The 115343-nt window shown below is 69.9% G+C and carries 88 protein-coding genes and 2 pseudogenes (2 of these 90 only partly in view); 41 read left to right on the top strand and 49 right to left on the bottom strand.

Annotated features, from left to right (window positions below; all coding sequences use genetic code 11):
* Window positions 1-593, top strand: partial view of a TerD family protein gene (locus E5671_RS09210; RefSeq protein ID WP_160503354.1) — the end only. Its footprint begins 712 nt before the window's first position; the window shows 593 of its 1305 coding nt (coding positions 713-1305); the start codon falls outside the window, past its left edge; the stop codon is at window positions 591-593.
* Between the two features lie 15 nt (window positions 594-608).
* Here the strand turns inward: E5671_RS09210 and E5671_RS09205 are convergent, their stop codons facing one another.
* Window positions 609-1784: a glycosyltransferase gene (locus tag E5671_RS09205; protein ID WP_160503353.1), complete on the bottom strand. Its 1176-nt coding sequence runs from the start codon at window positions 1782-1784 to the stop codon at window positions 609-611.
* A gap of 58 nt (window positions 1785-1842) precedes the next feature.
* Here E5671_RS09205 and E5671_RS09200 point away from each other — a divergent pair, with 58 nt between their 5' ends.
* Both E5671_RS09200 and E5671_RS09195 read left to right on the top strand, forming a co-directional pair.
* Window positions 1843-2628 carry an aspartate/glutamate racemase family protein gene (locus E5671_RS09200; protein ID WP_160503352.1) on the top strand — a complete coding sequence of 262 codons (786 nt, stop codon included), beginning with the start codon at window positions 1843-1845 and terminating at the stop codon, window positions 2626-2628.
* Between the two features lie 141 nt (window positions 2629-2769).
* Window positions 2770-3324, top strand: coding sequence for a hypothetical protein (locus E5671_RS09195; RefSeq protein ID WP_160503351.1), 555 nt, complete (start codon window positions 2770-2772; stop codon window positions 3322-3324).
* Here the strand turns inward: E5671_RS09195 and E5671_RS09190 are convergent.
* Window positions 3281-4363 (bottom strand): O-antigen ligase family protein, encoded by a 1083-nt coding sequence (locus E5671_RS09190; RefSeq protein WP_160503350.1) that lies wholly within the window; start codon window positions 4361-4363, stop codon window positions 3281-3283. The genes E5671_RS09195 and E5671_RS09190 overlap by 44 nt on opposite strands.
* Before the next feature lie 241 nt (window positions 4364-4604).
* On the opposite strand from E5671_RS09190, the gene lnt reads away from it, so the two are divergent.
* The gene (gene lnt, locus E5671_RS09185; protein WP_160503349.1) at window positions 4605-6221 is read left to right on the top strand and encodes an apolipoprotein N-acyltransferase; all 1617 of its coding nucleotides are present in this window, start codon (window positions 4605-4607) and stop codon (window positions 6219-6221) included.
* 10 nt (window positions 6222-6231) lie between these two features.
* Window positions 6232-6705 (top strand): NUDIX hydrolase, encoded by a 474-nt coding sequence (locus E5671_RS09180; protein WP_160503348.1) that lies wholly within the window; start codon window positions 6232-6234, stop codon window positions 6703-6705.
* A gap of 18 nt (window positions 6706-6723) precedes the next feature.
* On the opposite strand, the gene E5671_RS09175 is transcribed toward E5671_RS09180, so the two are convergent.
* From E5671_RS09175 to E5671_RS09165, 3 genes are read right to left on the bottom strand one after another with little or no spacing between them, the layout of a single operon-like run.
* Window positions 6724-8286 (bottom strand): GMC family oxidoreductase, encoded by a 1563-nt coding sequence (locus E5671_RS09175; protein ID WP_160503347.1) that lies wholly within the window; start codon window positions 8284-8286, stop codon window positions 6724-6726.
* A gap of 22 nt (window positions 8287-8308) precedes the next feature.
* Complete coding sequence (locus tag E5671_RS09170; RefSeq protein WP_160503346.1) at window positions 8309-9901, bottom strand: APC family permease; 1593 nt, start codon at window positions 9899-9901, stop codon at window positions 8309-8311.
* Entirely contained in the window at window positions 9898-11367 is a 1470-nt protein-coding gene (locus E5671_RS09165; RefSeq protein ID WP_160503345.1) for an aldehyde dehydrogenase family protein, read from the bottom strand. The genes E5671_RS09170 and E5671_RS09165 overlap by 4 nt, the downstream gene beginning before the upstream one ends.
* A 172-nt stretch (window positions 11368-11539) precedes the next feature.
* Here E5671_RS09165 and E5671_RS09160 point away from each other — a divergent pair, with 172 nt between their 5' ends.
* A complete protein-coding gene (locus tag E5671_RS09160) occupies window positions 11540-12757 on the top strand; it encodes a methyltransferase (RefSeq protein WP_202121057.1) in 1218 nt (405 codons plus the stop codon).
* Between the two features lie 18 nt (window positions 12758-12775).
* Here the strand turns inward: E5671_RS09160 and E5671_RS09155 are convergent, their stop codons facing one another.
* Window positions 12776-13606 carry an oxidoreductase gene (locus E5671_RS09155; protein WP_160503344.1) on the bottom strand — a complete coding sequence of 277 codons (831 nt, stop codon included), beginning with the start codon at window positions 13604-13606 and terminating at the stop codon, window positions 12776-12778.
* A gap of 102 nt (window positions 13607-13708) precedes the next feature.
* Between E5671_RS09155 and E5671_RS09150 the strand changes: the two genes are divergently transcribed.
* The 4 genes from E5671_RS09150 to E5671_RS09135 all read left to right on the top strand — a co-directional run bounded on the left by E5671_RS09150 (window position 13709) and on the right by E5671_RS09135 (window position 20218).
* Window positions 13709-14644: a LysR family transcriptional regulator gene (locus E5671_RS09150; protein WP_160503343.1), complete on the top strand. Its 936-nt coding sequence runs from the start codon at window positions 13709-13711 to the stop codon at window positions 14642-14644.
* 124 nt (window positions 14645-14768) lie between these two features.
* Window positions 14769-16091, top strand: a complete 1323-nt coding sequence (locus E5671_RS09145) for an MFS transporter (RefSeq protein ID WP_160503342.1) — start codon at window positions 14769-14771, stop codon at window positions 16089-16091.
* 43 nt (window positions 16092-16134) lie between these two features.
* Window positions 16135-17193 (top strand): glycoside hydrolase family 43 protein, encoded by a 1059-nt coding sequence (locus tag E5671_RS09140; protein WP_160503341.1) that lies wholly within the window; start codon window positions 16135-16137, stop codon window positions 17191-17193.
* 31 nt (window positions 17194-17224) lie between these two features.
* A complete protein-coding gene (locus E5671_RS09135; RefSeq protein ID WP_160503340.1) occupies window positions 17225-20218 on the top strand; it encodes a patatin-like phospholipase family protein in 2994 nt (997 codons plus the stop codon).
* On the opposite strand, the gene E5671_RS09130 is transcribed toward E5671_RS09135, so the two are convergent.
* The 6 genes from E5671_RS09130 to E5671_RS09105 form a co-directional block, all read right to left on the bottom strand.
* Complete coding sequence (locus tag E5671_RS09130) at window positions 20194-21270, bottom strand: class I SAM-dependent methyltransferase (protein ID WP_160503339.1); 1077 nt, start codon at window positions 21268-21270, stop codon at window positions 20194-20196. The two genes, E5671_RS09135 and E5671_RS09130, sit on opposite strands and share 25 nt — an antisense overlap.
* A 137-nt stretch (window positions 21271-21407) precedes the next feature.
* Window positions 21408-22694 (bottom strand): FAD-binding protein, encoded by a 1287-nt coding sequence (locus E5671_RS09125; RefSeq protein ID WP_160503338.1) that lies wholly within the window; start codon window positions 22692-22694, stop codon window positions 21408-21410.
* Between the two features lie 93 nt (window positions 22695-22787).
* Complete coding sequence (locus E5671_RS09120) at window positions 22788-23819, bottom strand: substrate-binding domain-containing protein (protein ID WP_160503337.1); 1032 nt, start codon at window positions 23817-23819, stop codon at window positions 22788-22790.
* On the bottom strand, window positions 23816-24727 hold the full coding sequence (locus tag E5671_RS09115; RefSeq protein WP_160503336.1) for a carbohydrate ABC transporter permease: 912 nt from the start codon (window positions 24725-24727) through the stop codon (window positions 23816-23818). The genes E5671_RS09120 and E5671_RS09115 overlap by 4 nt, the downstream gene beginning before the upstream one ends.
* Entirely contained in the window at window positions 24724-25683 is a 960-nt protein-coding gene (locus E5671_RS09110; RefSeq protein ID WP_160503335.1) for an ABC transporter permease subunit, read from the bottom strand. Before E5671_RS09110 ends, E5671_RS09115 begins: the two co-directional genes overlap by 4 nt.
* Window positions 25680-26999, bottom strand: coding sequence for an ABC transporter substrate-binding protein (locus E5671_RS09105; protein ID WP_160503334.1), 1320 nt, complete (start codon window positions 26997-26999; stop codon window positions 25680-25682). The genes E5671_RS09110 and E5671_RS09105 overlap by 4 nt, the downstream gene beginning before the upstream one ends.
* 201 nt (window positions 27000-27200) lie before the next feature.
* On the opposite strand from E5671_RS09105, the gene E5671_RS09100 reads away from it, so the two are divergent.
* Window positions 27201-29222, top strand: a complete 2022-nt coding sequence (locus E5671_RS09100) for a beta-galactosidase (protein ID WP_160503333.1) — start codon at window positions 27201-27203, stop codon at window positions 29220-29222.
* A gap of 64 nt (window positions 29223-29286) precedes the next feature.
* Window positions 29287-30846 carry a glycosyl hydrolase 53 family protein gene (locus E5671_RS09095; protein WP_160503332.1) on the top strand — a complete coding sequence of 520 codons (1560 nt, stop codon included), beginning with the start codon at window positions 29287-29289 and terminating at the stop codon, window positions 30844-30846.
* Window positions 30847-30856: 10 nt separating this feature from the next.
* Here the strand turns inward: E5671_RS09095 and E5671_RS09090 are convergent, their stop codons facing one another.
* The 3 genes from E5671_RS09090 to E5671_RS09080 form a co-directional block, all read right to left on the bottom strand.
* Window positions 30857-32053, bottom strand: a complete 1197-nt coding sequence (locus E5671_RS09090) for an aminotransferase class I/II-fold pyridoxal phosphate-dependent enzyme (RefSeq protein ID WP_160503331.1) — start codon at window positions 32051-32053, stop codon at window positions 30857-30859.
* 187 nt (window positions 32054-32240) lie between these two features.
* Window positions 32241-32738 (bottom strand): peptidylprolyl isomerase, encoded by a 498-nt coding sequence (locus E5671_RS09085; RefSeq protein ID WP_160503330.1) that lies wholly within the window; start codon window positions 32736-32738, stop codon window positions 32241-32243.
* Between the two features lie 95 nt (window positions 32739-32833).
* Window positions 32834-35332, bottom strand: coding sequence for an alpha-L-arabinofuranosidase C-terminal domain-containing protein (locus tag E5671_RS09080; RefSeq protein WP_160503329.1), 2499 nt, complete (start codon window positions 35330-35332; stop codon window positions 32834-32836).
* 274 nt (window positions 35333-35606) lie between these two features.
* On the opposite strand from E5671_RS09080, the gene E5671_RS09075 reads away from it, so the two are divergent.
* The 3 genes from E5671_RS09075 to E5671_RS09065 are packed head-to-tail and all read left to right on the top strand — an operon-like array spanning window position 35607 to window position 38772.
* Window positions 35607-36959, top strand: coding sequence for an extracellular solute-binding protein (locus tag E5671_RS09075; RefSeq protein ID WP_160503328.1), 1353 nt, complete (start codon window positions 35607-35609; stop codon window positions 36957-36959).
* A complete protein-coding gene (locus E5671_RS09070) occupies window positions 36956-37903 on the top strand; it encodes a carbohydrate ABC transporter permease (RefSeq protein ID WP_160503327.1) in 948 nt (315 codons plus the stop codon). The genes E5671_RS09075 and E5671_RS09070 overlap by 4 nt, the downstream gene beginning before the upstream one ends.
* Window positions 37900-38772, top strand: coding sequence for a carbohydrate ABC transporter permease (locus E5671_RS09065; protein WP_160503326.1), 873 nt, complete (start codon window positions 37900-37902; stop codon window positions 38770-38772). Before E5671_RS09070 ends, E5671_RS09065 begins: the two co-directional genes overlap by 4 nt.
* A 38-nt stretch (window positions 38773-38810) precedes the next feature.
* On the opposite strand, the gene E5671_RS09060 is transcribed toward E5671_RS09065, so the two are convergent.
* Window positions 38811-39836: a LacI family DNA-binding transcriptional regulator gene (locus E5671_RS09060; protein ID WP_160503325.1), complete on the bottom strand. Its 1026-nt coding sequence runs from the start codon at window positions 39834-39836 to the stop codon at window positions 38811-38813.
* 243 nt (window positions 39837-40079) lie between these two features.
* Between E5671_RS09060 and E5671_RS09055 the strand changes: the two genes are divergently transcribed.
* From E5671_RS09055 to arfA, 6 genes are all read left to right on the top strand, one after another.
* Window positions 40080-41069: an ABC transporter substrate-binding protein gene (locus E5671_RS09055; RefSeq protein WP_237330139.1), complete on the top strand. Its 990-nt coding sequence runs from the start codon at window positions 40080-40082 to the stop codon at window positions 41067-41069.
* Window positions 41066-41896: an ABC transporter permease gene (locus tag E5671_RS09050; protein ID WP_160503324.1), complete on the top strand. Its 831-nt coding sequence runs from the start codon at window positions 41066-41068 to the stop codon at window positions 41894-41896. Before E5671_RS09055 ends, E5671_RS09050 begins: the two co-directional genes overlap by 4 nt.
* The gene (locus E5671_RS09045; protein ID WP_160503323.1) at window positions 41893-42687 is read left to right on the top strand and encodes an ATP-binding cassette domain-containing protein; all 795 of its coding nucleotides are present in this window, start codon (window positions 41893-41895) and stop codon (window positions 42685-42687) included. The genes E5671_RS09050 and E5671_RS09045 overlap by 4 nt, the downstream gene beginning before the upstream one ends.
* Complete coding sequence (locus E5671_RS09040) at window positions 42684-43439, top strand: ABC transporter permease (RefSeq protein ID WP_336605714.1); 756 nt, start codon at window positions 42684-42686, stop codon at window positions 43437-43439. Before E5671_RS09045 ends, E5671_RS09040 begins: the two co-directional genes overlap by 4 nt.
* Window positions 43436-44470, top strand: coding sequence for an amidohydrolase family protein (locus tag E5671_RS09035; protein WP_160503322.1), 1035 nt, complete (start codon window positions 43436-43438; stop codon window positions 44468-44470). Before E5671_RS09040 ends, E5671_RS09035 begins: the two co-directional genes overlap by 4 nt.
* Before the next feature lie 88 nt (window positions 44471-44558).
* Entirely contained in the window at window positions 44559-46073 is a 1515-nt protein-coding gene (gene arfA / locus E5671_RS09030) for an arabinosylfuranosidase ArfA (RefSeq protein WP_160503321.1), read from the top strand.
* Between the two features lie 17 nt (window positions 46074-46090).
* Here arfA and E5671_RS09025 read toward each other — a convergent pair whose 3' ends face one another.
* The 6 genes from E5671_RS09025 to E5671_RS09000 form a co-directional block, all read right to left on the bottom strand.
* The gene (locus tag E5671_RS09025) at window positions 46091-47119 is read right to left on the bottom strand and encodes a pectate lyase family protein (protein ID WP_160503320.1); all 1029 of its coding nucleotides are present in this window, start codon (window positions 47117-47119) and stop codon (window positions 46091-46093) included.
* A 93-nt stretch (window positions 47120-47212) separates the two neighbouring features.
* On the bottom strand, window positions 47213-48109 hold the full coding sequence (locus E5671_RS09020; protein WP_160503319.1) for a rhamnogalacturonan acetylesterase: 897 nt from the start codon (window positions 48107-48109) through the stop codon (window positions 47213-47215).
* A 47-nt stretch (window positions 48110-48156) separates the two neighbouring features.
* Entirely contained in the window at window positions 48157-49614 is a 1458-nt protein-coding gene (locus E5671_RS09015; protein WP_160503318.1) for a family 43 glycosylhydrolase, read from the bottom strand.
* Window positions 49596-50579, bottom strand: a complete 984-nt coding sequence (locus E5671_RS09010; RefSeq protein ID WP_336605713.1) for an arabinan endo-1,5-alpha-L-arabinosidase — start codon at window positions 50577-50579, stop codon at window positions 49596-49598. The genes E5671_RS09015 and E5671_RS09010 overlap by 19 nt, the downstream gene beginning before the upstream one ends.
* A gap of 252 nt (window positions 50580-50831) precedes the next feature.
* Window positions 50832-52205, bottom strand: coding sequence for a glycoside hydrolase family 6 protein (locus E5671_RS09005; protein ID WP_160503316.1), 1374 nt, complete (start codon window positions 52203-52205; stop codon window positions 50832-50834).
* 67 nt (window positions 52206-52272) lie between these two features.
* Window positions 52273-53427, bottom strand: a complete 1155-nt coding sequence (locus tag E5671_RS09000; protein ID WP_237330138.1) for a glycoside hydrolase family 5 protein — start codon at window positions 53425-53427, stop codon at window positions 52273-52275.
* 401 nt (window positions 53428-53828) lie between these two features.
* On the opposite strand from E5671_RS09000, the pseudogene E5671_RS08995 reads away from it, so the two are divergent.
* From E5671_RS08995 to E5671_RS08980, 4 genes and pseudogenes are all read left to right on the top strand, one after another.
* Window positions 53829-55712: pseudogene (locus E5671_RS08995) on the top strand (glycoside hydrolase family 48 protein); the annotation flags it as partial.
* Window positions 55713-55720: 8 nt separating this feature from the next.
* Window positions 55721-58012, top strand: a complete 2292-nt coding sequence (locus tag E5671_RS08990; RefSeq protein WP_160510074.1) for a WD40/YVTN/BNR-like repeat-containing protein — start codon at window positions 55721-55723, stop codon at window positions 58010-58012.
* A 122-nt stretch (window positions 58013-58134) separates the two neighbouring features.
* Window positions 58135-59148 carry a LacI family DNA-binding transcriptional regulator gene (locus E5671_RS08985; RefSeq protein WP_160503314.1) on the top strand — a complete coding sequence of 338 codons (1014 nt, stop codon included), beginning with the start codon at window positions 58135-58137 and terminating at the stop codon, window positions 59146-59148.
* A 120-nt stretch (window positions 59149-59268) separates the two neighbouring features.
* Window positions 59269-60501: an alginate lyase family protein gene (locus E5671_RS08980; protein WP_160503313.1), complete on the top strand. Its 1233-nt coding sequence runs from the start codon at window positions 59269-59271 to the stop codon at window positions 60499-60501.
* 17 nt (window positions 60502-60518) lie between these two features.
* Here the strand turns inward: E5671_RS08980 and E5671_RS08975 are convergent, their stop codons facing one another.
* The gene (locus E5671_RS08975) at window positions 60519-62408 is read right to left on the bottom strand and encodes a rhamnogalacturonan lyase (RefSeq protein ID WP_160503312.1); all 1890 of its coding nucleotides are present in this window, start codon (window positions 62406-62408) and stop codon (window positions 60519-60521) included.
* A 210-nt stretch (window positions 62409-62618) separates the two neighbouring features.
* On the opposite strand from E5671_RS08975, the gene E5671_RS08970 reads away from it, so the two are divergent.
* The 4 genes from E5671_RS08970 to E5671_RS08955 all read left to right on the top strand — a co-directional run bounded on the left by E5671_RS08970 (window position 62619) and on the right by E5671_RS08955 (window position 66949).
* The gene (locus E5671_RS08970; protein ID WP_160503311.1) at window positions 62619-64421 is read left to right on the top strand and encodes a sigma-70 family RNA polymerase sigma factor; all 1803 of its coding nucleotides are present in this window, start codon (window positions 62619-62621) and stop codon (window positions 64419-64421) included.
* 150 nt (window positions 64422-64571) lie between these two features.
* Window positions 64572-65105, top strand: a complete 534-nt coding sequence (locus tag E5671_RS08965) for a SigE family RNA polymerase sigma factor (protein WP_160503310.1) — start codon at window positions 64572-64574, stop codon at window positions 65103-65105.
* On the top strand, window positions 65105-65980 hold the full coding sequence (locus tag E5671_RS08960; protein WP_160503309.1) for a hypothetical protein: 876 nt from the start codon (window positions 65105-65107) through the stop codon (window positions 65978-65980). Before E5671_RS08965 ends, E5671_RS08960 begins: the two co-directional genes overlap by 1 nt.
* 126 nt (window positions 65981-66106) lie before the next feature.
* Window positions 66107-66949: a pectate lyase gene (locus E5671_RS08955; RefSeq protein WP_160503308.1), complete on the top strand. Its 843-nt coding sequence runs from the start codon at window positions 66107-66109 to the stop codon at window positions 66947-66949.
* A gap of 20 nt (window positions 66950-66969) precedes the next feature.
* Here E5671_RS08955 and E5671_RS08950 read toward each other — a convergent pair whose 3' ends face one another.
* On the bottom strand, window positions 66970-67665 hold the full coding sequence (locus tag E5671_RS08950; RefSeq protein WP_160503307.1) for a flavin reductase family protein: 696 nt from the start codon (window positions 67663-67665) through the stop codon (window positions 66970-66972).
* A 67-nt stretch (window positions 67666-67732) separates the two neighbouring features.
* On the opposite strand from E5671_RS08950, the gene E5671_RS08945 reads away from it, so the two are divergent.
* Entirely contained in the window at window positions 67733-68578 is an 846-nt protein-coding gene (locus tag E5671_RS08945) for an ArsR/SmtB family transcription factor (protein WP_160503306.1), read from the top strand.
* Here the strand turns inward: E5671_RS08945 and E5671_RS08940 are convergent.
* The gene (locus E5671_RS08940; protein WP_160503305.1) at window positions 68482-69189 is read right to left on the bottom strand and encodes a TetR/AcrR family transcriptional regulator; all 708 of its coding nucleotides are present in this window, start codon (window positions 69187-69189) and stop codon (window positions 68482-68484) included. The two genes, E5671_RS08945 and E5671_RS08940, sit on opposite strands and share 97 nt — an antisense overlap.
* A 124-nt stretch (window positions 69190-69313) precedes the next feature.
* Here E5671_RS08940 and E5671_RS08935 point away from each other — a divergent pair, with 124 nt between their 5' ends.
* From E5671_RS08935 to E5671_RS08925, 3 genes are all read left to right on the top strand, one after another.
* On the top strand, window positions 69314-71083 hold the full coding sequence (locus tag E5671_RS08935; protein WP_443032586.1) for an ABC transporter ATP-binding protein: 1770 nt from the start codon (window positions 69314-69316) through the stop codon (window positions 71081-71083).
* Window positions 71080-72795, top strand: coding sequence for an ABC transporter ATP-binding protein (locus E5671_RS08930; RefSeq protein ID WP_160503304.1), 1716 nt, complete (start codon window positions 71080-71082; stop codon window positions 72793-72795). Before E5671_RS08935 ends, E5671_RS08930 begins: the two co-directional genes overlap by 4 nt.
* Window positions 72796-72871: 76 nt before the next feature.
* Window positions 72872-74032 (top strand): MFS transporter, encoded by a 1161-nt coding sequence (locus E5671_RS08925; RefSeq protein ID WP_160503303.1) that lies wholly within the window; start codon window positions 72872-72874, stop codon window positions 74030-74032.
* Here the strand turns inward: E5671_RS08925 and E5671_RS08920 are convergent.
* The 12 genes from E5671_RS08920 to E5671_RS08865 all read right to left on the bottom strand — a co-directional run bounded on the left by E5671_RS08920 (window position 73977) and on the right by E5671_RS08865 (window position 87606).
* Window positions 73977-75092 (bottom strand): pectinesterase family protein, encoded by a 1116-nt coding sequence (locus E5671_RS08920; RefSeq protein ID WP_160503302.1) that lies wholly within the window; start codon window positions 75090-75092, stop codon window positions 73977-73979. The two genes, E5671_RS08925 and E5671_RS08920, sit on opposite strands and share 56 nt — an antisense overlap.
* Window positions 75093-75109: 17 nt before the next feature.
* Window positions 75110-76387, bottom strand: a complete 1278-nt coding sequence (locus tag E5671_RS08915; RefSeq protein WP_160503301.1) for a pectate lyase family protein — start codon at window positions 76385-76387, stop codon at window positions 75110-75112.
* 35 nt (window positions 76388-76422) lie between these two features.
* On the bottom strand, window positions 76423-77241 hold the full coding sequence (locus E5671_RS08910; RefSeq protein WP_160503300.1) for a GDSL-type esterase/lipase family protein: 819 nt from the start codon (window positions 77239-77241) through the stop codon (window positions 76423-76425).
* Window positions 77238-78584 (bottom strand): ABC transporter substrate-binding protein, encoded by a 1347-nt coding sequence (locus E5671_RS08905; protein ID WP_160503299.1) that lies wholly within the window; start codon window positions 78582-78584, stop codon window positions 77238-77240. Before E5671_RS08905 ends, E5671_RS08910 begins: the two co-directional genes overlap by 4 nt.
* A gap of 3 nt (window positions 78585-78587) precedes the next feature.
* Window positions 78588-80138, bottom strand: a complete 1551-nt coding sequence (locus E5671_RS08900) for a family 43 glycosylhydrolase (protein ID WP_160503298.1) — start codon at window positions 80136-80138, stop codon at window positions 78588-78590.
* On the bottom strand, window positions 80135-80989 hold the full coding sequence (locus E5671_RS46145; protein WP_160503297.1) for a PmoA family protein: 855 nt from the start codon (window positions 80987-80989) through the stop codon (window positions 80135-80137). The genes E5671_RS08900 and E5671_RS46145 overlap by 4 nt, the downstream gene beginning before the upstream one ends.
* A 91-nt stretch (window positions 80990-81080) precedes the next feature.
* Entirely contained in the window at window positions 81081-82346 is a 1266-nt protein-coding gene (locus E5671_RS08890; RefSeq protein ID WP_160503296.1) for a Gfo/Idh/MocA family protein, read from the bottom strand.
* Window positions 82343-83218, bottom strand: coding sequence for a carbohydrate ABC transporter permease (locus tag E5671_RS08885; protein WP_160510072.1), 876 nt, complete (start codon window positions 83216-83218; stop codon window positions 82343-82345). The genes E5671_RS08890 and E5671_RS08885 overlap by 4 nt, the downstream gene beginning before the upstream one ends.
* Window positions 83219-83250: 32 nt before the next feature.
* Window positions 83251-84207 (bottom strand): carbohydrate ABC transporter permease, encoded by a 957-nt coding sequence (locus E5671_RS08880; RefSeq protein ID WP_160503295.1) that lies wholly within the window; start codon window positions 84205-84207, stop codon window positions 83251-83253.
* A 116-nt stretch (window positions 84208-84323) separates the two neighbouring features.
* Window positions 84324-86039, bottom strand: a complete 1716-nt coding sequence (gene araD / locus E5671_RS08875; protein WP_160503294.1) for an L-arabinonate dehydratase — start codon at window positions 86037-86039, stop codon at window positions 84324-84326.
* Window positions 86036-86965: a dihydrodipicolinate synthase family protein gene (locus E5671_RS08870; RefSeq protein WP_160503293.1), complete on the bottom strand. Its 930-nt coding sequence runs from the start codon at window positions 86963-86965 to the stop codon at window positions 86036-86038. Before E5671_RS08870 ends, araD begins: the two co-directional genes overlap by 4 nt.
* On the bottom strand, window positions 86962-87606 hold the full coding sequence (locus E5671_RS08865) for a GntR family transcriptional regulator (protein WP_160503292.1): 645 nt from the start codon (window positions 87604-87606) through the stop codon (window positions 86962-86964). Before E5671_RS08865 ends, E5671_RS08870 begins: the two co-directional genes overlap by 4 nt.
* Before the next feature lie 301 nt (window positions 87607-87907).
* Here E5671_RS08865 and E5671_RS08860 point away from each other — a divergent pair, with 301 nt between their 5' ends.
* The 5 genes from E5671_RS08860 to E5671_RS08840 all read left to right on the top strand — a co-directional run bounded on the left by E5671_RS08860 (window position 87908) and on the right by E5671_RS08840 (window position 94674).
* Window positions 87908-89209, top strand: a complete 1302-nt coding sequence (locus tag E5671_RS08860) for an extracellular solute-binding protein (RefSeq protein WP_160503291.1) — start codon at window positions 87908-87910, stop codon at window positions 89207-89209.
* Window positions 89209-90210 (top strand): carbohydrate ABC transporter permease, encoded by a 1002-nt coding sequence (locus E5671_RS08855; RefSeq protein WP_443032781.1) that lies wholly within the window; start codon window positions 89209-89211, stop codon window positions 90208-90210. The genes E5671_RS08860 and E5671_RS08855 overlap by 1 nt, the downstream gene beginning before the upstream one ends.
* Window positions 90207-91073: a carbohydrate ABC transporter permease gene (locus tag E5671_RS08850; RefSeq protein WP_160503290.1), complete on the top strand. Its 867-nt coding sequence runs from the start codon at window positions 90207-90209 to the stop codon at window positions 91071-91073. The genes E5671_RS08855 and E5671_RS08850 overlap by 4 nt, the downstream gene beginning before the upstream one ends.
* A 6-nt stretch (window positions 91074-91079) precedes the next feature.
* A complete protein-coding gene (locus E5671_RS08845) occupies window positions 91080-91631 on the top strand; it encodes a hypothetical protein (protein WP_160503289.1) in 552 nt (183 codons plus the stop codon).
* 313 nt (window positions 91632-91944) lie between these two features.
* Window positions 91945-94674 carry an exo-rhamnogalacturonan lyase family protein gene (locus tag E5671_RS08840; protein WP_160503288.1) on the top strand — a complete coding sequence of 910 codons (2730 nt, stop codon included), beginning with the start codon at window positions 91945-91947 and terminating at the stop codon, window positions 94672-94674.
* Here E5671_RS08840 and E5671_RS08835 read toward each other — a convergent pair.
* The 5 genes from E5671_RS08835 to E5671_RS08815 are packed head-to-tail and all read right to left on the bottom strand — an operon-like array spanning window position 94671 to window position 101054.
* A complete protein-coding gene (locus tag E5671_RS08835) occupies window positions 94671-95384 on the bottom strand; it encodes a glycoside hydrolase family 12 protein (RefSeq protein WP_160503287.1) in 714 nt (237 codons plus the stop codon). The two genes, E5671_RS08840 and E5671_RS08835, sit on opposite strands and share 4 nt — an antisense overlap.
* Complete coding sequence (locus tag E5671_RS08830) at window positions 95381-97417, bottom strand: beta-galactosidase (RefSeq protein ID WP_160503286.1); 2037 nt, start codon at window positions 97415-97417, stop codon at window positions 95381-95383. The genes E5671_RS08835 and E5671_RS08830 overlap by 4 nt, the downstream gene beginning before the upstream one ends.
* Window positions 97418-97424: 7 nt before the next feature.
* The gene (locus tag E5671_RS08825) at window positions 97425-98351 is read right to left on the bottom strand and encodes a carbohydrate ABC transporter permease (RefSeq protein WP_160503285.1); all 927 of its coding nucleotides are present in this window, start codon (window positions 98349-98351) and stop codon (window positions 97425-97427) included.
* Window positions 98348-99367, bottom strand: coding sequence for an ABC transporter permease (locus tag E5671_RS08820; RefSeq protein WP_336605711.1), 1020 nt, complete (start codon window positions 99365-99367; stop codon window positions 98348-98350). The genes E5671_RS08825 and E5671_RS08820 overlap by 4 nt, the downstream gene beginning before the upstream one ends.
* 1 nt (window position 99368) lies before the next feature.
* Window positions 99369-101054, bottom strand: a complete 1686-nt coding sequence (locus tag E5671_RS08815; protein ID WP_160503284.1) for an extracellular solute-binding protein — start codon at window positions 101052-101054, stop codon at window positions 99369-99371.
* Between the two features lie 265 nt (window positions 101055-101319).
* Here E5671_RS08815 and E5671_RS08810 point away from each other — a divergent pair, with 265 nt between their 5' ends.
* Genes E5671_RS08810 through E5671_RS08800 form a run of 3 tightly spaced genes read left to right on the top strand, consistent with a single transcriptional unit; the run spans window position 101320 to window position 107332 of the window.
* The gene (locus E5671_RS08810) at window positions 101320-104202 is read left to right on the top strand and encodes a glycoside hydrolase family 3 C-terminal domain-containing protein (RefSeq protein ID WP_160503283.1); all 2883 of its coding nucleotides are present in this window, start codon (window positions 101320-101322) and stop codon (window positions 104200-104202) included.
* Window positions 104199-106505, top strand: coding sequence for an alpha-xylosidase (gene yicI, locus E5671_RS08805; protein ID WP_160503282.1), 2307 nt, complete (start codon window positions 104199-104201; stop codon window positions 106503-106505). The genes E5671_RS08810 and yicI overlap by 4 nt, the downstream gene beginning before the upstream one ends.
* A complete protein-coding gene (locus tag E5671_RS08800) occupies window positions 106502-107332 on the top strand; it encodes a pectate lyase (RefSeq protein ID WP_160503281.1) in 831 nt (276 codons plus the stop codon). The genes yicI and E5671_RS08800 overlap by 4 nt, the downstream gene beginning before the upstream one ends.
* 5 nt (window positions 107333-107337) lie before the next feature.
* On the opposite strand, the pseudogene E5671_RS08795 reads toward E5671_RS08800, so the two are convergent.
* The 7 genes and pseudogenes from E5671_RS08795 to E5671_RS08765 all read right to left on the bottom strand — a co-directional run.
* Window positions 107338-108333 (bottom strand): annotated as a pseudogene (locus tag E5671_RS08795) (glycoside hydrolase family 43 protein); the annotation flags it as partial.
* A 39-nt stretch (window positions 108334-108372) separates the two neighbouring features.
* Window positions 108373-109527: an aldose epimerase family protein gene (locus E5671_RS08790; RefSeq protein WP_160503280.1), complete on the bottom strand. Its 1155-nt coding sequence runs from the start codon at window positions 109525-109527 to the stop codon at window positions 108373-108375.
* Between the two features lie 34 nt (window positions 109528-109561).
* The gene (gene mmsB / locus E5671_RS08785; protein WP_237330137.1) at window positions 109562-110791 is read right to left on the bottom strand and encodes a multiple monosaccharide ABC transporter permease; all 1230 of its coding nucleotides are present in this window, start codon (window positions 110789-110791) and stop codon (window positions 109562-109564) included.
* Window positions 110792-110801: 10 nt separating this feature from the next.
* Window positions 110802-112340 (bottom strand): multiple monosaccharide ABC transporter ATP-binding protein, encoded by a 1539-nt coding sequence (gene mmsA, locus E5671_RS08780; RefSeq protein WP_160510068.1) that lies wholly within the window; start codon window positions 112338-112340, stop codon window positions 110802-110804.
* A 17-nt stretch (window positions 112341-112357) separates the two neighbouring features.
* Window positions 112358-113491 (bottom strand): multiple monosaccharide ABC transporter substrate-binding protein, encoded by a 1134-nt coding sequence (chvE, locus tag E5671_RS08775; protein WP_160503279.1) that lies wholly within the window; start codon window positions 113489-113491, stop codon window positions 112358-112360.
* 3 nt (window positions 113492-113494) lie between these two features.
* Window positions 113495-114463, bottom strand: a complete 969-nt coding sequence (locus tag E5671_RS08770; protein WP_160503278.1) for a hypothetical protein — start codon at window positions 114461-114463, stop codon at window positions 113495-113497.
* Between the two features lie 129 nt (window positions 114464-114592).
* On the bottom strand, window positions 114593-115343 hold the 3' portion of the coding sequence (locus tag E5671_RS08765) for an alcohol dehydrogenase catalytic domain-containing protein (RefSeq protein ID WP_160503277.1). It continues 269 nt past the right edge of the window; the window shows 751 of its 1020 coding nt (coding positions 270-1020); the start codon falls outside the window, past its right edge; its stop codon occupies window positions 114593-114595.

Below are 115343 nucleotides of genomic sequence, written 5' to 3'. Positions count from 1 at the left end.
CGCTGAAAAAGCAGGGCGGCACGTCCGGCGCGATGCGCGTGAACCTCAACTGGGAGGTGCGCAAGCAGTTCAAGGGCTGGGCCAGCAAGCTCGGCCGGGCCGTGGCGATGCACGCGGACCTCGACCTGGACCTGTGCGCCCTGTACGAACTGGCCGACGGCCGCAAGGGCGTCGTCCAGGCGCTCGGCAACGCCTTCGGATCCCTCGACCAGCCCCCGTACCTGCTGCTCGACGGCGACGACCGCACCGGGGCCGTGTCCAGCGGCGAGAACCTCACGGTGAATCTCGACCACATCAAGGACTTCAAGCGCATCGTCATCTTCGTGACGATCTACGAAGGAGCGCGCAGCTTCGCCGACCTGAACGCCACGGTCACCCTGCAGCCGCAGCACGGCGCCTCCATCGACTTCTCGCTGGACGAGTGCACGGTGCCCTCCACGGTGTGCGCGCTCGCGCTGATCACGAACAACAACGGCGACCTCTTCATCCAGCGCGAGGCCCGCTACCTGGTCCCCGAACGCGGCGTGAGCCCGCAGCGCACCATCGACTACGCGTACGGCTGGGGCATGAACTGGACGCCCGGCAGGAAGTAGCCGCCTTCGCGGTGGTCAGTTCCGTTCGGGAGCGGGGTCGGGGCGGGTGTACGTCCGCCCCTTCCACGCCGCTCCACGCCCCCTGTAGTGCTGCACCGCCGAATCCACCGTCATCAGGAGATAGAGGAAAGCGGTGAACGGCAGCAGGGGAGCGAGCCAGAGAGTCTGCCGGTAGTAGCGCAGCATCGGGATGTACGTCGCCGTCATCACGAGCCACGCGACCCCGCCGAGCGCGGCGGGTGCGGCGCTGCCGGTGGCCAGGCCGCCGAACAGCGCGACCGGCGGCACCAGATAGATCAGGGCGAGCCCCAGGACCGTACCGAACAGGATCAGGGGGTTGTGGCGCAGTTGGGCGTAGGCGCTGCGCGAGACCATCCGCCAGAGGTCGCCGAGCCCGGGGTAGGGGCGCACGCTGTCGACGCGCTCCGCGAGCCCCAGCCAGATGCGGCCGCCCGAGCGCTTGACCGCCCTGGCGAGCGTCACGTCGTCGATCACCGCGTGCCGGATGGAGTCCGGGATTCCCGCGCGCTCGGCGGCGGCCGTGCTCAGCAGGACGCATCCGCCGGCCGCCGCGGCCGTGCGCGAGCCTCTCTTGGCGATCCAGCGGAACGGATACAGCTGCGCGAAGAAGTACACGAACGCCGGGACGACGAGCCGCTCCCACATGCTCGCGACGCGCAGCCGCGCCATCTGCGAGACAAGTTCAAAACCGGCCGTCTCCGCCGCAGCGACCAACTCCCGCAGACTGTCCGGCTCATGGGCGATGTCCGCGTCGGTGAGCAGCAGATACCGGGGCGCACGCGCGCGTGCCAGGCCGATGCCGTGCCGTACGGCCCACAGTTTGCCGGTCCAGCCGGGCGGTGGTTCTCCTGGCGAGCCGACGGTCAGCGGGAGACCCCCGTGCCGGTCGGCGAGGGACCGGGCCAGCGTTCCGGTGCCGTCCGAACTCCCGTCGTCTACAAGGAAGATCTCGGCCTGCCCCGGATAGTCCTGGGCAAGCAGCGAGGGCAGGCTCTCGGGCAGCACGGCGGCCTCGTCACGGGCCGGGACGACGACGCAGACCGAGGGCCAGGTGTCCGGGTCGCGGCGCGGCGGCAGACGCAGGTCCGTGCGCCAGAAGAAGCCCTGCCCCAACAGCAGCCACAGCCAGGCGGCAAGCGATGCGGCAGCGGTCCACACAACGGCGCTCATCCGCCGCAGTCTGCCCCACGCCGCCGGCCGCCGGAGGCCCATCGACTATGGTGACCGGGTGAAGATCGCGCTCATCGACTCCGGTATCGGCCTGCTCCCCGCCGCGGTGGCGGTACGTCGCCTGCGGCCGGACGCCGATCTCGTCCTCTCCTCGGACCCCGACGGACTGCCTTGGGGACCACGCTCCGCAGAGGACGTCATCGAGCGCTCCCTGGCCATCGCCGAGGCGGCCGCCGCCCACCACCCCCAAGCGCTGATCGTCGCCTGCAACACCTCGTCCGTGAGCGCACTGCCCGCCCTGCGCGCCCGCTTCGAACCCGACCTGCCCGTCATCGGGACCGTACCGGCGATCAAGCCGGCCGCGGCGGGCGGCGGCCCCATCGCCATCTGGGCCACCCCCGCCACCACCGGAAGCCCCTACCAGCGCGGCCTCATCGAGGAGTTCGCCGGCGGCGTCGACGTCACCGAGGTGCCTTGCCCCGGCCTCGCGGACGCCGTGCAGTACGCCGACGAGGCGGCCATCGACAAGGCGGTCGCCGCGGCAGCGGCCCTCACTCCGCGTGATGTAAGGGCCGTCGTCCTGGGCTGCACCCATTACGAGCTGGTCGGCGAGCGCATCCGCGCGGCCCTCCAGCAGCCCGGCCTTCCGCCCCTCGTCCTGCACGGCTCCGCCGGAGCGGTCGCCGCCCAGGCCCTGCGCAGGGCCGGCGAGCTGCCCGGCCCCGGCTCCGGCGCGGAAGGCGGCCTGACGGTGATCCTGAGCGGCCGCCCCGCCGAGCTGCCCGTCGCCGCCCACACGTACGCCGAAGGCAGGCTGCTCGCGGCGGTCACTCCCGCCCGCTGAGTCCCGTACGGACGTGTGAGGGGCCTGCGCCTCCGGGCCCCCTGCCCCGTCCGCGTACAGAGCGGTCCCGCCCGTACAACCGGAGCGGTGACGCTCCGCGATGCCGTGCCTTCCCTCCGGAACGTCGGTACTCTCGGTCGCATGAGGGACCACACCCACGGCGAGCGGGGCAGCACAGCCGACGCCCCGCCGGAAGTCTGGACCGGAAGCGCGACCAACCGCGTGCAGTGGCTGCTGGCGCTGGCCGGCGCCCTCTGCCTGGCACTGGGGATCGAGCTGGCCGTCGACAACATGTGGACGTCCGGGATCGCGGCCCTCGCCATGTCCGTCGTGGGGTGCATCGCCGCCGGGCTGCTGATCCTGTTCGGCACCCTCGCCTTCGTCCATGTCGACGTGAGGGTTGACAAGGACTGCCTGGAAGTGCGCTGCGGGCACATGGGCCTGCCGCGCCGCCGCATCCTCCTCTCCCACGTCGTGGGCGCCGAATTCGCGAAGGTCGTCTGTCCCAGACAGTGGGGCGGCTGGGGCTACCGCTCGCGGCCCGACATCGGCACCGCCGTCGTGGTCAGGCGGGGTGAGGGCCTGGTCCTCAGCCTGGGGGACGGCCGCAAGTTCACGGTCACCGTCGACGACGCCGAAGCGGCCGTACGGTTCATCCGCCGCCGGCTGTCCACGGTACGGAGCCCGGCGGCCTGACCTGCTCCGGTGCGTCGCCCAGCGGTCGCGCCGTGGCGATGCCCGCGAGGTATCCCGCACCCGTCGTCACCGCCGTGAGGCTCAGCGCGTTGCCGACCGAGGCCACGGCGGCCAGCGCCGTCAGGGCCGCGCCCGCCGACAGGACGACCTGGGTGGAGCGCGGCGAGCGGTACAGGGCGTACAGGAGCCAGCAGAACACCGCCGCGAGAAGGACCACGCCCACCAGACCCTGCTCGGCCGCCTGCTGCAACGGCGCCGAATGGGGCTTGCCGTCCGTGAGGAGCTGCTCGGCCACCGTGGGGCTGGCGTCGGCGAACCGGCCGGGGCCCACCCCGAGCGCCGGTTCCTGGCCCGTGAGCGAGAGCGCGTCCTGCCACAGCTGGACCCGGTTGCCGTCGAGCTGGCCCTCCAGGGACGCACTCAGCCCCTCCGGCAGTACGTCGTCGGCGATCGCCCACGTCAGTCCGGTCACCACCGCCGTCGCCAGGGCGAGGCCCGCGAGGCCGAGCACCCTGCGCCGCATCAGCGCGGTGGCCAGCGAACACAGCAGGATCCCGGCGCACGCGACGAGACCGGCCACCGAGCCGAGCACCGCCGCGGCCACCACGATCCCCACGGCGAGCAGCCGCATCGCGAGCCGCGCCGAAGGACTCCGAGCCGCCCACGCCGCGGAACAGGCGGCCCCCGAAGCCAGGATCAGGAGCGCGGCCGTGGCGCCGGTGTGGCCGAGCGGCGCCGCGCTGACGGGCCCCGGCGAGAGCTGCGGGGCCGCCGCCGCGAGGCCGACCCCGGCCAGCGCACCGGCGCAGGGCGCGGCGACCGGCAGCAGCGCGCCACAGATCCGCCCGCCCGCGTACCCCGCGGCCACGGCGAGCACCGCGAGGAGCACGCCCTCGGGCCGGCCGCCGTGCACCCCGGAGGTGATCAAGGTCCAGGCCGCGCACACGCCGAGCAGCGCGCAGCCCGTCGCGTCGGACGCGCTGCGCCGTTCGTACGCCCCTGATGGCCCGGCCGTCGTGGCCGTCCCCGTTGTCCCCACCCGTCGCCCCCCGCCGTATGACGGGCCCCGAACGCTGTGGCTCGATCCGGCCGCAGGTCAGGGACTCGGGCACACCGTAGTCGCTGGGACCGTGAGATGTGGACATCTTGCGCAGGAACGATCCGTCGATCGTGTGGACGAAACCGCCGGCGGCCGGTGCCCGCGGGAGAGGGGACGAAGCCGTGGCGGCCAGGCACGACCGTCCTGTCTCTGTCCACGTGACGCGCCGTACACTCCCCGAGTGACCGCCACCACCACCTCCGTAGACGAGTCGGAGCAGCTCGGAGCGCAGCCCGCGCCCGCATCGCGCAAGGTCCGCTTCCTGCGAGCGCTCGTCCCGGCCGCCGCGGCGGCACTCTCCGGAGTGCTGCTCTACGTCAGCTTTCCGCCACGCACCCTGTGGTGGCTGGCCCTGCCGGCCTTCGCGGTGTTCGCGTGGTGTCTGCACGGCCGCAGCTGGAAGGCGGGCCTCGGACTCGGCTATCTCTTCGGCCTCGGCTTCCTGCTGCCGCTCCTGGTGTGGACCGGCGTGGAGGTCGGGCCAGGGCCCTGGCTGGCGCTCGCAGCCATCGAAGCGATGTTCGTCGCCCTCGTCGGAGCGGGCGTCGCCGCCGTCTCCCGGCTGCCCGGATATCCGCTCTGGGCGGCCGCCCTCTGGATCACCGGTGAGGCGGCACGCGCGCGCGTGCCCTTCAGCGGATTCCCCTGGGGGAAGATCGCCTTCGGGCAGGCGGACGGCGTCTTCCTGCCGCTCGCCGCGCTCGGCGGCACCCCCGTGCTCGGGTTCGCGGTGGTCCTGTGCGGGTTCGGCCTGTACGAGATCGTCCGGCAGGTGTACGCCGCGCGCCGCACCCGCGTCGTGCGACGCGGTGCGGCGGCAGCGGCCCTGCTCAGCGTGCTCGTCCCGGTTGCCGGTGCCTTCGCCGCGCGCCCGCTCGTCAGCGACGACGCCGAGGACGGCACCGCGACCGTCGCCGCCATCCAGGGCAACGTCCCGCAGGCGGGCCTGGACTTCAACGCCCAGCGCCGCGCCGTGCTCGACCACCATGTGCGCGAGACCAAGCGGCTCGCGGACCGGGTCAAGGCGGGCAAGGCGAAGCAGCCCGACTTCGTCCTGTGGCCGGAGAACTCCTCCGACATCGACCCGTTCACCAACCCCGACGCCCACGCGGCCATCGAGCGCGCCGTCAAGGCGATCGGTGCCCCCATCTCGGTGGGCGGAGTCGTCCAGACCAAGGACGGCAAGCTCTTCAACGAGCAGATCCTCTGGGACCCGGAGAAGGGCCCCACGGACACCTACGACAAGCGGCAGATCCAGCCCTTCGGCGAGTACATCCCGCTGCGCGACGTCGTCGGCTTCTTCAGCAGCGACGTCGGCATGGTGCGCCAGGACTTCAGCCGCGGTTCAAAGCCCGGCGTCTTCACCATGGCGGGCACGAAGGTGGGCCTCGCCACCTGCTACGAAGCCGCCTTCGACTGGGCCGTGCGCGACACCGTCACCCACGGCGCGCAGCTGATCTCCGTACCCAGCAACAACGCGACGTTCGACCGCAGCGAGATGACCTACCAGCAGCTGGCCATGTCGCGGATCCGCGCCGTCGAGCACAGCCGCACCGTCACCGTCCCGGTGACCAGCGGCGTCAGCGCGATCATCATGCCGGACGGCCATGTCTCGCAGAAGACGAAGTGGTTCACCGCCGACTCACTCGTCCAGGAGGTGCCGCTGCGCTCGTCGCAGACCCCGGCCACCCGGCTCGGCGTCCTGCCCGAGGGCATCCTCGTGCTGATCGCCGCGGGCGGTCTCGGCTGGGCGGTGACGGGCGCCGTACGGGCCAGGCGCGCCCGCCGGTCCCGTTAGGGTCGACGGCATGGCAACTCCTGACTTCATCCGCACGATCCGGGCCGACGCGGGCCACCAGCTGTTGTGGCTCCCCGGGGTCACCGCCATCGTCTTCGACGACGAGGGCAGAGTGCTCCTCGGGCGGCGCTCCGACAACGGCAAGTGGTCGGTCATCGGCGGCATCCCGGATCCGGGGGAGCAGCCCGCCGAGTGCGCCGTACGCGAGGTCTTCGAGGAGACCGCGGTGCACTGCGTGCCCGAGCGCATCGTGCTCGTCGAGGCCCTGGAGCCGGTGACCTACCCGAACGGCGACACCTGCCAGTTCATGGACATCACCCTGCGCTGCCGCGCCGTCGGCGGAGAGGCCCGCGTCAACGACGACGAGTCGCTCGAAGTGGGCTGGTTCGCGCTGGACCAGCTGCCCGACCTGCACGAGTTCGGGGTCTTCCGGATCAAGCAGGCCATGGCGGAGGAACAGCCCGCCTGGTTCAACCGCTCCTGAGCTCCGCCTCCGGCGGTATCAGCCCGCCTTGAGCATGTCGGCGCACTTCTCGCCGATCATCATGGTGGTGATGCACGGGTTGACCGCCGGCAGGAACGGCATGACCGACGCGTCGGCGACACGAAGCCCGGTGACGCCCTTGACCCGCAGTTCCGGGTCGAGCGGCGAGTCCGCGTCGTCCGTCGCGCCCATCCGCACGGTGCCCGCCGGGTGGTAGACGGTGTTGTGGGTCTGGCGGATGTAGGCGAAGAGCTCGTCGTCGGTCGTGGCGTCCGGTCCCGGAGCGAGTTCGGCGCCCGCCCAGTCGGCCATCGGGGCCTGCGCCGCGATCTCCCGGGCGAGCCGGAGCCCGTACGTCATCACGCGGATGTCGTGCTCGTGCGTGAAGTAGCGCGGGTCGACCATCGGCTTGTCCCGGAAGTCGCGGGTGCGCAGCCGGACCGTGCCCATGGAGCGGGCCCGCGTGACGTTCGGAGTGAGGCAGAAGGCGTTGTCGGTGGTCGGATAGCCGCGCCGGTAGGTGTTCATGTCGAAGGGCACCGAGCCGTAGTGGAACATCAGGTCCGGGCGGTCGAGGCCCGGTTCGGTGTCCGCGAAGATGCCGATCTCCCACCACTGCGTGGAAGAGGTGACCATCGGCTGCTTCGCCTCCCACATGATCACGCCCTCGGGGTGGTCCTGGAGGTGCGCGCCGACCCCGGGGCTGTCCACCCGCACCTCGACACCGCACTCGCGCAGATGCCCGGCAGGACCGATACCCGACAGCATCAGAAGCTTCGGCGAGTCGATGGCCCCGCAGGACACGATCACCTCGTGGCGCGCCGTGATGCTCCCGCTGTGAATGGTGTCCGGTTCCAGGTACTCGACGCCCGTACAGCGCCGGTTCTCATCGAACAGCAACTGCCTTGCCTGCAGGCCGGTGCGCACCTCAAGGTTGGGCCGCTTGCCGAGGATCGGGTGCAGATACGACACCGATGCGGACGAACGGGTGCCGTCCGGGCGGGAGTTGATCTGGAACCAGTGGGCGCCGCGCACCACCGTCTTGCCGGTGTTGAACGGCGTCGTGGGGATGTCCGCCGCCGCACACGCCTCCAACAGGGCGGTACCGCAGGGGTCGTTCGGCGGGACGCTCATGATGTTCACCGGGCCCGAGCGGCCGTGGTGGTCGCCGGGCGCGTCGTTGGTCTCCAGACGCTGGTAGAGCGGGTAGCAGTCCGCCGCGCTCCAGCCCGTGCAGCCCAGCGAGCCCCACTCGTCGAGGTCCTCGGCGGGGGCCCAGAAGGCGATGCAGGAGTTGTGCGACGAGCAGCCGCCGAGCACCTTGGCACGGGCGTGCCGCATGAAGCTGTTGCCGTTCTCCTGCGGCTCCACCGGGTAGTCCCAGTCGTATCCGGACTCCAACAGGGCCATCCACCGGTCCAGTTGGAGGATGTTGTCGTCGCCGACGTCAGAAGGTCCTGCCTCAAGGACACAGACGCTGACGTCCGGGTCCTCGGTCAGCCGCGCGGCGACGACGGCGCCTGCCGTGCCGCCGCCGACCACCACGTAGTCGAACTCGGCCTTGGGACTCTCAGCGGGCATGACGACTCCAGATCAGAGGGGTTCAGGGTGCGGCCGGCGGTGGCGGGGGAGACGTGGGGTCGACGGCCTCTTCGAAGCGGTGCTCGGCGAGCACGCCCGTCTTGTGCCGCTGCACGAACCAGTAGTAGGCGAAGCCGCCGAGGGCCACGACGCCGATGAAGAGGAACGCGCCCCAGCGCAGGTACCAGTGCTGGGGTCCGGTCGCGTTGTAGACCTCCGCGCGGGGCCAGGCCAGGTTGAGGGACATGGCCGCGCCCCAGAGCACCGCGATGATGTTGATCGGCAGGCCCCACCGGCCGAGCGAGAACTTCCCCTCGGCGGGCGTCCACTCGCCGCGCAGCCGCTTGAGCAGCATGGGCACGGTGACGAGCAGGTAGGCCACGTAGATCATGATGATCGCGATGCTCGTGATCACCGAGAAGATCTGCGGCTGGTTGATGTTGATCACCAGGATGACGACACCCACGACACCGATCAGCACGGCGGGCACCACGGGGGTCTGGAAGCGGGGGCTGACCTTGGCGAGATGCGTGCCTGCGGGCAGGTTGTTGTCCCGGGCCATGGCGAACATCAGCCGGATACCGGCGGCTTGCACGGCCAGCACACAGACGGTGATGGCGACGACCACCGTCCAGAGGAAGATCTCACCGATGGTCGAGCCGAGCGTCTCGAGCACCACGTACTGCAGTCCGCCGGTGGAGAGCTCCTCGGCCTGCAGATCCGGCACCGCGAGCAGGGCGAACAGCAGGATGAACGCGCCGATGGTGAAGGAGGCGATGAGGGCACGGAGAATGGCGCGAGGCGCGTTGCGGCCCGGATTGTGCGACTCCTCGCCGAGCGAAGAGGCCGTGTCGAAGCCGTACATCACATAGGCGGAGGCCAGCGACGCGGTCAGGAAGGCGCCGAAGTACCCGAGCGTCTGGCCGCTGCCGAGGCCGTTCGTCTCGGTGAGGGCGCTGCTGGGACCGCGGGTGATGTGCGCCGCCAGGAAGATGATCAGCGCGACCGCGGCGATCAGCTCGATGAACACACCAGCCGAGTTGATCCGGGCCATGAGCTTGACCCCGAAGGCGTTCACCGCGGTGGAGAACAGGATGAGAACCGTGCCGAGGAGCACGGCGTTGGCCGCTGCGTCGTTCTTGCCGCTGCCGTCACCCACGAACTGGAACCACTCGGAGATCTGCGGCAGCGTGATCTGGTAGGCGAGTGCCACGGCGGAGAGCGTGACCATGGTGGCCGTCATCATCATCCAGCCGCCGAGCCAGCCGACGTGCGGACCGCCCATCTTCTTGGCCCAGTTGTAGATGGAACCGGCGACCGGATACCGGGCGGCGAGCTCGCAGAAGCAGAGGGCCACCATCAACTGGCCGGCGAAGACCATCGGCCACGACCACCAGTAGGCGGGGCCGCCGAAGCTGACACCGAAGTAGAACAGCTGGAAGGTGCCGGTCAGGATCGAGATGTAACTGATCCCCGCGGCGAAGGTGTGGAAGTTGCCGAGGGTGCGCTTGAGCTCGGGGCGGTAACCGAGCTCGCCCAGGGCGTCGTCGTCATCCTGGCTCTGGGACCTCGCCGGGGCGGTGGGGTCCGGTCCTGGGCCGTTGTCCGTACTCATTCGAACCACCTCTGCGGGGTCGGTGCGAGGTTGCGCCAGATGTGTTTGGCCTCTTGGTACTCGGCAAGGCCCGCCGGGCCCAGTTCGCGGCCGAAGCCGGACTGCTTCATGCCGCCCCACTCCGCCTGCGGCACGTAGGGATGGAAGTCGTTGATCCACACCGTCCCGGCGCGCATCCGGGACGCCACGCGGTGCGCCTTGCCGGTGTCCTGCGACCAGACGGCTCCGGCGAGTCCGTACACGGTGTCGTTGGCGAGCGCGACCGCCTCGTCCTCGTCCCGGAACCGCTCGACGGTGAGCACCGGGCCGAACGACTCGTCGGTGACCACGGACATGCCGGGGGTGCACTCGTCGAGCACGGTCGGCGGGTAGTAGTAGCCGTCCCGCAGCGCCGGATCGTCGGGGCGCGCGCCGCCGCAGCGAAGGACCGCGCCCTCGGCGATGCCGGCAGCCACGTACGCCTCGACCTTGTCGCGGTGCGCGGCGGAGATCAGCGGCCCTGTGCGGGCGTTGAGATCGAAGGGGCCGCCGAGCCGGATCTGCTGCGCCCGCTCGACCACGGTGTCGACGAACCTGTCGTGCAGTGAGTCCTCGACAAGGAGGCGTGCCCCGGCCGAACAGACCTGGCCCGAGTGCAGGAAGATCGCCATCAGGGCGTAGTCGACCGCCGCCTCGAAGTCGGCGTCGGCGAAGACGATGTTCGGGTTCTTGCCGCCCAGCTCCAGGGCGACCTTCTTCACCGTGGGGGCCGCGGCGGCCATGATGCGCCGCCCGGTCACGAGCCCGCCGGTGAAGGACACCATGTCGACCCGCGGGTCCTCGCTGAGCGGCGCGCCCGCGGTGGGGCCCGCGCCGAGGATCAGGTTGGCGGCCCCGCCGGGCAGCCCGGCCTCGGTCAGCAGGCGCATCAGGATGATGGCCGTGTGCGGGGTCAGCTCGCTGGGCTTGAGGACGAAGGTGTTGCCCGCGCCCAGCGCCGGGGCGACCTTCCAGGCGGTCTGCAGCAGCGGATAGTTCCACGGAGTGATCAGCGCGCACACCCCGACCGGCTCGTGCACCACCCGGCTGTCCACTTCCGCGCTGCCGGCATCGACGATCCGGTCGGTGCCGCCCGCCGCCGTCAGGTTGCCGAAGTAGCGGAAGCAGTTCGCGATGTCGTCCATGTCGTACTCGCTCTCCACGAGCCGCTTCCCGGTGTCCAGGGATTCGGCGCGGGCGAGCGCGTCCTTGTCGCGTTCGAGGAGGTCGGCCACGCGCAGCAGCAGGCGGCCGCGTTCCGCCGCCGGGGTGCCGGGCCAGGGGCCGCTGTCGAAGGCCTCACGGGCCGCGGCGATCGCCGCGGCGGCGTCCTTCGGTCCGGCCTCGTCGACGGTCGCGACCAGGGTGTTGTCCGCCGGGCAGCGGATCTCACGTACCTGCCCGTCCACGGCAGTGGTCCATGTTCCGCCGATGAACAGCTCCGGCATGACGGCTCCTCGGGGGTGGGATGCGCGGGTGCTCCACGAAAGGACGGTAAGGAGAAAGGGCCGGGTCCGCACTACATGAGCCGCTATTCGGCGCAGCGGTCTCGATCCGCCCCCGCAGGATCAGGCGTCCCCGAAGATCGTGTGCGCGCCACTCGGTTAGCCTGAAGGCACGATGAACCAGCTGATCACGTCATGGGGCGCGTACGACCTCACACGGTTTCCCGAGGACCCTCGCGACCCGCTGCGTGCCTGGTCCGCCGCCGACGCCTACCTTCTGCGGCACCTCGCGGGCGAGACGGAGCCCGCGGGTGAGACGGAGCCCGCGGCTGAGACGGGGGAAGCGGCGAAGTCCGTCGACCTCTCCGGCGCCGTGGTCGTCGTCGGTGACCGCTGGGGCGCGCTGACCACCGCGCTCGCCGAGCACCGGCCGACGCTGATCACCGACTCGTTCCTCGCGCGGGAGGCGACGCGGGCCAACGTGGCACGCGCCGGGGTCGCGCCGGACGCGGTGCGGCTCTCGACGACGGATGACGCCCCGCCGAGCCGGATCGACGTACTCCTGGTGCGCGTGCCGAAGAGCCTCGCGCTCCTGGAGGACCAGCTGCACCGGCTCGCGCCCGCCCTGCACGCGGGCACGGTCGTCGTCGGCACCGGAATGGTCACCGAGATCCACACCTCGACGCTCGACCTCTTCGAGCGGATCATCGGCCCTACGCGGACGTCGCTCGCCCGGCAGAAGGCGCGGCTCATCTTCAGCACGCCGGACCCGGAACGCGACGCGGGGCCCAGCCCCTGGCCCCGCAGCTACGTCCTCGACGCCGACTCCGGAGCGGGGTCCGGGCTGACGGCCGTCAACCACGCCGGGGTGTTCTGCGCCGACCGCCTCGACATCGGCACCCGCTTCTTCCTGCGCCACCTGCCCACGGGCAGGGGCGCCGCGGGAGGCGGCCCGCACATCGTGGACCTGGGCTGCGGCAACGGCGTGCTCGGCACGGCCGCCGCCGTCGCCGACCCCGAGGCCACGGTCACCTTCATCGACGAGTCGTATCCCGCCGTCGTCTCCGCGGAGGCCACCTTCCGGGCGAACGCCGCCGCGTCCACCCGGGCGGAGTTCGTCGCGGGCGACGCGCTGTCCGCCGTCCCCGCGGGATCGGTGGACCTCGTACTGAACAACCCGCCCTTCCACAGCCACCAGGCGACCAGCGGCGCGACCGCCTGGCGGATGTTCGCCGGAGCACGCGCCGCGCTGCGTCCGGGCGGCGAGCTGTGGGTCGTCGGCAACCGCCACCTCCAGTACCACGTGAAGCTGCGGAAGCTCTTCGGCAACTCCCAAGTCGTCGCGTCCGACCCGAAGTTCGTGGTCCTGAAGGCGGTCAAGCGCGACCGCTGACACCGCGCTCACACTGCCTCAGGCGTCGAAGGCGGTCGCCCGGGTGATCTTCTCCCAGGTGGCGATCTCCGCGCGGACCGAGTCGAGGTGGCCGACGACCGCGTCCACGGCGTCCTCACCCAGCGGCAGCCGCAGCGGAGTCCCCTCGGCGTCGAGCGCGGTGATGATCGCGGCGGCGGCCTTCGCCGGGTCGCCCGGCTGCTCACCGTCGCCGCCCGCGACCATCGCGCGGGTGGCGCCCGCCGTCTGGGCGTAGTCCGGGATCTCGACGGGGCTCGCGCTGGTGTTGCCGAACAGACTGGTCCGGAACGCGCCGGGCTCCACGACCAGGACCTTGATGCCGAGCGGCGCCACCTCCTGCGCCAGCGCCTCCGACATCCCCTCAAGGGCGAACTTCGTGCCGCTGTACGCCGAGAACCCCGCGAAGGACATCTGCCCGCCCATGCTGCTCATCTGCACGATCGCTCCCGAGCGCCGTGCCCGCATGTGCGGAAGGACGGCGCGGGTCAGCGCGGCCGGGCCGAAGACGTGCACGTCGAACAGGGCGCGCAGCTCGGCGTCCGAGTCCTCCTCCAGGGCGCCGACGTGGCTGCGGCCCGCGTTGTTCACCAGGACGTCGACGCGGCCGTGCCGGTCGGTGACGTCACGCACGGCGGCCTCGATGCCGGCCGTGTCCGTCACGTCCAGGGTGAGGGCCTCGACCTGGTCGGGGTGGGCCGCGACCAGGTCGTCCAGGGACGACGCGTTACGTGCGGTGGCCACGACCACGCCGCCGGCGGCGACGGCCGCCTCGGTGATCGCCCGGCCGAAGCCGCTGTTCGCACCCGTCACGAGCCATACCTTCGTCATCACGAACTCCCTTGAGGTGGCGGCCGGTTCATTCGTCTCCGGCTGTGTGGATCAGCCTGCGGCAGAATCGGGTGGCCCGTCCAAGACCTGACGTGATAGCTGATGGTTATGGACCTTCACGGCAGGGACGTACACAGCAGGGATCTACGCTATTTCGTCGCGGTGGCACGGGAGTTGCACTTCACGCGGGCCGCCGAGCGGCTCTTCGTCTCGCAGCCCGCACTGAGCAAGCAGATACGGGCGCTGGAACGCCAGCTGGGCGCCGAGCTGTTCGTGCGGGACCACCGCGGTGTGCGGCTCACTTCCACGGGTACGGCCCTTCTGCCGCACGCCCAACAGCTGCTTGACACCTGGCAGGTGGCTTGCGAAGCGGTGGAGCGCGCGAAGTCCGATGAGCGGGCCTCGCTCTGCGTGGGCATGAGTACGCGACCGGCCCGTGGCGGACTCCTCCCGGCGGTGCGGTCCCGCTTCGGCGAGGCCAGGCCGGAGGCCACGGTCCGGCTGAAGCAGGTGAGTTGGCAGGACGCGAGTGCGGGGCTCGCGGACGGCACGGCGGACGTGGCTTTCGTCTGGCTGCCACTTCCCGACCCGGAGCGCTACGCGTGGGTGGTGGTCGCCGAGGAGCCGCGTCATGTGGCCCTGCCCGAGACGCACCGCCTCGCGGGCCAGGACGAGGTCGACTTCGCCGATCTCGTCGACGAGCCCTTCCTCGCGCTGCCCGAGAGTGCGGGCGCGCTGCGGGGTTACTGGCTCGCCCTGGACGCCCGCGCGGGCCGCCCGCCCCGCATCGGCGCGGAGATCGCCAGCACCGACGAGACGTACGAGGCGCTGGTGGACGGCCGCGGGGTCTGCCTGGTGGCGGCGGGCAACGCACCCCTGATCATGCTGGGCGGCGTCGTCACGCGCCCGGTCCGAGGCATCACGCCCAGCCGGTTCGCCCTGGCCTGGCGCGTGGGCGAGGACCGCCGCCCGCTGGTGAGCGCGTACATCAAGGCGTGCGGGGAGGTGCTCGGGCGGACCCTCGGGCAGGCGGAGTAAGAGCCCCCGGGCGTATCTCGTCGCAACCGTTGACCTTGCCCCAACACCCCCTTACCGTTTCGGCGTTCGGAGTATCAGATGGCGTTCGAAATCACGAACGTCGACGTGAGGGGACGCTCGCACCATGGAGCGCAGAGTGCTCAAGAAGACCGCGTGGCGGCTGCTGCCGTTCCTCGGCCTGCTGTATGTGATCGCCTACATCGACCGCTCGAACGTCGGCTTCGCGAAACTGGAGCTCCAGGCCGAACTGGGCGTCAGCGCCACGGCGTTCACCCTCGGCCAGGTCTTCTTCTTCACCGCGTACGCACTCTTCGAGGTGCCGAGCAACCTCATGCTGCACCGCGTCGGCGCGCACCGCTGGATCGCGCGGATCCTGCTGACCTGGGGCCTCGTCACCATCGCCACGACGCTCGTGCAGAGCACCTGGCAGTTCTACCTGGCCCGGTTCGCGCTAGGCGCCGCCGAGGCCGGATTCTTCCCCGGGGTGCTCTACTACCTCTCCCGCTGGTTCCCCGGCAGCCACCGGGGCCGCGCCATCGGCGCGTTCATGCTCGCCGCGCCCGTCTCGTTCATCGTCGGCAACCCGCTGATGGGCGCCCTGATGGACCTCGACGGGACCTGGGGCCTGACCGGCTGGCAGTGGGTCTTCCTGGCCACCGGCATCCCGGCCGTGCTCATCGCCCCGGTCGTCCTCGCCCGGCTGCCCGCGGGACCGGAGCAGGCGCGCTGGCTCGCCGCCGATGAGCGCCGGTGGCTCACCGATGCCCTCGCCGCCGACCGTGCGGAGGCGGGCGAACAGCCGGGGCACGCGCTCGCGGTCCTGCGCGACCGACGCGTCCTGACCGCGGCCGTCTTCTTCCTCGCCTTCCCCCTCTCCACCTACGGCCTGTCCTTCTGGCTGCCCACCATCATCGACGGCTTCGGCGACCTGACGAGCACCGAGGTCGGCTTCGTCTCCGCCATCCCGTACGTCTGTGTCGCCGCCGGACTCGTCGTCGTACCCCGCCTGGTGGCGCGCCGCGACACCCCCTATCTGTGGACCGCGGCGATGCTCGGCCTGACCGTCGCCGGGTTCACCGTCACCGCGCTCTTCGGCTCACCCGTCGTGCAGATGCTCGGCCTGTGCGCGGCCGCGGTGGGCGGATACGCGGCGCAGCCCGCGTTCTGGGCGCTGATCCCGCGCTTCCTGACGGGCGCCGCCGCGGCCGCCGGCATCGCTGCGGTCAACGCGGTCGGCAACCTCGGCGGCGGCTTCGGCCCGCTCGGCATCGCGGCGGTCGTCGACTCCACGGGCAGCGCGCTGACCGGCCTGCTGTTCCTCCTCGCGGTCGCCGTGCTCGGCCTGCTCGCCGTCCCCCTGCTGCGGCGCGCGCTGAGCACACCGCCCGCCCCTCCGTCCGTTCCGACGCCCGAGGCGCACTCCGCCGCGGAGAAGTCCATCCCGTAGATAGACCAGCCCCACCCACCAACCCGCCCACCGAGGGAGCCCCATGAGCCACAGCGAAGTACCCAGCCGCAGAACCGTGTTGAGAGGAACGCTGGCCGCCGGCGCCCTCGCCGCCGCACCGGCCATCGCCCAGGCGGCGCCCGCCCACGCCGCGCCCCGGGCGGCCGCCGCCTACCGCAACCCGCTCGTCGAGCAGCGCGCCGACCCGCACATCCGCCGCCACACCGACGGCCACTACTACTTCACGGCGACCTCCCCCGAGTACGACCGCATCATCCTGCGCCGCTCCCGCACCCTGCGCGGCCTGACGCGGGCGGACGAGTCCGTCATCTGGCGGCGGCACACCAGCGGAGACATGGCCTCGCACATCTGGGCGCCGGAACTGCACCACATCAACGGCAAGTGGTACATCTACTTCGCCGCGGCCCCCGCCGACGACGTGTGGAAGATCCGCATCTGGGTCCTGGAGAACGTCAACGCCAATCCCTTCAAGGGGAGTTGGACGGAGAAGGGGCAGCTCACCACGGCCTGGGACACCTTCTCCCTGGACGCCACCACCTTCACGCACCGCGGCAGCCGCTACCTCGCCTGGGCGCAGTACGAGCCCGGCATGGACAACAACACCGGCGTCTTCCTTTCCCGCATGTCCAGCCCCTGGACCCTGACGGGACCGCAGATACGCCTGACCACACCCGAGTACGACTGGGAGTGCGTCGGCTTCAAGGTGAACGAAGGCCCGTCGGTCATCCAGCGCAACGGCCGCGTCTTCCTCTCATACTCGGCGTCCGCGACCGACTTCAACTACTGCCTGGGGCTGCTCACCGCGGACACCCGCAGCGATCTCATGGACCCCGCGTCCTGGGCGAAGTCGCCGACGCCCGTCTTCACCAGCAACGACACGACCAAGCAGTACGGCCCCGGCCACAACTGCTTCACCGTCGCCGAGGACGGCCGCACCGACGTCCTCGTCTACCACGCCCGCCAGTACAAGGACATCGTCGGCGACCCCCTGAACGACCCCAACCGCCACACCCGCATCCAGAAACTGGGCTGGAACCCGGACGGAACACCGGACTTCTGCATCCCCGTCGCCGATGCATAACTCAGGGTGATGTTGCCGCTACCTTTGGTTCATGTCGTCTGTGCAGGAGCAGCTTCCCTCACGAGAGAATCCACCTTGGGCCCCGTGGCTGTGCTGGGGCGGGCTTGTCATCGTCGGCACGCTGGCGTTGGTGAACCCGTTCTGGGGCCGGGACCGACCCGAAGCGCACGAGGAGGTCTCGCTGCAGGTGGCGGCCGGCACGAAGAGGGCCAGCGCGATTGTGGGGGGCCGCGTCGATGAGTTCAAAGACGGGTTGTTGTTCGACTGGTCTCTGATCACCCCCGGCTACACGTTTCTGCTGCTCGCGGTGTTCGGATTCGGCGCCCTGTATCTCTACCTCCCGGTGTCACGGAGGCTCGCTGTCCGCGCGCTCGGTGCCACCGTGGTGATGGCGGCGGCGGACGTCGCTGAGAACGTTTTCCTCTACAGGGCGCTCAACCGGCTCTCCGACGGCGATCCGGCCGGCCACCTCCAGTGGGCGGCCTACTGTGCCCTGGTGAAGTGGGCTCTCGCCATCCCCTTGGCCGCGTGTGCTCTGTGGATCGCCGCCACTCTCATCTCCCGCCGGTTCTTGGGGAAGGCTCGGGTGAAGAGTGCGGAAAAGCGTCGTCCGCGTGCCCTCGTACGCAGCGCGTACGGCATGGCCAAGGGGACGGAGAACGGCGACGACAGGCCGGACATCATCGCTCCGCCCGCGGCACCGCACGCCTCAACGCCCCTGCCCGACTGGTCCGCCCGCCCCTTGCCGGAGAAGCCCGATGGCAGCGCCAAGTCCCGCTGGCGGACAAGGGCGTTGCTGCTCCCCGGCCGGGAAGCGGCAGAGGTAGGTATCTGTGTCTCCGGCGGTGGCATCCGTTCGGCCTCGGTGACCCTTGGCGCTCTTCAGGCCTTGAGGGAAAGGGGCGTACTGGATCAGGCGCGGTATCTGGTGTCCGTGTCGGGCGGCGGCTACACCGCAGGAGCCTTCCAGTTGGCACTCACCGAGCAGCAACCCGAAGACCGGCGGGGCGATCCACTCGCACGGGCGGACCTGGCGGAACCCGAGGACGCGTTCGCCCCGGGCAGTCCCGAGGAGGACCACATCCGCCGGCACGCGAAGTACCTCGCGGACGGCCCCCTGGAACTGCTGCTCACCCTGGGCACAGTGCTGCGGGGACTGCTCGTCTCCCTCGGCATGCTGACCCTGGCGTTCGCCGTGGCCGGCCTGTTCCTGAACTGCCTCTACGGGCTCGTCCCCGTAACGGAACTTGAGCAGTTCCGCCCCGCCGAGGGAAAGGGCATCCCGGGTCTGAAGCTCTACGAGCACGTATGGATTCCCCTTCTCGGCGTCCTCGGACTGGCCGCCGCGGTGTCCGTGGTGGGTGCCGTGCTCCGGGCGGCCGACGGAGAGTCACGCCAGGAGTGGGTGCGGAGCACCGTGAAGGCGCTCGTGGTCCTCGCGCTGACGATCGCCGCGTACACGGTGGTCATTCCTGCTGTGATCTGGTTCTTCGCCTGGCTGGCTCAGGTTCAGCCGTTCCTGCCCGAGGGCGACACCGGGAGGTCACCGGTCGGGGTGTCCCTGCTCGGCGCGCTCGCCGCGGCGGCAACCGCGGTGGCATCGGTGTTCACCGCGGTCCACCGGCAGGTGAAGAAGGTGAAGCCGGACGGTGAGAAGGCCGGTCTGTTCGGCGGGTCCGGCAATGTCATCAGCTTCCAGGGCAGCGGCGGTTGGCTGAAGGTGATCATCAGCTGGCTGACGCTGTTCCTGGTCGGCTTCTTCGGCCTCGCTCTCCTCGCGTGGACCGCCGTCTACGCCGACGACTGGCACAGGGGATGGAAGGTGTCCCTGCCGGTCGCCCTGCTCATCCTCCCGTTCGTGATCGACCAGACCACTTTCAGCCTGCATCCCTTCTACCGGCGTCGGCTCGCCGGCGCGTTCGCCGTACGACGCGCGGTGCTCAAGGACACCCCTGAGGGTTCTGTGGGCGTGCTGCCGTACGACTACAACGCCGAATCGACCCAATTGAGCACCCATGCGAAGCAGGTGGACGGCAGTGCGCGGAGGGGACGATTCCCGCAGGTCATCTTCGCTGCCTCCGCCGCCGTTTCGTTGCGCAACCGCACGGCACCGGGCCGTCCCGCGGTCCCCTTCACCTTTGCCTCCGACTACATCGGCGGGCCCGACACCGGCTGGGTGCGCACGGACACGATGGAGAAGACAGCGCATCCACTGATTCGCCGGGACCTCACCGTGCAGTCCGCCATGGCCGTGTCCGGAGCCGCTTTCGCCTCAGCCATGGGCACGCAGACGATGGCCTTCGAGCGGCTGCTCGCGCTGTCGAACCTTCGGTTGGGCACCTGGGTGCCCAACCCCGCCTATCTGGCCGAGGTGGCACGGCACGGTCCCGACTGGATCATGCCCCGGCTGCCACGGGTACGGCGGCTGCGATATCAGGTGCAGGAACTGGTGGGCCGGTACTCGGACACGAGCCCTCTGCTGCTGTGCACCGACGGCGGGCACTTCGACAATCTCGGTCTTGTCGAAATGCTCCGGCTGCGCTGCCGGACGATCTACGTGATCGACTCCAGTGGAGACACACCCCCTCTGGCCACCACCCTGGCCCAGGCGGTGACCCTGGCTTACGAAGACCTCGGCGTGGTCATCAAGTTCGACCAGGAAGAGATCCTCAGGCTCGTGCCGGGCAGCGCCGTCCCGATCCGGCCCGAGGAACCCATGTCCGCCCTGAACGCCCGGCTCTCCGCGAGCTGTGTCGTGACCGGGGACGTCACCTACCCGGAGAGCATCGAATTCCCGGACGGTGAGGAGCGCTTCACCGAGGGGAAGATCATCGTTGTCAAGGCGAACCTCACGCGCGACATGGACTACGAACTGTTGAGCTACGCCTTGGAGGAGAAGGTCTTTCCTCGGCAGAGCACGTTCGACCAGTGGTTCGACCACGCCCAGTTCAACGCCTACCGTGCCCTCGGCCATCACATGAGCACAGCAGCGGTAACGTATCAGCGTCCCTGTCGTGCCACGTAGTAGACGTTGAGGATGTCGCCCTCGACCTGGCGGACGTCGACGTCGTCGAATCCGGCCTCGGCCAGCATGCGCAGGGCAGTCTGCCTGCCCCACACCGTGCCGAGGCCGGCGCCGCCCTCGCCGAGGGAGACGGTCATGCAGTAGAAGACCGAGAAGGTGTAAAGGGTGGGGCCCAGCGGATGGTCGAGGTTCTCCTCCAGCTTGCTCGATGCCGCGATGTCCCCCATCAGGAACACCCCGTCGTCGCGCAGGGCATCGGCGATCGCCGACAGAGTGCGCGCCGGGCGGGCCAGGTCATGGATCACGTCGAAGGCGGTGATCAGGTCGTAGGAGCCGGTCAATTCGGCCGAGTCCGCCACGTCGAACCGGACGTTCCCAAGACCGAGCCGCGCGGCCTCGTCGCGAGCCGTCGCGATGCCGGTCTCGGACATGTCCACGCCATGGAAGCGGCTGGCGGGAAACGCCTTGGCCAGGACCATCACCGCATGCCCCTGCCCGGTGCCGACGTCCAGCACGTCGATGCCTTCACGCAGCCGCTCCGGGAGGCCGGGTGCCACCGGGACGATGCCGTCCACCAGGGCGGCGTCGTACACCCGCGCAGTCTCCTCGGCCTGGAGCTCCTGGAAGCGGGGATAGGACGAGTACGGCACGCCGCCGCCCTTGTGGAACGACTCGAGGACCTGATCCTCGACGATGCCCAACAGGGCGAGGTCCTGCATGAAGGAGGCCATGTTGTCGGGACCGGCGGCCCGGACGAGGGAGGCGGCATGTTCGGGCGGCAGCCAGTACGTGCCGTCCTCCGGGGCGTACTCGACGAAGCCGCCCACGGTCATCCCGCCGAGCCACTCCCGTACGTAGCGTTCATCCAGGCCCGCGGCCTCGGCGATCCGCTCGCTGGTGGCCGGCGGCAGGCCGGACAGCACGTCGAACAGCCTCGTCCGGTGACCGAGGCTGCACAGGTATCCCAGGCAGGAGTCATTGAGCACCTCGACCATCCGCTCCGCGAACCGCTCCTGTCGTACCGGGTCGAGGTCACGTGTCTGCGCGGTCATCTCGCTCCCCATCCTTCGGCCCGGGAGCGGCGGGCGGGGCGCTCGGCCACACCTGGTCGAATTGACCGGTTTGCTCCAATTTTACGCCGGAACTCCGAGGACGGCCCCGGAGGGGCCGTGGTTGTCACATAGCCAGGTCACTGGAGAAGGGGACGCACGAAAGAGCGCACGAAGGCGTTGCGGAACTTCCCCCGTGGGTCGAGGCGTTCGGCGAGGGACGCGAAAGCGGCCGCGTGCGGATAGCGGGCTCCCAGCTCGGCGGGATCGGCGGCGAACACCTTGCCCCAGTGCGGCCGGGGCCCGAACTGCGCCAGGCGCTCCTCGACGAGCGCGATCACCGGGAGCACGGCCGCCGCGTCCGGCACCCACGTGAAGTGGAACGCCACGGTGTCCCGGCCGTGGGCGGGGCTCAGCCACTGGGTGTCCGCGGCCACAGTGCGCGTCTCGCACACCTGGAGCACGGGCGCCACCTCGTCCCCGATGGCGGCCAGGGCGCGCAGCGCGGCCACGGCGTGCTCGCGCGGCAGCAGATACTCCGACTGGAGTTCGGCACCGCTGCTCGGCGTGAACTCGGGCCGGAAGTGCGGCAGCCGCTCGTGCCACGGCCCCGGAACGCCCAGCTGCTGCGTGCAGTTGACGGCGGGCATCCCCGGCACGGGGTGGCGTGGCTCCTGCACGGGCGCCGCCCACGGGAAGTCGACCGGGGCATCGCCGCGCTGCTTGAGCCACACCTGGTTGAAGCGCGGCCCACGCCAGTCCGTGAAGAGACTGACGCTGTACGCCGCCGCTGCCACCGCCTCGAAGTCCAGCTCCGTCAGCGGGAGTTCGCCGAACACGTGCTGGCTCACCGTGTAGGACGGCTCCAGATCGAGAGTGAGGGCAAGGACCACGCCGAGTGCGCCGAGCGAGACCACGGCGCCGTCGAAACCGTCGTCGCCACGGTTCAGTACGCGGGTCTCCCCTTCGGCGGTCACCAGCTCCACCGTGCGCACGACCTCCGCGAGCGACTGGTTGCCGTTGCCCGAGCCATGCGTCCCGGTGGCGACCGAACCGGCCACCGAGATGTGCGGCAGCGAGGCCATGTTGGGCAACGCGAGCCCGAACGACGCGACGTGCCGGGCGAGTTCGGCGTACCGCACGCCGCCTGATACGCGCACGGTGCGCGCCGCGGTGTCCACGTCGATGGACGGATCGAGAGCGGAGAGTGAGAGAAGGGCCGTGTCCGCTCCGTCGCCGTCCACATCGGCGATCCGGTTGAAGGAGTGGCCGCTGCCGAGCACCCGCACCTGCCGGCTGCCCGCGACGAGTGCCCGCAGGGCGGACGGCGACGCGGGCCGGTGCAGCTCACGGGCCGAGAAGGTGATGTTCCCGGCCCAGTTGGTCACGGCACCGTCCCGGCCGGTGGCCAAGGTGTCGTCAGTCATGTTCGGGTCCCTCCCTCACGGCCGCGGGGGAGTGAGCCCTCCGCGGCCTCGTCCTCGTACGTCAGGGTCCTCGTACGTCAGGGTCCTTGTACGTCAGGCCGATCCCCGTATCACCAGCTCCGTCGGCAGGATGACCGCGGCCGGGTCCTCGCCGCCCAGCTGGGCGAGCAGTACCCGCACCATCTCGGCGCTGATGCGGTCCCAGGGCTGGCGGACCGTCGTCAGCTCGGGGCGGGCGGTCAGCGCGGCGGGCGAGTCGTCGAAACCGCCGACCGCGATGTCCTCCGGGACGCGGCGGCCCGCGCGGTGGAGGGCAGTGAGGACGCCCTGCGCCATGAGGTCCGAGGCGACGAAGACGGCGTCCAGGTCGGGAGCCTGGTCCAGGAGACGGGTCGCCGCGGCCTCGCCGCCCGCCCGGCTGTAGTCGCCGGACACGACGAGCCGCTCGTCGACCGCGATCCCCGCCTCGGTGAGGATCTCCCGGTACCCCGCGAGCCGGTCCACACCGCCGGGGGTGTCGAGCGGCCCGGTCACCGTGCCGACGCGGCGCCGCCCGAGGGAGAGGAGATGGCGCACCATGTCGCGGGCGCCGTCCCGGTCGTCCGCGGCGACATAGCTCACCTTGGACGCCTGGCCGATCGGCTTCCCGCACGCCACCAGGGGAACCCCCGCCTCCCGCAGCTCGTCCGCGACGGGGTCACCGGAGTGGCTGGAGACGAGGAGCACCCCGTCGACGTGGCCCGCGGTGATGTAGCGCATGATGCGGCGCCGCTCGTCCGGGGTGCCGGCCAGCATCAGGAGCAGCGGGATGTCGTGCGCGGCGAGCGCCTGCGTGCAACCCCGCAGCAGGACATTGAAGTTGGGGTCTTCGAAGAAGCGCTCCTGCGGTTCGGTGAGGAGGAAGCCCACCGAGTCGGAGCGTCCGGTTATCAGGGACCGCGCGTGGCGGTTGACGACGTAACCGGTCTTGCGGATCGCCGCGTTCACGGCCTCCTGCGCGGAAGGGCTCACGTAGTGCCCGCCGTTGAGGACGCGGGACACCGTGCCGCGCGAGACGCCGGCCTCGCGGGCCACGTCGTGGATCGTCGGCGGCCTGCGCCTGCCCCCCGTTGCGTTCATGGTCACGACTTTACGGCTCCGGACAGCAGGTCGAGGCTCCAGAAGCGCTGGATGACCAGGAAGAGGGCGATGAGCGGTACGACGGCGAGAAGGGCCCCGGTGATCACGAGGGTGTAGAGCGCGGGGGTGTTGGAGCCCTGTTCCAGGAGCGTGAACAGGCCCAGCGTGATGGGGAACTTCTCGTCGTCGCTGAGCATGATGTAAGGGAGCAGGAAGTTGTTCCACACGGCCACGAACTGGAAGAGGAACACCGTCACGAGGCCTGGCACCATCATCGGCAGCGCGATCCGCGTGAAGATCCGCCACTCGCTCGCGCCGTCCATCCGTCCCGCCTCCACGACGTCGCCGGGCACGGCGGAGGCGGCGTAGATCCGGGCGAGGTACACGCCGTAGGGGGAGAGGACGAGCGGCATCAGGACCGAGGCGTACGAATCGGTGAGGTCGGCCTTCGCGAGGAGGAGGTACTGCGGGACGGCCAGGATCACCGGGGGCATCAGGACGCCCGCCATGAGGATGTTGAAGACGGTCTCGCGGCCGCGGAACCGGTAGATCGCCAGCGCGTAGCCGCTGACCGCGGAGACGGCCGTGGACAGGAGCGCGCCGAGGCCTGCGTAGAGGGCGGAGTTGCCCATCCAGCGCCAGTAGATTCCGTCGCGGTAGGCGGACAGGTCCGTGACGTTGTCGGCGAAGCCGCTGCCGGGCCAGAACGTGAACGTGGAGAACAGCTCGCGGCCCGACTTGGTGGAGGCGATCACCACCCAGAGCACAGGTAGCAGGCAGTACAGGGCGCCGAGCAGCAGCACGGCGGTCGGCAGGACGGCGATCCGGCGGGGCGGGGCCGCGGGCGGGCCCTGCGCGGTGCCGGGGGTGGTGCCCGGGGCGGGCCGGGTCTTGCGGACGGCGAGTGAACTCATCGGGCCGCCTCCTTCTTCGTACGGGAGTTCGCCGCGCGCAGGAACCCGAAGGACAGGACGAGCGTGGCGAAGGCGATGATCACGGCGGTCGCGGCCGCCGAGTTGATGTCACCCTTGCCGAAGGCGTCCTGGTACACCTTCATCAGCGGACTCCACGTGGTGGAGACGGAGTTGGTGAGCGGCTTGAGGGTGGTGGGTTCGCTGAACACCTGGAGCGTCGCGATGATCGAGAAGAAGAAAGTGAGCACCAGAGAGGGCGCCACCATCGGGATCTTGATCCGCAGCGCGATCTGCAGCTGTGAGCAGCCGTCCAGCTTCGCCGCCTCGTGGACCTCGGCCGGGATGGCCCGCAGCGAGGTGTAGATGACGATCATGTTGAAGCCGGCGCCGCCCCAGACCGCGATGTTCGAGAGCGCGAGGTAGAGCGGGCCTCCGTCGAGCAGGTCGGGCTGCGGCAGGCCCAGCTTGTCGAGGACGAAGTAGAAGGGGCTGACGTCCTGGAGGTAGAGAAACCCCCACAGGAGCGCGGCGATGACCCCGGGCACGGCGTACGGCAGGAAGATCGCGAGGCGCGTGAACGACGTCAGACGCACCCGTTCGGTGTCCAGGAGCAGCGCGAAGAGCAGGGCCAGGCCGAGCATCACCGGGATGACGATGGCGCCGTAGCCGAGTACGCGCAGCGCGCCGTGCAGGAGCTCGGAGTCGGTCAGCGCGTCGGTGTAGTTGCCGATCCCGGCCCAGACCTCGCGCCGGGCGTCCTTGCCCAGACCGAGGCCCTTCACCTCGACCTTGTGGAGGCTGAGCCAGAGCGCGTAGCCGATGGGCAGCGCGAAGAAGAGCGCGAAGAGCAGCGTGGCGGGGAGCAGGAAGGCGTACGGGGCGCTCTTGACCCCGTACGACGTCCTGCGGCGGGGGCGTGCGGGACGTGCAGGGCGTGCGGGACGTGCAGCGGTCACGGCGCGACTCCGAAGCCCTGCTTCTTCAGGTCGGCGACGGTGGTGTCCTGCATGGTGTTCAGGGCGCCGCCGAAGTCGGACTTGTTCTTGGCGGCCGCGCCGAAGGCGTCCTTGAACGAGGTGTACGCGACGTTCACGTTCGGCCCCCAGGCGCCGGGCGCCGCGGTCTTCGCGATCTCGGCGGCCTGCGGGTAGAAGTCCTTCTGGCCGGCGAAGAAGGCCGGGGGTTCGGCGAAGGCGCCGCTGGTCTGGGCCGCGGTGGCGGCGGGGTAGATGCCGCCTTCCTTCGCGAGCGCGTCCAGGGCCTTGGGATCGGTGTTCAGCCAGGCGGCGAACTTGGCGGCGGCGGCCTTGTGGCCGCTGTCGGTGGTGACGGCGGTCGACGAGCCGCCCCAACTGCCGGTGGTGTTCGCGCCCTTGGACCACTGCGGCAGCGGGGCCATGGCCCACTTGCCCTTGGTGTCGGGTGCGGCGGTGGTGAGGGTGCCGGGCGCCCAGACGGCGCTGACCCAGGCGATCTGCTTGCCGGTGTTGAGGGCCTTGTTCCAGGCGGGGGTATACATCGGCTGGTTGTCGATGGCGCCCTCCTTCACGAGGCCGCCCCAGAAGTCGGCGACCTTGCGCGTGGCGCCGTCGTCGATGCCGACCTTCCACTTCTCGCCCTTGGTGGTCCACCACTTGGCGCCCGCCTGCTGGGCGAGGCCCGCGAAGAGCCCGGAGTCGTTCGCGGAGAACGTGGTGAGGTCCTTGTCCGGGGCCTTCTTCTTCAGCACGCGGGCGGTCTCCGCGAACTCGTCCCAGGTGGCGGGGACCTTCAGGCCGTACTTCTTGAACAGGTCCGCGCGGTAGTAGAACATCATCGGCCCCGAGTCCTGCGGCACCGCGTACACCGCGTCCGAACCGAGCGTCGTCTGCTGCCAGACGCCCTCGGGGAACTCGCCCTTCACCTGGCCCACTTCACCGGATATGTCGGCGAGCGCGTCATTGCTGACCAGGGTCGGCAGCGCCTGGTACTCGGCCTGGACGAGGTCGGGGGCCTTCTTGGCCTTGTGGGCGGTGAGGATCTTGGTGACGAGAGTGTCGCCGGACGCCTGCTTCTTGACCGTGACCTTGATCTGTTCCTTCTTGCCGGGGCCCTTGTTCCACAGATCGACGACCTTGTCCATGCCGGGCGTCCACGCCCAGTACGTCAGGGAGGCGGGGCCCGACGCGTCCTGGCTCCCGCCGTCCGACGAGCCGCAGGCGGTGAGGGTGGCGGCGCCGAGGGCGAGGGCGAGCGAAGTGGCGTGGAAGCGACGGTGCTTGGTGAACGGCATGAATGGTCTCCCCTGACCGGGTGGCTGTGCCGACTGCGTCGAGCGGCCTGCCACGCATCTGTGAGCGTTCACAGTAGAGAAACATCCAGGACACTTGTCAATGGTTGTTGCTGTGCGGTTATGTTGAACTCAGAACCGCGAAAGTGTGTGTGCACGTTCCCATTTGATGTGTCCAACTGATCGATGACTCGGGAGAGATCCATGCCGGAGAACACCCCCAGAGGCCTGAGCGGGCTCGCCTTCGGTGGGGACTACAACCCCGAGCAGTGGCCGGAATCCGTCTGGCGCGAGGACATGGCGCTGATGCGCGAGGCCGGCGTCACGATGGTGAGCGTCGGGATCTTCTCCTGGGCCCTGCTCGAACCGTCGCCCGGCACCTACGACTTCGGCTGGCTCGACCGGATCCTGGGCCTCCTGCACGAGAACGGCATCCGCGCCGACCTCGGCACCCCGACGGTCGCGCCGCCCGCCTGGTTCTACCGCGCACACCCCGAAGCCCTGCCCGTCACCGCCGAAGGCGTGCGCTACGAGTTCGGCTCACGCGGCGCCATCTGCCACAGCAACACGGCCTACCGCGAGGCGTCAGCCGCCATCACCGAGCAGCTCGCCCGCCGGTACGCAGGGCACCCCGCGCTCGCCATGTGGCACGTCCACAACGAATACGGGGTGCCGGTCTCCGCCTGCTACTGCGCGTCCTGCGCCACCCACTTCCGGGCCTGGCTCGGGGCGGCGTACGGGAACGTGGAGGCGGTCAACGAGGCCTGGGGCACGGCCTTCTGGGGGCAGCGCTACGGATCCTTCGAGGAGATCGAACCGCCGCGCGTCACGCCCACGGTCGGCAACCCCGCCCAGGCCCTGGACTACCGCCGGTTCGCCGACGCGACCCTGCGCGAGAACTTCGTGCGGGAACGCGACATCCTGCACCGCCTCGCCCCCGGCGCCCCCGTCACCACCAACTTCATGACCGCGCTCAGCCAGTGCGACTCCCTCGACTACTGGGCCTGGGGCCGCGAGGTCGACCTCGTCACCAACGACCACTACCTGATCACCGACGGCCGCCGCACCCATGTCAACCTCGCCATGGCCGCCGACCTCACCCGCTCCGTCGCGGGCGGGGCTCCCTGGCTGCTCCTGGAGCACTCCACGTCCGGCGTCAACTGGCAGCCCCGCAACCCCGCGAAGGCGCCGGGGCAGATGGCCCGCAACTCCCTGGCCCATGTAGCCCGCGGCTCCGAAGGCGCCCTGTTCTTCCAGTGGCGGCAAGCGCGGCGCGGCGCGGAGAAGTTCCACTCGGCGATGCTTCCGCACGCCGGAACGGACTCCCGAGTCTGGCGCGAGGTCGCCGAACTAGGCGCGTCTGTGGGCGAGTTGGCGCCCCTCAAGGGCTCGCGGACCGTCGCCGACGTGGCGATGCTGTGGGACTGGCACTCCTGGTGGGCGCAGTCCCTGCAGTGGCGGCCCAGCGAGGACCACGACGCGCGCGAGCGCGCCGACACGTTCTACGAGGCCCTGTACGACCGCCACCTCACCGTCGACTTCGCCCACCCCGAGGCGGACCTGTCGGCGTACCCCTTGGTCGTCGTGCCCGCGCTGTACCTGGCGACGGAGGCAGCGGCCCTCAACCTCAAGGAGTACGTGGCGCGGGGGGGCACCCTCCTCGTCTCCTACTTCTCCGGCATCGTCGACGAGCACGACGCCGTGCACCCCGGGCCCTGCCCCGGCGCCCTGCGCGACGTGCTCGGCCTGACCGTCGAGGAGTTCTCGCCGCTGCTCGACGGACAGACGGTGCGCATCACGGGGCCCGACGGCGCCGAACTCACCGGGGACGTATGGACGGAGTTCGTCGTGCCGCGCGGCGCCGAGACCGTGTGGACGTACGCGGACGGCCTGGCCGCGGGGCGCCCCGCCGTCACCCGGAACCAGCTGGGGGAGGGCACGGCCTGGTACGTCTCCACGCGCCTGACCGCCCGCGATCTCGACGCCCTGCTCGCGACCGCCTGCGCCGACGCGGGCGTCACCGAGCACCCCGAACTCCCGCGTGACGTCGAGGTGGTGACCCGGCGCGGCGACACCGGCACCTATGTCTTCGCCATCAACCACACCGGGTCCGACGCCAAGGTGCCGCTCGACGCCCACGGCACCGAACTCCTCACAGGCGAGCGCGCCGCGGGCCACCTCGGAGTGCCCGCGGGCGCCGTACGGGTCGTCCGCCTCGACGGCTGACTCCGCCCTCTCACACGCAACGCCCGCCTTCCCCCCGTACCGCCAAGTCGAAGGGACATCGACGATGCACGGAAACGGAACATTCAGCTCAGGCAGCACCACCCGAAGAGCCGTCCTGGCAGCCACCCTGGGAGGCGCCGCCTTCGCGGCCCTGCCCGCCCGGTCCGCGAGCGCCGCGTCCACCCTCACCAACGGGGGCTTCGAGAGCGGCACCACCGGCTGGAGCACCTACGGCGCCACCGGCGCGTCCTTCGCGGAGGCGGGCGGCCGCACGGGCGGGCAGCGCCTGGCGCACTGGTCGGCTTCGGCGTACAAGGTCGAGACGTACCAGTACCTCACCGGCCTCACCAACGGCACGTACACGCTCACCGCCTGGGTCCGGTCCAGCGGCGGGCAGAACGCGGCATACCTGGCCCTCAAGAGCGGTTCCGCCGAGCAGCGCACCGACCTGCCGCCCACCCCGAACGGCGAGTGGCTCCGGATCGTCACCTCCGTCACCGTGACCGGCAATGCGTGCACGGTCCGCCTGTACTCCGACGCGAAGGCGGGGAACTGGGTCAACTTCGACGACATCACACTCACGCCTGGCTCAACAGGGCTGCCCATCAAGGGTGCTGACATCTCCTCACTCAAGAAGAGCGAGGACTTCGGCGGCGTCTACCGCACCGGATCGGGCGCCACGGCCGACGCCCTCGCCGTGCTCAGGTCCGCCGGGATGAACTACGCCCGCCTGCGCGTGTGGGTCGACCCCGCCGACGGGTACTGCGACAAGACCCGCGTCCTCGCCGTGGCCAAGCGCGTCAAGGCACGGGGCGTGAAGCTCCTCGTCGACTTCCACTACTCGGACACCTGGACCGACCCGGGCGCCCAGACGATCCCTTCGGCCTGGTCGGAACACTCGTACGCCCAGTTGAAGACCGACGTGTACGACCACACGTACGACGTCCTGAACGCACTCAAGGCGCAGGGCACCACCGCCGACATGGTGCAGATCGGCAACGAACTGAACGGCGGCATGCTGTGGCCCACCGGCTCGACATCCAACTGGTCGCAGCTGGCGGGTCTTCTGACGGCGGGGGCCACCGCCGCGAAGGCCGTCGCGTCCGGCACGCGGGTCGCCCTCCACCTCGCCAACGGCGGAGACAACGCCCTGTACCGCACCTGGTTCGACAACGCGGTCTCGCGCGGCGTGCCCTTCGACCTCATCGGCCTGTCCTTCTACGGCTACTGGCACGGAGCCCTCTCCGACCTCCAGGCCAACCTCGACGACCTCGCGACGCGGTACGCCAAGCCGCTCTTCGTCGCCGAGACCGCCTACCCCTTCCGTCTGGACAGCGACGACGACTGGGAGAACGTCATCGACAAGGCCGAGGAGCTCGTCGGCGGCTACCCTGCCACCGAGGCGGGTCAGGCGGCCTGGTTCCGCGACATCCAGAGCGTCGTCGAGGCGGTCCCGGCAGGCCGTGGCCTGGGCGTCTTCTGGTGGGACGCCACCTGGACCGCCGTCGAGGGCAACGGCTGGGACCCGACGGACCCCTCCACGGGCAACGCCTGGGAGAACCAGGCGCTGTTCGACTACGACGGCGTGCCCACCGAGGCGATGAGCGCCTTCGCGCACCGCTGAGTCAGGGGGCTCAGGCCCGCATCACAAGACGGTCCACCGCCGGGTTCCCCGAGCCGTAGGGGACCGGCAGAAGTCCGGAGTCCCCGGCCGCGTACAGCGCCTGTTCGAGACCGCTGATCAGGGGCTGTACGTCGACCGGCGGGCGGACCACAAGGCGCAGGAAGCGGCTGGAGCTGCCGATCTTGTTGCCGCACTCGCGGACCAGGATGCCGTGCTCCGCGAGCAGCCGGTCGCGCAGGACCGCTCCGTCGACGCCGTCGGGCAGCCGCACGTACACGAAGTTGCCCTGCGAGGGATAACTGGTGAGGCCGGGGAGCCGGCCGAGGTGCCAGATCATCTCCTGGCGGTCGCGCCGCACCTGACGCAGGCTCAGGTCGTAGGCGTGGCGGTGCTGTCTCAGCATGAACACCACTGTCTCCGCGAAGGAGTTGAGGTTCCACTTCGGCAGGGCGGCGCGCACCCGGCCGGCCAGGCCCGGATTGGCGACGAGATAGCCGAAGCGCACGCCGTGCAGTCCGAAGTTCTTGCCGAGGCTGCGCAGCACGATGACATTGGGCCGCAGAACGGCCTCGTCGGCGACGCTCGACTCCGGTCCCGCGTCGGCGAACTCGAGGAACGACTCGTCCACGACGACCAGGTCCAGATCCTGCAGCGCGTCGAGCAGCGAGAGCACCGAGCGGCGCGGCAGCAGGCCTCCGTCCGGGTTGTTGGGATTGCAGATGACGGCTGTGCGGGAGCCGCGGGCGCGTACGAAGCCGACGTACGCGGCGGGGTCGAGCGCGAAGCCGTCGGCCTCCGGAAGCAGGAACATGTCGACGCGCTTGCCGGTCTCCATCGACTGATCGGTCCACCGCCCGAACGTCGGCACGGGAACGGCGAGCGCGTCGCGCACCAGCAGGTGGTCGATCCAGGTGATGAGCTCGGTCGAGCCGTTGCCCATCACGACGGTCTGCGGATTGAGCCCGAGCACGGCACTGAGCTCGGCGGTGATGGTGTCCGCGCCGCTCGGGTAGTACGTGAGGATGTCCCGCAGCCGTCCGCCGAGCTCCTCGTACATCTCGGGCGTGGGGAAGTACGGATTGCACGGGACGCAGAAGTCGACGAGCGGTCGCCCGCTGTCCGCCGCCGCCCTGTTCAGCGCGGAGTACGAGGGGCTGTGCGCGGTGGACGCGCGGAAGAGGGCGGTGACGCTGCCCGCGTCTGCCATGGGAGGCCTCCGGGTGGGGGAGGGTGGTGTCTCCCGTACATACGTACGCGGGCGAGGGCACGCTCAACCGGTGAGGCAGGTGAGGCAGGTGAGGCAGGTGAGGCAGGTGAGGCAGGAGAGGCAGGAGGGGCGGGTGAGCCCCCGCCCTGGGAGGCGGGGGCTCATGCCGGGGGGCAGGTGCCAGGTGTTAGAGCGTGCCGGAGGCGGCGATGGCGACCTCGGCCTTGGTGGCGCCCGACTGCGAGCCGAAGCTCTCGATCTTCTTGACGAGGGCCAGGCTGTCCTCGTCCGCGACCTCACCGAAGACCACGTGCTTGCCGTCGAGCCAGCTGGTGACGACCGTGGTGATGAAGAACTGCGAGCCGTTCGAGTCGGGGCCGGCGTTGGCCATCGAGAGCAGGCCCGGCTTGGTGTGCTTGAGCTGGAAGTTCTCATCGGCGAACTTCTCGCCGTAGATGCTCTTGCCGCCCGTGCCGTTGCCGGCGGTGAAGTCGCCGCCCTGGAGCATGAAGTCCGGGATGACGCGGTGGAACTTCGAACCCGCGTAACCGAAGCCCTTCTCGCCGGTGGCGAGCGCGCGGAAGTTCTCCACGGTCTTCGGCACGACGTCGTCGAAGAGGTTGAACGTGATGCGGCCTTCGGGCTTGCCGTCGATGGTGATGTCGAAATAAGCCTTGATTGTCATGGTCCTCATCCTGTCATTGCCCTGTCCCCGCCCGCCAACCGAACCCCCCGAACAGCCTGGCAAACCCGTTTGACCAGGCATGATGCTGTTTGGGCTCAGTCGGTCCCGATCCTCATGAAGGTGATCGAATTCGCCGGGAAGGTGTACGAGAACGAGTCGGACACGCCCTTGAACGTCGAGGCCACCGGCTTGACCGGCGTCGCGTCCTTCGTGTTCTCGGCTGCCGGGTCGGCGGCGAGCGTGGTCACCTTTGCGCTCGGCCCCGCCTTCGTGCCCGAGCCCAGGGCGATCTTGGTGCGCGCATCCGACCCCTGCGCGTTGACGACCTTGACGATGAGGTCACCGGTGGCCTTGTCACGCGTGACGACCTGGCGGAACGGCTCGGCGGGCTTGTCGTCCGTGAAGGAGCCCCATTTCTTGCCGTCGAGGAAGAGCGTCACCTGACGTCCGCGCACCTCCACGCGCAGGTCGTAGGAGCGGCCCGTCTCGATGGTCGTCGTGTCCTGGACCATGGTCTGCTTCGCACCGTCGACGGTCTTCTCGACGGCTGACTGGCTGTTGTTCCAGCCGCCCAGGTTCCACCAGTAGTGGTTGCCGGAGTCCTTGACCCCGAAGGCGACCATGAAGCCCTCCTTGCCGGACTTCTTGGTGGCCTTCACGTTCAGGTCGTAGTTCTGCCAGCTCTTGTCGCCCGCCGTGACCAGGGTGTTCTCCGCGGCCTCGTCGGACTGGACGTAGGCGCCGTCCTGGACGGTCCAGGTGCCCTTGTCCGCCGCCTTGCTCCACCGGCCGTCACCGCCGGAGAAGTCGTCGGCCAGGAGCGTCTCGCCGTTCTCGCCGGTGACCTTCACGTCGTCGTACGCGGCGCTGGTCGCCCAGGTGGACAGGCCGACCGCGCCGGTGATGGGGCCGGACGTGGCGGGGGTCCCGGAGGCGGTGGACGGCACGACCTCGTCGCCGACGTTGCGCATGAAGAGCTTCTGGGTCTCGTAGTTGGCCGAGCCCCATGACTGGTCGTTGTCGTACCAGATCATGTTCGGCTTCCACTGCACGTAGTCCTCGTTGGCGAGCAGCGGGGCGTACGAGGCGAGCTTGACGACGTCGGCGTTGCGTTCAAGGCCGGTCATGAAGGCCGCTTCGGACAGGGCGTTGGAGAACTTGTTGCCCTGCGAGGCGTACTCGCCGAGGAAGACCTTGGGGCCCTCGCGGTCGTAGGAGTCGTAGCGGTCGTTGTTCTCCAGGAACCACTGCGGGCTGTTGTAGTAGTGCTCGTCGACCATGGCGACGTCCGCGTCGCGGCCCAGCTGCCAGGCCTTGTCGAAGGTCGAACCACTGTCGTCGGGACCGGAGTTGGAGATGACGGTGATGTCCGGGTACTTCGCCTCGATGGCCGCCCGGAACTCCTTGAAGCGGGCGAAGAACTCCTCGGGGAGGTTCTCTTCGTTGCCGACCGCCAGGTGGGTGAGGCCGAAGGGCTTCGGGTGGCCCATCGCCGCCCGCTTCTTGCCCCACTCGCTCGTCGCCGGGCCGTTGGCGAACTCGATGAGGTCCAGGGTGTCCTGGATGTGCCGCTTGAGGAGGGCCGGATCGTCGGTGGCCTTGTTCTGGCCACAGCCCGTCACCAGGGCGGGCACGACGGGCAGCGGCATGGCGCCGGTGTCCTCGGCGAACTGGAAGTACTCGTAGTAGCCGAGGCCATAACTCTGGTTGTAGCCACAGAAGTTGGCGTTCGTGGCGCGCTGCTCGACGGGCCCGATGGTGTCCTTCCACTGGTAGGAGCGCTTGCGCTGCCAGCCGGACTTCTCGTCGTACGCCTCGTGGGAGCCGGTGTTGACCAGGCAGCCGCCGGGGAAGCGCAGGAAGCCGGGGTCAAGGCCGGCGATCTTCTCGGCGAGGTCCTTGCGCAGGCCGTTCGCGCGGCCCTTGTAAGTGTCGCGCGGGAAGAGCGATATCTCGTCGAGCGCGACGGGGGCGCCGGAGGCGACCGCGAGCCGGCCGGTGGCGGAGGTGCGGCCCGCTGTGAAGGAGGCCTTGTACTTCGCCCAGCCGCCGCGCGCGGTGACACGGCGGGCCGGGGCGAGTTCGCCGGAGGAGTCGCGCAGGGTGAGGGTCAGCGGAGCCTTGCCCGTCCCGCCGTTCCCTGTCCCGCCGGTGCGGGCCCAGACCGAGAAGCCATAGCGCTTGCCCTTGGTGACCGCGATGCCGGTGTTGTAGCCGGAGTTGGTGACGGACGAACCGCCGTCCAGGGAGAGGTAGTTGCGGTTACGGGCATTGAGGCGGCCGTCGTCGTTCACCACCCTGGCGGCACCTGAGGTGTCCCATGAGGTCAGCGGCTTGTAGGCGGCGTTGTCCGCGGTGGAGTACTCGAAGGAGCGGTTCTGGACGAGCTCGGCGTAGAGGCCGCCGTCCGCGGCGCGGTTGATGTCCTCGTAGAAGACGCCGTACATCGAGTCGTCGATCTTCGCGCCGGTCCGGGTCGTGTCGACGTCGATGGTGTAGTCGGTGGGCTCGGCCGCGGCGGTGGGCCCCGCGGCGAGCGTTCCGGCGAGCAGGGCCCCCAGGGTGATCCCGAGTCTCCATCGTCTGCGTGCCATGCGTACCCCAGTCTTGAGCGACGTTTGTGCGGTATTTCGAACGCTGATCAGTAGGTCGAACGGCAACTTAGGCAGTGGGGAGCGGCGCGTCAACGCATCGCGCAGGAAGTGGCCGAGGTGCGTCCTGGGGTTCGCGATGTCGAACAACTTCCAAGTGATTCCGGGGACTTCACCACCGGCTCTGTCCGAACCGTTGACGTGCACGGCGTTCGACCTTACGGTCCCGTTCGAAGTTGCGAGCAGCATTCGAAATATCGAACAGAAGTGAGCCGCAATGTCACCACCCCTCCCGAGCCGACGAGGTGTGCTCGGCGGCATCGGAGCGCTCGCCGTCGCGGGCAGCTTCGGACTCGCCGCCGCGAACCGCAGCGCATCCGCGATCGCGTCGGACGCGGACGTACGGGTCCGCTACTGGAACCTGTTCTCCGGCGGCGACGGCGCCAACATGATCGCGATGCTTGACGCCTTCCGCGCCGCGAACCCCCGCGTCGACGTCAAGGACTCGACCCTCCAGTGGGGCAATCCGTACTACACCAAGCTCGCGATGGCCGCCTCGGGCAATCGCGCCCCCGACCTCGCGGTGATGCACCTGGGCCGGATACCCGGCTTCGCTCCCGGACAGCTCCTCGACCCCTGGGACGTGCGGCTGCTCGCCAAGTACGGTGTGCGCGAAGCGGACTTCGACCCGGTGCTGTGGAAACGCGCCGTGGTCGACGGCAAGCTCTACGGCCTTCCCCTCGACATCCACGCCCAGCTCTGCTTCTACCGCAGGGACGTGTGCGAGAAGGCGGGACTGCTCGACGCGGGCGGGGATCTGGCCGAGGTCACCTCGCCCGAGGACTGGTTCAAGGCGCTGAAGGCCGCCAAGAAGGCCGTCAAGGGTGACGTCCACACCATCGGCATCAAGGCCGACGAGCCGAACTTCTCCTGGTGGTTCTTCCTCTCCTTCTACACCCAGCTCGGCGGCACCTGTCTCAGCGCGGACGGCCGCGACGTCACCCTCGACACGGACAAGGCCACCCAGGTCCTTGAGTTCCTGCGCCGGCACCTGACCGACGGCTACTCCACCGCGATCGGCATCGCCGACGGCGAGTCCTTCGTCAACGGCTCCGCCTTCACCTGGGAGGGCAACTGGTCGGTGCCCGTCTTCAGCGGCGCGAAGCTCGAGTACGGCGCGACGCCGCTGCCGCCCGTCTTCGGCGAACCGGCCACCCACACCGAGTCGCACTGTTTCGTCCTGCCGCACCAGTCGCAGCGCGGCGGTGTCACCAACGAGGGCGCGCACCAACTGGCCGCGTACGTCGTCAAGAACGCCACGGCCTGGGCGCGGGGCGGCCACATCCCCGCCTACCTGCCGACCCTTGACGACAAGAAGTATGTGTCGCTCAAGCCGCAGTCCGAGTACGTCTCGGCCATGGATCACATGGCGGTCGAGCCGCCCGCCTGGTTCGCGGGATCCACCGGGCTCCTCGCCCAGCGCATCGGCCCCGTCATCGCCTCCTCCAACGTCGGCTCCGCCAAGCCCGACGCCACCGCGCGGCGCATGAAGGACGTACTCGAAAAGCTGGTCGCGATGAAGAACCCGATGGAAGGCCGTTCCGCCACCGAGGGAGGGTCCGCCGCATGAGCGCCGTCGACACCGCGGTCGCACCGGCCGCTGTACGGTCCGTCCCCGCGACGGAGGCCGATTCGCTGCGGGCCCGGCTGACCCGTCGCGTGCAGCACGGCGGCTGGTTCGTCGCCCCGTTCATGGTCCTGTTCGCGCTGTTCGTGCTGCTCCCGATCGGCCGCGGCCTGTGGCTGAGCTTCACCGACGCCAACATCTCCGGCACGGGCGAACGCTTCGTGGGCCTCGACAACTACCGCGAGGCTCTCGACAGCCCGCTCCTGTGGGACTCGCTCGGCCACAGCGCGTACTTCACCCTGCTCGTGGTGCCCTGCATCGTCGTCCTCGCGTTCCTCCTCGCGATGCTCGCCCACCACATCGAGCGCGCCAAATGGCTGTGGCGGCTGTGCTTCTTCGCCCCCTTCCTGCTGCCGTCGACGGTCGCGGGGAACCTCTGGCAGTGGCTGTTCAACCCGGCCACCGGAATGATCAACCACGTCTTCGGGCTCGACACGCCCTGGTTGACCCAGAAGTCCACCGCCCTGCTCGCCGTCGTGATCACCACCCTGTGGTGGACGGTCGGCTTCAGCTTCCTGCTCTTCCTCGCGGCGCTGCAGAACATCCCACGGCATCTGTACGAGGCCGCCGAGCTCGACGGCGCCGGTGCCTGGCAGCGGATGGTGCACATCACCCTGCCGATGCTGCGCAACATCACCGGCCTCGTGATCACGCTGCAGATACTCGCCTCGCTCCAGGTCTTCGACCAGGCCGTGGTGATGCAGGACTTCGGCCCCGGCCCTGAGGAGAGCACCAGGACCTTCGTCCAGTACACCCTCGAAGAGGGCTTCACCGCCTATCGCGTGGGCTACGCCTCGGCGATCTCCATCATCTTCTTCGTGCTCATCGCGGCCGTCGCCCTCGGCCGGATGTGGCTCCTGCGCAAGCGTGAGGAGGGCGTGCGATGAGCACGGCCATCGTCGTACGGAAAAGCGGCCCCAAGAGCCGCAAGAAGAAGTGGACCCCGAGCCAGATCGTGCTCACCGCGCTCGGCGTCCTGGTCTCCGCACTGTGGATGACGCCCCTGCTGTGGGCCCTGTTCACGTCCCTGAAGTCGGAGACAGAGGCCGTCGAGGTGCCCACCCACTGGGTGCCGGAGGAGTGGACGGGCCAGGCGTGGAAGGCGCTCTTCGAGAGTGGCAACATCACCAACTGGTTCGTGAACTCGGTCGTCGTCTCGGTCTGCGTCACCTTCATCGTGGTGTTCGTCAGCGCGCTCGCCGGGTACGGCTTCGCGCGCACCGAGTTCCGGGGCAAGAACGTGCTGCTCGGCCTGGTGATGGCGGGCCTGATGGTGTCGCCGGCCGTGCTCGGCGTCCCGCTCTTCACGACCGTCCAGTCCATGGGGATGGTCGACACCTACTGGGGCATGATCCTGCCGCAGTGCGCGCCCGCCGCGATGGTCTACATCCTCTACAAGTTCTTCCAGTCGATCCCGCACGAGCTGGAGGAGGCCGCGTACATCGACGGGGCCGGACGCTGGCGGGTCTTCTTCACCATCGTCCTTCCGCTGTCCAGGCCCTCGCTCTCGGCCGTCGGGATCTTCACGTTCATCGCGTCCTGGAACAACTTCCTGTGGCCGTACATGGTGACCAACAACCCCGACCTGATGACGATGCCGAACGGCATCGCGACCGTCATGAACTCCTACGGGATCCAGTGGGCGCAGCTGATGGCGGGCGGCCTTATGGCGGGGCTGCCCCTGATCGTCGTCTTCGTCTTCTTCCAGCGCCAGATCGTCAGCGGCGTGGCGCATACGGGCCTGGCCGGGCAGTAGCCGACCCCTCACCGCCCGGCCCTCTCACTGCCCGGCCCTCACCGCTCCGGTGGGCGCCGGGCGGTGGTCTCCCGGGGTACGAGCCGATGGCTGAGCGTGGTGGTCGCACCGCCGTCGGCGCCTGAGCCCGGCGCGGACTCGATGATGTGCCGGGCGGCCAGGGAACCCATCTCGTACAGCGGGAGGCTCACCGTGGTCAGTCCGATGTGCCGGGCGACCCGGAGGTCATTGATGCCCGCGACGGAGATCTCGCCCGGTACGTCGATGCCCGCCTGACGCAAGGCGCCGAGCACGCCGACCGCGACCTCGTCATTGGCCGCGAGGACGGCATCGGGCAGCGGCCGGCGCGCGATGAGCCGCAGGGCCGCGGCGTGCCCCGCCTCGTGGTCGAAGCCGCCCGGCACGCACCGCGCGCTCTCGCCGAGGCCTGCCTCGCGCATGCGGGCGAGGAAGCCCTCCCTCCGCTGCTGGGTGACCGTCATGCCGGGCGGCCCCTCGACGAACGCGATCCGGCGGTGGCCCAGCGCGACGAGGTGGTCCGTGACGTCGTGGGCGGCGGCGTGGTTGTCGACGGTGATCGTCGGGCAGCCGAGGTCGCGGTCGGCGAGTGACACGGCCCGGATGCCCTGCTCCTGCGCCTGGCGGACGGCCTTGAGCAGGGCCGGTCTCTGCGGGTCGTCGACGTGACCGCTGCCCGCGAAGACGACCCCCGCGGCGCGGTAGTCCCGCATCGCCTGCAGCCGGCTGACCTCCGTGGCCGTGCTCCGGTCGACGTTGGACAGCATGGTCACGTAGCCGGCCCGGGTCGCCACGTCGTCCACACCGCGGGCGATCACGGAGAAGTACGGGTTGACGATGTCGCTCACGAGTACTCCCACGAGGCGGCTGTTGGGCGAGACCATCGCCCGCGCGAGGGCGCTCGGCGAGTAGTCCAGCTGCTCGGCCGCCGCGATGACCTTGGCGCGTGTCTTCGCCGAGACGGGATGGTCGGACCCGCTCAGCACCCGCGACGCGGTGGCCACGGCCACCCCCGCCGCCCGGGCGACATCCACCAGTGAACTCATGGCCCACCCCCAGAGGGAAACGTTTGCCTCAACATGGCACAGGGAGCGGCGAGTGTGCAACGGTGCGACACAACGGCCATGTCGGTGGCCTGAGTTGACCCCTTGACGTTGCCCCGGACCGGCTCGCTACCATCCGAGAAAGGAAGACGTTTTCCTAGGCGATGACCTTGGAGAACGTGACGAGAACGAGAAGTCGACCCGAGCAAGTGACCGAAGCAAGTGGAGGAACCGAAGGGGGAGATCATGCATGACTGGACCCGCGTGAAACGGCTCGCCGCTGTCGCGCTCCTGTCCGTCGTCACCGCGACCGCCTGTGGCGGCCCTGGCACCCACATCCGCGCGGACGGGAAGCTCTCGTTCACCGTGGCGCTCATCGAACCGGACCTCACGACCGTGCCGCTCCTCGCGGCCGTAGACACCCTCCGCGACCAGGGGCACGAGGTCGACGTCGTGGAACTGGCGGAGCCCGAACTGGCCGTCGAGGGGCTGGCCAAGGGCGACTACGCGATCTCGGCCGAGGCGACGGGCCCCGCGTTGAGCGCCATCGAACAGAACGCCCCCATCAAGATCATCGCCGATGTCGTCGGCAACCAGTGGGCGCTGTACGGCAGTTCCGCCGTCTCGTCCTGCGACGACCTGAACGGCCGCCCGTTCGGCATCTTCAGCGAGGGCGCGGTGGCGACCGCCATCGCCAAGGACTGGGTGGACGCCGAGTGCGGTGCGGGCAAGCGCCCCGACTACCTGACCATCGGTGGCTCGGACGTGCGCGCGCAGGCCCTGGCCTCGGGGGAGATCGACGCGACGCCGCTGGAGATCTCCGACGCGGTCTCCCTGGAGTCGTCGGGCGCCACCGGGCTCACCAAGGTCGTCGACTTCGCCGAGAGCCTGCCGGACCTGCATCCGCAGACCGTGTACGCGAACGCCGCTTTCCTCACCCGACACCGGGAGGTGGCGCAGGAGTTCGTCACCGCCCTGGTGCGGGAGCACGGCAAGATCAACGCCGACCCGCGGCACCTGGTGGAACTGTCGAAGAAGTATCTGCCGGACGAGGACCAGGAGGACGTGGCGACGACCGCACGGCGCTACCGCGACGCGAAGCTCTTCGACGCGGCGGCCCTGACGCGCCGCAACGTCCAGGGCACCATCGACTTCTTCGCCCGCGCCGGCGTGATCGCACGGGGGATGACCACGCGGGACGCGGCCGACCTCAGCTTCATCGAGGAGGCGTCATGACGGTTCATCAGGGAGCCCATCAGGGACGCGTCGTGACGGCCGCGGCGGCTCGCCGACGGGTCCTGGACGCCAACTGGCCCTACCAGCTCCTCACGTTCGTGGTCTTCGCCACGGCCTGGGAGCTCTACGCCCGCGAGCGGGGCGGCCTGCTCCTGCCGGGCTTCGCCGAGACGGTCCTGGCCACGGCCGGGCTCCTCACCGACGCGGAGCTGTGGCACGCCCTGTACGTCAGCAACCAGGCGCTCGTCCTCGGCTTCGCCCTCGCCCTCGCCGTCGGCGTCCCGGCGGGTATCGTCCTCGGCCGGTTCAGGCTGCTCGAGCGGTACACGGACGTCTACCTCAACATCCTCCTCGTCACCCCCATGGCCGCGATCATTCCGCTGCTCGTGATGTCGGTGGGCGTGGGGCTGACCTCGCGGGTCCTGCTGGTCACCGTCTTCTCGGTCGTGATGGTGGTGGTGAACTGCCGGGCCGGTGTGCGACAGGTGGATCCCTCGCTGATCGAGATGGCCCGCTCCTTCGGGGCCGGCGAACGGCAGATCTGGACCCGGATCCTGCTGCCCGGCGCCCTCCCCGCGGTCATGACCGGCGTCCGGCTCGGCATCGGCCGCGCGGTCACCGGCATGGTCATCGTCGAACTGCTCATGGTCTCCGACGGGTTGGGCGGTCTGATCCTGAAGTACCGCGGCCTGCTCAAGGCGCCGCAGCTCTACGGCTCCGTCCTGATCATCCTGGCGGAGGCGCTGCTCCTGATCTCTCTCGCCGGGTGGGGCGAACGCGAGCTGACCCGATGGGCACGGACACAGACGGCAGGAGGCACTCGGTGATCGCGATCCAAGGACTGGGCAAGAGCTTCGTCGGACAGGACGGCACCACCGTCCAAGCGCTGCGGGACGTGGACCTGGAGGTGGGCGCGAACGAATTCCTGACCGTGCTCGGGCCCAGCGGCTGCGGGAAGACCACCCTGCTGAAGGCCGTTGCCGGTCTTACCCCCTGGGACGCCGGCGACATCCTCATCGACGGCGCACCGGTGCGCGGCCCCGGCCCCGACCGCAGCGTCGTCTTCCAGAACTTCGCGCTGCTGCCCTGGGCGAGCGTCCTCGACAACGTCGCCTTCGGCCTGCGGATGCGCGGTGTCGGCCGGGCCGAACGCGAGGAGCGTGCCCGTTCGCTGATCGGGACGGTGGGCCTCGCGGGCTTCGAGAGCAAGCTGCCCGGCGAGTTGTCCGGCGGCATGCAGCAACGCGTGGGCATCGCACGGGCGTTGGCCGTGGAACCCCAGGTCCTGCTCATGGACGAGCCGTTCGGAGCGGTGGACGAGCAGACCCGGCGGCTGCTTCAGGAGGAGCTTCTGTCGATCTGGGAGGAACACCGGCTGACCGTCGTGTTCATCACCCACAGCATGGCGGAGGCCGTGCTCCTCGGAGACCGCGTCGTCCTGATGAGCGCCCGGCCCGGCCGGATAGCGGACATCGTGCCCGTGGACCTGCCCCGGCCGCGCTCCGCCGACGTCGCCTCGCTGGAACGGTCGGGCAGGTACACCGAGATCACGGCGTACCTCTGGGAGCGGCTCCGCGAGATGCACACCGAGCACCGCCCGTCGAAGGTGGCCCGGTGAACGCGCCGGCCGCACCGATCAGCCTCGCGGTCGGCGCCATGGCCTGGGAGCTGACCGGGCGCCTGGCGGACGCGTCGTTCTTCCCGCCGCTGAGCACGGTCCTGGCCCGGCTGCGCGAACTGGCCGCCGAAGGACTGATCTACGCCAGTCTGCGCGACAGCCTCGTCAACCTGGCCCTGGGGTTCGCCATTTCCCTCGTAGCTGGCCTCGCCATCGGCATGGCCATGGGCCATTGGCGAAAGGCCGACGCCGCGCTCGGCGTGTATGTGTACGCGCTCCTGACGGCCCCGTCGCTGGTCTTCGCACCGGTCTTCTTCGCCCTGCTCGGCGCGGGCCGTGCCTCCGTCGTCGCGGTGGTGGTCATGTACGCGATGTTCGTCATCATCGTGAACACGGCGTCGGCCGTGCGGTCCGCCCCCGCACAGCTGGTGGAGATGGCGCGCTCCTACGGCGCGGGCGAAGGGCAGGTGCTGCTGCGCGTCGTGCTGCCGGCCACCGCCCCCATGATCATGGCCGGCGTGCGTCTCGGCATCGGCCGCGCCGTCACCGGAATGATCAACGGCGAGATGTTCATCGCCGTCGTCGGCCTGGGACACGTCGTCACCGAGGCGGGCGGGCGCTTCGACAGCGCGGGCGTTCTCGCCGTGCTCCTGGTCGTGATCGCGGTCGCGCTCGGAGCCACCGCGCTGGTCCAGGCCGTCGACCGCAGGGTCACCCGCTGGGTTCCGAAGACGTCGAGGGGATACCGATGAGCGTCCACAAGCTAGACGCGTACAGCCACATCCTGCCCGCGCCGTACTTCGCGCGCATGCGCGAGCTCGCCGTCGACACGGGTGCCCTCAAGCGGTGGCTCGAACTGTCCGCGCTGCACGATCTCGACGCGCGGCTGCGGATGATGGACGAGTTCGGCGAGGGCTACCAGCAGGTGCTGACGCTGTCATCGCCGCCGATCGAACTGCTCGCCGGGCCGTCCGCGTCACCGGCCCTCGCGCGGCTCGCCAACACGTCGATGCACGAGCTGTGCGCGCGTCACCCCGACAGGTTCCCGGCGTTCGTCGCGGCTCTGCCGATGAACAACCCGGATGCCGCGCTCGCCGAACTGGCCTTCTCCATCGATGACTTGGGGGCGCGCGGCGTGCAGGTGTTCACCAACGTCAACGGCAGGCCGCTGGACGACCCGGCCTTCCGGGCCGTGTTCGCCGAGATGGCGGCGCGGGATCTGCCGATCTGGATGCACCCGACCCGCAGCGCCGCCTTCGCGGACTACGCCACCGAGGACACCTCCGCGTACGAGATCTGGTGGGCACTCGGCTGGCCCTACGAGACCAGCGTCGCCATGGCCCGGCTCGTCTTCTCCGGCCTGCTCGAGCGGCACCCGGACATCAAGATCATCACCCATCACCTGGGGGCGATGATCCCCTACCTGGAAGGAAGGATCGGCCTGGGCTGGAGCGACCAGCTCGGCAGCCGCACGGCCGGCGAGGACTTCGAGCGGCTGCGCCGCGAGCGATTGCCGCAGCGGCCGCTGGACTACTTCCGCCGGTTCTACGCCGACACCGCGCTGTCGGGCTCCGCCATCGGCACCCGGTGCGGCCTGGACTTCTTCGGTGCCGGCCACGTTCTGTTCGGCACCGACTGCCCCTTCGACCCCGAGGGCGGACCGCTTTACATCCGCGAGACGATCCGCGTCATCGACGCCCTTGACCTCACGGACACCGCACGCGACCAGATCTATCACCGCAACATCCGGCGCCTGATGCGGCTGCCGGACGAAGGGGTGTGACGACCCATTGACCCCCGGCGGCGCCCGCCTTACCGTCTGTCCGGGAAATCGTTCAACGTCCGGTATATCGAACCAAGTTGAGGGGACCATGACCCGTACCGCCCGCTTCACCCTCGACCCCGCCTTCGCCGTGGGCGAGGTCGACCCGCGGCTCTTCGGCTCCTTCGTCGAGCACCTCGGCCGCTGCGTCTACACCGGCATCCACGAACCGGGCCACCCCTCGGCCGACGAGGCGGGCCTGCGCACCGACGTGCTCGGCCTGATCCGCGAACTCGGCGTGACCACCATCCGCTACCCCGGCGGCAACTTCGTCTCGGGGTACAAGTGGGAGGACTCCGTCGGCCCCGCCGACGAGCGGCCGCGCCGCCTCGACCTCGCCTGGCACTCCACGGAGAGCAACCGCTTCGGCCTCTCCGAGTACATGGCCTTCCTCCGCAAGCTCGGCCCGCAGGCCGAACCGATGATGGCGGTGAACCTCGGCACGCGGGGCGTCGAAGAGGCCCTCGAACTCCAGGAGTACGCCAACCACCCTTCTGGCACCGCGCTTTCGGACCTCCGTGCCGCGCACGGCGACAAGAACCCCTTCGGCATCCGGATGTGGTGCCTGGGCAACGAGATGGACGGCCCGTGGCAGACCGGCCACAAGACCGCCGAGGAGTACGGACGCCTCGCCGCCGAGACCGCACGCGCGATGCGCCAGGCCGACCCGGACGTCGAGCTGGTCGCCTGCGGCAGTTCCGGCCAGTCCATGGAGACCTTCGCCGCGTGGGAGGCCACGGTCCTGGCCGAGACCTACGACCTCGTCGACCACATCTCCCTGCACGCCTACTACGAAGAGACCGACGGCGACCGTGACTCGTTCCTCGCCTCCGCCGTCGACATGGAGTCCTTCATCGAGAACGTCGTCGCCACCTGCGACCACGTAGGCGCCCGCCTGAAGTCCAAGAAGAAGATCAACCTGTCCTTCGACGAGTGGAACGTCTGGTACCAGTCCCGGCCGCACCCCGAGGTCGAGAAGAGCCTGCGTGGCTGGCCCGAGGCACCGCGCCTCCTGGAGGACAACTACACCGTCACCGACGCGGTCGTCGTCGGCTCGCTCCTGATCGCCCTCCTGCGGCACGCCGACCGGGTGGCCGTCGCCTGCCTGGCCCAGCTGGTCAACGTCATCGCGCCGATCCTGACCGAGCCGGGCGGCCCGGCCTGGCGGCAGACCACCTTCTTCCCCTTCGCGCAGGCCTCGCGGCACGGCCGCGGCCAGGTCCTCGACGTACGCGTGGACTCGCCCGAGCACGCGACGCCGAAGTTCGGCGACGTGCCCCTGCTGCACGCGACGGCCGTACGCGCCGATGACGGCACCGTCACGGTCTTCGCGGTCAACCGGAGCCAGAGCGAACCACTGCCCCTCGAAGTCGCCCTCCACGGCCTTGAGTTGACGAGCGTCATCGAGCACAGCGCCCTCGCCGACGCGGACCCGGACGCCCGCAACACCCTCGCGGAGCCGGAGCGCGTCACCCCGCACGGCGTCACCGGGACAGCAGTCCAGGACGGCACGTTGCGCGCCGTCCTGGAGCCGCTGTCATGGAACGTGATCCGGCTGGGATGAGCCCCGGCCCTGAGGGGTCAGAGCTTGCCGGCGCCCGCCCCGTTCGTCACCGTGCCGACGACGGACGAGGCGGGCTCGGCCGTGTAGGTGTACGGCGGCTTGGTGAAGTCGCCCGCTTGGGAGATCTCGGTGGCGGCGCCCCCGAGATCGTTGCCCCGCGCGACCGCGTAGCCGTCCTCGTCGCTGCTGCGGCTGGTCGTGATGGCCACCTTCGTGTCGCGGAAGACGTTGTTCTCGACCAGCATCCGCGCACCCATCCGGGAGTGCGCCCCGGTGTCCGCGCCCTGGACGTAGTTGTCGTAGAAGTGCCCGGTGCCGAAGCGCAGGCTCGGGATGCGCGAGTAGATGTTGCTGAAGTGGTTGTGGTGGTAGGTCACCTTCAGATGACCGGTGTCCTCGTCGCCGTTGTTGTCGCTGTGCCCGACGAGAGAGCCCTTGAAGTGGTCCTTGAAGGTGTTCCAGGAGACGGTGACGTCGTCGGAGGCGTGCGTGATGTCGAGCAGGCCGTCGTAGTGGTCCTTGTCGTGCTCGCGGTCCGCGGAGAAGGAGTTGTGGTCGATCCACACCTTCGTGGACTCCTGGACCGTGATCCCGTCGGCGGGCGCGACGGGCTTGCTGATGTTGAGGTTCTGTACGACGACGTTGGTGGCCTCCTTGATGCGAAGACCGCCGCCGGTGAACCCGGAGGCCGAACCGACGCCGAGCACCGTGGTGTGGGAGCCGATGTCGACCTGACCTGACAGGGAGATCAGACCGTCGACCCTCACCACCTTGGCGCTGTTGCCTCCGACCGCGGCCTTGAACGCCGCGAGCGTCTTCACCGTGGTGGCGGTCGCGTTGCCGCCGCCCGTGGTGCCGGCGCCGAAGCCGACCGCCTGGCCCGCGACCGCCGCCGCGGGCTTCGGCGTCGTGACGCCGCTGCCGCCGGCCCCGGACGTCTCGGCGGCGTTCCCGCTCCAGGCGACCGCCCCGACGATCGCGGCCCCGGCCACCGCGGCCACGCCGATCCGCCTGGCCCTCGCGCTCGTCCCGCGCGCTCCGTGCATGAGTTGTCCTCCGGTCATTCGGGGGGTGGGTCGGTCCCGCCCCCTTGCCTGTCGCCGCGGGCACGGCGGACGTTGCCGCCGCGCCCGCTTCTGTTACGGGGCGGCCACCGGCCGCCGCCCCGCAGGCACCACCTCGTCCGAGAGCGGAAGACCGAGACGGGCCACCGCCCCTGCGACCAGGCGCGACATCTCGAGGGCTCCCCGCTCCTGGAAGTGGGTGTTGTCCTGCACGCCGTTCGGGAAGTTGGGGTACTGGCCCGGAGCCAGCCACAGGAACACCCCCTTGGACGCCTCCACGCCGAGCTCCGTCAGATACCGGCGGCTGAGCTCGGAGAGATCGACCAGCGGGGCGTCCTCCTCATCGGCCACGGCCCGCGCGGCGGCCACGTACGCGGGGAAGGACACCTTGAACTCGCCGGTGCTCGCGTTGAACTCACGGCGTGAGACAGGCGTGACGACCACCGGCACCGCTCCGCGGGCGCGGGTGGCCCTGATGTAGTCCTCGCGCAGGTACTCCTTGTAGTCCTCCGGCGAGGTGTAGCGCTCCGGGTTGCTCACCGTGGCGTCGTTGTGGCCGAACTGCACGAACAGATAGTCGTCCGGGCGGATCACCTGGTGGATGGCGGCGAGTCGTCCCTGCTCGATGAACGAGCGTGAACTGCGCCCGCCGATGGCACGGTTGGCGACCGTGACGTTCTTGGTGAAGGAGCGGGGAAGCAGCTGGCCCCAGCCCGCCTCGGGGTAGAAATTCGCGTTGTAGGTCTGCGCGGTGGAGTCACTGGCGATGTACAAGGTGGTGACGGCCCGTGCGTCCGCGCCGTCGCGTCCGGTGGCGGCGGCGGTGCCGGGCGCCGACAGGACGGCGCCGCTCGCGCCCAGTGCGGCGGCGGTGCCGACCAGGAAGCGTCTTCGGCTCGTGAGGGTGATCAGCGGGGGAACTGCGCTGTCTGTGCTGTCCGCGTTGTCTGTGCTGCCTGAGTTGCGGCCCATCGGGCACTCCTGACAGGGAAGAGGGGTGTGCAGGTCCGGGGCGGGGATCAGGCCGGCTTCAGCTGCCACTGCTGGCAGTTGTTGTTGAGCCAGGACCACTGGCGTACGTCGGCTCCGTCCGCCGCCGAGCAGTCGGCGACGTCGGCGACCTTGCCGGTGGCCTGACTGGTCAGGCGGACCCAGCCCGCGTCGGTCGTGACGAGGCGGAACCTCTGACAGGTGTTGTCCAGCCACGACCACTGGCGCAGATCCGCCCCGTCGGCGGCGGAGCAGTCGGCCGTGTCGAGCACCTTGCCGCTCGCGACGTTCACCAGGCGGCTGGTGTCGTCGGCGCGGTCCTCGATCCGCCACTTCTGGTTGCTGCCGCCGTCGCAGCTCCACTGCTGGACGTTGGCGCCGTCGGCGGTCGAACCTCCGGCCACCTCAAGGCACTTGCCGCTGCCGCGATGGGTGAGGGTGTACGCCGCGGGGGTGGCCGCAGACTCGCCCGAAGGGCCCGCGCGGGTGGTGCCGAGCGCGACCGGCTTCCCGAAGGCCGGGGTGCCGTCGGCGTTCCAGGTGAACTTCTGCGCCCGTGTCGTACGGCCGTTGTCGCAGCCGTCGGACGCGGAGTCGTTGGCGTGGTAGACGATCCAGTCCTCGGTCCCGTCCGGCGACTTGAAGAAGCCGTTGTGGCCGGGGCCGTACACGCCCGCCGCGTCGTCGCGCTGGAAGACCGGCGTGGACTTCTTGGTCCAGGACGACGTGGCCAGCGGGTTCGAGCCGGTGAGTTCGAGCTGCCCCAGCTTGTAGTCGGGGGTCATGCAGCCGCTCGCCGAGAAGATGACGAAGGTCCTGCCGCCGCGCTGGAGCACCTCGGGGCCCTCGTTGACGTTCGAGCCCGCCTTCTCCCAGGCGTGGGTGGGCGAGGAGATGGTGGTGAAGGCGCCGCTGACCGTGTACGGGTTGGACATGGGGGCGATCAGCACGTTCTGGTTGCTGCCCTGCCAGGCGCTCGCCAGGAGATACAGCTTGCCGCCGACCGTCATGACGCTGCCGTCGATGAGCCAGCCGCTCTGCGAGGAGTGCTGCAGCCGGTTCTTGTAGTGGTAAGGGCCCTGGGGGTCGGAACCGTCGCTCTCCAGGACGTGCAGGCGCTGTGAGCCGAACTCGGAGCTGTCCTCGCCCGCCGTGTAGTAGAGGTACCACCGGCCGCCGGAGAAGTGCAGCTCCGGCGCCCAGATGTTGCAGCAGCGCGAGGCGTTGTCCGCCTTGCCGTCCCACACCTGCACGCTCGGCGCGGTGGCCAGTCCCGCCAGGGTGGGCGACTTGCGCATGGTGATGACGTGGGTCCAACTCGTCGTCACCAGGTAGTAGTTGCCCTGGTGGTAGGAGATCCAGGGGTCGGCGCCCTTCTGGGCCTTGACCGGATTGGTGTACGGGCGGCCCTCGGCGGCGGGGGCGGACTGCGCCACGCCGACGCAGAGGAGGAGGGCCGCGAGCAGGGTCAGTAGGCGACGGGCCATCCCGAGCTCCAGTTCAGGAGGTTGACGCCGAGCTTCGGGGTGCCGTTGTCCTGGCCGTCGTAGTAGTGGTAGACGAGCAGGTCGCCGTCGGTGTCCTTCATGACCGACTGACCGCCGGGGCCGATGTAGCGGCCGTGGGTCTCCTGGACCGCCGTGCCTCCGTTGTTCATCATGCTGACGCCGTTCTTGTCGACGTACGGCCCGGTGACGCTGGAGGAGCGGCCCACTTTGATCTTGTACGTGGAGCTGGTGCCCGCGCAGCACGTGTCGTACGAGGCGAAGAGGTAGTAGTAGCCGCCCCGTTTGACGATGTAGGGCGCTTCGACGGCCTTGGTGCCGGTGGGGCGCGAGGCCAGCGAGCGGCGGGCCGTGTCGCCCGCGTACTGCTTGCCCGTGGAGGGGTCGACCCTGATCATCTTGATCCCCGTCCACCAGGAGCCGAAGGACAGCCACCACTTGCCGTCGTCGTCGACGAAGAGGTTCGGGTCGATGGCGTTGTAGTCGCTGGACGTGGTCGAGGTGTAGACGGAGCCGCGGTCGGTCCAGGAGCCCGGCTCGCCCGTGGTGGAGGTCGCCAGGCCGATGGCTGACTTGTTCGAGCCGAACGACGAGACGGAGTAGTACATCAGGTACTTGCCGCCGTGGTACGAGATGTCCGGTGCCCAGACGTCCCCGGTGGAGTTGTAGTTGTTCCACCAGCTCGGCCGCGTGGGGAAGGCGGAGCCGCTGCGGCCGAAGGCGATCCGGTCGGTGGAGGTGCGCAGTTGCAGGCCGTCGCCGGTCGAGTAGAGCAGGTACTTGCCGGACGAGGTGCGGGCCAGGGTCGGGTCGTGCACGACGATGTCGCCGGTGACACGGCCGGGGTTGGGGTAGGCGGAGGCGCTGCTCGGGATGAGGGCGAGCAGGGCGGCGGCGGGCAGAGCGACGAGGGCTCTTCGTCGGAAGGCGGTGGGGGTGCGGCTCACTTGGGTCTCCTTCGAGGGTGGGGGACCGCCGCCGAATGCGTCCGATATTTCGGACAGCGATCGTGTCATCGGACGGGACCGTAGAATCGAAGCGCTTGCGCGTCAACGGTTCACACAGGCCTCGTCGGTTTGCCCCCTCCTGTCCAACTGCCGTCCCACGCAAGGAGAGTGGTGGAGGACGGGCGGGAGGGGGCGGACGGCATCCGGTCGCCGTCCGCCCCCGGGGAGGCCGCCGCCCGAGGGCGGTGCGGGTTACAGGGTGGGGTGGGCGTTCTTCAGGAGCTCCTGGAACTGCGCCGAGAACCACTTCCCGGAGATCGGCGCGTCGGGGAGCGCGCCGGACGGGTTGTGGCCGTTGCGCGGGTTGCCCTGGTAGGTCGGGTCACACATGCGGTCGAAGCCCTTGCCCTCGTCGTTCGGGATCTCCTTGCTCGACCCGTCGGACTCGCCCGGCGGCTTCATCCACACGTAGGCGTCGATGCCGGCCTCCGGGGCGGTCTTCGGCCGTTCGCCGAGGCCCGCGCCCGACTGGTTGCACCAGTTGCCGATGTGGATGCGCCGGTCGTAACGGCCGCCTTCGACGTAGGTGTTGACGTCCGTCGTGGGACCGGGGCCCGCGGGCCGGGCGGCGCCGCCCCAGCCGTTGCGCGAGGTGTCGATGAGCATGCCTATGTCGGACCGGAAGCCGGTGGAGACCAGCTGGTTGCGGAACGACTGGGCGAAGGAGAGCTCGTCGACGGAGCGGTTCCAGTCGACCCACTTGGACTCGCGGACCGACCGGCCGTTGACGGTGTCGCCGATCTTGAAGTTGTTCTCCTTCAGGGCGCTGTAGTTGGCCGTGTTGGTGATGAAGCCGTGCACCTTGTCGACGGTGCTGCCCTCGGCGGTCGCCGCCTGGTGCATGACCTGGGCGGAGGCGGCGAAGTTGTCGTCCCAGCCGATCCACCCGTGGTGGCCCGCGTCCACGTAGTTGTAGACGTTCGGCACGGCGCCGAGCTTGTTCAGGGCGTAGCCGACGCCCTTCACGTAGTTGCCGTTGGCCTTCATCACGTCGCACTCGGGCGTCGCGGTGGGGCGGCCGCCGGTGTTGGTGACGAGGTTCGGCAGCGAGTCGATCTCGACGGTCGTGACGATGCGCAGGCTGGCGTACTTGGATTCGGCGAGGATCTTCGCGATCGGGTCGATGTACTCGCTCTTGTAGCGGTCGATCTCGGTGGGGCCGAGCTCCCCGTTGGAGGCGAGGGCGGCACAGTCCCGGCCCGGCAGGTTGTAGATGACCAACTGGATGACACCGGCGCCCTGTTGGAGCGCGGCGTCGAGGTGGTCGCGCAGGCCCATCGCGGAGCCCGCGCCCTCGATCGCGGCGATCCGGTCGAGCCAGACGCCGGTGGGCTGGTTGGCGATGGCGCCGCCGCCCGGTTCGGCCTTGGCCTTCGCGGACCACTCGGGGTTCACATAGGGCTTGGCGCCCGCGTACGGATTGTCGACGCGGGCGGCGGCGCGGGTCGTGCTGCTTCCGCTGTCGCCGACGGCGAGCGCGGTGCCGCCGGTGGTGGCGAGGACGGTGGCGAGCCCGGCCAGGAAGAGGGTGCGGGATCTGCGGTGCCTGGAGGGGGTGCGGCTCATGGTGGGAGTGGTTCCTCTCTGGCGTGGGTGTGGGTGTGGGTGTGGGTGTGGGTGTGGGGGGCGGGGGTCAGGTGTCGAGCGCGCGCAGATGGTCGCGGAGCCCGATGCCGAACGGGGTGGGCGTGCCGTCGTAGGAGCTGATCAGCGCGGGGCCCGATGAGCAGTTCCAGGTGTTCCAGGTCCAGCCGAGGTAGGACGCCTGGTGCTCGTCGAGCCACTTCATGACGGTGTCGATGAAGCCGTGCGAGCAGGTGTTCTCGCCGATCTCGCCCGCCACGAGCGGCACCTTCGCGGCCACCGGCGCCAGCGTGGCGTCCCAACAGCCGGCGTTGGCACAGGAGTTGAAGTTGTAGACGTGCCAGGCCGCGGCGAGATTGCCCGCCGGGTCCGTGGGCGCGTGCTTCAGCCAGCCGCTCAGATCGTTCGCGTACGCGATGCCGGACGCGAGCACGAGATTCTTCGCGCCTGTGCCGCGGACCGCGTCGAGCAGGTCCTGCATGCCGGCGACCTCGTAGCCGATGCCGGGGCAGGTGCCGCCGTCGCGCCAGCAGGCCCAGGCCTGGTCGGTCGTGGGGGTGGCGCGGTCCGGATAGGGCTCGTTGAAGAGGTCGAAGGCGACGGCCGGATCGTCCTTGAAGGTGTTCGCGACCGACGTCCAGAACGCCGGGGTGTACCGGGCGTTCGGCATCGGCTTCTGGCAGCTGGCGTGCACGTCCGGGCAGGCCGACGAGTTGCCGGTGTACTGGCCGTGCGACCAGTGGAGTTCGACGATCGGTGTCATGCCGTGGTCCTGGACGCGCTGGACGAGATCGCCGATGGCCGCGCGGTAGTTCCCGCCCGCCCAGCGCGGGTCGATGTTGTCGGTGCCCAGCCAGCACTCCTCGTTGAGCGGGATGCGTACGGTGTTGGCCTTCCAGTCCGCGATGGCCTTGACGGAGGCGTCGTCGACGGGGCCGTCGAAGAAGCCCCAGCCCTGGACACAGGCGTACTCGCCGCCGGAGCGGTTGACGCCGAGCAGCCGGTGCGCGGTGCCTTCGGCGTCGACGAGCCGGTTGCCGTCGGCCTTGAGGGCAGGGGGAGGTGCCGCAGCGGACGGAGCGGCGCCCGCCGTCGACAGGGCGGAGGGCATCACGAGTCCGGTGGCGGTGAGGACGGCGCCGGCCAGCACGGCCAGCGTGCGGAGCAGACGCGGGGGATGGCGCATGAGCGACTCCTTGGGCATAGCCGGAATCGCTCCCACTGGTAACCGTGGAAGCTAGCAGGAAGTCGCCGCCGAGAACAGAAAGGTTGGCAGGTTCCTCAGATTTCCCGCATCATCACTGTCGAATTAATTCGACAACTCCCTTTCGTGTGCGAACTCTTGACATGGCGCCGTTCCGGCTGAACTTTGGGAGCGCTCCCACTGGTTCCCATGCTCCCCAAGCGGAGCACGCCCCCCGCCGAGCCGTCAGGAGAGATCCCCGTATGCCCGCATTCCCCGATGCCTTCCGCCCCGGCCACTCCAGACCGGAAATCAGCCGCCGCAACCTGCTGGCCCTGGGCGCCGGAGCCGCGCTTGCCCCCGCCATTGTGGCGCTCAACCCCGCAGGTCAAGCCGCTCATGCCGCCCCCGCGGCCACCGAGTACGAACAGCGCTTCCTCGACCTCTACGCGAAGATCACCAATTCCGCGAACGGCTATTTCTCGCCGGACGGTATTCCGTACCACTCCGTCGAAACCCTCATTGTCGAAGCCCCCGACCACGGGCACGAGACGACATCCGAGGCATACAGCTATCTCCTCTGGCTACAGGCCATGTACGGCAAGGTCAGCGGCGACTGGACACGTTTCAACGCGGCTTGGGAAACCATGGAGAAATTCATGATCCCGGCCCGTGCCGACCAGCCGACGAACAGTTTCTACAATGCGGCGAAACCGGCCACGTACGCCCCCGAACACGACCAGCCGTCCCAGTACCCCGCCCGGCTCGATCCCTCGGTCCAGGCAGGCGCCGACCCGATCGCCGCCGAGCTGAAGAGCGCCTACGGCAGCGACGACATCTACGGCATGCACTGGCTCCAGGACGTCGACAACGTCTACGGCTACGGCGGCGACGCCAGGGGCCCGGTCTACATCAACACCTTCCAGCGCGGCCCCCAGGAGTCGGTCTGGGAAACCGTCCCGCACCCCACCCGCGACGAGTTCACCCACGGCGGCAAGAACGGCTACCTCGATCTGTTCACCGGCGACGCCTCCTACGCCAAGCAGTGGAAGTACACCAACGCCCCCGACGCCGATGCCCGCGCGGTGCAGGCCGCCTACTGGGCGCACGTCTGGGCCTCGGCCCAGGGCAAGGAGTCGCAGGTCGCGGCGACGGTCGCCAAGGCGGCCAAGATGGGCGACTACCTGCGCTACGCCCTGTTCGACAAGTACTTCAAGGCCATCGGCGACTGCACCGACCCGTCCGGCTGCGCACCGGGCAGCGGCAAGAACAGCTCGCACTACCTGCTGTCCTGGTACTACGCATGGGGCGGAGCCACCGACACCTCCGCCGGCTGGGCCTGGCGCATCGGGTCGAGCCACAGCCACGGCGGCTACCAGAACCCCCTGGCCGCCTTCGCCCTCAGCGCCTACGCCCCGCTCGCCCCCAAGTCGGCATCGGGCAAGGCGGACTGGACGAAGAGCCTGACCCGGCAGATCGAGTTCTACCGCTGGCTGCAGTCCGCCGAGGGCGCCATCGCGGGCGGCGCCACCAACAGCTGGCAGGGCCGGTACGCCAAGCCTCCGGCCGGCACGCCCACCTTCTACGGCATGGCCTACGACGAGAAGCCCGTCTACCACGACCCGCCGTCCAACCAGTGGTTCGGCTTCCAGGCCTGGTCGATGGAGCGGGTCGCCGAGTACCTCCACGAGACCGACGACCCCGCCGCGAAGACGGTCATGGACAAGTGGGTGAAGTGGGCCCTGTCCGAGACGAAGATCGCCGCCGACGGCACATACAGCTTCCCCTCGACCCTCAAATGGTCCGGTCAGCCCGACACCTGGAACCCGTCAAACCCCGGCGCCAACACGGGACTTCACGTGTCCGTCGTCGACCGCACCAACGACGTGGGCGTGGCCGGCGCCTATGCCAAGACCCTCACGTACTACGCCGCCGCCACCGGCCACACCCAAGCCGCCACCACGGCCAAGGCGCTCCTTGACGGCATGTGGCGGCACCACCAGGACCCCCTCGGCGTCGCCGTGCCCGAGACCCGCGCCGACTACAACCGGTTCGACGACGCGGTGTACGTCCCGAACGGCTGGACCGGCACCATGCCGAACGGCGACACCATCAACTCCGGATCCGACTTCACCTCCATCCGCTCCTTCTACCGCGACGACCCCGACTGGCCGAAGGTCGAGGCCTATCTCGCCGGGGGAGCGGCGCCGCAGTTCACCTACCACCGCTTCTGGGCGCAGGTGGACATCGCGCTCGCCATGGGCGCCTACGCGGAGCTCCTCGAACCGGGGACGGGGTCGCGGTGACCGGCCGTATGACGCGCGGCGGGAAACTGCTCGGCGCCCTCGGCCTGATCCCGGGGCTGCTGCTCGTGGCCGCCCCTTCCTCCGGGGCCGACGACGCCAAGGAGAAGGCAAGGGCCGCGTACACCTGGAAGAACGTCCGCATCGACGGCGGCGGCTTCGTCCCCGGCATCGTCTTCAACCGGGCCGAGAAGAACCTCGCGTACGCACGCACCGACATCGGCGGCGCCTACCGCTGGCAGGAGTCGTCCCAGTCCTGGACCCCGCTGCTCGACTCGGTGGGCTGGGGCGACTGGGGCCACACCGGGGTCGTCAGCATCGCGTCCGACACCGTCGAACCGGACAAGGTGTACGCCGCCGTGGGCACGTACACCAACGACTGGGACCCGGGAAAGGGCGCCGTCATGCGCTCGGCCGACCGGGGCGAGACCTGGAAGAAGGCGGACCTTCCCTTCAAGCTCGGCGGCAACATGCCGGGCCGCGGCATGGGCGAACGCCTCGCCGTCGACCCGCACGACAACCGCGTGCTCTACCTCGGGGCGCCCAGCGGCCACGGCCTGTGGCGCTCCACCGACTCCGGAGCCACCTGGTCGAAGGTGACAGCGTTCCCCAACCCCGGCAACTACCAGCAGGACCCCGGTGATTCGACCGGCTACGCCTCCGACAACCAGGGCATCGCCTGGGTCACGTTCGACGAGTCGACCGGCACCTCGGGCAAGCGCACCAAGACCGTCTACGTCGGCGTCGCCGACAAGGCCAACGCCGTCTACCGCTCGACGGACGCGGGCGCCACCTGGTCCCGCCTCGCGGGCCAGCCCACCGGCCACCTCGCCCACAAGGGCGTGCTCGACGCGGAGAACGGCTATCTCTACCTCGCCTACAGCGACAAGGGCGGCCCCTACGACGGCACCAAGGGCCAGGTGTGGCGGTACGCGACCCGCACCGGCGAGTGGAAGAACATCAGCCCCGCCACCGACGCCGACACGTACTACGGCTACAGCGGACTGAGCATCGACCGGCAACGTCCGGGCACCGTCATGGTCACCGGCTACAGCTCCTGGTACCCGGACACCCAGATCTTCCGCTCCACCGACAGCGGCGGAAGCTGGACCGGAGCCTGGAGCTACGCCGCCTATCCCGAGCGCACCAACCGCTACACCATGGACATCTCGTCCGTGCCCTGGCTGTCGTGGGGCGCGAACCCGACGCCGCCCGAACAGAGCCCGAAGCTGGGCTGGATGACCGAGGCCCTGGAGATCGACCCCTTCGACTCCGACCGGATGATGTATGGCACCGGGGCCACCGTCTACGGCACCAGAAACCTCCAACAGTGGGACAGCGGCGGCAAGTTCACCGTCACCCCGATGGTGAAGGGCCTTGAGGAGACCGCCGTCAACGACCTCGCCGCACCGGCATCCGGAGCGCCGCTGCTCAGCGCGCTCGGCGACATCGGCGGCTTCCGGCACACGGATGTCACCCAGGTGCCGCCCCTGATGTACACCGAGCCCAACTTCACCACCACGACCAGCATCGACCACGCCGAGTCCGATCCGGACACGGTGGTGCGCGTCGGCCAGCTCGACAGCGGGCCACGTATCGCCTTCTCCGGTGACAACGGCGCCAACTGGTCGGCAGGAAAGGAGCCTTCGGGAGTCTCTGGCGGCGGCACGGTCGCCGCGTCCGCCGACGGCAGCCGCTTCGTGTGGAGCCCCGACGGCACGGGCGTGCACACCAGCGGTGACCGTGGCGCGTCGTGGACGGCGTCCTCCGGCATCCCGCAGGGCGCCGTCGTCGAGTCCGACCGGGCCGACCCGAAGACGTTCTACGGCTTCAAGTCCGGGACGTTCTACGTCAGTACGGACGGCGGGGCGACCTTCACCGCGAAGGCTTCCACCGGACTTCCGGCCGAGGGCGCGGTGCGCTTCAAGGCACTACCGGGCTCCAAGGGCGACATCTGGCTCGCGGGCGGCAAGGCCGGTGGGACGTACGGCCTGTGGCACTCGACGGACTCCGGCGCGAGCTTCACCCGCGTCCAGGGCGTCGAGGAGGCCGACACGATCGGCTTCGGCAAGGCCGCGCCGGGCTCCGACCACCAGACGCTCTACACCAGCGCCAGGATCGACGGGGTGCGCGGCATCTTCCGCTCCACCGACGCCGGCGAGAGCTGGGTGCGCATCAACGACGACGCCCACCAGTGGGGCTGGACCGGAGCGGCCATCACCGGTGATCCACGGATCTACGGGCGGGTGTACGTGTCGACGAACGGCCGTGGCATCGTTTACGGGGACAACTCCGGCCGGTAGGAGGCCAGTCGAAGCGCTTCGACGCACCTATGGACAGCACATGGGTGTCCCTCTAGGGTCAAGGTGACCCAGAGTCGAAGCGCTTCGCCATCGCCGCCCCACGACCCGTCCAGGAGAGCTGAATGGTCACCCTCGCCGAGGTAGCCCACCACGCCGGAGTCTCGGCCAGCACGGTGAGCTACGTACTCAGCGGCAAGAGGTCCATCTCCGCCTCCACCAAGGACCGCGTCGAACGGTCCATCCGGGAGCTCGGCTACCACCCGAACGCCGGTGCCCGCGCCCTGGCGAGCAGCCGTTCCAACATCATCGCGCTGATGGTGCCGCTGCGCACCGACATGTACGTGCCGGTGATGATGGAGATAGCCATCGCCGTCGCCACCACCGCACGCACTCACGGGTACGACGTGCTGCTCCTGACCGGCGAGGAGGGCCCCGAGGCGGTCCGCCGCATCGAGGGCAGCGCGCTCGCCGACGCGATGATCCTGATGGACGTGGAGCTGCACGACGAGCGGCTTCCGCTGATCCGCGAGACCGGCCGGCCCGCCGTCCTCATCGGCCTCCCCGCCGACCCCACGGGCCTGACCTGCGTCGACCTCGACTTCGTGGCGACCGGCGCCCAGTGCGTCGAGCACCTCTCCGGGCTCGGCCACAGGGAGATCGCCGTGATCGGCGAGGCGCCCGCCGTGTACGAGCGGCACACCGGGTTCGCGGAGCGCACCCTGGACGGGCTGCGCACACGGGCCGGGCAGCTCGGCGTGCGGGTGCTGCACCGACCCTGCGAGGGGACGTACGACGCGCTCGCCGCGACCCTGGCCCGGATCTTCGACGAACGCCCCGGCACCACGGGGTTCGTCGTGCAGAACGAGTCGGCCGTGGAGCCGCTCCTGAGCCTCCTGCGCCAGCAGGGCCGCGCCATACCGGAAGACGTCTCCGTCATCGCCATCTGCCCCGACCAGGTGGCCACCCAGGCCTCGGTGCGGCTCACCTCCGTCGCCATCCCCGCACAGGAGATGGGGCGGCAGGCCGTGGAGCGCGTCGTCGCCAAGCTGCGAGGCCAGGGCGGGGACGAAGTGGCCCTGCTCACACCGGAGTTGACGGTGCGGGCCAGCTCGGGCCCCGGGCCCGCGAAGGGCTGACGGCGGGTCGAGGGGAGACGCCGAGCCGCAGGACGGCCGATTTCTGTTATCGGCACCCACCCGCACCGTCTCCTGCGTGAACGCACCCCTCGCACCCCTCCTAGCTCTCAAGGAGCCCCCATGGGTCAGGACAACAGGCATCGGCTCAGCCGCCGCGGCATGCTCCAGCTCTCCGGCGGCCTCGCCATCGCGGGAGCCGCCGCCGGCGCCGCCACGATCACCCTCACCGACGAGAAGGCGGACGCCGCCCCCGCGGCCTTCGCCCACCCCGGCATGCTGCACAGCGCGGGCGACCTCAACCGCGCCAAGGTGAAGGTCGCCGCGGGCGCCGCGCCCTGGACGGCGGGCTGGCAGAAGCTGACGGCCAACGCGCTCGCCGCCGCCACCTGGAAGCCAAGCCCCCGAGCCGTGATCATCCGCGGCGGTGAAGGCCAGAACTACCCCACCCTCTACCGCGACATCCACGCCGCGTACCAGAACGCCCTGCGCTGGCGGATCAGCGGATCGACCGCGCACGGCGACACCGCGCGCGACATACTCAACGCCTGGTCGGCCACGCTCACCCAGGTGACCGGCAACGCCGACCGGTTCCTGGCCGCCGGGATCTACGGCTACCAGTTCGCCAACGCGGCCGAACTCATGCGTGACTACGCCGGGTTCGACCTCGACCGTTTCAAGTCGATGCTCCTGAAGGTCTTCTACCCCCTCAACGACGACTTCCTGAAGAACCACAACGGCGCCTGCATCACCAACTACTGGGCCAACTGGGACCTGTGCACCATGGCATCGGTCATGGCCATCGGAATCCTCTGCGACGACAAGGCCAAGTACGACCGCGCGGTGGACTACTTCAAGAACGGCGCGGGCAACGGCTCCATCAAGAAGGCCGTCCCCTTCGTGTACGACGGCGAAGGCCTCGCCCAGTGGCAGGAGTCGGGCCGCGACCAGGGCCACACCGTGATGGGCATGGGCCTGATGGGAGCCATCTGCGAGATGGCCTGGAACCAGGGCGACGACCTGTACGGCTATGACGGCAACCGGTTCATGAAGGCCGCCCAGTACGTCGCCAAGTACAACCTGGGCCAGGACGTGCCGTTCACCAAGTACACCTGGGGGACGGGCACCAACTGCGCCTACCGCGAGCAGACCGTCATCTCCGAAGCGGGCCGCGGCCAGGCCCGCCCGGTCTGGGACCTGCTCCACTTCCACTACGCGCGCCGCCGCCGGCTGTCCGTGCCGTACATCACCGCCCTCGCGGAGAAGGTGCGTCCGGAGGGCGGCGGCGGTGACTACGGCCCGAACAGCGGCGGCTTCGACCAACTGGGCTTCGGGACGCTGCTGTACGCGAAGTAGCGGCGCCGATCAGGCCCTCAGGGAGTGGACACCACCGGACGTGGTGCCTTCGCCATGCCGGAGCCGATGAAGAAGCTCGGGTGCGGGGGCTGGTTGTACGCCGTATTTTGCCAGGCCAGCGCCGTGCGGTACTGAAGGTCGTGGAGCAGCGTGGTGATCTTCCTCTTCGTCTCGTGCGGGGTGGAGTAGATCCGCAGTGCCTTGTTGTCCGCGGTGCGCCACACGACCTCCTCGCGCCAGTCGCCGAGGATGTCGCCCGAGAGCGCTGGGGTCGCCTTCGTGCCGTTGTTTGACGCGACGGAGGCCCCCGTCAGGAGCCGGGTCTCGCCGCCCGTGCCGTACTTGTCGATCCGGGTGCCGTCGAGAAGTTCGCGGGTGGTGTCGCCGTCCCACCAGTTCACGAAGTTGATGCTCGACGGTTCGCGGCCGACCGACGCCCCGGCAGGCGAGCGCAGGGTGTTGTCGGCCGCGGACCAGGACTCGGCGCCCGCCGAACCGGCGTAGATGTCGGCGGACGCGCCACGGCCGTTGTCGGAACCCGAAGCCGTGGTCCACAGACGCTGCCCGGTGCGGGCGTCGGCCATCCAGGACCCCGGCTTTGAGCTGTCCTCGGACACCTTGAAGTACTCCAGGCCCGCGCGTGACGGATCGAGGTCGCCGACGTGCCCGGCGTCGCCGTGCCCGAGCTTGGTCGTCCACAGGCCGCTGCCGTTGTCGTCGACGGTCATCGCGCCGTAGACGATCTCGTCCTTGCCGTCGTCGTCGACGTCCGCGACCGAAAGGCTGTGGTTGCCCTGACCGTCGTACCCCTTGCCGGTGTTCGTCGAGGAGTTGGTGTCGAAGGTCCAGCGCCGGGTGAAGGCCCCGTTCCGCCAGTCCCAGGCGGCGATGACGGACCGCGTGTAGTAGCCGCGCGCCATGATCAGCGACGGCCTGCTGCCGTCGAGGTAGGCGGTACCGGCGAGGAAGCGGTCCACGCGGTTGCCGTAACTGTCCCCCCAGCCCGCGACGTTGCCGCGCGCGGGGACGTAGCCGACCGAGTCGAGCGCGGCGCCGGAGCGGCCGTCGAACATGGTCAGATACTCGGGTCCGGCAAGGACATAGCCGCCGGAGTTGCGGTGGTCGGCGGACGCGCTGCCGATCACCTTGCCCGCGCCGTCCTTCGTGCCGTCCGCCGTCTTCGTGGCGACCTCGGCCCTGCCGTCGCCGTCGTAGTCGTACACCTGGAACTGCGTGTAGTGCGCGCCCGAGCGGATGTTCCTGCCCAGGTCGATACGCCAGAGCCGGGTGCCGTCGAGCTTGATGCCGTCGATGACCGTGTTGCCGGTGTAGCCGGACTGGGAGTTGTCCTTGGCGTTGGTGGGCTGCCACTTCAGTACGAAGTCCAGGGCGCCGTCCCCGTCGAGGTCGCCCACGGACGCGTCGTTGGCTTCGTACGTGTACGCCACGCCGTCCGGAGTCGTGCCCCCGGCGGGCGGCGTGATCGGCACGTCCTTGTACCCGGCGCGGAACTGCACCGCGTGCACGGAGTCGCCCTGCTCGGTGCCGTCGACCACCGCGCGCACGGTGTAGTCGGCGCTGTTCGGGGCGCCCGCGTGGAAGTAGTTCGTCGAGCCGGTGACGGGCGATGAGTTGACCTTCGTACCTCCTCGGTAGACGTTGAAGGCCACGTCGTCGTCATCGGTGCCGAGCCAGCGCCAGCTGACCAGGTTCCCGGCGCCGGTGTGCACGCTGACCACGCCCCGGTCGAGCGCCTCGGCCTGCCGGGTGGTGGCCGCGGACGAGGCCGACGACAGGGCGATGAGGCCTCCCGCGGCGAGCGCGCCCGCGACGACGGCGGTGACGATGACCCGGCCGCGGGCCCGGCGCCTTCTTCGGCGGCGGTCGCTGTGCGGAATCTCGCGCATGGGGTCCTCCTGCGGGGAGAGAGACAGTGCCTCGGTTGTGTCGCCGCGGGGATGCGAAAGGTTGCCGGGGTGCCGCGAAGTTTCCGTCGTCCGCGGAAGTTTCTGTTATCCGCGACGCCGTCCGTGCGTCTCCCCTCATGGCCTGGTCAGGTACAGTTCCCGGCCCGCCGACGGGGGCCGGACGTGCGGATCTGAAGGAGTGGAGCAGCGGTGGAAGAGCCCCGGACACGCGGTCTGGTCGAGGCCGCGCGCGCCGGTGACCGGCACGCACTCGACGAGCTGCTCACCGCGCATCTGCCGCTGGTCTACAACATCGTCGGCCGGGCGCTCGACGGCCATCCGGACGTCGACGACATCGTGCAGGACACCATGCTGCGCGTGGCCCGCTCGATCGCCGAACTCCGTGACCCGGACGGTTTCCGGTCCTGGCTCGTGGCCATCGCCATGCACCGGATACGGGACCGGGCGCGCGCCGCACGGTCACGGCAGACTGTTCCCGCGTCGGCGCTGGAGCGCGAACCTGCCGCCTCCGACGGCGACTTCGCGGGCCTGACCGTGCTGCGGCTCGGTCTGGAAGGGCAGCGCCGCGAGGTCGCCGAGGCCACCCGGTGGCTCGATCCCGAGGACCGGGAGCTGCTCTCGCTGTGGTGGCTGGAGGTCGCGGGCTCGCTCAGCAGGCCCGACCTCGCCGAGGCGCTCGGTCTGACCCGGCAGCACACGGCGGTGCGGGTGCAGCGGCTCAAGGAGCGCCTGGAGACGGCCCGTCCCCTCGTACGCGCCCTCGATGCCGAGCCGCGGTGCGCAGCGCTGGCCGAGGTCACCGCCGAGTGGGACGGTCGTCCTGGCTCGGTCTGGCGCAAACGCATCCTCCGGCATCTGCGCGGCTGCCCGTGGTGCGGAGGCGCGGCTCCCGACACCGTCCCCGCCGAGCGGCTTCTCGCGGGCCTCGCGCTGGTGCCGATCCCGGCGGGTTTCGCGGTGCACGCCCTTGCCGGGCTGCTCGGCGGGGGCACGGCGCAGGCGGCTACGGCTGCGGCTTCGGCGGCGTTCGGGAGCGGGATGACGGGTACGGGCGCCGCCGGGGCGGGCCTAGCGGGGGCCGGTGGCGCAGCGGGTGCTCCGGGTGGCGCGGGAGCGGCCGCCGGGCACGCCGCTGCCGCCGATCCGGTCGGCCTGACCGCGCACCTCCTCCACCTGCTCGCGAAGCCCGCGGTCGCCGCGACCGCCGGGCTGAGCATCGCAGCGGGCGGCGCCTATGTGATCTACGACCAGCAGGACCCGCCGCGTCCGCCCCGCGCCGAGGCCCCATCCCCCGAAGCGAGCGCGCGCAGGTCATCCGCCCCCGCGACCAGGGCACCCATCGCGTCACCGAAGCCGAGCCGCAAACCAAAGGCCGAACCCGAGCCGTCCGCCGCCCGTTACGGCAGCGTCGTCGACGAGGCCGAACCCGCGCCTGACCCCTCGGCCCGCCCCGGCCCCCTGTCGCACCGCCCCGAGACCGGCCTGACCAGCTCCGCGGGACCGAAGGCGGTGATGGAGCACCGAGGCGACACCGTCACCCTGCGCGGGCGCGGCTACGTGCTGGTCCGCTGGCAGATCGTGCCCGCTGAACGAGCCGGCGCGCTGGCCATGCCCACCTGGAGTGGCCTGAAGGGGAAGCTCTTCCACGTCGCGTCCGGCGGCGGGCGGCGCATGGACGACCAGATGCCGACGGCGACCGACCGGCCGCACACCTGGATGGGCTCCCAGGAGACCGGCTTCACCGTGCTGCCCGAGGGCGCCCAACAAATGTGGCAGAACGAGTACTTCCACCTCGACGGTGAGGTGACTCTGCGCCAGAACGAGCGGGGCGCCGACTACAACCTCATTGTCCAGCCCACGCGTTGGGACGAGGTGACCGCCGACATCACCCAACCCCCGGACCCCGCACGAGGGGTGGTCCGCTACGGCTACGTGCGGGACACCGGCACCGACGCGGCCCCCGTCCCGCAGTACCTGAACCGGGCCGGATGACCCCATACCGCCTGGCTCAGACCTGCCTGGGATTCCGGACGTTGTTCGATCTCTCGCACGGACGTTGCTATGCTCGCGCACCGCACTCCGGCGGCACGGGGGCCACCAGCGCGCGTGCAGAGCCGCGCAAGCACAGAAACGAGGTCACCCGTGGGGACAGCCGTCGATGACGCAGCCGCCGCGGAGTTCCATGACTTCTTCGAGCGGCACTACGTCGAACTCGCCCGCCTCGCCCACATGTTGACCGGCGAGAAGGACGCCGCGGACGATCTGGCGGCGGACGCCCTGGTCGCGCTCTGGAACCGCTGGGACCGGGTCAGGGCCGCCGACCATCCGGCCGCGTACGCCCGTGGTGTCGTCGCCAACATGGCGCGCAGCCGCATCCGCAGCGCCGTCCGCGAGCGCCGCCGCGTGGCCCTGTTCTGGGGACAGCGCCCGGAGGGCGTCGACGACCCTGACATACCAGCGGTCGTCGACGTCCAGGAGGCGTTGCGTACGCTGCCGTTCCGTAAGCGGGCCTGTGTGGTCCTGCGGCACGCCTTCGACCTGTCGGAGAAGGACACCGCGCTCACCCTCGGGATATCGGTCGGTACGGTGAAGAGCCAGACGTCCAAGGGAATGGCGGAGCTGCAACGGCTCCTGGGCGACCGCGCCGCGTCGCAACTCGTGGGAGGGAGGCAGTGATGGACGACGTACGCAAGCAGCTGCGCGATGCCGCGGCCGAGCACCGCCCCGACAGGGAACGGATGCTCGCCCGGGTCGAGCGCGGCATGGAGCGCGATGCCGCCGACCTCGGTGCCCCGGCCCGCGGCAGGCTGCCACGGTCCGCCCCCTGGCTGCGAATCGTGGGCGCGACGGCAGCGGTGGCCGGAGTCTTCGCGCTCGGCGGGTACGCCGTCGCCTCCGTCGTCGAGGGCGAGGAACCGCCGTCCCGCACCGTGGGCACACCCGCCGCCCCCGACTCCCCGTCAGAGCCGAGCCCCTCCGCCTCCGCACCCGACGACGAAAACGCCGGGCCCAGCTCACCGGCCGCGCCCGAGCATCCATCGGGCAAGGCCACGAAGGGCACGCAGGACAGGGGCAAGGACCAGGACGCGAACCGGCCGCCGAAGAAGTCCGACCCACCGCCCTCCGCACGGCGCGTGGCTCCGGACGCCAAGAGTGTCGAGGACGGCTACCTCTGGAGCGACGGCTCCATCGACCCGCAGAGCAACGACTTCTGGGCGCAGAGCACCCTCACCTTCAAGACCGGAAAACCGCTCACCGCGCTCACCGTCGAACTGCGGGTCGCGCAGACCGGCGGGGTCAGCGACACGGGCAACTGGCGCTCACTGCCCACCGACGACTTCACCGTCTCCGTAAGGGAGGAGGGCGGTGAGCTCATCTACCGCTGGACGCTGAAGGCGGGCCGGACCGTTCCGGCGGGTGAGCACGTCTTCGCGGGCCAGTACAACCACGCCGAAGGCGGCAGGGACGCGGGCGAGGACACGTACGCGGCCGAGGCGACCGCGTCGGGCCAGAAGGCCGCGGTGCGGGGCGACTTCGCCCGCACGTCATAGGCCCCGGACGTCATAGGCCCCGGACGTCATAAGTTCCGCGGAAATTTCGCGGACCCCGGCAACCTTCCGCGCCTGGGCGGAGACCAGCAGACGCAAGGTCATCCCCCCAGCGAAAGAGCGGTCCCCATGACCACGCAACGAGCCGAACAGCGCAAGAGCCGCAAGCGCCGCCTCACCCGCCGCCGCGTCGTGGGCGCGGCGGGCGGCGCGCTCCTGCTGACCGGCGCCACCCTCGGCGCCAACGCGCTGCTCTCCCCGGCGGGAGCGGCGACCGCCGCCGCCGGCTGGCCGACCCCCACCGGCGACAAGCCCGTCACCAAGACCATCGAGGTGTCCGGCACCTACGACGGCGGACTCCAGCGCTTCTACGGCAGCGGAGACCTCGGCGGCGACGGCCAGGAAGAGGGCCAGGACCCGGTCTTCAAGCTGAAGGACGGCGCGGTCCTGAAGAACGTCGTGCTCGGCAAGCCGGCCGCCGACGGCGTGCACTGCTCGGGCAGCTGCACCATCCAGAACGTGTGGTGGGAGGACGTAGGCGAGGACGCGGCCACCTTCAAGGGCACCTCGACCAGTTCGACGTACACCGTCACCGGTGGCGGCGCGAGGAAGGCCGACGACAAGGTCCTCCAGTTCAACGGCGCGGGCAAGCTGAACATCAGCGGATTCCAGGTCTCGGACTTCGGCAAGCTGGTCCGCTCCTGTGGCAACTGCTCCAAGCAGTACAAGCGCACCATCACCATCAACGACGTGGACGTGACCGCGCCCGGCACGTCCCTGGTCGGCATCAATACCAACTACGGCGACACGGCGACCCTGAGCAAGATCCGCATCCACGGCGACGGCGACAAGAAGATCAAGCCCTGTATCCGCTACACGGGCAACAACTCGGGTGACGAGCCCGAGGAGACGGGCAGCGGCCCTGACGGGACGTACTGCAAGTACAGCGCGTCGGACATCAGTTACCAGTAGGCGCGGGGCGCGGAGCTCGGTCACGGTGTCTGCGAGCGGAAGCCGTGGCCGAGCTCCGGCCGCGCCAGGCCGAAGTAGTGCCGGAAGTTGTAGATCAGGGGATTCCAGGCGGCGGGGTCGATGTGCTGGGTCCCGGGGACCACGACGGAGGCAGCGGCGTGCACGCGGACGACCTCGCACTCCACGATCCGGAAGCCGGAGTCGGGCCCGGCCGACGTGATGCCGCGCACCACGGCCTCCAACTGCAGCGGGCACTCGTCCACACGCGGCGGCCCCACGGCCTCGGAGGCCCGGGGGTGCAGCCCGGTGGCGGCGAACTTGTCGGGCTCGTGGCGGTAGACCCCGCGCTTGCCGGCCGGTACCGGGTCCGCGCCGGTGAGCGGGGCGAGGCGCTCGACCGCCGCCCAGAGGTCGGCCGGGGGCAGGTTGACGACCAGCTCGGGGCGCTCCGCGAGATTGGCGACGGTGCGCCCTTCCGCGCCAAGGCCGAGTACGAGGGTGTGGCCGAGCGCCCAGGCCGAGGAGATGGGGGCGAGATTCGCCGTGCCGTCCGGGTTCTCGGTGGTCAGCAGGGCGACGGGGGTGCCGAAGTAGAGAATGCTCGGGGATATGGAGAGGTGGTCGTCGATGGGGGCGGTGGGGGCGATACCCGCCACCGGGGCATCGGCCACCGGTGCATCTGCCGTGGCGACGTCATGAGTCGTGGTGCTGTTCATGCCGCAGAACGCTAGAGCGCCGAGACTTTGGCGACCGCCGAAGTGTCGTCACGCCACAATGTTCCGCATGAGCCAGCCCCGCCCCACGAGCCAGCCCCACCCCACGAGCCCCTCGGCGGACGGCGTCACCGGCCCCGACCTCGCCTCCCTGGCGGGTCTGCTCGCCGACCGCACCCGCGCGTCGATGTGCCTGGCCCTGCTCGACGGGCGCGCCTGGACCGCGACCGAGCTGGCCCGGCATGCGGGGGTAGCGCCTTCGACGGCGACCGGCCACCTGCATCAACTGGTCGCGGGCGGGCTCCTGTCGCAGGAGCGGCAGGGACGGCACCGGTATCTGCGCCTGGCGGGCTCGTCCACGGCGGAGATGATCGAGAGTCTGGCCTCGCACGCCCCGCTGCGTCCGGTGCCGGTCCGCTCGCTGGCCGACGCACACCGCCGCCGCGCACTGTCCTACGCCCGGAGCTGCTACGACCACCTGGCGGGCAACGTCGCGGTCGCGATCACCGACGCCATGACCGAACGGTCGCTGCTGACCTGGGACTACGGGCCTTCACTGAGCGAGTCGGGCAAGGCGTGGCTGCGTGATCTCGGCATCGACGACCACCGCCCCCGTGGCTCCCGCCGCGCCCACGTCCGCACCTGCCTGGACTGGACGGAACGGCGCCAGCACCTGGCCGGGGCGGTGGGCGCCGCGTTCTTCCAGCACGCACTCGACGCCGGCTGGCTCGTCCGCAGAGGCACGACCCGCGTGATCACCGTGACGGACGAGGGGCACGCGGTGCTACGGGAACAGCTGGGCATTCCCGGCGCCCTCGGTCATGAGGGGCATGAGGGGCATGAGGGGCATGAGGGTGCCGCCGACGAGGCCTGTGCGAGCAGCCCGTCGACGAACGCGCGGAGCCCCTGGGGGTAGATGTCCCGTGCGGCAAGCGCGGCCCATCGGACGCCGATGGCGGCCAGGTGGGGCACCTGGGACGGGTCCAGGTCGTCGCGGTAGGCGAAGGTCTTGCCGACGGCGGTCCGGCGGGCGGAGTGGGCGCGGACGAGCACTTCGCCGACGGTGTAGTACCAGAGTCCGCGGAAGACGTCGACGCTCTGCTCGGGTGTGCATCCGTGGTCGGCGGCTCCGGCCACGATGGCTTCGACCATCCACATCGCCGATTCGTCCAGGAGGCCGACGAAACCGTCGGCCGACAGGACCTCCGCGGCCCATGGCCAGGCCGCGAGCGCGTTGTGCAGCGCCGTGGTGGCCACGAGGATGCGCTCCCTTGGTTCGCTGGGCAGTTGGGGGCGCTCGACCTGGGCGACGTGGTGATTGAGCAGCAGGAGCAGTAGATCGTCCTTGCTCTGGATGTGGTGGTACAGGGTAGTCGCGCCGATGCCGAGCTCGGCGGCGAGCCGCCGGATCGTCAGCTTCTCCCAGCCGTCCCGGTCGATCAGCCCGCGGGCCGCCGTCAGGATCTGCGCACGGGACGTCACGGGCGGCCGGCCGGTGCGGCCGTGGGGTGCGGGGGATCGTGCCATCGCCCCATCATGCCGCCCCGCGCTCCAACGCCTCGATACGGGTGTTCACAGCCTGCCTGTCTCGGTGCTACTTTCGGAACATGTTCCGAAAGTTGAGAGGCAGCGCGGGCGAAGGTGGGCGACGATGAGCGGAATGGCAGGGCTGCTGCGCCCGCACGCCCGAAGTTTCGCCGCCGTGGTGATCCTTCAGGTGATCGGCGCCGTCGCGGGTCTGGCGCCACTGTTGGCGGTCGTCGAACTGGGGCGCACCCTGCTGACGCCCGGCACGACCGACCGCGGTCATGTCTGGATGGCCGTCATCTCGGGCGCGGCCGGGTTGTTCGTCCGGTTGCTGTTCACGGCCGCGTCCTCCGGGATCGGGCATGTAGTGGACGGCCAGGTGCAGTTGACGTTCCGCCGCCAACTCGCCGCCCACCTCGGACGCGTACCGATCGGCTGGTTCTCCCGGCGCAGGACCGGCGAACTGGCCAAGGTGGTGGGGGAGGACGTCGGAGCCGTCCATCCGTTCATCGCCCACACGCCCGGAGAGCTCGTCTCCGCGTTCGTGGTGCCGCTGGTGTCGCTGATCTACCTCTTCACCATCGACTGGCGGCTCACCCTGATCACCCTGATACCGGTATTGCTCGCGGTGGCGCTGGTCCCTCTGATGATGACGCCGACCCGGCTGCGCGAGCAGGAGGAGTTCGACGCGGCCATGGGGCGGATCTCCAGTTCCGTCGTCGAGTTCGTGCAGGGCATCTCGGTGGTCAAGACGTTCGGTGGGTCCGGGCGTGCCCACCGCACGTTCCTCACCGCCACCGACGATTTCGTCAGCACCTTCAACCGCTGGGTGCACGGCATCTCCCGGATCGCCGCCGGGATGCAACTGGTGCTCTCACCGCCGTTCGTCCTGCTCGTCGTCCTGATCGGCGCTGCGGCCCTGATCACCGACGGCTCCCTGGCCCCGGCCGACCTGCTGCCCTTCCTGCTGCTCGGCCTCGGCCTGACCGCCCCGGTGGCGGCGCTCGGCCACGGCTTCGACGAGATGCAGGCCGCCCGGCGCGCCGTCGGCCGTATCCGGGACGTGCTGGAGGTACAGCCGCTCCCAGAGCCCGCGCATCCCGCCGCCCCGCGAGGGCACCGGGTGGAACTGCGCGACGTCCGGTTCGGATACGAGGCCGATCACGAGGTGCTGCGGGGGATCGACCTGGTGCTCGAGCCGGGGACGGTCACCGCCGTCGTCGGGCCGTCGGGCAGCGGAAAGTCCACGCTGGTCCAGCTGTTGCCGCGGTTCTTCGACCCCGCCCACGGCTCGGTCGCCATCGGCGGTGTGGATCTGCGCGAACTCGGCAGCCACGACCTCTACCGCCTGGTCTCCTTCGTCTTCCAGGACGTACGCCTGCTGCGCGCCTCCGTCGCCGACAACATCGCGCTCGCCGTGCCGCACGCCGACCACGAGGACGTGGTCCGCGCCGCCCGTCTTGCGAACATCCACGACCGGATACTCGAACTGCCCCGCGGATACGAGTCCGTGATCGGTCAGGACGCCGGGCTCTCGGGCGGCGAGGCGCAGCGGATCTCCCTCGCACGCGCTCTCCTCGCCGACACGCCCGTACTGGTGCTCGACGAGGCGACCGCCTTCGCCGACCCCCAGACCGAGCAGGCGGTGCGTGAGGCACTGGCGACAGTGGGAGGAGAGCGGACCCTTCTGGTCATCGCGCACCGCCTGGAGACGATCACGGACGCCGACACCGTCGTGATGCTGGCCGACGGGTCGGTCGTCGAGCGCGGCACGCCCGCCCAACTACTGGCACAGGGCCGGCAGTTCGCCGCGTTCTGGCAATCCCACCGATCAGTACCGGCCGACGAGGCCGAAGCCCGCAGTGGCGTGGCGCAAGGAGACGAGCCCCGATGATCAGCCTGCTCCTGCGCGTCCTCGGGCGCGAGTACGCACCGCCCGTGCGACGCACCGTGGCCCTGATGACCGTGACCGCGATCGCGGAAGGACTGTCCTACGCACTCCTCGTACCCGTGCTGCGGGCCCTGTTCGGCCCCGCGCCCGACGACGCCTGGCCCTGGCTGACCGCGTTCGGGGCCGCGATCGCGCTCTACGCGATCCTGCGCTACCTCAGCGACCTGTCCGGCTTCCACGTCGGGACCACGCTCCTGCGCGGCATGTACCACCGGCTCGGCGATCATCTGGCCCGGCTGCCCATCGGCTGGTACGAAGCGGGCCGCCTCGGGGAGGTGTCCGTCCTGGCGGGCCGCGGTGTCCTGCAGGCCATGAGCGTGATCGCGCATCTCCTTGCCCCGTTCATCTCCGCGAGCGTGACGCCCTTGACGATCGTCGCCGTGATGACGGCCTTCAACTGGCAGCTGGGCCTCGCCGCGCTGGCCGCCGTACCGGTCGTGGCAGCCATCCAGATCTGGACGGCACGCTCGACGGCCGCGGGAGACGCGGAACGCGCCGCACGTGACGAAGAGGCCACCGGGCGGGTCATCGAGTACCTCCAGGTCCAGCCGGTGCTGCGGGCCGGTGGCCGCACGGCCGAGCGCTTCCGGCTGCTCGACGACTCGCTCCAGGAGGTCGAGCGGGCATCGCGCCGCTCCACGCTGTCGGCGCTGCCCGGCGCGGTCGGCCTGACGCTCACGGTGCAGGCGATGTTCACCGGGCTGCTCGTCCTTGGCGCCTACCTCGCCCTCGACGGCGACACCGGGGTGGCGGAGATTCTCACGATCCTGGTCCTGGCCGCACGCTGCGCGGACCCTCTCCTCTCGCTGTCGGACATCGGGGGCAGGCTCCGCGGCGCACGGTCCGTGCTGGTGAAACTCGACGCGGTCCTGCGCGCCGAACCGCTGCCGGAACCCGCTGAGCCCGTCCAACCGGTGGGCCACGGCCTGGAGTTCGAGTCCGTCACCTTCCGCCACGGGGAACGCACAGTCTTCGACGAGGCGTCGCTGTCCGTGCCCCAGGGCCGACGGCTCGCCGTCGTCGGACCCTCGGGAGCGGGCAAGAGCACCTTGCTGCAACTGCTCGCGCGGTTCTACGACGTGGACGCGGGCGCGGTACGCGTGGGAGGCGTGGACGTGCGCGCCATCGACACGGAGGTGCTGATGTCGCGGATCGCCATCGTCTTCCAGAACGTGTACCTCTTCGACGGCACGATCGAGGAGAACATCCGCGTCGGCCGTCCCGACGCCGACGACTCCGAGGTACGGGCCGCCGCCACCGCGGCACGCCTGGACGAGGTGATCGAGCGGCTGCCCGGCGGGTGGGCGGCACATGTCGGCGAGGGCGGCGCGCTGCTGTCGGGCGGGGAACGCCAACGGGTGTCGATCGCACGGGCACTCCTGAAGAACGCGCCCATCGTGCTCCTCGACGAGGTGACCTCCGCTCTGGACCCGGTGAACGAGGCCGCGGTGCAGGAGGGCATCGAGCGCCTCATGGCGGGCCGGACGGTCGTCATGGTCGCGCACCGCATGCGGACCGTCCGACGCGCCGATCACGTCGTCTTCCTGGACGGCGGCCGGATCGTGGAGGAAGGCGGTCACGACGAACTCCTGGGCCGCGGCGGCCGGTACGCCGATTTCTGGAACATCTCTCTGACACCGGCGGCGAATGATTGAGTCGGCATGCCATGAACGAGCGCTCAGGAGGCCCCGGTTGCTCCGCCCGCACCTGACGGCCGCCACGATGCTCAGAGTGTCCGCCGAGGGGGCCGCGACCGCCCTGGTACTCACCGTCCAGGCGCGCACGGGGAACGCGGCGAGCGCCGGATTCGTACAGACCGCGATGACGCTGCCGTACGTGCTGAGCGGTCCGGTCATCGGGCACGCCCTCGACCGGACCGGCCGGCCGCGCCGACTCGTGGTCGCCCTGGCGTGCGGGTATGCCGTCGCGATCACCCTGCTCATGCTGTCGGCGGGGCGATCGCCGCTGGTGCTCGTGCTGATGGTGGCCGCCGTGGTCGGCTGCGTCGAGCCGGTCGTGGTGGCGCTCACCAGTCTGCTGCCGAGGTTCGTACCTGCCGAACGCCTCTCGCGGGCGTACGGCCTTGAGGCGTCGAGCTACAACATCGCGGCCATCGCGGGGCCGGGCCTCGCCGCGCTGGTCGCCGCCCTCCTGGGCGGAGCGCACACCGGGATCGTGACCGTGGCCACCGCCGCGCTCGGTCTTCTCGTCCTTCCCCTGATGCGGATACCGCCCCCGGAGGTCCGGCCGGAGCGCACGCGGACGGGCGTCAAGCAGGTCGTGGCGGGCGGGCTCTCGGTCCTCGGGGCCAACCGGGTGCTGCGGGCCCTGACCGTGTCGACGATGTTCGCCTGGTTCGGATACGGCGGGTTCGCGGTGGCGGCGGTCCTGCTCGGCCAGGACATCGGTGCGGGCCCCGCGGCGGGCGGACAACTCCTTGCCTGTTTCGCGCTCGGCTCCCTCGTGGGCGCGCTCGCCTCGTCGCGGTGGCTGACGCCCACCCGCTCCGAACGGGCCGTGATCGCAGGGCTGTTGGGGTTCGGCACGGCCGTTGCCGCGCTGGCGCTCGTGCCGTCGCTGCCCTGGGCGTGGGCCGCCTGCGTGGCGGCGGGCCTGGCCGAGGGGCCGCTCTTCGCCGCGACGCTCATGCTCCGCCAGCGCGAGTCGCCCCCGGACCGGCTCGGCCAGGTCAACACCACCGGCGGCAGCCTGAAGATCGGCGCGTCGGCGGGTGGCGCTGCCCTGACCGGGGTGTTCGCGGGACGGCTCGGCGCGGACGGGCTGATGCTGGGCATCGCCGCGTTCCAGTTCGCCGGAGCTGCGATGTGGCTGTGGCTCAGCGGCGGTCCTCCCTCGACGGTGTCCAGTCCGTCAGGTAAGCGGCGCGTGTAGCGGACTCGGCCTGGGCACGGGTGAGTTGGGGACGGTTCTCCGGGACCGTGACGACCGCGCCAGGTCCCGTGTTCCGGTGCTCGGCGAACCGCTGGGCCTGCCAGGGGTGGGCGTCGCGCATGTTCGCGTACGGGGCCACCGCGTCGATGCCGTGCCCCAAGTGGGTGTCGCGCACCGTCAGCATGGGGCGGGCCGTCGTGTCGGAGCTGGGGACCCAGGGGCGGGCCAGCTTGTAGTACGCGTCCGGGGCGCCGCTCGTGACCCGGCTGCGGGTGACGAGATAGCCGCGCGGGTTGGCGACGGCGGTGGACGGCGCGAAGACGAAGCCGTACGGCGCCGCCGCCAGGTCGCTGCGGGTGAGCGTGTGGAAGCGGCAGTGCTCGAAGACGGCGGTGGCCCGGCCGAAGACGAAGTCGACGTCCCCCTCCACGTAGCAGTCGCGGAAGTACTGGCGGGCGAAGACACTCAGGTCCGCGGTGTCGGCGTACAGGGTGTCCTGGTGGCCCAGGAACCGGCAGCGGAAGAAAGCCGAGCGGTCACCCATGACCTTGAGCGCGACGGCCTGGGTCCCGGTGTAGTCCGGGTGGTCGGCGCGCAGCCAGTCGTTGGCGAAGGTGATCGCATGGGCGGTGAAACCGGCGGCGCGCACGGTCGTGGTGGCCGAACCGCTGGTTCCGTAGGTGCCGGACCCGTCGGGCTTCGGGGTGCCCGCCGCGTTGTCGTACACGATGACCGTGTCGCGCGGGTCACCGCTCGCGCCGACGAGGGTGAGCCCGGCACTCGTCCCGGGCACGGTGACCGTCTCTCGGTACGTGCCCGGAGCGAGGACCAGTGTCCAGCCTGGGCCGGAGGCGGCATTCACGGCGGCCTGCACGGTGGTGTGGTCGCCGCCGCCCGCCGGGTCGACGTACAGGGTCCGACGGGTGGGGCGGTGCCCGGCGGCGCGAGCGGCCGACGTACGGCCGATGGCCAGGGCGGCCCCGGCGCCCGCACCCGTCACGAGCAACGTACGCCTGCTGACGGAGAATTGGAGGGGGCCAGGGGAGTGGTGCGAGGGCATGGCTGCTCCTTCGGGGCTCAGCGACGCTTGCCCGCGCCCGCGTGACGCGCGAGCAGGCCCGGCAGTGCGCGCGGGTCGTCCACCCGCGTCCTGAGGGTCGGTGTCCAGCCCGCGCCCGACTGGAGGGTCTCCTCCGGCATCTCCGCGTTGTGGACGGCGATGAGATCGACACGCTTGCCGTTGACGTAGTTGGCGTCGGCGGTGACCGGCGCTTCCTTCCACTTCTTGAGGATCTTCGCCGCGCTGACCCCGGCCGGGAGCGTGAACGCGTTCTTCTGGGCGACCAGTTGGGACTCCTGGCCGATGCCGAAGGAGTACTGATAGCCGTCCGCCGGGACCACGTAGTGGTTGTTGTAGGCGTCGACCTGCCCGAAGCGGACGCGCGGCGCCCGCTCGACGATGTCCCGGAAGACGTTGTGGTGCAGGGTGACCCGCAGCTTGCCTCGGTCCGTGCCGCCCGCGCTGTCGCTGTTGCCGATCATCAGGGTCTTGTCGTGGTCGGCGAACACATTCCAGGATGCGGTGACCAGGTCCGCGCCGCGCACGACGTCCAGCTCGCCGTCGTGTTGCTGGTACAGCTCGCCGTAGTAGGACGGCAGCGAACTGTCGGGGTGCTCGCCGTCGGTGAACGTGTTGTGGTCGATCCACACATGCGTCGAGCCGTGGACGACCATGCTGTCGTACTCGGAGTTCCAGGCGCCCCTGTCCCCGTCCGTGGGATCCCACTGCGGGAAGCAGTCCAGCGGGCTCTCCAGGGTCAGGTTGCGGACGACGACGTCGTCCACGCCCTGGATCTGGAGGCTGCCGCCGACGATCCCGGGGTTCCTGCCGACGCCCACGATGGTCGTGTCGGCCGGGACGTACGCCTTGATGGCCGCGCCCTGCCGTGTCGCCGACGCCGCCCGCAGGTCCTCCTGCGCGCCGCTGACCGGCGTGTCACGTCCCCATACGGCGGGGTCGTAGTCGGCGAGGTAGCGGTCGAAGTCGTAGCCCTCGGCCTCGAACGCGGCGCAGCCGGCGGCCGTGGCGTTCAGCGTGCCCTTGACCTTGATGACGCGGGGAGCGCCGGCGTCGTCCGCGAGCGCGGCCCGCAGCTCCTCCCAGGTGGTGACCGTGTAGGTGTGTGCGGCGTCGGCCCCGGCGCCGCCGCTGGTCCCGCCGTCGGCGGATGCCCAGCCGTCGCGGGGCGGCAGCACGTCGTGCTGGGCGCCGGTGGCCGAAGCCGGGGCGGCCGTGACCGCCACGGCCAGCGCTGTGCACCCCGCGAGCAGGGTGAGGGATCTGCGGACAGCCATGCGCGGCGCCCTCATCGGTCTCGTCGTCTTCATCGTCACGGTCCTTCCGGCCAGGTGATCCAGGATTCGGGTATCGCGTCGTCGAGCCGGTGCACCTCCCGCGGCGCGAGCACCCGGCAGTGCAGCAGCTCGGCGGCCACCAGACGTGCCACGGCGATCGCGCCCGGCGGATTGAAGTGCGTGTTGTCCTGCTCGGTGGCGGTCCAGTTGAAGTACGCCTTGGTCTCCTCGACGCCGAGCTTCTGCCACAGGGCGAGCGACAGGTCCTGGACGTCGAGCAGCGGGATGTCCTCGGCCTCGGCGAGCGCGCGCATCGCCGCCGGATACTCGCCGTGGGTGGGCAGTGCGGTGCCGTCCGCTCCGAACTTCCTGCGCTCCACGGCGGTCGCGAGCACGGGCCGCGCGCCACGGGACCGCGCCCCGTCGACGTACTGCTTCAGATAGTCCTGGTACGTCGACCAGGGCTCGGTGTAGCGCGTCGGGTCGGCGCTCTTCTCGTCGTTGTGCGCGAACTGGATGACGAGGCGGTCGCCGGGCCTGATCGTCTCCAGGATGACGGCGAGACGGCCCTCGTCGACGAAGCTCTTCGAACTCCGGCCGTTCATCGCGTGGTTGGCGACCCTCACACGGCCGCTGAGGAAGAAGGGAAGGGCCATGCCCCAGCCGGTCTCCGGCGCCGCGTCCGTGTACTTCTGCGCGGCGGTGGAGTCCCCGGCGATGTAGAGCGTGTTCGCGGGAGCGGCCTTCCTCGAGTGGCTGAAGGCCCCCGGGGCCGCGGCCGCCGCGAGCGGAAGGCTCGCGAGGGCCGCGACCGCACGGCGTCGGCCGACGCCGTGCGCGGGGCGCGCTGTCACTTGTTCTGTTCGTTCCACTCGGCCTGAGCCTTGTTGAGCTGCTCGGCGAGGGTGTCGAGGAAGTCCTTCGCGGACATCTTGCCGAGCAGGACCTTCTGGTAGTTCGGCTCGTTGTCGGCCTTGCTGATGGTGTTCCAGTCGGGCAGGTAGTACGGCAGCTGGACGACCTTCAGGGAGCCGTCGTTGAGCGCGGCGGCGGCCAGCTTCGTGGGCTCGGCCTCGTTCACCCAGGCGTCCTTGGAGGCCGCGGTGTTGGCGGGGATGGCGCCCGCCGACTTGTTCCACTTGCTGTTGGACTCGTGCGAGGCCGCGAACTCGATGAACTCCCAGGCCGCGGCCTTCTTCTTGCTGGACTTGAACAGGCCGAGCCCGTCGACCGGGTTGGAGACCTGGACGCGGATGCCCGCGTCGGTCGTCGGGTTGGGCAGGCCGCGGAACTTGCCCTCACCGAGCGCCTTCACATGGTCCGTGTAGGAGCCGAGGTTGTGGCTGAGCATGCCGATCTGGCCCGTGTCCCACTGGGCGTTCATCTTCTTGAAGTCGTTGTTGACGTCGGCCGCGGGGGTGTTGTTCTTGTAGAGCGCGACGTACTTCTCCAACGCCTCCACGTTCTCCGGGTCGTTGACGGTGGTCTTCTCGCCGTCCCAGAACGATCCGATGCCGGACTGGCCGTAGGCCGCGTCGAGCGCCTGCGCGATGGAACCCTCGCCGCCGCGAATGGTGTACCCGAACTTGTTCGCGTCCTTGTCGGTGAGCTTCTCCGCCGCCTTGTAGAACTTGCCCCAGGTGGTGGGCGCCTCAAGTCCAGCGGCCTTGAACAGGTCAGTGCGGTAGTACAGCACGCCGTTGCTCGCGGACGTCGGCACCGTGAACAGCCGGTTGCCGCCGCCCGCGGCCCGGACGCTGTCGATCATGCCCGGGTTCAGCTTGCCCTCAAGGGAGCTCTCGCTCAGCCGGTTGTCCAACGGCTCGAGAGCGTCCTGCGCGGAGATCCCGGCGAGCATCGCTGCGCCGACACCGCCGACGTCCGGAAGACCGCCGCCCTGGATGGCGGTGTCGTACTTGGACTGGACGCTCTCGGCGGGAATCGGCACGTACTTGACGTTGATGTCCGGGTTCTTCGCCTCGAAGTCCTTGATGATCTCCTTCCAGACGTCGGTACGGACACCGCCGTTGTTGTCCCAGAAGGTGATCTCGCCCTTCCCGGACCCCTCCTTGCCCTTGTCCCCGCCGGCCCCGCTGCCGTCGTCACCACAGGCGGTGGCGGTCAGCGCGAGCGAGGCGGCGATGGCGATGGCGGCTACCGTGCGACGGCTTCTGCCTCTTGGGGTGTTGATGGTCATGCCTCAGCTCTCTTCTTTGAGGGTGATGCGGAAGTGCGTGAACAGGGCCGTCCCGGCCCCGTTCCGGCCCGAGGGGGCGGCGGCGAACAGGCCGATGAGCGCGCCCACCCACCGCCACGGCGTCGCGGCGAAGACCTGGCCCGAGGGGCGGAAGCCGTCGCCGGTGTCGGCGGAGAAGCGGCAGCGGGCGCCGTCCGTGATGTCGATCCGCAGCCGCGCCGTGCCGTCGGGCGCTCGGCGCGGGTGCTCGGCGTCGCGCTCGCGCTCGGCGACGGACTCGGCGAACCGGTGGACGAGGCGGACCGTCCCGTCACCGTCGCGTTCGAGGCCGATCCAGCTGAAGGCGTCACCGAGCACGGTGAGCCCGGCCCTGGCGTCGGCCGCCGTGCTGTCGAGTCGCAGGCCGACCTCGACGGTGCACGGCGCGAGCGGAAGGCGCTGGGTCAGGACGTGCGGCAGGCGACGCAGGTCGTGGGCGTCCGTGGACCGGACGCAGGTCAGCCGCAGACCGTCCGCCGCGTGCAAAGTCGCCCAGCCGTCAAGGGGGTTGGCGGACCACTGCCACTGGCGGCCGTGACGTCCGCCGGGGAAGTCGTCGTCGGTGGCGGGCGCGGACGCGGGCTGCGGGGGCAGGTCGGGCTTCTTGTGTACGGCGACGGGGGCGCCGTCGTCCCCGATCACCGGCCAGCCGTCCGTGCGCCAGCGCAGCGGCTGGAGGTGGACCACCCGGCCGTACGCGCCGCGCTGCTGGAAGTGCAGGAACCAGTCTTCGCCGGACGGGGTGCGCACCCAGCCGCCCTGGTGCGGGCCGTTGATGTCGGTGCCGCCCTGCTCCAGGACGATCCGCTCCTCGTAGGGGCCGTGGAAGGTCCGTGAACGGAAGGCGCCCTGCCAGCCTGTCTCCACCCCGCCGGCCGGGGCGAGGATCCAGAACCAGCCGTCGTGGCGGTACAGCTTGGGCCCCTCCAGCGTGAACCAGCCGGGCAGCTGGTCGGCGTCGACCAACACCCGCCCCTCGTCGAGGAGTTCACGTCCGTCCAGGCTCATGCGGTGACCGGTGAGCCGGTTCTTGACGCCGGAGCGCGACTTGGCCCACGCGTGCACGAGATACGCCTCGCCGCGCTCCTCGTCCCACAGCGGGCAGGCGTCGATGAGCCCCTTGCCCGCCTTGAGGAGGTGCGGGGCGCTCCAAGGTCCGCGGATGTCGGGGGAGTTGATCTGGAAGACGCCGTGGTCGGGGTCGCCCCAGAAGATCCAGAACCGCCCCTCGTGGTGCCGGATCGACGGCGCCCACACCCCGCAGTCGTGCCGCGGCGCGGCGAACGACTCCTCGGGTTCCAGGCGCTCCAGGGCGTGCCCGATCAGGGTCCAGTTCACCAGGTCGCGGGAGTGCAGCAGCGGCAGGCCAGGGGCGCGCCCGAAGCTGGACGCGGTGAGATAGAAGTCGTCGCCGACCCGGACGATGTCGGGGTCCGACCAGTCGGCGGCGAGGACGGGGTTCCGATAGGTCCCGTCACCGAGGTCGCCCGTCCTGACCGCCCCCGTCGTGTTCACGCGGTCACCGCCTTGCGTACGAGCCCCGCGGCCTCGGCCCGGCTCGGGCGGCCGTCGGAGACGACGGTGACGACACGGCGTACGACGGTCTCGCCGGGGCCGATCGGCAGGCGCCGCGCGTGCGCGAGCGAGGAACCGACGCCCGGATATTCCGCGGTCCGCACGAACCACGGGTCGCGCCGCGTCTCCGGCGTCGCCCCGGCGAAGACGAGCGTCCAGCCATGGCCCGCGAGGGCCAGCCAGTCGGCGGTGGTCCCATGGACGGCCGCCTCGCCGTCGGCGTCCGCGGTGAACACCTCGGGGGCCCGCGCCTCCTTGGGCGCACGCCAGAAGAAGCCTCCGTAGGCGGCGCCGGGGCGGCCGTTGGTGGCGGGGCTGCCGATCGAGATCTCCGCGGCGGCCGGGTTGGTGAGGGAGAACGTGAAGTCGAGGGCCCACGCGGACGTGGTGAGGGGGGTGACGGCGACGGTGCGCCGCTCGCGCAGCAGCTCGCACTCCCCGTCGAGCCAGCCGATCTCCTCGACGAACCCGTCGGGGTCGCGCAGCTTGAACTCCAGGTGGCGCTGTTCACCGTGGTTGTCGAGCTCGGTCGGCCCCTGGTCGCGTACGTAGGTGCGCCCGCCCCAGAAGTTGCGCCCAGCCGCGTCGGGCACGGCGACGCCCACGCCGAGGTGGTGCGGGTGGTCGGCCGGGCCGTACTCGGTGACGGGGAGGCCGCCGAAGGTGCGGACGGGATGGAGGTAGGGGCGGGGCGCGAGCCGCGGGCCTGCCGAGGGGTGGATGACGTAGCGGCCGACGGGGCGGCCCGAGCAGCGCAGCATGAGCGCGGTGTCGGTCGCGGTTCTGTTCATGGCGTTCTCACCTCGGTGGGGTGTCGGCGGTGGGATGGAGAGACGGCTGGCTCGGGAGGGCGCCCGGTAAGGGGCGCGGGGAACTGCGCGATCAGCCCCCACCGGACCGCGGGTCTGGCACCGCACTGCCGACGCGGTGCTCGGGTGCGGGGGCCGGAGTCTCGGGGTGCCGAGCGGCCGGGGCCCCGTACGGCAGCGCCCAGAACGCGCCGAGTTCCGCGTAGCCGCACAGCGTGTCGGCGCTCGCCGCGACGAGCCCGTCGATGCCGTGCACGACCCGGCGCCGCACGCCTTCGTGCTCGCCGGGCACGGAATGCCACGCCTCGACCGGCAGGGGGAGCGGATCGGGCGCCGTGCGGACCGCCTCGACGACCTTCATGAAGGCGCCCGTCGACGCCGGCGGAACCAGCAGTTCGGCATGGCCCGCGAGATGCCCGACGAGGTTCTCGAGGAGGTCCGTCCGCCCGTGAAGGACCTCCTCGGGCCCGTGCCCGGCGCGCTGCACGAGCACCCGGTCCTGCTTGTACCAGAACGTGATGCGGCCCCGGGTGCCGTGGACGATGACGTACGGCTCGTCGGGGCGCTCGGCGCAGAGGGTCGCCGCGACACCGAGGCGGCCGCCGCGCGCGGTGGTGATCCCCACGAACGAGGTGTCGTCGGACTCGATGGCGTTGGCGCGGAACAGCTCCGTGTCCACCCGCGCGATGTCATCGGCCCGCGTGGAGCCGTCCACCGCCAGGGCGGTGGCGACGGCGTGGGCGAGGGGGTTGGTCAGCACCCCGTCCACGACGTCCACGCCGTCCAGGCGGCGCCGCCCCGCCCAGGGCGCGCGCCGGTAGTACGCCTCGTCCCGCGCCCAGGCCCCCGCCGCGCCGACGCCCATCGGCTCCCCGATGGCCCCATCGGCGACCAGGGCGCGGATGGCGGGTACGGCGTGCGAGCCGAGCGACTGGAACCCGACCTGGCAGGCCACGCCCCCGGCGGCCACCGCGTCGGTGATCCGCCGGAACTCGGCGTACGAAGGGGCGGGCGGCTTCTCCAGGAGCAGATGCACGCCTCGCGCGGCGGCGGCCACGGCCAGGTCGGCGTGGCTGGGGATGGGCGTACAGATGACGGCGACGGCGGCTCCGGTCGCGTCGAGCAGCCCGGCGAAGTCCGCGGACTGCGCGGGCTCGCCGAGGCCTTCGAGCTCGGCGCCGGTCAGCGGTTCGAGCTCACAGATCCCCACGAGCCGTACGAGACCGGCGTGTTGGAGGCGCCGAATGTTCTCCAGATGCCACCTGCCGTGCCCCCGCGCACCGGCGAGGACCAGCGGCAGCGGGGTGCGGGGCGCGTGCGGGCCAGGGCCGGGGCTCATCCCTTCACCGCCCCGGCGCTGAACCCCGTGACCAGCCACTTCTGGATGAAGGCGAAGACGATCACGACGGGCAGGGCCGCGATGACGCCCCCCGCCGCGAGCGCGCCGAGGTCGACGCTGTCGGCGCCCATCAGGGTGGCGAGGCCGACCGGGATCGTCTGCTTGTCCTGGTTGGAGAGGAACATCAGGGCGAACAGGAAGTGGTTCCAGCTGTGCACGAACGCGAAGGAGCCGACCGCGATCAGACCGGGCCGCAGCAGAGGAAGCACGACGGCGCAAAAGGCGCGGAAGCGTCCGCAGCCGTCGACCCAGGCGGCCTCCTCCAGGGAGTACGGCACGTTCTTGATGAACCCGCTGATCAGGATCATCGAGAGCGGCAGCTGGAAGACGGTCTCGGCGATGATGACGCTGCCGAGCGAGTTGATCATCTGCAGGTTGGCGAAGATCTGGAAGAGCGGCACCAGCATCAGCGCGCCGGGGATGAACTGCGAGCACAGCAGCGCCAGCATGAAGCCGCGCTTGATCTTGAAGTCGAAGCGGGCGAGCGCGTAGCCGCCGGCGAGGGCGACGAGCGTCGTCATCAGCATCGAAAGGGCGCCGACGATGAGGCTGTTCTGGAAGAAGAGCGCGAAGCTGCGCTCGGTCCACACCTTGTCGAAGTGCTCGAAGGTGATCGGCCAGGGGAGCAGCGAGGTCGAGCCCGCCGGGCGGATCGCGAAGAGCAGCATCCAGTAGAACGGGATGATGGTGAAGAGGAGGTAGAGGCCGAGCGGCAGGTAGATCTGCCAGCGGGGGGCCTCGTCCCAGGGGCGCCGCTTCGGTGTGCGCGGGCCACCGGCGCGGATGTCGGCGGGTGCGGTGGTGTCCGCCATGGCGGCTTCCCTGTCCAGGTGCTGAGTGGTGGTCACTTGTCCTGGCCTCCGAACTTGCTCAGCCGCAGATAGACCATCGAGCAGAAGAGGAGGATCACGAACGCGATGGAGGTCAGCGCTGAGGCGTAGCCGAAGTCGTGCGAGTCGACGGCGATGGACGCGATGCGCAGCGGCAGGGTCGTCGTCTCGCCCGCGGGTCCGCCGCCGGTGAGGGTGTAGAGGAGGTCGACGTTGTTGAACTCCCAGACCGCGCGAAGGAGCGTGGAGAGGATGATCGCGTCCTTCAGGTGCGGCAGCGTGATGTGGAAGAACTGCCGGAAGCGGCTCGCGCCGTCCACCTCCGCCGCCTCGTACAGATCCTTCGAGACGGACTGCAGATCGGCGAGGATGAGGATGGCGAAGAAGGGGACGCCGCGCCAGAGTTCGGCGACGACGACGGCCGGGAAGACGGTGCTGGTGTCCGAGAGCCACGACGTTCCGTACGAGCCGATGCCCATGTCCGCGAGGTAACGGGTGATGCCCGTCTGGGAGTTGAAGATCAGCAGCCAGATCGTCGAGGTGAGCACGCCGGAGACGGCCCACGGAGAGAAGACCAGGGCGCGGGCCATCGCGCGGCCGATGAAGGTCTGGTTGACGATCAGCGCGAGCCCGAGGCCGAGGAGCAGCTGCAGGACGACCTCGACGGCCACCCACTGCAGGCTGAAGCCGAGCGTCTGCCAGAACTGCGGGTCCTCGGTGAACGCGGTGACGAAGTTGTCGAAGCCCGCGAAGCCGTCGCGCCAGGGCTTGGTGGGGTTGTAGTGACGCAGGCTGTAGTAGAAGACGCTGATGACCGGGTAGGCGATGAAGCCGATCATCAGGAGCCCGGCCGGCGCGATCAGCAGATAGGGGAGGCGGCGCGGAGTCGCTCCCGTTCGGCGCCGCCGCCCACCCGGGGTGCGGCGCCGGGGCGGTGGCTGCGGTGGCGCTTTCGCCACAGCTGAGGCCATGTCTGCTTCTCCGTTCTGAGGGGCGGCACACAGTCGGCGAGATGAAGCGCTTCGCAGACGTTGTTCGAAATCTCGTGCAAATGGCAGAGCTGGAAGAGCTGGGAGAGGGAAGGGGCTCAGCCCGCGTACGGGTCGGGGACCTCGCCCTCGCGGGCCAGGAACGCGAAGTCGCAGCCGGTGTCGGCCTGGGTGATCTGCTCGTTGTAAAGCGCGCCGTAGCCGCGTCCGTAACGCACGGGCGGCGGCGTCCACGCGGCCCGCCGAAGCGCCAACTCCTCCTCGGAGACACCGAGATGGAGTGAGCGCGCCTCGACGTCCAGGGTGATCGGGTCTCCCGTACGGACGAGGGCGAGCGGCCCGCCCACGTGCGACTCGGGCGCGATGTGCAGCACGCACGCGCCGTACGACGTGCCGCTCATCCGTGCGTCGGAGATGCGCACCATGTCGCGCACCCCCTGCTTGAGCAGGTGGTCGGGGATCGGGAGCATGCCGTACTCGGGCATGCCGGGCCCTCCCTTGGGGCCCGAGCCGCGCAGCACGAGGACGTGGTCGGCGGTGATGCCGAGCTCCGGGTCGTTGATGGTCCGCTGCATCTGCCGGTAGTCGTCGAAGACGACCGCGGGGCCGGTGTGCCGCAGCAGGTGCGGCTCGGCGGCGATGTGCTTGATGACGGCGCCGTCCGGGCAGAGGTTGCCGCGCAGGACCGCCACGCCGCCCTCGTCGGCCAGCGGCTTGTCGCGAGGCCGGATGACTTCGGGATTGTGCACGGTGGCGCCCGCGAGCTGCTCGCGCAGCGTGTCGTGGGCGACGGTGGGCCGGTCCAGATGGAGCACATCGGTCAACTGGGCCAGGAACGCCGGGAGTCCGCCCGCGAAGTGGAAGTCCTCCATGAGGTACTGCCCGCCGGGGCGCAGGTTGGCGAGCACCGGCACGGTCCGCGCGATCCGGTCGAAGTCGTCGAGCGTGAGCCGTACGCCGCTGCGGCCCGCCATGGCGATCAGGTGGATCACGGCGTTGGTGGAGCCGCCGAGCGCGAGGACAGTGGAGACAGCGTCCTCGTACGCCTCCGGCGTCAGGAGCGCGGACAACTTAAGGTCCTGGCGGACGAGTTCGACGATCCGCATCCCGGACGCGGCCGCCATCCGGTCGTGCCCGGAGTCCACCGCGGGGATGGAGGAGGCGCCGGGCATCGTCACGCCGAGCGCCTCGGCCGCGGCCGTCAGCGTGGAGGCGGTGCCCATGGTCATGCAGTGGCCGGGGGAGCGGGCCAACCCGCTCTCCAGCTCGGCCAGTTCGCAGTCGCCGATGAGGCCGGCACGCTTGTCGTCCCAGTACTTCCACATGTCGGTGCCGGAACCGAGCACCTCGTTGCGCCAGTGCCCGGGAAGCATGGGCCCGGCGGGCACGAAGACGGCAGGAAGGTCGGCGCTCGCGGCGCCCATGAGCAGGGCGGGCGTCGTCTTGTCGCAACCGCCCATCAGCACGGCGCCGTCGACCGGATAGGACCGCAGCAGCTCCTCGGTCTCCATGGCGAGGAGGTTGCGGTAGAGCATCGGGGTCGGCTTCTGGAACGTCTCCGAGAGCGTGGAGACGGGGAATTCGAGGGGGAAGCCGCCCGCCTGCCACACCCCGCGCTTGACAGCCTGGGCACGGTCGCGCAGATGGACGTGACAGGGGTTGATGTCGGACCAGGTGTTGAGGACCGCGATGACGGGCTTGCCCAGATGCTCCTCGGGCAGATACCCGAGCTGCCGGGTGCGCGCCCGGTGGCTGAAGGACCGAAGCCCGTCCGTGCCGTACCACTGGTGGCTGCGCAGCTCCTCCGGCCTCATACCGACCACGCCTTCACAAGCGCCGCTATCTCGTCGCGCCGCTCGACGGGCAGGACCCGGCTCGGCGGGCGTACCTCGCGGCGGCAGAGACCGAGCGCGGCCAGGGCCTCCTTGACGACGGTGACGTTGTCCGCGGACTGGTCGGCGGCCCGCAGCTCCTCGAAGCGCCGGATCCGCTCCCAGACGTCCATGGCCGCCGGATAGTCGCCTGCCCGCAGGGCCTGAAGCATGCCGAGCGACACCTCGGGCGCCACGTTGACCAGGCCCGATGTGAAGCCGGTGGCGCCGACGGCCCAGTAGGCGGGCGCGTACAGCTCGGCGAGCCCCGCCACCCACACGAAGCGGCCGAGCCCCGCGTCCCGAGCGAACGCGGCGAAGGCGGCGGCATCCGGCGTGGCGTACTTCGCGCCGATCACGTTGGGGCACAACGCACCCAGATCCGCCAGGCGTCGACCGTCAAGCCGGGGATTGCGGATGTACGGGACGACGCCCAGCTCGGGCACGGCGTCGGCGACGGCACGGTGGTAGTCGACCCAGCCGTCCTGGGACACGTACGGATGCACCGGCTGATGGACCATCACCATGTGTGCGCCGGTGTCCCGCGCGTGCCGGGCGGCGGAGATCGCGGTCGGCAGGTCATGGCCGACACCGACGAGGACGAAGGCGCCGCTGCGGGCCGCCTCCTCCATGGTCAACTCGGTGACCAGGCGCCGCTCCTCGGGGTCGAGCGCGTAGAACTCGCCGGTGTTGCCGTTCGGGGTGAGGGTGCGCACGCCGCCGTCGGTCAGACGCCGGACCAGGGCGCGGTAGGCGTCCCGGTCCACGGTGCCGTCCTCGGCGAACGGCGTCACGGGGATCGCGACGACATCGGCGAGGGCCGAACGCAGCTCATCGAAACGGGGGTCGTGGTGGCTGGTTCCGGTCATGAAAGCTCCCCCTCCGGGAACGCCCGCCGCACGAACGAGGCGATGTGGTCGTGGAGTCCGCGCGCCGCCGCGTCGGCTTCCCCCGCGAGGGCGAGCCGCAGGATCTCCCGGTGCTCGGCGGCCTCCCGCTCCCAGGAGGGCAGGGTCGCCCAGGCGACGGCGGAGACCAAGGCCGCCTGGTCCCGTACCTCGTCGAGCATCCGGGACAGCAGTGGGTTGCCGCACGGGACGTAGAGCGCGCGGTGGAACTCCCGGTTGGCCAGGGAGCGTTCGGCCGCGTCCGCCGCGGTGTCCGCCCGTTCCAGGGCTTCGCGCGCCTCCTCCAGGAGGGCGCCGCTGCGGACGGTGCGCCGCAGGGCCTCCGGTTCGAGCAGCAGCCGTACGTCGTAGACCTCCTGCGCCATGGCCGCGTCCACCGTGCGCACGGTGGCGCCCTTGTACTGGCTCATGACGACGAGACCGGTCCCGGCGAGTGTCTTCAACGCTTCCCGTACGGGCGTCTTGGAGACCGCGAACTGGGCGGCAAGATCGGTCTCGACGAGGGGCTGGCCGGGCGCCAACTGCCCGGTGAGGATGCGGTGCTTGACCGCCTCGAGCACGTACTGCGTGCGCGAGGGGATGGGGTGGGGCGCAAAGTTCATCGATGCTCTCAGTCGTCGTGCAGCCGTCGTGCGGTCGTCGCGTGCAGCCGTCGTGCAGTCATCGCGTATCGCGTCTCATATATGACGTACGAAGTACGACGCGATGAAGCTAAGGCGCCCGTCGCCCCGCGTCAATGTTTCGTGCAGGAAAGGCCGTTGAGTTGCTCGAAGCGCTTCGACCGTTCCTGTGCGAACCGTTGACGTACTCACCCCAACTCCCTACCTTGTCCCGGCAAGCGCTTTCCTAAAACGATTCAATCGCGTACTGACAGGTACCGCACGTACTGACGGAGGACGAACTGTGCCGACGCATGGGGAAGTTGACAGGCGCGGCCTGTTGAAGCTGGCCGGCGGCTCGCTGGCGGCCCTCGGGCTCACCGCGGCGGGCTGCGGCGGCGGAAGCGGGTCGGGGGACGGAACCGTCACCATCCGGTACGCGTGGTGGGGCTCCGACGACCGCGCCAAGCGGATCAACCGGACCATCGAGCTCTTCGAGAAGAAGCACCCGAAGATCAAGGTGAAGACGGACTTCCAGCCCTACCTCGACTTCTGGAAGAAGTTCAACACCCAGGCGTCCGGCGGGAATCCGCCCGACGTCTTCCAGAACGCGATCGGCTTCCTGCGCAAGTACGACCAACGCAACGTACTGCTCGACCTGAACGCACAGGCCGAGGCGGGCAACCTGCGCATGGACGGCTTCCGCGCGGGCCTGGAGAAGTTCGGCGAGGTCGACGGCAAGCTGCTCGGCGTACCCGTGGGCAGCAACTCCATGGCCCTGGTCATCGACAAGCCCGTCTTCGAGAAGGCCGGGGTCACCCCGAAGATGGGCTGGACCTGGGACGACTTCCACGCCGCGATGGAGAAGATCCGCAAGCAGGGCAGGTCCGGGGACAGCGGCCTCTACGGCGTCATGTACCTCTACGACCCCTACCTGCGCCAGCAGGGCAAGGCCTTCTTCACCGAGGACGGCCTCGGCTTCGACGAGGCCGACCTCAAGGAGTGGTGGACCAAGGGGTACGCCGGAGTGAAGTCGGGGATCTACGCCGACCCGAAGAAAGTCGCCCAGATCAAGCCCAAGTCGGCCGTGGCCGCCGAGATCGCCGCGTCCGAGTTCACCTGGGACAACTTCACCGTCCGCTACACCGCCGAGGGCAAGAGCGAGTACGGCCTCGCGCCCATCCCGACCACCGACGGCAAGAAGACGGGGCAGTACCTCGGCTCGCTGATGCTCAGCGGCTCCAAGCGCACCCAGCACCCCAAGGAAGTCGCGCAGTTCATCGACTTCATGGTGCACGACCCCGAGGTCGCCAAGATCATGGGCTACGACCGCGGGGTGCCCACCACGACCGCGCAGTACGAGGCGTACAGGCCCGCCGAGGAGAAGGACAAGGTGATCGCCGCGGTCAACAAGGAGATCGCCGCGTACGAGGAGCAACTGGTCGACGCCGATGTCCTGGAGACCATCACACCGCACCCGGCGGGCGCCGACGTCTGCGAGGCGGCGTTCCTGCGCATCGCCGAGGAACTGGCCCTGGGGGAGCGGTCGGTGGACGAAGCGGTGAAGCAGTTCTTCACCGAGTGCAAGACCGCGCTCGGTTCCTGATGGGCGGCACGATGGCGCCCCTCCAGGCCTCCGCCGCCCCGCCCGCCCCCGAGAAGCCGAAGCCGCCGCGCGGTGCCCGCCTCCCCGCGGCCGCGCGGCGGCGACGGCGGGGCGAGAACATCGCCGGGCTCCTCTTCATGTCGCCGTGGCTCGCGGGATTCCTGCTCCTCACGGCAGGACCCATGGTCGCCTCGCTCTACTTCGCGTTCACCGACTACAACCTGTTCGACGCCCCCAAGTGGATCGGCCTCGACAACTTCACCGAGATGTTCGGCGACCCGCGCTGGCGCAAGTCGGTGGAGGTGACGCTCTGGTACGTCGTCGTCGGCACCCCGCTCAAGCTGGCGGCGGCCCTCGGCGTGGCGCTGCTGCTCAACCAGAAGCGGCGCGGGCAGGCCTTCTACCGGGCCGCGTTCTACGCGCCGTCCCTGATCGGCGCCAGCGTCTCGATCGCCGTCGTCTGGAAGGCGATCTTCTCGGACGACGCCATCGTCGACCGTACGCAGCGGGCGATCTTCGGCATGGACGTCGGCGGCTGGACCGGTGACCCGCAGTGGATCATCTACAGCCTGATCGCGCTCACCGTCTGGCAGTTCGGCGCGCCGATGGTCATCTTCCTGGCCGGTCTGAAGCAGGTGCCGCGCGAACTGTACGAGGCGGCGGAGGTGGACGGCGCGGGCGCCTTGCGGCGGTTCTGGAACATCACGCTGCCGATGATCTCTCCGGTGCTCTTCTTCAACGTCCTCCTGGAGACCATCCACTCCTTCCAGATCTTCGCGTCGGCGTACATCGTCGGCGGCGGCGCGGGCGGCAACGCCTGTGGCCCGGCGGACGGTTCGCTCGTCTACACCTGCTATCTCTACGTCCAGGGCTTCGAGAACAGCCGGATGGGCCTCGCCTCCGCCATGGCCTGGATGCTGCTGCTCGCGGTGGCCCTCGTGACGGCGGTCCTGTTCTGGTCCCAGAAGCGCTGGGTGCACTACGAGGAGGGCTCCCGATGACCGCACCGAGCGCACTGTCCGGCCGCCGCCGTCGCGGCGCCGGTTCGCTGGCCTGGCACATCGGGTCCCTGGTGGTCCTCGCCGTGGTCCTCTATCCCGTGATCTGGGCGATCGGCGGCTCGTTCAAGCCGAACGACGAGATCGTCGGAAGCCTCGACCTGTTCCCGACCGACCCCATCGTCGCGAACTACTCCGGTCTCGCCGACGGCATCGCCGACATCTCCATCTCCACCTTCTTCTCCAACTCCCTCTTCCTGGCGCTCGGTTCGGTGGTGGGTGTGCTCTTCTCCTGCTCACTCGCGGGTTACGCCTTCGCGCGGATCAGGTTCGCCGGGCGGAACGTGTTCTTCGCGCTGATGATCGGCACCCTGCTGCTCCCGTATCACGTGCTCCTGATCCCGCAGTACGTGCTGTTCCAGAAGATGGGCCTGATCAACACCTATACGCCGTTGCTGCTCGGCAAGTACCTGGCGGTCGACGCCTTCTTCGTCTTCCTGATGGTGCAGTTCATGCGGAACCTGCCCAGGGAACTGGACGAGGCGGCACGGCTCGACGGCTGCGGGCACCTGCGGATCTACTGGTCGATCGTGCTGCCGCTGTGCAGGCCCGCCCTGATCACCAGCGCGATCTTCACCTTCATCAACTCCTGGAACGACTTCATGGGGCCGCTGATCTATCTCAACGATCCCTCGAAGTACACCGTCTCGCTGGGCCTGAAGATGTTCGTCGACCAGGAGGGCGTCGCCAACTACGGCGGAATGATCGCCATGTCCCTCATCGCGCTGCTGCCCGTCCTCGCGTTCTTCCTGGCCTTCCAGCGGTATCTGATCGACGGTATGGCCACGTCGGGTCTGAAGGGCTGAGCGCGGATGCGAGTGAAGCACTTCGGGACCTTCGCCGAATGTCTGCTGACCGGCGTGTGGATCGCGCTCGCCGCCCTGCCCCTGGTCACGCTGCCCGCCGCCTTCGCTGCGGGCGCCCGTCACCTGAACCGGCACTTGTCCCATGAGCCGGGCGGCTGGCGGGAGTTCGCCGCGGACCTGCGGTCGGCGACACGGCACGGCTGGCTCGTCGGCCTGGCAGGGTGGGTGGCTCTTGCCCTGGTCCTCGCCGACCTGGCGTTCGTACGGGCCGGGCTGCCCGGCGGCCCGCTGGTCGGCGCGGTCGGTGTGCTCGCGCTGTTCGCCCTGGTCGTCGCCGGGCTGCGGGCCGCAGTGAACTGGCGGCCCGGCGCGTCGTGGCGCGCACTCCTGACGGGGGCGGCGCCCCGCACACTGCGGGACCCGGCAGGTTCCCTGGTGATCGTGTGCGGCTTCGCAGTAGTCGCGGCATCCGCGTGGTTCGCCACACCACTGGCGGCGCCCGCCCTGGGCATGGTCGCGGCGGCGACCCTCGCCGTCGAACGCCGCTCCGTGCCCTAGGCCCTGTCGTCAAACTCCCTGCCACAGCCTCCGGCCGGGGGGCCACCAGGGCACGCACCTGACGCCGCGGGGCCCGCCCTCCGGGCGGACGACGGGAGTTTGACGACAGGACCGCGCCGGCCCGGGTGTGCGTCTTGCCTGGGACGCGGCGGTGGGCTTGGACGCCCCGCTTCCGGCTGCGCTCGCGCGGGAGGCCGCCCCCGGCCCGCCCCGGGCCGTCGGCGGACGCCAACGAGCCCTCGTCCCTCATGCCATCGAAGTCCGCCATGCCATCGAAGTCCGTCAAGCCATCGAAAGGACAGTGAGGACAGTCATGTCTCCGATCCCCCGCAGATCCGTGCTCAAGGCCGCTGCCGTCGCAGGCGCTGCCGCCCAGTTCAGCTGGGCGCTCGGCCGGCAGGGCGCCCAGGCGGCTCCCCGGGCCGCCGAACCGGACTCCGGCCCCGTCACCGTCGGCTGGCTGGAGAAGGGCGGGCTCGGTGCCGCGGCCGGTTCCACCTTCGGTGTCCCGTGGCCCAAGGGTGCCCACCCCGCCGGGCAGGAGTTCGCCCTCGCCACCGCCGACGGCAAGGACGTCCCCGTACAGACATGGACCACCGCCCGCTGGCCCGACGGATCGGTGAAGTGGACGGCGCACGCGGTGGGCCCGGCCGCGCGAGGCACCGACAAGTTCACCCTCAAGGCCGGGTCACCCGCTGCCCCCGGCAAGGCGGTCAAGGTCACCGAGACCCGTCGGGCCATCACCGTCGACACCGGAGTCATCAAGACCGTCATCTCCAAGGACGGCGAGCGGCTCGTCGAGTCCGTCACCCGCGACGGCGTGAAGATCGCCACCGACGGACGGCTCGTGCTGCTCCGCCAGGGCGACCTCGACGACGGCGACCACGGCAACGCCAAGTGGGAACGGTTCGACGGCGAGATCAGCGGGGCCAAGGCCGAACAGGACGGTCCGGTGCGCGCCGTGGTCCGCATCGACGGCAAACACCGCAAGGGAAGCCGCAGTTGGCTGCCCTTCAGCGTGCGCCTCTACTTCTACGCGGGCTCCGACTCCTTCCGCATGGTGCACACCATCACCTACGACGGCGACGCGGAGAAGGACTTCATCCGCGGCCTGGGGGTCCGCTTCAGCGTGCCGATGCGCGACGCGGCGTACGACCGGCACATCCGTATCGCGGGCGAGGGCAAGGGATTCCTGACCGAGGCGGTCAAGGGCATCACAGGGCTTCGCCGCGACCCGGGCGCCGCGATCCGCACCGCCCAGGTCAAGGGCGAGAAGCTGCCGGACCCCGCGACCTGGGACCAGCGGGTCACCACCCGCCTCCAGTACGTCCCCACCTGGGGCGACTACACCCTCGCCCAGTTCTCCGCCGACGGCTTCACCCTGCGCAAGCGCACCAAGCCGGGGCACACCTGGATCACGGCAGGAGGCGGCGGCAGGGCGACCGGGTTCGGGTACGTCGGCGGGGTCGGCGGCGGGTTCTCCTTCGGCCTGCGGGACTTCTGGGAGAAGCACCCCGCCCAGCTGGACATCCGGGGCGCCGCCGGTGACACGGCCGAGGTCACGCTCTGGCTCTGGTCGCCGGAGGCACAGCCGATGGACCTGCGCACGTACCACGACGGCATGGGGCAGGACACCTACCCGGAGCAGATCGAGGGCCTCAACATCACCTACGAGGACCACGAACCGGGCTTCGGCACCCCGTACGGCATCGCCCGCACCAGCGAGCTGATGTTCTGGGCGAACGCGGCCACCCCCTCGGCGGCCACCCTCGTCGACCAGGCCGCCGCCGTCCGCACCCCGCCCCAGCTGGCCGCCGCCCCCGAGCAAGTGACGAAGGCGGGCGTCTTCGGTGGTCTCTTCTCGCCCGTCGACCGCTCCACACCCGCGAAGGCGACGATCGAGGACCACCTCGACTTCCTCTTCACCTACTACAAGGACCAGGCCGAACAGCGCCGCTGGTACGGCTTCTGGGACTACGGCGACATCATGCACACCTACGACGAGGACCGGCACCAGTGGCGGTACGACGTCGGCGGCTACGCCTGGGACAACTCCGAGCTCTCGCCCGACCTGTGGCTCTGGTACGCCTACCTCCGCTCGGGCCGCGCCGACATCTTCCGCTTCGCCGAAGCCATGACCCGCCACACCGGCGAGGTCGACTCCTACCACCTCGGCAAGTGGGCGGGCCTCGGCACCCGGCACGGTGTGCAGCACTTCGCGGACAGCGCGAAGCAGCAGCGGATCTCCACGGCCGTCTACCGCCGCCCCTACTACTTCCTCACCGCCGACGAGCGTGTCGGCGACCTGATGCACGCCCTGGTCGACTCCGACGAGACGTTCCTCGTCCTCGACCCCCTGCGCAAGATCCGCACCGAGCCGTACGAACCGGACCGCAACGCCCTGTCCATCGGCTTCGGCACCGACTGGAGCGGCCTCGCCGCGGCCTGGCTCACCGAGTGGGAACGCGGCGGCCCCAAGGCGGCCAAGGCCGAGGCCCGCCTGCGCTCCACCATGGAGACCATCGCCGCCCAGCCCAACGGCTTCGTCCAGGGCAGCGGCCTCTACGACCTGGACACGGGGAAGTTCGCGGTGGCAGCCGAGCCCGCCGTTAACGTCTCCCACCTCTCCGCGATGTTCGGCCTGGTCGAGATGTGCGCCGAGCTCATCGACCTCGTCGACCAGCCGGAGTTCGAGCAGGCGTGGCTGGACTACTGCCGTTACTTCAACGCCACCAAGGCCGAGCAGAAGGAGCGCTACGGCAAGGACTTCGGCAGCCTGCTGCTCTTCCAGGGGCACTCCCGCCAGGACGCTTACGCCGCCGCCCGGTCGAAGGACGAGAAGCTCGCGGCGCGCGCCTGGCGGAAGTTCCACGACAGCGACGGCTATACGAAGGCGATGAGCTGGGACCGCACCGACCTCACAGGTCCCGCCGTCCTGGAGCCCGGCTACGAGAACCTGCGGATCAACACCAACGAGACCGCGCTCTTCGGTCTCGCCGCGATCCAGAACCTGGCCCTGGTCGGCGACAAGCTGCCGGACTAACCGCCGGACACCGTCAGGGAGTTGGTGGTGAAGTCCAGACCGCCGGCCGAGCCGCTGATCTCGTAGCCGAACTGCACGTCGCCGATGGTCTCGTTGCCCATCCAGCCCTTGGTGTTCTTGATCCACTTGAGGATCGGGAGGATGTCGACGGTCCCGGCCGACGAGTCGGAGGTGCGCAGGAAGGAGAAGACCTCGTTGGCGCCGTTGGTGCCCTTGTAGACCGCCCAGGTGTGACCGCCGAGGCTGACGGTGCCCTGGGCGGTGCCGAGGGGGCCGACGTTCCCGTTGTAGTTGACCCAGAGCATGATCTCGTAGTGGTAGTCGGTGTCCCAGATGTCGTACGAGGAGTTGTAGTCGCCTGCCGAGGGGACCTTGACGTCGTACGAGCTCTTCAGCGAGGACAGCGAGTCGACCGGCTTGCCGATGACCTTCTTGGAGTTGGGGTAGGACTTGATGCCGCTGGTGTTCGGGTGGTCGGCGCGCACGCTCCACTTGGTGCCGGAGCCCGCCGATATGCACTGGCTGCCCGCGCCCGAGCCCCAGATGTTGTTGTAGAGGGTGTAGCCGTTCAGGGTGGTGTTGCCCCACTGGTCGCAGGTGCTCCAGACGGCGGCCTGGGCCGGGGCGGAGGCGAGCCCGAGCGCCGCGCCCGCCAGCAGGGTGGGGGCCAGCAGCAGGCGGGTCAGGGTGCGGTGGGTGTGTCGTGTCATGTGTTGTCTCCAGGGTGGGGGGAGTGCCGCGGGGCCGGGGCGGACCCGCGGTCGTCGTCGGTGGCGCGGCGCAGGACGGCCACACCGTGGCGGCCGAGGGTGATCGCACCCTCGGTCGCGTGGCCGGTCAGCAGATCGAGGTGCCTGCCGGGCACGGGCACGGTCACCTGCCCACGGCCGTGGTGCAGGAGGAACAGGAGATCGCCGCGGCGTACGGCCTCCACTGCGCGGGGGAGGCCTGCGAGCGGGGGCCGTACGCCTGCTTCGGCGGCGACGCGCGCGAGCAGGTCGCGCAGGGCCGCGGGCTCGGGGAGCGTGGACAAGTACCAGGCGCGGTCGCGGCGCAGGAGCGCCGGCAGCCCGTCGAGCTCGCCGCCCCGGTAGGCGGCGACCGTCTCGGCGCTGTCGTCGGCCTGCAGTTCCTCCGACCAGAGCGTGCCGGTGAACTCGCCGCAGTCCACGCTCTCCCCGGCCTCCAGCGGCCACCACTCGTGCACGGTGCGGATGCCGAACAGCGCGCGCAGCCGGGCGTCCATGCCGCCGGGCCGCACCCGGTCGTCCGCGTCGGCCACGCCGGTGAGGAAGCCGCAGACGAGGGAGCCCCCCTCGCGTACGTACGTCAGGAGGTTGTCGATCGCGGTGTCGGTGAGGAGATAGAGGTGCGGGGCGACGACCAGGCGGTACGGGGTCAGGTCGTGCTCGGGGTGGGCGAAGTCGACGGGGATGTTCGCCTCCCACAGCGCGCGATGCCAGGTGCTGAGCACTTCCGCGTGGTCGACCAGGGCGGAGGGGCGGCCCTCCTGCCCGCTCGCCCACCAGGAGTCCCAGTCGTGCAGGACGGCCACCTCGGCCGTGACGCGCGTGCCCGCCACCTCGGGGCCCACCAGGGCCAGTTCGGCGCCCAGCTCCTTGACCTCCTGGAAGGTGCGGCCGTGCTCGCCCGCGTGGCTCACCATCCCGGAGTGGAACTTCTCCGCGCCCTGCCGGGACTGGCGCCACTGGAAGTAGCAGACGGCGTCCGCGCCGCGCGCCACCGCCTGCCAGGACCAGAGGCGGTTCAGACCGCGCGGCTTGGGGTGGTTCACCCCGCGCCAGTTGACCGGCCCTGCCGCCTGCTCCATCAGCATCCACGGACCGCCGCGAGCCTGAGAGCGCGTCATGTCCTGTACCAGTGCGCCTTGTTGGGCTCCGAACGGGTCCCGGGGATCCGGATAGATGTCGACCGAGACGACGTCCTCCCGCGCGGCCCACATCCACGCGTCCTGCCCCGCCCACAACGGCATGAAGTTGGTGGTGACCGGCAGGTGCGGGGTGTGAGCGGTGACGATGTCCCGCTCGGCGATGAAGCACTCGAGCAGCGCGTCGGACGTGAAGCGCTTGAAGTCGAGCACCTGGGCGGGATTTTTCATGTAGTGGGCGCGCCGGGGCGGCAGGATCTCCGCCCAGCTGCCGTAGCTCTGGCCCCAGAAGGCGCTTCCCCAAGCCGAGTTGAGCGCGTCGAGCGAGGCGTACTTCGCGCGGAGCCAGCGGCGGAACGCCACCGCCGCCTCGTCGCCCCAGTCGTAGGTGCAGTACTCGTTGTTGATGTGCCACATCGTGAGCGCCGGGTGGTGCGCGTACCGGGCCGCCAGATCCTCGGTGATGGCGGCGGCGTACCTGCGGTAGACGGCGCTGGAGTGCGCGAAGTGCTGGCGCGAGCCCCACCACTCCACCTGCCCGTTCTCGTCCCGCGGCAGCGTCTCGGGGTGCAGGTGGCCGAGCCACGGCGGGGGAGCGGAGGTCGGCGTCGCGAGGACGACACCGATGCCGTGCTCGTGCAGCAGCTCCATCAGCCGGTCCAGCCAGCCGAACTCCCGCTCACCCGGCCGGGGTTCGAGCCTCGCCCAGGAGAAGACACCGACGGTGACGGAGTTGACGGAGGCCTCGCGCATCAGGCGTACGTCGTCGAGCCACACCTCCTCGGGCCACTGCTCGGGGTTGTAGTCGCCGCCGAACAGGATCCGGCCGCGGGTAGCGTCGTCGAGGGAAGGCATCGGTGGGTCAGCCCTTCACTGCGCCGGTGAGCATGCCCTGCTTGAAATGCCGCTGTACGAACGGTGAGAGAACAGCGACCGGCAGGAGCGCCAGGACCATCACGGCCATCTGGATGGCGAGCGGCGACAGGTGCCCCGTGTTGATCGCCTGGGACAGGCCCGTCGGCCTCTGCTGTTTGATCACCAACTGCTGCATGACGTTCTGCAGCGGCATCATGTCCGGGTCGCTGAGGTAGATCGACGCGTTGAACCACGCGCTCCAGTAGCCCACCGCGTAGAAGAGCGTGATGACCGCGATCACCGCGCGGGACAGCGGCATGACGATCCGCCACAGGATGCGCAGGTCCCCGGCTCCGTCGATGCGGGCGCTCTCGATCAGCTCCTGTGCCGTGCCCATGAAGAACGCCCGCAGGACGAGGATGTTGAAGACGTTCAGGGCGCTCGGCAGGATCAGCGACAGATAGGTGTCGGTGAGGCCGAGGCCCTGCACCACCAGATAGGTGGGGATGAGCCCGGCGCCGAAGAACATCGTGGCGACGATGACCAGGAGGATCGGGCGGTGCAGGACCGATCCCGGGCGCGAGAGCCCGTACGCGCACAGGACGGACACCACCATGCTGAAGAGCGTGCCGACGACCGTGACGCCCACGCTGACCAGCGTGGCGCGCGACACCTGGCCGCCGCCGAGCAGCTCCTGGTAGTGGACGAAGGTGACGCCCCGGGGGATCACCACCAGGCCGCCGGTCTCGGTGATCGTCTTCACCGAGGAGAGGCTGGTGACGACCACCACCCACACCGGGAAGAGGACCGCGAGGCAGACCAAGGTCAGCGTCACGCCCTTGGTGGCGAGGCCGGCCCGGGTCGGGGGTTCCTCCCACACCGGACGCAGACCGGTGCGGCTGCCCGGCCTGATGCCGAAGTTCAGCACGCTCATCGCTTGTACACCCCCTGCTCGCCCATGAGGTGGGCGGCCTTGTTGGCGCCGAGCACCATCAGGAGGCCGAAGACGCCCTTGACGATGCCGATGGCGGCGCCGTAGCCGAAGTTCCCGTTGTCCAGGCCGGTGTTCCACACATAGGTGTCAAGGACCTCGGAGGCCGTGGGGCCCACGGCGGTGCGCTGGAGCAGGATCTGCTCGAAGCCGACCGTGAGCGCGTTGCCGACCTGGAGCACCAGGAGCAGCGCCACCACCGGGCGCAGCGCCGGCAGCTGGATGTGCCACATGCGCCGCCAGCGGTTCGCGCCGTCCATCGCCGATGCCTCGTAGAGATCCGGGCTGACGGCGGCGAGTGCGGCGAGGAAGACGATGACGCCCCAGCCCGCGTCCTTCCACACCATCTCGAAGGTGACGAGGAACTTGAACAGGCCCGGGTCGGTCATCAGGTCGAAGCCCTCGTGCCCGTGGTCCCGCAGCACCTGCGCGACGAGTCCCGCCCCGCCGAACATCTGCTGGAAGACCGTGATGACGAGGACCCAGGAGAAGAAGTGCGGCAGATAGAGGATCGCCTGGGCGACCGCCCGCACCCGCGGCCGCACGAAGCTGTTGATGAACAGCGCGAGCGCGATGGGCAGCGGGAAGAACAACGTGAGCTGGATCGCGAAGATCGCGAGGGTGTTCCTGACCGCCTGCCAGAACAGCCGGTCCTCCACCATGTGCCGGAAGTGCTCGAAGCCGATCCAGGGGCTCTGCGCCATCGCCTGGAACGCGTTGTCGGCGATGTAGGGGTCGTAGTCCTGGAAGGCGACGACATTGCCGATCAGGGGCACGTAGTTGAAGACGAGCAGGAGCAGCAGCGCGGGCAGCACCATGAGGAGCAGTACGCGGTCGCGGCGCAGCCGGTGGCGCAGCGGGACGCGGGCCGGTGCCTTCTTCGCGGGGGGCGCGGCTTCGACGGGCTCGGTGGGCGCCCGCTCGGGGGTGTCGCGCGTGTGAGTCGTACTCTGGGCCACGTCAGGACGCCGCGTCGCCGGTCGCCCCGGTCTCGTCGAGCAGCTTCTTGTACCAGTCGCGCAGCTTGTCGCCGCCGCCCGACTTCCAGTCCGCTGCCGCCTGCCGCATGTCGCCGACCTTCTTGCGACCGCGCACGATGTCCTTCTCCAGGTCCTCGAACTCGGCGTTCAGTTCGGTGTACCGGGTCGGCTCGATGATCATCATGCCGTGGAAGAGCGGCTTCTTGGTGTGCGCTCCCTGGCGCTGCTGCCACTCGACCATGCCCTCGGTGACGTCCGGCAGGTCGGGGTAGGCGACGAAGGGCGCGGGCGACGCGAGGTACTCGTACGTCGAGAAGACCTCGTTGTTGCCCTTGCCGTTCTTGGTGAGGACGCCGTCCTTGAAGGTGTGGTGGACACCCTCGACGCCGTACATGCGAAGGCGTTGCTCCTTCGAACCGTAAGGAGCCGCCGTGTAGTTGGCGAGAGCGAGGATGTCGCGGACGGTCTTCTCGTCGGCCTTCTCGCTGATGAACGTCCAGATGTCGGCGGGCGGACGTGCGTAGAGGGTGGGTGCGCCGCCGTCGGGGGCGAAGTAGTCGAACGCCTCCATGCGGAACTTCTTGTTGTCCACACGCTGCACGGCCGCCTTGCCGTACCAGTCGGACAGGTCCTGGCAGTACATCCAGACCTTGCCCGCCGCGCACAGGTCGCCGATGCTGCCGGTCTCGGCCTTCGCGTCGGGGTGGACGAAGCCCGCCGAGTAGAGCCCCCGCGACCACTCCAGGGCTTCGAGGTACTCGTCGGTCTCGTAGCGGTTGACGAGCTTGCCGTCCACGAGCTTCCAGTAGTACGGCTTCTCCGGCAGTACGCCGAAGATGCTCCAGGCCGCCCAGCTCATGTCGCCGCACGCCCACACCTTGCTCTTGGGGGCGTTGAGCTGCTTGCACAGGTCGAAGAACTCCTGGGCGCTGGTGGGCGCTTCGAGTCCTTCCTTCTCGAAGAGGTCGGTGCGGTAGAACGGCGCGATGTTCGGGGTGGTGGCGGAGGGCATCGGCAGGCCGCGCAGCTTGCCGCCGAAGATGGAGCGCTGCCAGGCGCCGGTCGGGATCGCGGCGAGGTTCGGGTACTCCTTGATCTTGTCGCCGCTCAAGTAGGGGCCCAGGTCGGCGAACTTGTTGGCGATGGCGCTCGGTATCTTGCCGGTCAGCTCCCAGCCGGGCACGACCACGGCGTCCGGGACACCGCTGGACGCGAGGACCGCCCCCAGCTTCTGGCCGTACGTGTCGCCCTGCTGGTTCTGCCACTTGACCCGGACACCGGCCGCCTTGTCCATCGCCGTCCAGTAGGGATTGCCCTGCTTGGGGACGTTCCCCCAGATCGGCGCCATGACGGTGAACTCGCCTCCCCTGCCGAGCTTCTGAGGCACCGACACCTTCAGCTGTGACGCGGGCAGGGCCTTGGTGAACCCCGCCGCCGAGCCGTTCTTGGCGGGGATGTCCGGGCTCGCGAGCTCCGACGCGGTGTACGCGGGGAGCAGGTCCTTGAGCTTCTTCCCCGTCGTGGTGCCCTCGTTCTTCGACCCGCTGCCCCCGCAGGCCGCGAGCAGTGGGGCCCCGCCGGCCACGGCGATCGCGGCGAGACCTGAGGAGGCGAGGAAGGATCTCCGGCTCGAATGAGAGCTGCTGGAGGGGGAGTTCGGCGTCATTGCGTCAACCCTTCGTGGCGCGTGCCCGGACACACGGCGGTCACCGCCGGTCGGCTTTCGAAGCGCTTCGATATTGCTGCGAGGTTAAGTGAAGGCTTGGGTCGTAACAAGAGGTGCTGCACGACTGCCGCCTTGACATCGGCTTGAGCTGCACAGAGCATCGAAGCGCTTCGAAGAATGGCAAGAAGCGCGACAAGCAGAACGACAAGAAGAACGACCACGAGTCACTTCCACCGTGCCCACCGCTCGCCAAGGGGATCCGCACGTGACCGCAAGCCCGCCGCCTTTCCGTGACCCCGAACTGCCCCTGGACCAGCGCGTGGACGACCTGCTGTCCCGGCTGACCGGCGGCGAACGCATCGCGCTCCTGCACCAGTTCGCGCCCGCCGTCGAACGGCTCGGCATCGCTCCGTTCCGCACCGGACAGGAGGCCCTGCACGGCGTCGCCTGGATGGGGCCCGCCACCGTCTTCCCACAGGCGGTCGGACTCGGTGCCACCTGGAACGACGTACTCGTCCGCCGCGTCGGCGAGGCCGTCGCCACCGAGGCGCGGGCCATGCGCGCGCGGGACGACCGCGTCGGCCTCAACCTCTGGGCGCCCACGGTGAACCTCCTGCGCCACCCGCTGTGGGGCAGGAACGAGGAGGGCTACTCGGAGGACCCCCGGCTCACCTCCGCGATCGCCGTCGCCTACACCCGGGGCCTGCGCGGCGACCACCCGGACCACTGGCGCACCGCCCCCGTGCTCAAGCACTGGCTGGCCCACAACAACGAGACGCGCAGGGACACGTCGTCCGCCTCCGTGCGCCCGCGTGTCCTGCACGAGTACGACCTGCGGGCCTTCCGCGCCGCCGTCGAGGCGGGCGCCGTGGCCGGGGTGATGCCCGCGTACAACCTGGTCAACGGCCGCCCCAACCACCTCTCGCCCTACCTGCGCGAGCACCTGCGCACCTGGACGGAACAGGAGCTGCTCGTCTGCTCCGACGCGGGCGCGCCCAGCAACCTCGTGGACTCCGAGAAGTACTTCGACACCCACGAGGAGGCCACCGCGGCGGCACTCGCCGCGGGCGTCGACAGCTTCACCGACCACGGCACTGACGCTTCGGTCATCACCGGGCGCATCCAACGAGCCGTGGAACAGGGCCTGTTGACGGGGCAGGACATCGACACGGCGGCACGCCGTCACCTGTCCGTCCGCTTCCGGCTCGGCGAGTTCGACCCCGGGCAGGGGCCGTACGCGGACCCGGCCTCGCACGCCTTCGACACCCCCGAACACCGCGCGCTCGCCCAGGAGGCCGCCGAGCAGGCCATCGTCCTGCTCAAGAACCACGGTCTGCTCCCGCTGCCCGAAGGCACCCGGATCGCGGTCGTCGGACTCCTCGCCGACGAGTGCAAGACCGACTGGTACAGCGGCACCCCGATCCACCGCAGCACCCCCCTCGACGGACTGCGCGAGCGGTTCGGCGCCGACCGCGTCACCTTCACCGAAGGCGCCGACCGGGTGCGCCTGAAGTGCGCGGCCGGATGGCTCCGCGTGCCGCACTCCGAGGAGGACGGCGGCCGGTCCGGGAGCGCCGAGACAGCCCTGGACCCGGCGCTGCTCGCAGGCCGTACGGATCTGCCGCCCCTGACCTGCGGCCCCGAGCCGACCGAGTTCGCCCTCGTCGACTGGGGAGGCGGCACATGGACGCTGCGTGCCCCCGACGGGCGTTACCTCTCGGTCGCCGACGACGGCTTCGTGCGCGCGTCGGCGGACCAACCCGGCGGATGGGTCGTACAGGAGACGTTCGCGCTGGTCGGTCACGGGGACGGGTACCTCATCGAGCACACAGGGACGGGTGGGTACGTCTCTGTCGCCGCCGACGGCGTGAAGGTTGCCGACGAGCCGGAGGTCTTCACCGTCGAGTTCCTGGAACGCGGCGAGGACGCCGTTGCCCGTGCCGCCGCCGAGGCCGACGCCGTGATCGTCGTCGCCGGGAACGACCCCCACATCAACGGCCGCGAGACCGAGGACCGCACGACGCTCGCTCTGCCGCCCCACCAGGACAGGCTGTGGCGCGCTGCCCGCGCCGCCAACCCCCGCACCGCGCTCGCCCTGGTCTCCGCCTATCCGTACGCGGTCGCCGACGCCCACGCCGAGCTGCCCGCGCTGCTGTGGACCGCACACGGCGGACAGGCCGCGGGCACAGCGCTCGCCCGGGTCGTCGCGGGGGACATCTCCCCGGCCGGGCGCCTCCCGCAGACCTGGTACGCCGCCGACACCGACCTTCCCGACCTGCTCGACTACGACATCATCGGCTCCCGGCAGACCTACCTCTACTTCGACGGCACCCCGCTCTACCCCTTCGGGCACGGCATCGGCTACTCCTCCTTCGCGTACGAGGACTTGACGGCCGCGCGCGAAGGAGAGCTGGTCCGCGTCGCGTTCACCGTCACCAACACCGGACCCGTCGCGGCGGACGAGGTGGCCCAGCTCTACACCCGGGCACCCGAAGAAGCCGCCACCGCCCTCGCCCTGCCGCACCGGCAGCTCGCCGCGCACCGCCGCGTCCACCTCGCTGCCGGGGCTTCCTGCCGCCTGGAGTTCCAACTGCCCCTGCCCGAGCTGGGGTTCTGGGACGTGCGGCAGGACCGCTGGGCCGTGTTGCCCGGCGCGTACGAGATCCTCGCCGGGGCCTCCAGCGCCGACATCCGGCTCGCCGGGACCGTCCACGTCGAGGGCGCCCCGCTCGCCGCCAGGCCGGTGCGGGAGGCCGGCCTGGCGGCGGCCGGCTACGACGAACAGGACGGCACCGAGATCGCCGACCGCGCCAGGACGCACGGCGACGCCGTGCGCCCCCGGGACGGGGGTACGGGTGAACTGCTCTTCCGTGCCTGTGACTTCGGTGAGGGCGTCCGTGACGTCTCGGTCGAGGTGGCGGGCGGGGGAGCCGTCGACCTCATCTCGGGCAGCACCGCAACCACCGTCACCGTCCCGGCCACCGGAGGCGTGTACGACTACGCCTCGCACACCTGCGGCTTCACCGCCGCCGGAGTACGCGATCTGCGCGTGCGGCTGCGGGGCCCCCTGCGCCTCGCCCGGATCACCTTCACCGCCACCGCCACCGCCACCGCCACTGCCACCGCCCGGCCGAGGGAGACCGCATGAAGTTCACCGACGGCTTCTGGCTGATGCGCGATGGGGTGCGCGCCTCGTACGCGACCGACGTGCGCGACGTGCGGGAAGGCGAGGGATGGTTCACCGCCTACGCGGCCGTCCACCGGGTCCGCGAACGCGGCGACACCCTCAACACGCCGCTCGTCACCGTCGAATGCTTCTCGCCCGCCGAGGGCGTGATCGGCGTACGGGCGACGCACCACGCGGGAAAGGCCGCGCACGGACCGGAGTTCGGCCTGAACGCCACCGAAGGAGCGGGGCAGGTCCGGCGTGAGGGCAGCGTCACCGAACTCGCCAGCGGCCCGCTCACCGTACGCCTGGACAGCGACCAACCCTGGGGTCTCGAATTCCTCGACGCCGAAGGGCGGCGGCTGACCGCCGTCGAGAGCAGAGGCACCGGTTTCGCCACCGCGCCCGACGGCAGCCACCACATGATCGGCCAACTCGCCCTGGGAGTAGGGGAGTACATCTACGGCCTCGGCGAACGCTTCACCCCGTACGTCAAGAACGGCCAGAACGTCGACATCTGGCAGGCCGACGGCGGCACAAGCAGCGAGCAGGCCTACAAGAACATCCCCTTCCACCTCTCCTCGCGCGGCTACGGCGTCTTCGTCAACCACCCCGGCAAGGTCTCCTACGAGATCGGCTCCGAGTCCGTCGGCCAGGTCCAGTTCAGCGTCGAGGACCAGTCCATCGAGTACTACGTCATTGCCGGCCCCACGCCCAAGGACGTCCTGCGCCGCTACACCGCGCTGACCGGCCGCCCCGCGCTGCCGCCCGCCTGGTCGTTCGGCCTGTGGCTGACGACGTCCTTCTGCACGCCCTACGACGAGGAGACCGTCACGGCCTTCGTCGAGGGCATGGCCGAGCGCGACATCCCGCTCGGCGTCTTCCACTTCGACTGCTTCTGGATGCGCGAGTACCAGTGGACCGACTTCCGCTGGGACCCGGAAGTCTTCCCCGACCCGGAGGGCATGCTGCGAAGGCTCCGCGAACGCGGCCTGAAGGTCAGCGTGTGGATCAACCCGTACATCGCGCAGAAGTCCGACCTCTTCGCCGAGGCCGCCGCCGATGGCTACCTCGTCCGGCGGCCGAACGGCGACATCTGGCAGTGGGACCTCTGGCAGCCCGGCATGGCCCTCGTGGACTTCACGAACCCGGCCGCCCGCCAGTGGTACGCGGACCAGCTGCGCACCCTGCTCGACCAGGGCGTCGACTGCTTCAAGACCGACTTCGGCGAACGCGTCCCCACCGACGTCGTCTGGCACGACGGATCGGATCCCGCGCGCATGCACAACTACTACGCGCAGCTCTACAACAGCACCGTCTTCGAACTCCTGGAGAAGGAACGCGGCCCGGGGGAGGCGGTCCTCTTCGCACGCTCCGCGACGGCGGGCGGCCAGCAGTTCCCGGTGCACTGGGGCGGCGACTGCTTCGCCTCGCTCGGCGCGATGGCCGAGTCGCTGCGCGGCGGTCTCTCCCTCTCGCTCTCCGGCTTCGGCTTCTGGAGCCACGACATCGGCGGCTTCGAGGGCACCCCCGACCCGGCCGTCTTCAAACGCTGGCTCGCCTTCGGCCTGCTCTCCACGCACAGCCGCCTCCACGGCAACGTCTCCTACCGCGTGCCGTGGGCCTTCGGCGACGAAGCGGTCGAGGTGGCCCGGAAGTTCACACGGCTCAAGCACCGCCTCATGCCGTACCTGTACGGAGCCGCCGTCGAGGCCCATCGCACGGGCGTCCCCGTCATGCGTCCGATGCTCCTGGAGTTCCCGGACGACCCCGCCTGCCGCACCCTGGACCGCCAGTACATGCTCGGCCCCGACCTCCTGGTCGCCCCCGTCTTCACCGCCGAGGGGGACGTCGAGTTCTACGTGCCGGAGGGAACGTGGACCCATCTCCTGACCGGCGACACCGTCCGGGGCCCGGCCTGGCGGCGTGAGACCCACGGCTTCGACAGCCTCCCCCTGTACGTCCGCCCCGGCGCGCTGCTTCCGCTCGGCGCCGACGACCAGCGCCCCGACGGCGACTGGCTCCAGGACCTCACCCTCCTGGTCACCCCGGACACCGAGGACGGCACGGAGATCACCGTGCCGGATTTGGAGGGCCGGCCCGCTGCCGTCTTCCGCGCCGCACGGCACGGAACCGGGGTCCGGGTCACCGCGGAGGGGACGGCACGCGCGTTCACGGTGCGGACGGTGGCGGATTGGTGGGATCCGAGCGGCAACCCTTCGCCGGGCGGCGGCGACAAGGACATGCAAGCTGTCCACCACCGAAGGAATGATCCGGGAACATGACCCCACGAGCGAACCAGCGCGTCCGTCATCGCCGAGGTCTCACCAAGCGCCGTGCCGTCGTCGGCGGCATAGCCGCGCTCGGCATGACCGGCGCCGCCCTCGTCACCACCTCCATGATGTCGACCGCGGGGGCGGCGAGTGCCTGGCCCCAGGCGAAGGGCGAGAAGCCGACGTCCAAGACCATCGAGGTGTCCGGCACCTACGACGGTGGTCTCAAGCGCCACTACGGCACCGGCGAGCTGGGCGGCGACGGCCAGGACGAGGGCCAGGACCCGGTCTTCAAGCTGAAGGACGGCGCGGTCCTCAAGAACGTCATCCTCGGCTCCCCGGCCGCGGACGGCGTCCACTGCCAGGGCAGCTGCACGTTGCAGAACGTGTGGTGGGAGGACGTCGGCGAGGACGCGGCCACCTTCAAGGGGACCTCGGCGGGCTCGACCTACACCGTCTACGGCGGCGGCGCCAGGAAGGCCGACGACAAGGTCTTCCAGTTCAACGGCGCGGGCAAGCTGGTCGTGACGAAGTTCCAGGTCTCCGACTTCGGCAAGCTGGTGCGCGCCTGCGGCAACTGCTCCAAGCAGTACCAGCGCAACATCATCGTGAACGACGTCGACATCACCGCTCCCGGCAAGTCGATCGTCGGCATCAACACCAACTACGGTGACACGGCCGCGCTGCGCAACATCCGCATCCACGGCGACAGCGGCAAGAAGATCGCCACGTGCGACCGGTTCACCGGCAACAACACCGGTGCCGAGCCGCCCAAGACGGGCACTGGCCCCGACGGCAAGTACTGCAAGTTCACCGCCGGGGACATCAGCTACAAGTAGGCGTCGGCGTCGAGCAGCCGGTCGTACTCGGCCTGCGTCACGGGTAGCACCGTGCCGTGCCGTGCGCCGGCCGGCAGCTCGGCGTTCCTCGTCTCGGTCCACTTGCCCGAGGCGAGGTCCGTCGTCTCGAAGAGGACATAGCCGCGCCCGCCGAACTCGTCGATGAGCATGTACCACTTGTCACCGCTGTTGGACCTGAACACCGCGGGCCCCTCACCCCGGTCGACCACGCCCTTGCCGATGCAGTCGGCCACGAAGTCGTACGAGGTGTCCGTCAGGACCCTCGACCTCTCCGCGGTGATGAACTTCGAGCAGGGGGTTCCCGAGGCCGGGTCCCGCTCGTCCTTGGTGAAGCGGTAGTAGTCGCGGCCGTCCTTGACCACCGTGGAGTCGATCACCGAGTAACCCGGGTCGTTCCACACCTTGGGCTTGCTGAAGGTGCGGAAGTCCTTCGTCGTCGCGTACAGCATTTTGTTGTACGTCGATCCTGTGTGGTCCGGGTCGTCGGCGCCGTAGACCTTGGAGGCCCAGAAGACGACGTACGCCTTCAGCTTCTCGTCGTAATAGGCCTCCGGGGCCCAGGTGTTGCCCGCCGTGTCCGGTGCGACCTTCACCAGGCGCTGGTCGGTCCAGTGGACCAGGTCGGTGGACTCCCACACCATGATCGACTTGCTGCCGGTGCGCTGTACCTGGTCCCAACTGCCACCGCTGCCGCCGTACATCCGCAGGTCGGTGGCGATCTGGTAGAACTTGTCGCCCTTCGGGGAGCGGATGATGAACGGGTCGCGCAGCCCCTTGGTGCCGAGCTGCGAGGTCAGCACGGGCTCCCCGCCGTTCAACTCCCGGTACTGGGTGGGGTCGTTGCCGCGGCTGAGTGCCATGCGGATCTGCTCGCCGTCCGCGGTGCCCTCGCCGGTGAAGTAGCTGAAGAGATAGCCCGCGTACTTCTGCTTGGCATGGGTCGGCTCCGCGTGCGCGGGAGTCGCGAGCAGACCGGCCATCAGGACAAGGAGCGGGATCAGGATTCTGGTGCGCACGGCTCAACGCGCCGAGAAGGTGTGGACGGTGCTCGACCGGTAGGTCTGCCCGGGCCGCAGCACCGTCGAGGGGAACTTCGGCTGGTTGGGGGAGTCGGGGAAGTGCTGGGTCTCCAGGCAGAGGCCGTCGCCCTGCCGGTAGGTGCGCCCCGAGGGCCCGGTGAGGGTTCCGTCCAGGAAGTTCCCGGAGTAGAACTGCACGCCCGGCTCGGTCGTGGCGATCTTCATGGAGCGGCCCGACTCCGGGTCCCGCAGCGTCGCGAAGAGCTCGGGGCGCGTGGTGATGCCCTTGTCCAGGACCCAGTTGTGGTCGAAGCCCTTGGCGGTCACCAGCTGCTCGTGCGAGACCCGGATGTCCTCGCCGACCTTCTTCGCACGCCGGAAGTCGAAGGGCGTGCCCGCCACCTTCGCCAGCTCGCCCGTCGGGATGAGGCCGGAGTCCGTCGGCGTGAACCGGGCGGCGGCCAGGGAGAGTTCGTGGTCGTAGATGCCGCCGCTGCCCTCGCCCGCGAGGTTGTAGTACGTGTGGTTCGTCAGGTTCACCACGGTGGCCTTGTCCGTGGTCGCCGCGTAGTCGATGCGCCAGTCACCGCGGGAGGTGAGGGTGTACGTCACCTTCACCCGCAGCGTGCCGGGGTAACCCATCTCGCCGTCGACGCTCACATACCGCAGGACGAGGCCGACGCCCGTGGACCCGGCGAACGGCTCCACGTCCCACACCCGCGTGTCGAAGCCCTTGGCTCCGCCGTGCAGGCTGTTCTCGCCGTCGTTGACGGAGAGCTGGTGGGTCTTGCCGTCAAGGGTGAAGCGGCCCTTGGCGATGCGGTTTCCGTAGCGGCCGATGAGCGCGCCGAAGAAGGTGGTGCCTGCCGTGTACGCCTCGATGGTGTCGTAGCCGAGGGACACGTTGGTGTACCGGCCGTGCCGGTCCGGGAGTTCGAGGGACTGCACGATGCCGCCGTACGACAGCACCTTCATGCGGGTGCCGCCGTTGGCAAGGGACCAGCGGTACACCTTCGTGCCGTCGGCCAGCTTGCCGAAGAGCTCCTTGGTGGGTGTCCTGCCGGAACCCGGTGACGCGTACGAGGTGCCGGCGACGGTGGCGGTGAGGCCGGCGGCGGCAGCGGTGGCCAGGACGGTACGTCTGCTCGTTTCCATGTACGGCTCCAGACAGATGAGTTGACGGTGAGGACTAGCGACCGACCTTGCGTTTGTTCCAGACGTCGAACCCGACGGCGGCCAGCAGTACGAGCCCCTTGATGACCTGCTGGTAGTCGGTGCCGATGTTGACCAGGGACATGCCGTTGTTGAGGACGCCGAGCACCAGGCCGCCGATCACGGCGCCCATCACCGTGCCGACGCCGCCGCTCATCGAGGCGCCGCCGATGAACGCGGCCGCGATCGCCTCGAGTTCGAAGTTCAGGCCCGCCTGCGGAGTGCCCGCGTTCAGGCGTGCCGCGTACACACAGCCCGCGAGCGCGGCAAGCACACCCATGTTGACGAAGATCAGGAAGGTGACGCGCTTGTCCTTGACGCCGGACAGCTTCGCCGCCGCCTTGTTGCCGCCGAGCGCGTACACGTGGCGCCCGACGACAGCGTTGCGCATCACGTAACCGAGGGCGATGAGGAGGCCGCACATGATGAGCAGCACGACGGGCACACCGTGGAAGCTCGCCAGGGTCAGCGTGAAGGCGATGACCGCGGCGGAGATCGCCACCAGCTTGGTCACCCACAGGCTCGTCGGCGTCACGTCGAGGTCGTAGGCCAGCTGCTGCTTGCGGCTGCGCCATTCGCGGAAGAGCAGGAACGCGACCGTCACGAATCCGAGCACCAGCGTCGGGTTGTGGTACTGCGTGTACGGGCCCATCTCGGGGATGAACCCCTTGGCGATGTTCTGGAAGCCCTCGGGGAACGGCGAGAGCGACTGGCCCTCAAGGACGATCTGCGTGAGACCGCGGAAGAGCAGCATGCCGGCCAGCGTCACGATGAACGACGGGATGCCGACGTACGCGATGAAGAAGCCCTGCCACGCGCCCGCGACCGCGCCGATGAGGAGCGAGAGGACCAGGGCGAGCACCCAGGGCATGTCGTGTTTGACCATCATCACCGCCGACATGGCGCCGACGAAGGCGACAAGCGAGCCGACGGACAGGTCGATGTGCCCGGCGATGATGACGATCATCATGCCGATGGCCAGGATGAGGATGTAGCCGTTCTGCTGAATCAGGTTGGACACGTTGTTCGGCAGGAGCAGCGTGCCGTCGGTCCAGATCTGGAACAGGATGACGATGAAGGCCAGGGCGACGAGCATGCCGTACTGGCGCATGTTGGAGCGCACGCTCTGCAGCAGCAGGTCACGCGCCGACTCCTTGGCGGACGGCGTGGACGACGCGTCACGTGGTGGCGTGGTCGTGGTGGTCATGGCGGATGCCTCAGCTTCTGTTCTTGGTCATGTGGCGCATCAGGAGTTCCTGGGTGGCGTCCGCGCGGTCGACCTCACCGGTCAGCCGGCCCTCGGCCATCGTGTAGATCCGGTCGCACATCCCGAGCAGCTCGGGCAGTTCGGAGGAGATGAAGAGCACCGCCTTGCCCGAGGCCGCCAGCTTGTCGATGACGGTGTAGATCTCGAACTTGGCGCCGATGTCGATGCCGCGCGTCGGCTCGTCGAGGATCAGGACGTCGGGGTCGGCGTGGATCCACTTGCTCAGGACGACCTTCTGCTGATTGCCGCCGGAGAGCCGCCCCACCTGCTCGAAGACGGTGGGGGCCTTGATGTTCATCGACTTGCGGTAGCGCTCGGCGACGGAGCGTTCGTGGTGCTCGTCGACGAAGCCGTCCTTGCGCCGCATGCCGGGCAGCGAGGCCAGGGAGATGTTGCGGTTGATGTTGTCGATGAGGTTCAGGCCGTACTGCTTGCGGTCCTCGGTGACGTACGCGATCCCGGCGTCGACCGCGGCGGGCACGGTCTTGGTCACGACCTCGCGTCCGCCGACGGCCACCGTGCCCGCGACGTATTGACCGTACGAACGCCCGAAGACCGACATCGCGAGCTCCGTGCGTCCGGCGCCCATCAGGCCCGCGATGCCGACGATCTCGCCGCGCCGCACGGTCAGCGACACGTCGTCGACGACCTTGCGCTGGTGGTCGACCGGATGCCGCACTGTCCAGCCCGCCACCGACAGCGCCAGCGAACCCGCGTCCTCGCCCTCGTAGGGCGTGCGGTCGGGGAAGCGGTGGTCCAGGTCGCGGCCGACCATGCCGCGGATGATGCGGTCCTCGGCCACCTGCGGTTCGGACGCGGGAGTCTCGCGGACCGTCAGGGTCTCGATGGTCCGGCCGTCGCGCAGGATCGTCACCGAGTCGGTGATGGCCCGGATCTCGTTCAGCTTGTGCGAGATGATGATGCAGGCGATGCCCTGGTCGCGCAGCTCCAGGATGAGGTCGAGCAGCTTGGCGCTGTCCTCGTCGTTGAGAGCGGCCGTCGGCTCGTCCAGGATGAGCAGCTTCACCTCCTTCGACAGGGCCTTTGCGATCTCCACGAGCTGCTGCTTGCCCACGCCGATGTCGGCGACCGGAGTCTGCGGCTTCTCGCTCAGACCGACCCGCTTGAGCAGCGCGCTCGCCCTGCGCAGCGTGTCGTTCCAGTCGATGAAGCCGCGGGTGCTCTGTTCGTTGCCGAGGAAGATGTTCTCGGCGATGGACAGATACGGGACGAGCGCCAGCTCCTGATGGATGATGACGATGCCGTGTTTCTCGCTGGCGCGGATGTCCTTGAAGGCCATCCGCTCGCCCTCGAAGTGGATCTCGCCGTCGTAACTGCCGTGCTCGTGGACGCCGCTGAGGACCTTCATCAGCGTCGACTTGCCCGCGCCGTTCTCGCCGCAGATCGCGTGGATCTCCCCGGCGCCCACGGTCAGATTCACATCGGAGAGCGCTTTGACGCCGGGGAACGTCTTGGTGATCCCGCGCATCTCCAGTACGGGCCCGCTCACTTGAGCTGCCCAGCCTTGAAGTAACCCTCGTCGACCAGGAGTTGGGTGTTCGACTTGTCGATGCTGACCGGGTCGAGGAGGAAGGACGGCACGGTCTTCTTGCCGTTGTTGTAGTCCTTGGTGTTGTTGACCTTGGGCTTCTTGTCGTTCAGGACCGCGTCGCCCATGGACACCGTCTGCGCGGCCAGCTTGCGGGTGTCCTTGAACACCGTCTGCGTCTGCTCGCCGCGGATGATGGACTTCACCGACGCGAGCTCCGCGTCCTGCCCGGTGATCACCGGCAGCGGCTGGCTCTTGGATCCGTACCCCGCGCTCTTCAGCGCGGAGATGATGCCGATCGAGATCCCGTCGTACGGCGAGAGGACCGCGTCGACCTTCGCGGAGCCGTAGTTCTTGCTGATCAGGTCGTCCATGCGCTTCTGCGCGGTGCCGCCGTCCCAGCGCAGCGTGGTGGCCTGGTTCATCTTCGTCTGCTTGCTGCGGACGGTGAGCTGGCCGCTCTCGAAGTACGGCTGGAGCACCTTCATGGCGCCGTTCCAGAAGTACTTGGTGTTGTTGTCGTCCGGCGAACCCGCGAACAGCTCGATGTTGTGCGCGTTGCCGCCCTTCTCCGGCTTGCCCAGCTTCAGCTTGTCGACGATGTACTGGGCTTCCAGGCGGCCGACGCGCTCGTTGTCGAACGAGGCGTAGTAGTCGACGTGCTCCGTGCCGAGGATGAGACGGTCGTACGAGATCACGGGGATGCCCGCGTCGTGCGCGCGCTGCAGGACCTCGGTGAGCGCGGAGCCGTCGATGGCGGCGACGACCAGGAGGCTGCGCCCCTTGGTGATCATGTTCTCCAGCTGGGCGATCTGGTTCTCGACCTTGTCGTCGCCGTACTGCAGATCGGTCTTGTACCCGGCCTTCTGGAACTGCTTCGCCATGTTGTTGCCGTCGGCGATCCACCGCTCGGAGGCCTTCGTCGGCATCGCGAGGCCGATGGTGCTGCCCTTGCCCTCGTCCGGCTCGTAGCGGCTGCCGCCCAGGGCCTCCTGGCCGCAGGCGGTCAGCGAGCCGAGCAGGACGACGGTGGCCACGGCGGCGCCGAGACGTACTTTTCTCGATATGCGGGTGCTCGTGCGGGTGCTCATGGGTCAGTCCCCTTCCGGGACGGGGAAGCGCTGGAGCTCGCCGGGCAGGCGCGCGCCGAGCGGCGACATCCCGCCGTCCGCGCCGTGCCGGGCGAGCAGGTCGAGGGCGAGACGGCCGCGGCGGACCCGCTCACGGGCGGTGGCCAGGGTGTGGTCGCGCAGGTGGGCACCGTAGGGATAGATGCCGGGGGACTTGCTCAGGCCGAACTTGAGGTAGAGCGGGGCGCCGCGCCTGATCAGCTCGGCCGCCTCGTACATCCGGACGTAGCCGCCGAGGTCGTCGGGCGCCTCGACGTAGAGGTCCATCGGGGCACGGCTGGCCCTGCGGATCTCCGTGAGGTGGTCCAGGGTGAGGTCGGATGGGATGTTGAGGGAGTCGGCGCCGAGCCGCTCGTAGACCGCGTACGAGGCCGGGTTGACCGGGCCGATCAGGGCCGACACCTTGAACGTCGTGTCGGCGGGCAGCACGCCGGCGACGCGCAGCCTGTGCAGCGTCCACAGCACGCCCTCGTCGGCGACGAGCAGGCAGCGCACCCCCAACTCCGTGGCTCGCACGGCATCTTCGACACATCCGGCGAGCGCGTCATGGCCGCGCGAGCGAAGTCCCGCGCCGCCGGAGTCGGTGCGGGTCGCGGCGCCGATGTCCCAGGTGCCGCGCGGCCCGGTGAACAGGCAGAGCTCGATGTCCCGTTCGGCGCAGGCCTCCACCATCTCGGTGATCTCGTCGTCGGAGAGCATCCAGATGCCGCTGCCCTGGCTGATCCGGTGGATCGGCACGTCGAGCCGCGAGCTCTCCTTGAGGACGACGGCCAGCGCCTCGGGCCCCTCCACGGAGGGGATCTCGGTGCGCCAGGTGCCACCGTCGGGGAACGTGTGCGGTGACGCGTCGGCCGGGTCGATGGCGGGTACGGGGTGCCCGATGCGGGCGAGGGCGTCGACGCCAGGGCGGCGGGGTGCTGACGGGCTGGTCACGGGGCTCCCATACGCAGTGAATTCCGCTGTGAATTCTGCTGTGTTCGATATTTCGTACGTTGGTCGGTTCAATGGGTGTACGGCGGTACGGGGGATGCGGGGCGCTGTCACCACGTACCGCCGTACGTCTCAGGGGCGCAGCAGCACCTTTCCGGTCTTCGGGTCGCCGCCGCCGACCAGCGCCACCGCCTCGCCGAACCGCTCCAGCGGGAACTCGTGCGTGATGAGCGGTGCCGGGTCGAGCAGGCCGAGCCCGAAGGCGCGGACCGCGTCCGACCAGGCGGAGGACGGCGCGCCGAAGACACTGCGCACCTCCAGCTGGCTCAGCGAGAGGTGCACCGGATCGATGCCGACGGCGCCCGGAGTGAACATGCCGGTCAGCACCACCCGGCCGCCCCTGCGCGCGAGGAGACAGGACGAGGCAGCCGTGCTCGGCGCCCCCGCGGTCTCCACCACCAGGTCGAAACGGCCGTGGTACGCCTCCGCTTCGGCGGGCGTCAGGCTCTCGCTCGCCCCGAAGTCCAGCGCCTGCCTGCCGCGCTCGGCCCGCGGGTCGATCACGACGAGCTCGCCGGGCGACGAGGCGGCAAGGAGCTGCACCGCGAGCATCCCGAGGGTGCCCGCGCCGACCACCGCGATCCGCTCGCCCGGCCTCGGCCGCCCCGTCCGCACCGCTCCCGCGATGACCGCGGCGGGTTCGAGCAGGGCGGCGGCCGCCAGGTCCGCGTCCGGGTGCAGCAGGTGCAACAGCCGGGCGGGCACGGCCACATGGTCGGCGAAGGCGCCGGGCTCGGTGAACCCGGTCTCCGCGTATCCGCCGCCGCACAGGCTCGTCTCGCCCTCGCGGCAGCGCTCGCAGGTGCCACAGGCGCGGAACCCC

The organism is Streptomyces sp. BA2, from assembly GCF_009769735.1.
GTDB lineage: Bacteria > Actinomycetota > Actinomycetes > Streptomycetales > Streptomycetaceae > Streptomyces.
The sequence above is the reverse complement of the archived record's forward strand: the minus strand, read 5'-3'. Positions and strand labels throughout refer to the sequence as shown.

Bases quoted from the DNA above. Each gene is read 5' to 3' on its own strand.
- E5671_RS09095 (WP_160503332.1), top strand. From the start codon at position 29,287: ATGCACGGAAACGGAACATTCAGCTCAGGCAGCACCACCCGAAGAGCC.
- E5671_RS08885 (WP_160510072.1), bottom strand. From the start codon at position 83,218: ATGGCGGACACCACCGCACCCGCCGACATCCGCGCCGGTGGCCCGCGC.
- E5671_RS09205 (WP_160503353.1), bottom strand. From the start codon at position 1,784: ATGAGCGCCGTTGTGTGGACCGCTGCCGCATCGCTTGCCGCCTGGCTG.
- E5671_RS09105 (WP_160503334.1), bottom strand. From the start codon at position 26,999: ATGCCGTTCACCAAGCACCGTCGCTTCCACGCCACTTCGCTCGCCCTC.
- E5671_RS08890 (WP_160503296.1), bottom strand. From the start codon at position 82,346: ATGAGCCCCGGCCCTGGCCCGCACGCGCCCCGCACCCCGCTGCCGCTG.
- E5671_RS08915 (WP_160503301.1), bottom strand. From the start codon at position 76,387: ATGGCTGTCCGCAGATCCCTCACCCTGCTCGCGGGGTGCACAGCGCTG.
- E5671_RS09070 (WP_160503327.1), top strand. From the start codon at position 36,956: ATGAGCGCCGTCGACACCGCGGTCGCACCGGCCGCTGTACGGTCCGTC.
- E5671_RS09020 (WP_160503319.1), bottom strand. From the start codon at position 48,109: ATGGGCCGCAACTCAGGCAGCACAGACAACGCGGACAGCACAGACAGC.
- E5671_RS08880 (WP_160503295.1), bottom strand. From the start codon at position 84,207: ATGGCCTCAGCTGTGGCGAAAGCGCCACCGCAGCCACCGCCCCGGCGC.
- E5671_RS08850 (WP_160503290.1), top strand. From the start codon at position 90,207: ATGACCGCACCGAGCGCACTGTCCGGCCGCCGCCGTCGCGGCGCCGGT.
- E5671_RS09025 (WP_160503320.1), bottom strand. From the start codon at position 47,119: ATGCACGGAGCGCGCGGGACGAGCGCGAGGGCCAGGCGGATCGGCGTG.
- E5671_RS08930 (WP_160503304.1), top strand. From the start codon at position 71,080: ATGATCAGCCTGCTCCTGCGCGTCCTCGGGCGCGAGTACGCACCGCCC.
- mmsB (WP_237330137.1), bottom strand. From the start codon at position 110,791: ATGACCACCACGACCACGCCACCACGTGACGCGTCGTCCACGCCGTCC.
- E5671_RS08980 (WP_160503313.1), top strand. From the start codon at position 59,269: ATGGGTCAGGACAACAGGCATCGGCTCAGCCGCCGCGGCATGCTCCAG.
- E5671_RS09075 (WP_160503328.1), top strand. From the start codon at position 35,607: ATGTCACCACCCCTCCCGAGCCGACGAGGTGTGCTCGGCGGCATCGGA.
- E5671_RS09100 (WP_160503333.1), top strand. From the start codon at position 27,201: ATGCCGGAGAACACCCCCAGAGGCCTGAGCGGGCTCGCCTTCGGTGGG.
- chvE (WP_160503279.1), bottom strand. From the start codon at position 113,491: ATGAGCACCCGCACGAGCACCCGCATATCGAGAAAAGTACGTCTCGGC.
- E5671_RS08920 (WP_160503302.1), bottom strand. From the start codon at position 75,092: ATGCCCTCGCACCACTCCCCTGGCCCCCTCCAATTCTCCGTCAGCAGG.
- E5671_RS09155 (WP_160503344.1), bottom strand. From the start codon at position 13,606: ATGACGAAGGTATGGCTCGTGACGGGTGCGAACAGCGGCTTCGGCCGG.
- E5671_RS09085 (WP_160503330.1), bottom strand. From the start codon at position 32,738: ATGACAATCAAGGCTTATTTCGACATCACCATCGACGGCAAGCCCGAA.
- arfA (WP_160503321.1), top strand. From the start codon at position 44,559: ATGACCCGTACCGCCCGCTTCACCCTCGACCCCGCCTTCGCCGTGGGC.
- E5671_RS09130 (WP_160503339.1), bottom strand. From the start codon at position 21,270: ATGACCGCGCAGACACGTGACCTCGACCCGGTACGACAGGAGCGGTTC.
- E5671_RS09150 (WP_160503343.1), top strand. From the start codon at position 13,709: ATGGTTATGGACCTTCACGGCAGGGACGTACACAGCAGGGATCTACGC.
- E5671_RS08905 (WP_160503299.1), bottom strand. From the start codon at position 78,584: ATGACCATCAACACCCCAAGAGGCAGAAGCCGTCGCACGGTAGCCGCC.
- mmsA (WP_160510068.1), bottom strand. From the start codon at position 112,340: ATGCGCGGGATCACCAAGACGTTCCCCGGCGTCAAAGCGCTCTCCGAT.
- E5671_RS08830 (WP_160503286.1), bottom strand. From the start codon at position 97,417: ATGCCTTCCCTCGACGACGCTACCCGCGGCCGGATCCTGTTCGGCGGC.
- E5671_RS09060 (WP_160503325.1), bottom strand. From the start codon at position 39,836: ATGAGTTCACTGGTGGATGTCGCCCGGGCGGCGGGGGTGGCCGTGGCC.
- E5671_RS08815 (WP_160503284.1), bottom strand. From the start codon at position 101,054: ATGACGCCGAACTCCCCCTCCAGCAGCTCTCATTCGAGCCGGAGATCC.
- E5671_RS09195 (WP_160503351.1), top strand. From the start codon at position 2,770: ATGAGGGACCACACCCACGGCGAGCGGGGCAGCACAGCCGACGCCCCG.
- E5671_RS09090 (WP_160503331.1), bottom strand. From the start codon at position 32,053: ATGGCAGACGCGGGCAGCGTCACCGCCCTCTTCCGCGCGTCCACCGCG.
- E5671_RS09115 (WP_160503336.1), bottom strand. From the start codon at position 24,727: ATGAGTTCACTCGCCGTCCGCAAGACCCGGCCCGCCCCGGGCACCACC.
- E5671_RS08945 (WP_160503306.1), top strand. From the start codon at position 67,733: ATGAGCCAGCCCCGCCCCACGAGCCAGCCCCACCCCACGAGCCCCTCG.
- E5671_RS08940 (WP_160503305.1), bottom strand. From the start codon at position 69,189: ATGGCACGATCCCCCGCACCCCACGGCCGCACCGGCCGGCCGCCCGTG.
- E5671_RS08990 (WP_160510074.1), top strand. From the start codon at position 55,721: ATGACGCGCGGCGGGAAACTGCTCGGCGCCCTCGGCCTGATCCCGGGG.
- E5671_RS46145 (WP_160503297.1), bottom strand. From the start codon at position 80,989: ATGAACAGAACCGCGACCGACACCGCGCTCATGCTGCGCTGCTCGGGC.
- E5671_RS09035 (WP_160503322.1), top strand. From the start codon at position 43,436: ATGAGCGTCCACAAGCTAGACGCGTACAGCCACATCCTGCCCGCGCCG.
- E5671_RS08955 (WP_160503308.1), top strand. From the start codon at position 66,107: ATGACCACGCAACGAGCCGAACAGCGCAAGAGCCGCAAGCGCCGCCTC.
- E5671_RS09145 (WP_160503342.1), top strand. From the start codon at position 14,769: ATGGAGCGCAGAGTGCTCAAGAAGACCGCGTGGCGGCTGCTGCCGTTC.
- E5671_RS08845 (WP_160503289.1), top strand. From the start codon at position 91,080: ATGCGAGTGAAGCACTTCGGGACCTTCGCCGAATGTCTGCTGACCGGC.
- E5671_RS09080 (WP_160503329.1), bottom strand. From the start codon at position 35,332: ATGGCACGCAGACGATGGAGACTCGGGATCACCCTGGGGGCCCTGCTC.
- E5671_RS09015 (WP_160503318.1), bottom strand. From the start codon at position 49,614: ATGGCCCGTCGCCTACTGACCCTGCTCGCGGCCCTCCTCCTCTGCGTC.
- E5671_RS09160 (WP_202121057.1), top strand. From the start codon at position 11,540: ATGAACCAGCTGATCACGTCATGGGGCGCGTACGACCTCACACGGTTT.
- E5671_RS08870 (WP_160503293.1), bottom strand. From the start codon at position 86,965: ATGACCGGAACCAGCCACCACGACCCCCGTTTCGATGAGCTGCGTTCG.
- E5671_RS08950 (WP_160503307.1), bottom strand. From the start codon at position 67,665: ATGAACAGCACCACGACTCATGACGTCGCCACGGCAGATGCACCGGTG.
- E5671_RS09005 (WP_160503316.1), bottom strand. From the start codon at position 52,205: ATGAGCCGCACCCCCTCCAGGCACCGCAGATCCCGCACCCTCTTCCTG.
- E5671_RS08825 (WP_160503285.1), bottom strand. From the start codon at position 98,351: ATGAGCGTGCTGAACTTCGGCATCAGGCCGGGCAGCCGCACCGGTCTG.
- E5671_RS09000 (WP_237330138.1), bottom strand. From the start codon at position 53,427: ATGCCCAAGGAGTCGCTCATGCGCCATCCCCCGCGTCTGCTCCGCACG.
- E5671_RS09170 (WP_160503346.1), bottom strand. From the start codon at position 9,901: ATGAGTACGGACAACGGCCCAGGACCGGACCCCACCGCCCCGGCGAGG.
- E5671_RS09140 (WP_160503341.1), top strand. From the start codon at position 16,135: ATGAGCCACAGCGAAGTACCCAGCCGCAGAACCGTGTTGAGAGGAACG.
- E5671_RS09050 (WP_160503324.1), top strand. From the start codon at position 41,066: ATGACGGTTCATCAGGGAGCCCATCAGGGACGCGTCGTGACGGCCGCG.
- E5671_RS08975 (WP_160503312.1), bottom strand. From the start codon at position 62,408: ATGCGCGAGATTCCGCACAGCGACCGCCGCCGAAGAAGGCGCCGGGCC.
- E5671_RS08835 (WP_160503287.1), bottom strand. From the start codon at position 95,384: ATGACACGACACACCCACCGCACCCTGACCCGCCTGCTGCTGGCCCCC.
- E5671_RS08840 (WP_160503288.1), top strand. From the start codon at position 91,945: ATGTCTCCGATCCCCCGCAGATCCGTGCTCAAGGCCGCTGCCGTCGCA.
- E5671_RS08790 (WP_160503280.1), bottom strand. From the start codon at position 109,527: ATGGAAACGAGCAGACGTACCGTCCTGGCCACCGCTGCCGCCGCCGGC.
- yicI (WP_160503282.1), top strand. From the start codon at position 104,199: ATGAAGTTCACCGACGGCTTCTGGCTGATGCGCGATGGGGTGCGCGCC.
- E5671_RS08865 (WP_160503292.1), bottom strand. From the start codon at position 87,606: ATGAACTTTGCGCCCCACCCCATCCCCTCGCGCACGCAGTACGTGCTC.
- E5671_RS08960 (WP_160503309.1), top strand. From the start codon at position 65,105: ATGGACGACGTACGCAAGCAGCTGCGCGATGCCGCGGCCGAGCACCGC.
- E5671_RS09065 (WP_160503326.1), top strand. From the start codon at position 37,900: ATGAGCACGGCCATCGTCGTACGGAAAAGCGGCCCCAAGAGCCGCAAG.
- E5671_RS09180 (WP_160503348.1), top strand. From the start codon at position 6,232: ATGGCAACTCCTGACTTCATCCGCACGATCCGGGCCGACGCGGGCCAC.
- E5671_RS09135 (WP_160503340.1), top strand. From the start codon at position 17,225: ATGTCGTCTGTGCAGGAGCAGCTTCCCTCACGAGAGAATCCACCTTGG.
- E5671_RS08985 (WP_160503314.1), top strand. From the start codon at position 58,135: ATGGTCACCCTCGCCGAGGTAGCCCACCACGCCGGAGTCTCGGCCAGC.
- E5671_RS08800 (WP_160503281.1), top strand. From the start codon at position 106,502: ATGACCCCACGAGCGAACCAGCGCGTCCGTCATCGCCGAGGTCTCACC.
- E5671_RS09125 (WP_160503338.1), bottom strand. From the start codon at position 22,694: ATGACTGACGACACCTTGGCCACCGGCCGGGACGGTGCCGTGACCAAC.
- E5671_RS08935 (WP_443032586.1), top strand. From the start codon at position 69,314: ATGAGCGGAATGGCAGGGCTGCTGCGCCCGCACGCCCGAAGTTTCGCC.
- araD (WP_160503294.1), bottom strand. From the start codon at position 86,039: ATGAGGCCGGAGGAGCTGCGCAGCCACCAGTGGTACGGCACGGACGGG.
- E5671_RS09055 (WP_237330139.1), top strand. From the start codon at position 40,080: ATGCATGACTGGACCCGCGTGAAACGGCTCGCCGCTGTCGCGCTCCTG.
- E5671_RS09175 (WP_160503347.1), bottom strand. From the start codon at position 8,286: ATGCCCGCTGAGAGTCCCAAGGCCGAGTTCGACTACGTGGTGGTCGGC.
- E5671_RS08855 (WP_443032781.1), top strand. From the start codon at position 89,209: ATGGGCGGCACGATGGCGCCCCTCCAGGCCTCCGCCGCCCCGCCCGCC.
- E5671_RS09165 (WP_160503345.1), bottom strand. From the start codon at position 11,367: ATGCCGGAGCTGTTCATCGGCGGAACATGGACCACTGCCGTGGACGGG.